105 protein-coding genes, 1 tRNA gene and 1 other annotated feature (1 of these 107 running past the window's edge) are annotated in these 115,343 nt (G+C 48.0%); of the genes, 81 read left to right on the top strand and 25 right to left on the bottom strand.

The genetic code is table 11. The features are described 5' to 3' along the window. The 6 genes from H8S80_RS22900 to hcp form a co-directional block, all read left to right on the top strand. Nucleotides 1–62, top strand: the final stretch of a protein-coding gene (locus H8S80_RS22900; RefSeq protein WP_117632307.1) for a sulfatase family protein. The gene continues 1,420 nt to the left of window position 1, outside the view; the window shows 62 of its 1,482 coding nt (coding positions 1,421–1,482); its start codon lies off the left edge, out of view; the stop codon is at nucleotides 60–62. Between the two features lie 28 nt (nucleotides 63–90). Further along, nucleotides 91–1,701 carry a mannitol dehydrogenase family protein gene (locus H8S80_RS22895; RefSeq protein WP_117632308.1) on the top strand — a complete coding sequence of 537 codons (1,611 nt, stop codon included), beginning with the start codon at nucleotides 91–93 and terminating at the stop codon, nucleotides 1,699–1,701. 426 nt (nucleotides 1,702–2,127) lie between these two features. Further along, nucleotides 2,128–2,598, top strand: a complete 471-nt coding sequence (locus tag H8S80_RS22890; protein ID WP_117632309.1) for a flavodoxin — start codon at nucleotides 2,128–2,130, stop codon at nucleotides 2,596–2,598. A gap of 12 nt (nucleotides 2,599–2,610) precedes the next feature. Beyond that, a complete protein-coding gene (locus tag H8S80_RS22885; protein ID WP_117632310.1) occupies nucleotides 2,611–3,516 on the top strand; it encodes a DUF362 domain-containing protein in 906 nt (301 codons plus the stop codon). Nucleotides 3,517–3,534: 18 nt separating this feature from the next. Further along, entirely contained in the window at nucleotides 3,535–3,915 is a 381-nt protein-coding gene (locus H8S80_RS22880; RefSeq protein ID WP_002602784.1) for a MerR family transcriptional regulator, read from the top strand. A 161-nt stretch (nucleotides 3,916–4,076) separates the two neighbouring features. Next, nucleotides 4,077–5,738: a hydroxylamine reductase gene (hcp, locus tag H8S80_RS22875; protein WP_117632311.1), complete on the top strand. Its 1,662-nt coding sequence runs from the start codon at nucleotides 4,077–4,079 to the stop codon at nucleotides 5,736–5,738. Between the two features lie 111 nt (nucleotides 5,739–5,849). Here hcp and H8S80_RS22870 read toward each other — a convergent pair whose 3' ends face one another. After that, nucleotides 5,850–6,644 carry a helix-turn-helix domain-containing protein gene (locus H8S80_RS22870; protein WP_002602786.1) on the bottom strand — a complete coding sequence of 265 codons (795 nt, stop codon included), beginning with the start codon at nucleotides 6,642–6,644 and terminating at the stop codon, nucleotides 5,850–5,852. Nucleotides 6,645–6,765: 121 nt separating this feature from the next. On the opposite strand from H8S80_RS22870, the gene H8S80_RS22865 reads away from it, so the two are divergent. The 9 genes from H8S80_RS22865 (at nucleotide 6,766) to H8S80_RS34980 (ending at nucleotide 18,236) form a co-directional block, all read left to right on the top strand. Then, nucleotides 6,766–7,929 (top strand): glycoside hydrolase family 88 protein, encoded by a 1,164-nt coding sequence (locus H8S80_RS22865; RefSeq protein ID WP_025530709.1) that lies wholly within the window; start codon nucleotides 6,766–6,768, stop codon nucleotides 7,927–7,929. Nucleotides 7,930–7,946: 17 nt separating this feature from the next. After that, entirely contained in the window at nucleotides 7,947–9,305 is a 1,359-nt protein-coding gene (locus H8S80_RS22860; RefSeq protein ID WP_002602788.1) for an ABC transporter substrate-binding protein, read from the top strand. 12 nt (nucleotides 9,306–9,317) lie between these two features. Then, nucleotides 9,318–10,241 carry a carbohydrate ABC transporter permease gene (locus H8S80_RS22855; RefSeq protein WP_117632312.1) on the top strand — a complete coding sequence of 308 codons (924 nt, stop codon included), beginning with the start codon at nucleotides 9,318–9,320 and terminating at the stop codon, nucleotides 10,239–10,241. Between the two features lie 14 nt (nucleotides 10,242–10,255). Then, a complete protein-coding gene (locus H8S80_RS22850) occupies nucleotides 10,256–11,095 on the top strand; it encodes a carbohydrate ABC transporter permease (RefSeq protein ID WP_002602790.1) in 840 nt (279 codons plus the stop codon). A 13-nt stretch (nucleotides 11,096–11,108) separates the two neighbouring features. Next, nucleotides 11,109–13,097, top strand: coding sequence for an alginate lyase family protein (locus H8S80_RS22845; protein WP_117632313.1), 1,989 nt, complete (start codon nucleotides 11,109–11,111; stop codon nucleotides 13,095–13,097). Between the two features lie 500 nt (nucleotides 13,098–13,597). Then, nucleotides 13,598–13,879, top strand: a complete 282-nt coding sequence (locus H8S80_RS22840; protein ID WP_025530711.1) for a hypothetical protein — start codon at nucleotides 13,598–13,600, stop codon at nucleotides 13,877–13,879. After that, nucleotides 13,876–16,371: a DNA helicase RecQ gene (gene recQ / locus H8S80_RS22835; RefSeq protein WP_117632314.1), complete on the top strand. Its 2,496-nt coding sequence runs from the start codon at nucleotides 13,876–13,878 to the stop codon at nucleotides 16,369–16,371. The genes H8S80_RS22840 and recQ overlap by 4 nt, the downstream gene beginning before the upstream one ends. Nucleotides 16,372–16,529: 158 nt before the next feature. Continuing rightward, nucleotides 16,530–17,960, top strand: coding sequence for a Na+/H+ antiporter NhaC (gene nhaC / locus H8S80_RS22830; protein WP_117632315.1), 1,431 nt, complete (start codon nucleotides 16,530–16,532; stop codon nucleotides 17,958–17,960). Between the two features lie 156 nt (nucleotides 17,961–18,116). Then, nucleotides 18,117–18,236, top strand: a complete 120-nt coding sequence (locus tag H8S80_RS34980; RefSeq protein ID WP_243006237.1) for a hypothetical protein — start codon at nucleotides 18,117–18,119, stop codon at nucleotides 18,234–18,236. Nucleotides 18,237–18,812: 576 nt separating this feature from the next. On the opposite strand, the gene H8S80_RS22820 is transcribed toward H8S80_RS34980, so the two are convergent. Then, the gene (locus tag H8S80_RS22820; RefSeq protein WP_117632316.1) at nucleotides 18,813–19,469 is read right to left on the bottom strand and encodes a Crp/Fnr family transcriptional regulator; all 657 of its coding nucleotides are present in this window, start codon (nucleotides 19,467–19,469) and stop codon (nucleotides 18,813–18,815) included. Between the two features lie 326 nt (nucleotides 19,470–19,795). Between H8S80_RS22820 and H8S80_RS22815 the strand changes: the two genes are divergently transcribed. Together H8S80_RS22815 and H8S80_RS22810 are read left to right on the top strand one after the other, a co-directional pair. Continuing rightward, nucleotides 19,796–21,688, top strand: coding sequence for an aryl-sulfate sulfotransferase (locus tag H8S80_RS22815; protein WP_117632317.1), 1,893 nt, complete (start codon nucleotides 19,796–19,798; stop codon nucleotides 21,686–21,688). Between the two features lie 47 nt (nucleotides 21,689–21,735). Then, the gene (locus H8S80_RS22810; RefSeq protein WP_002602798.1) at nucleotides 21,736–22,587 is read left to right on the top strand and encodes a YitT family protein; all 852 of its coding nucleotides are present in this window, start codon (nucleotides 21,736–21,738) and stop codon (nucleotides 22,585–22,587) included. A gap of 118 nt (nucleotides 22,588–22,705) precedes the next feature. Here the strand turns inward: H8S80_RS22810 and H8S80_RS22805 are convergent, their stop codons facing one another. The 3 genes from H8S80_RS22805 to H8S80_RS22795 all read right to left on the bottom strand — a co-directional run bounded on the left by H8S80_RS22805 (nucleotide 22,706) and on the right by H8S80_RS22795 (nucleotide 26,979). After that, a complete protein-coding gene (locus H8S80_RS22805) occupies nucleotides 22,706–23,743 on the bottom strand; it encodes a hypothetical protein (RefSeq protein ID WP_117632318.1) in 1,038 nt (345 codons plus the stop codon). A 41-nt stretch (nucleotides 23,744–23,784) separates the two neighbouring features. Further along, nucleotides 23,785–24,990 carry an ROK family transcriptional regulator gene (locus H8S80_RS22800; RefSeq protein WP_002602800.1) on the bottom strand — a complete coding sequence of 402 codons (1,206 nt, stop codon included), beginning with the start codon at nucleotides 24,988–24,990 and terminating at the stop codon, nucleotides 23,785–23,787. Nucleotides 24,991–25,062: 72 nt separating this feature from the next. Further along, on the bottom strand, nucleotides 25,063–26,979 hold the full coding sequence (locus tag H8S80_RS22795; protein ID WP_117632319.1) for a DUF4838 domain-containing protein: 1,917 nt from the start codon (nucleotides 26,977–26,979) through the stop codon (nucleotides 25,063–25,065). A 249-nt stretch (nucleotides 26,980–27,228) separates the two neighbouring features. Between H8S80_RS22795 and H8S80_RS22790 the strand changes: the two genes are divergently transcribed. From H8S80_RS22790 to H8S80_RS22730, 13 genes are all read left to right on the top strand, one after another. Then, entirely contained in the window at nucleotides 27,229–28,176 is a 948-nt protein-coding gene (locus H8S80_RS22790; protein ID WP_002602802.1) for a carbohydrate ABC transporter permease, read from the top strand. Between the two features lie 9 nt (nucleotides 28,177–28,185). After that, a complete protein-coding gene (locus H8S80_RS22785) occupies nucleotides 28,186–29,028 on the top strand; it encodes a carbohydrate ABC transporter permease (protein WP_002602803.1) in 843 nt (280 codons plus the stop codon). A gap of 27 nt (nucleotides 29,029–29,055) precedes the next feature. Next, nucleotides 29,056–30,570, top strand: a complete 1,515-nt coding sequence (locus tag H8S80_RS22780) for an ABC transporter substrate-binding protein (protein ID WP_029466741.1) — start codon at nucleotides 29,056–29,058, stop codon at nucleotides 30,568–30,570. A 97-nt stretch (nucleotides 30,571–30,667) separates the two neighbouring features. Further along, the gene (locus H8S80_RS22775; protein ID WP_055660366.1) at nucleotides 30,668–31,666 is read left to right on the top strand and encodes an SPL family radical SAM protein; all 999 of its coding nucleotides are present in this window, start codon (nucleotides 30,668–30,670) and stop codon (nucleotides 31,664–31,666) included. Between the two features lie 223 nt (nucleotides 31,667–31,889). After that, nucleotides 31,890–33,026: a hypothetical protein gene (locus tag H8S80_RS22770; protein ID WP_147338549.1), complete on the top strand. Its 1,137-nt coding sequence runs from the start codon at nucleotides 31,890–31,892 to the stop codon at nucleotides 33,024–33,026. Between the two features lie 54 nt (nucleotides 33,027–33,080). Further along, nucleotides 33,081–34,130 carry a 16S rRNA (cytosine(1402)-N(4))-methyltransferase RsmH gene (gene rsmH, locus H8S80_RS22765; RefSeq protein ID WP_117632321.1) on the top strand — a complete coding sequence of 350 codons (1,050 nt, stop codon included), beginning with the start codon at nucleotides 33,081–33,083 and terminating at the stop codon, nucleotides 34,128–34,130. Nucleotides 34,131–34,418: 288 nt separating this feature from the next. Beyond that, the gene (locus H8S80_RS22760; RefSeq protein WP_117632322.1) at nucleotides 34,419–35,003 is read left to right on the top strand and encodes a sce7726 family protein; all 585 of its coding nucleotides are present in this window, start codon (nucleotides 34,419–34,421) and stop codon (nucleotides 35,001–35,003) included. Between the two features lie 70 nt (nucleotides 35,004–35,073). After that, nucleotides 35,074–35,337, top strand: a complete 264-nt coding sequence (locus tag H8S80_RS22755) for a DUF3781 domain-containing protein (RefSeq protein WP_117632323.1) — start codon at nucleotides 35,074–35,076, stop codon at nucleotides 35,335–35,337. 427 nt (nucleotides 35,338–35,764) lie between these two features. Beyond that, entirely contained in the window at nucleotides 35,765–36,505 is a 741-nt protein-coding gene (locus tag H8S80_RS22750) for a MarR family winged helix-turn-helix transcriptional regulator (RefSeq protein WP_117632324.1), read from the top strand. A 138-nt stretch (nucleotides 36,506–36,643) separates the two neighbouring features. Beyond that, nucleotides 36,644–36,862 carry a hypothetical protein gene (locus H8S80_RS22745; protein WP_002602811.1) on the top strand — a complete coding sequence of 73 codons (219 nt, stop codon included), beginning with the start codon at nucleotides 36,644–36,646 and terminating at the stop codon, nucleotides 36,860–36,862. A 65-nt stretch (nucleotides 36,863–36,927) separates the two neighbouring features. Next, the gene (locus H8S80_RS22740) at nucleotides 36,928–37,440 is read left to right on the top strand and encodes a CarD family transcriptional regulator (protein ID WP_002602812.1); all 513 of its coding nucleotides are present in this window, start codon (nucleotides 36,928–36,930) and stop codon (nucleotides 37,438–37,440) included. Between the two features lie 45 nt (nucleotides 37,441–37,485). Continuing rightward, nucleotides 37,486–38,556 carry a sigma-70 family RNA polymerase sigma factor gene (locus H8S80_RS22735; RefSeq protein WP_243007919.1) on the top strand — a complete coding sequence of 357 codons (1,071 nt, stop codon included), beginning with the start codon at nucleotides 37,486–37,488 and terminating at the stop codon, nucleotides 38,554–38,556. 140 nt (nucleotides 38,557–38,696) lie between these two features. Next, entirely contained in the window at nucleotides 38,697–39,233 is a 537-nt protein-coding gene (locus tag H8S80_RS22730) for a flavodoxin family protein (protein WP_025530895.1), read from the top strand. An 86-nt stretch (nucleotides 39,234–39,319) separates the two neighbouring features. Here the strand turns inward: H8S80_RS22730 and H8S80_RS22725 are convergent, their stop codons facing one another. Together H8S80_RS22725 and H8S80_RS22720 are read right to left on the bottom strand one after the other, a co-directional pair. Continuing rightward, nucleotides 39,320–39,943, bottom strand: coding sequence for a cytidylate kinase-like family protein (locus tag H8S80_RS22725; RefSeq protein WP_117632325.1), 624 nt, complete (start codon nucleotides 39,941–39,943; stop codon nucleotides 39,320–39,322). Further along, nucleotides 39,936–41,324: an MATE family efflux transporter gene (locus H8S80_RS22720; protein WP_002602816.1), complete on the bottom strand. Its 1,389-nt coding sequence runs from the start codon at nucleotides 41,322–41,324 to the stop codon at nucleotides 39,936–39,938. The genes H8S80_RS22725 and H8S80_RS22720 overlap by 8 nt, the downstream gene beginning before the upstream one ends. 215 nt (nucleotides 41,325–41,539) lie before the next feature. On the opposite strand from H8S80_RS22720, the gene H8S80_RS34660 reads away from it, so the two are divergent. From H8S80_RS34660 to H8S80_RS22705, 4 genes are all read left to right on the top strand, one after another. Continuing rightward, on the top strand, nucleotides 41,540–41,674 hold the full coding sequence (locus H8S80_RS34660; protein ID WP_278321546.1) for a hypothetical protein: 135 nt from the start codon (nucleotides 41,540–41,542) through the stop codon (nucleotides 41,672–41,674). A 240-nt stretch (nucleotides 41,675–41,914) separates the two neighbouring features. After that, nucleotides 41,915–42,979, top strand: coding sequence for a mannonate dehydratase (gene uxuA / locus H8S80_RS22715; RefSeq protein WP_002602817.1), 1,065 nt, complete (start codon nucleotides 41,915–41,917; stop codon nucleotides 42,977–42,979). 13 nt (nucleotides 42,980–42,992) lie between these two features. Continuing rightward, entirely contained in the window at nucleotides 42,993–43,715 is a 723-nt protein-coding gene (locus H8S80_RS22710) for a GntR family transcriptional regulator (RefSeq protein WP_117502527.1), read from the top strand. Nucleotides 43,716–43,857: 142 nt separating this feature from the next. Next, nucleotides 43,858–45,468, top strand: a complete 1,611-nt coding sequence (locus H8S80_RS22705) for a mannitol dehydrogenase family protein (RefSeq protein WP_117632326.1) — start codon at nucleotides 43,858–43,860, stop codon at nucleotides 45,466–45,468. 134 nt (nucleotides 45,469–45,602) lie between these two features. On the opposite strand, the gene H8S80_RS22700 is transcribed toward H8S80_RS22705, so the two are convergent. Together H8S80_RS22700 and H8S80_RS22695 are read right to left on the bottom strand one after the other, a co-directional pair. After that, entirely contained in the window at nucleotides 45,603–47,414 is a 1,812-nt protein-coding gene (locus H8S80_RS22700) for a sensor histidine kinase (protein ID WP_117632327.1), read from the bottom strand. A gap of 2 nt (nucleotides 47,415–47,416) precedes the next feature. After that, nucleotides 47,417–49,024, bottom strand: coding sequence for a response regulator (locus H8S80_RS22695; RefSeq protein ID WP_117632328.1), 1,608 nt, complete (start codon nucleotides 49,022–49,024; stop codon nucleotides 47,417–47,419). Between the two features lie 231 nt (nucleotides 49,025–49,255). Here H8S80_RS22695 and H8S80_RS22690 point away from each other — a divergent pair, with 231 nt between their 5' ends. From H8S80_RS22690 to H8S80_RS22675, 4 genes are all read left to right on the top strand, one after another. Continuing rightward, the gene (locus tag H8S80_RS22690; RefSeq protein WP_117632329.1) at nucleotides 49,256–50,698 is read left to right on the top strand and encodes an ABC transporter substrate-binding protein; all 1,443 of its coding nucleotides are present in this window, start codon (nucleotides 49,256–49,258) and stop codon (nucleotides 50,696–50,698) included. An 84-nt stretch (nucleotides 50,699–50,782) separates the two neighbouring features. After that, nucleotides 50,783–51,712, top strand: a complete 930-nt coding sequence (locus tag H8S80_RS22685) for a carbohydrate ABC transporter permease (RefSeq protein WP_002602823.1) — start codon at nucleotides 50,783–50,785, stop codon at nucleotides 51,710–51,712. Between the two features lie 15 nt (nucleotides 51,713–51,727). Further along, the gene (locus H8S80_RS22680; RefSeq protein ID WP_117632330.1) at nucleotides 51,728–52,603 is read left to right on the top strand and encodes a carbohydrate ABC transporter permease; all 876 of its coding nucleotides are present in this window, start codon (nucleotides 51,728–51,730) and stop codon (nucleotides 52,601–52,603) included. 107 nt (nucleotides 52,604–52,710) lie between these two features. Further along, entirely contained in the window at nucleotides 52,711–55,143 is a 2,433-nt protein-coding gene (locus tag H8S80_RS22675) for a hypothetical protein (protein ID WP_117632331.1), read from the top strand. A 105-nt stretch (nucleotides 55,144–55,248) separates the two neighbouring features. On the opposite strand, the gene thyA is transcribed toward H8S80_RS22675, so the two are convergent. Beyond that, nucleotides 55,249–56,079: a thymidylate synthase gene (gene thyA, locus H8S80_RS22670; RefSeq protein ID WP_117632332.1), complete on the bottom strand. Its 831-nt coding sequence runs from the start codon at nucleotides 56,077–56,079 to the stop codon at nucleotides 55,249–55,251. 396 nt (nucleotides 56,080–56,475) lie between these two features. Between thyA and H8S80_RS22665 the strand changes: the two genes are divergently transcribed. The 16 genes from H8S80_RS22665 to H8S80_RS22590 all read left to right on the top strand — a co-directional run bounded on the left by H8S80_RS22665 (nucleotide 56,476) and on the right by H8S80_RS22590 (nucleotide 73,342). After that, complete coding sequence (locus tag H8S80_RS22665; RefSeq protein ID WP_117632333.1) at nucleotides 56,476–57,246, top strand: hypothetical protein; 771 nt, start codon at nucleotides 56,476–56,478, stop codon at nucleotides 57,244–57,246. A 154-nt stretch (nucleotides 57,247–57,400) separates the two neighbouring features. Further along, on the top strand, nucleotides 57,401–57,817 hold the full coding sequence (locus tag H8S80_RS22660) for an HTH domain-containing protein (RefSeq protein WP_117632334.1): 417 nt from the start codon (nucleotides 57,401–57,403) through the stop codon (nucleotides 57,815–57,817). A gap of 2 nt (nucleotides 57,818–57,819) precedes the next feature. Beyond that, nucleotides 57,820–58,770 (top strand): IS3 family transposase, encoded by a 951-nt coding sequence (locus H8S80_RS22655; protein ID WP_117632335.1) that lies wholly within the window; start codon nucleotides 57,820–57,822, stop codon nucleotides 58,768–58,770. A 356-nt stretch (nucleotides 58,771–59,126) separates the two neighbouring features. Then, the gene (locus H8S80_RS22650; RefSeq protein ID WP_002602832.1) at nucleotides 59,127–59,630 is read left to right on the top strand and encodes a dihydrofolate reductase; all 504 of its coding nucleotides are present in this window, start codon (nucleotides 59,127–59,129) and stop codon (nucleotides 59,628–59,630) included. Nucleotides 59,631–59,657: 27 nt separating this feature from the next. Beyond that, nucleotides 59,658–60,290 carry a hypothetical protein gene (locus H8S80_RS22645; RefSeq protein WP_117632336.1) on the top strand — a complete coding sequence of 211 codons (633 nt, stop codon included), beginning with the start codon at nucleotides 59,658–59,660 and terminating at the stop codon, nucleotides 60,288–60,290. Nucleotides 60,291–60,324: 34 nt separating this feature from the next. Beyond that, on the top strand, nucleotides 60,325–60,813 hold the full coding sequence (locus H8S80_RS22640) for a dihydrofolate reductase (protein WP_117632337.1): 489 nt from the start codon (nucleotides 60,325–60,327) through the stop codon (nucleotides 60,811–60,813). 175 nt (nucleotides 60,814–60,988) lie between these two features. Continuing rightward, a complete protein-coding gene (locus tag H8S80_RS22635) occupies nucleotides 60,989–61,879 on the top strand; it encodes a sulfide/dihydroorotate dehydrogenase-like FAD/NAD-binding protein (RefSeq protein ID WP_002602835.1) in 891 nt (296 codons plus the stop codon). Next, the gene (gene gltA, locus H8S80_RS22630) at nucleotides 61,879–63,270 is read left to right on the top strand and encodes an NADPH-dependent glutamate synthase (protein ID WP_002602836.1); all 1,392 of its coding nucleotides are present in this window, start codon (nucleotides 61,879–61,881) and stop codon (nucleotides 63,268–63,270) included. The genes H8S80_RS22635 and gltA overlap by 1 nt, the downstream gene beginning before the upstream one ends. Before the next feature lie 106 nt (nucleotides 63,271–63,376). After that, a complete protein-coding gene (locus tag H8S80_RS22625; protein WP_002602837.1) occupies nucleotides 63,377–64,741 on the top strand; it encodes an MATE family efflux transporter in 1,365 nt (454 codons plus the stop codon). A gap of 22 nt (nucleotides 64,742–64,763) precedes the next feature. Beyond that, nucleotides 64,764–66,185 carry an MATE family efflux transporter gene (locus H8S80_RS22620; protein ID WP_002602838.1) on the top strand — a complete coding sequence of 474 codons (1,422 nt, stop codon included), beginning with the start codon at nucleotides 64,764–64,766 and terminating at the stop codon, nucleotides 66,183–66,185. 139 nt (nucleotides 66,186–66,324) lie between these two features. Then, the gene (locus H8S80_RS22615; protein ID WP_002602839.1) at nucleotides 66,325–67,575 is read left to right on the top strand and encodes a C40 family peptidase; all 1,251 of its coding nucleotides are present in this window, start codon (nucleotides 66,325–66,327) and stop codon (nucleotides 67,573–67,575) included. Between the two features lie 18 nt (nucleotides 67,576–67,593). Beyond that, the gene (locus H8S80_RS22610; protein WP_025530909.1) at nucleotides 67,594–68,799 is read left to right on the top strand and encodes a helix-turn-helix transcriptional regulator; all 1,206 of its coding nucleotides are present in this window, start codon (nucleotides 67,594–67,596) and stop codon (nucleotides 68,797–68,799) included. 88 nt (nucleotides 68,800–68,887) lie between these two features. Next, the gene (gene baiCD, locus H8S80_RS22605) at nucleotides 68,888–70,819 is read left to right on the top strand and encodes a bile acid Fe-S flavoenzyme BaiCD (protein ID WP_117632338.1); all 1,932 of its coding nucleotides are present in this window, start codon (nucleotides 68,888–68,890) and stop codon (nucleotides 70,817–70,819) included. A 72-nt stretch (nucleotides 70,820–70,891) separates the two neighbouring features. Beyond that, complete coding sequence (locus H8S80_RS22600) at nucleotides 70,892–72,832, top strand: FAD-dependent oxidoreductase (protein ID WP_117632339.1); 1,941 nt, start codon at nucleotides 70,892–70,894, stop codon at nucleotides 72,830–72,832. Between the two features lie 79 nt (nucleotides 72,833–72,911). Then, a complete protein-coding gene (locus H8S80_RS22595) occupies nucleotides 72,912–73,148 on the top strand; it encodes a hypothetical protein (protein WP_117632340.1) in 237 nt (78 codons plus the stop codon). Next, nucleotides 73,145–73,342 (top strand): hypothetical protein, encoded by a 198-nt coding sequence (locus tag H8S80_RS22590; protein ID WP_117632341.1) that lies wholly within the window; start codon nucleotides 73,145–73,147, stop codon nucleotides 73,340–73,342. Before H8S80_RS22595 ends, H8S80_RS22590 begins: the two co-directional genes overlap by 4 nt. A gap of 15 nt (nucleotides 73,343–73,357) precedes the next feature. On the opposite strand, the gene H8S80_RS22585 is transcribed toward H8S80_RS22590, so the two are convergent. Then, nucleotides 73,358–73,825, bottom strand: a complete 468-nt coding sequence (locus H8S80_RS22585; protein ID WP_117632342.1) for a TspO/MBR family protein — start codon at nucleotides 73,823–73,825, stop codon at nucleotides 73,358–73,360. A gap of 610 nt (nucleotides 73,826–74,435) precedes the next feature. On the opposite strand from H8S80_RS22585, the gene H8S80_RS22580 reads away from it, so the two are divergent. After that, the gene (locus H8S80_RS22580) at nucleotides 74,436–75,128 is read left to right on the top strand and encodes an iron-sulfur cluster assembly scaffold protein (protein WP_002602846.1); all 693 of its coding nucleotides are present in this window, start codon (nucleotides 74,436–74,438) and stop codon (nucleotides 75,126–75,128) included. Between the two features lie 85 nt (nucleotides 75,129–75,213). Beyond that, nucleotides 75,214–76,224 carry a GGGtGRT protein gene (locus H8S80_RS22575; protein ID WP_117632343.1) on the top strand — a complete coding sequence of 337 codons (1,011 nt, stop codon included), beginning with the start codon at nucleotides 75,214–75,216 and terminating at the stop codon, nucleotides 76,222–76,224. A 178-nt stretch (nucleotides 76,225–76,402) separates the two neighbouring features. Here the strand turns inward: H8S80_RS22575 and H8S80_RS22570 are convergent, their stop codons facing one another. Together H8S80_RS22570 and H8S80_RS22565 are read right to left on the bottom strand one after the other, a co-directional pair. After that, nucleotides 76,403–77,470, bottom strand: a complete 1,068-nt coding sequence (locus H8S80_RS22570) for a tyrosine-type recombinase/integrase (RefSeq protein WP_117632344.1) — start codon at nucleotides 77,468–77,470, stop codon at nucleotides 76,403–76,405. A 51-nt stretch (nucleotides 77,471–77,521) separates the two neighbouring features. Further along, nucleotides 77,522–78,049 (bottom strand): helix-turn-helix domain-containing protein, encoded by a 528-nt coding sequence (locus H8S80_RS22565; protein ID WP_117632345.1) that lies wholly within the window; start codon nucleotides 78,047–78,049, stop codon nucleotides 77,522–77,524. 147 nt (nucleotides 78,050–78,196) lie between these two features. On the opposite strand from H8S80_RS22565, the gene H8S80_RS22560 reads away from it, so the two are divergent. From H8S80_RS22560 to H8S80_RS22540, 5 genes are all read left to right on the top strand, one after another. Continuing rightward, nucleotides 78,197–78,391: a helix-turn-helix transcriptional regulator gene (locus H8S80_RS22560; protein ID WP_027294645.1), complete on the top strand. Its 195-nt coding sequence runs from the start codon at nucleotides 78,197–78,199 to the stop codon at nucleotides 78,389–78,391. An 11-nt stretch (nucleotides 78,392–78,402) separates the two neighbouring features. Continuing rightward, nucleotides 78,403–78,666: a hypothetical protein gene (locus H8S80_RS22555; protein WP_027294644.1), complete on the top strand. Its 264-nt coding sequence runs from the start codon at nucleotides 78,403–78,405 to the stop codon at nucleotides 78,664–78,666. Between the two features lie 113 nt (nucleotides 78,667–78,779). After that, complete coding sequence (locus H8S80_RS22550; RefSeq protein ID WP_117632346.1) at nucleotides 78,780–79,781, top strand: AAA family ATPase; 1,002 nt, start codon at nucleotides 78,780–78,782, stop codon at nucleotides 79,779–79,781. Nucleotides 79,782–80,081: 300 nt separating this feature from the next. Then, nucleotides 80,082–81,275, top strand: a complete 1,194-nt coding sequence (locus H8S80_RS22545; protein WP_117632374.1) for a plasmid recombination protein — start codon at nucleotides 80,082–80,084, stop codon at nucleotides 81,273–81,275. Nucleotides 81,276–81,294: 19 nt separating this feature from the next. Then, nucleotides 81,295–81,597: a hypothetical protein gene (locus H8S80_RS22540; protein ID WP_117632347.1), complete on the top strand. Its 303-nt coding sequence runs from the start codon at nucleotides 81,295–81,297 to the stop codon at nucleotides 81,595–81,597. A gap of 78 nt (nucleotides 81,598–81,675) precedes the next feature. Here H8S80_RS22540 and H8S80_RS22535 read toward each other — a convergent pair whose 3' ends face one another. Next, nucleotides 81,676–81,978 (bottom strand): SymE family type I addiction module toxin, encoded by a 303-nt coding sequence (locus H8S80_RS22535; protein WP_243272845.1) that lies wholly within the window; start codon nucleotides 81,976–81,978, stop codon nucleotides 81,676–81,678. 505 nt (nucleotides 81,979–82,483) lie between these two features. Here H8S80_RS22535 and H8S80_RS22530 point away from each other — a divergent pair. From H8S80_RS22530 to H8S80_RS22520, 3 genes are all read left to right on the top strand, one after another. Next, the gene (locus H8S80_RS22530) at nucleotides 82,484–82,696 is read left to right on the top strand and encodes a helix-turn-helix domain-containing protein (RefSeq protein WP_117632348.1); all 213 of its coding nucleotides are present in this window, start codon (nucleotides 82,484–82,486) and stop codon (nucleotides 82,694–82,696) included. 118 nt (nucleotides 82,697–82,814) lie between these two features. Then, a complete protein-coding gene (locus H8S80_RS22525; RefSeq protein ID WP_243007922.1) occupies nucleotides 82,815–83,609 on the top strand; it encodes a TIR domain-containing protein in 795 nt (264 codons plus the stop codon). A 58-nt stretch (nucleotides 83,610–83,667) separates the two neighbouring features. After that, nucleotides 83,668–84,180, top strand: a complete 513-nt coding sequence (locus H8S80_RS22520) for a hypothetical protein (RefSeq protein ID WP_117632349.1) — start codon at nucleotides 83,668–83,670, stop codon at nucleotides 84,178–84,180. Nucleotides 84,181–85,422: 1,242 nt separating this feature from the next. Here the strand turns inward: H8S80_RS22520 and H8S80_RS22515 are convergent. Continuing rightward, nucleotides 85,423–85,494: transfer RNA gene (locus H8S80_RS22515), tRNA-Glu, on the bottom strand. A gap of 509 nt (nucleotides 85,495–86,003) precedes the next feature. Here H8S80_RS22515 and H8S80_RS22510 point away from each other — a divergent pair. From H8S80_RS22510 to guaA, 4 genes are all read left to right on the top strand, one after another. Further along, nucleotides 86,004–86,870: a MerR family transcriptional regulator gene (locus H8S80_RS22510; RefSeq protein ID WP_117632350.1), complete on the top strand. Its 867-nt coding sequence runs from the start codon at nucleotides 86,004–86,006 to the stop codon at nucleotides 86,868–86,870. Nucleotides 86,871–87,068: 198 nt separating this feature from the next. Continuing rightward, nucleotides 87,069–87,779, top strand: a complete 711-nt coding sequence (locus tag H8S80_RS22505; RefSeq protein ID WP_147338550.1) for a TFIIB-type zinc ribbon-containing protein — start codon at nucleotides 87,069–87,071, stop codon at nucleotides 87,777–87,779. 118 nt (nucleotides 87,780–87,897) lie between these two features. Continuing rightward, the gene (locus H8S80_RS22500) at nucleotides 87,898–89,046 is read left to right on the top strand and encodes a M42 family metallopeptidase (RefSeq protein WP_117632352.1); all 1,149 of its coding nucleotides are present in this window, start codon (nucleotides 87,898–87,900) and stop codon (nucleotides 89,044–89,046) included. Between the two features lie 366 nt (nucleotides 89,047–89,412). Further along, nucleotides 89,413–90,954: a glutamine-hydrolyzing GMP synthase gene (gene guaA, locus H8S80_RS22495; RefSeq protein ID WP_117632353.1), complete on the top strand. Its 1,542-nt coding sequence runs from the start codon at nucleotides 89,413–89,415 to the stop codon at nucleotides 90,952–90,954. Between the two features lie 529 nt (nucleotides 90,955–91,483). Here guaA and H8S80_RS22490 read toward each other — a convergent pair. Both H8S80_RS22490 and H8S80_RS22485 read right to left on the bottom strand, forming a co-directional pair. Continuing rightward, nucleotides 91,484–92,272 carry a nucleoside phosphorylase gene (locus H8S80_RS22490; RefSeq protein WP_117632354.1) on the bottom strand — a complete coding sequence of 263 codons (789 nt, stop codon included), beginning with the start codon at nucleotides 92,270–92,272 and terminating at the stop codon, nucleotides 91,484–91,486. Beyond that, nucleotides 92,253–92,867, bottom strand: a complete 615-nt coding sequence (locus H8S80_RS22485) for a TetR/AcrR family transcriptional regulator (protein WP_117632355.1) — start codon at nucleotides 92,865–92,867, stop codon at nucleotides 92,253–92,255. The genes H8S80_RS22490 and H8S80_RS22485 overlap by 20 nt, the downstream gene beginning before the upstream one ends. Nucleotides 92,868–93,125: 258 nt before the next feature. Further along, nucleotides 93,126–93,378, top strand: a binding site (T-box leader). 61 nt (nucleotides 93,379–93,439) lie between these two features. Here H8S80_RS22485 and H8S80_RS22480 point away from each other — a divergent pair. Then, on the top strand, nucleotides 93,440–95,146 hold the full coding sequence (locus tag H8S80_RS22480) for a proline--tRNA ligase (RefSeq protein ID WP_002602869.1): 1,707 nt from the start codon (nucleotides 93,440–93,442) through the stop codon (nucleotides 95,144–95,146). 114 nt (nucleotides 95,147–95,260) lie between these two features. Continuing rightward, nucleotides 95,261–95,788, top strand: coding sequence for a GNAT family N-acetyltransferase (locus H8S80_RS22475; RefSeq protein WP_002602870.1), 528 nt, complete (start codon nucleotides 95,261–95,263; stop codon nucleotides 95,786–95,788). Here the strand turns inward: H8S80_RS22475 and H8S80_RS22470 are convergent. Continuing rightward, nucleotides 95,785–96,111, bottom strand: coding sequence for a hypothetical protein (locus tag H8S80_RS22470; protein WP_117632356.1), 327 nt, complete (start codon nucleotides 96,109–96,111; stop codon nucleotides 95,785–95,787). The two genes, H8S80_RS22475 and H8S80_RS22470, sit on opposite strands and share 4 nt — an antisense overlap. Before the next feature lie 34 nt (nucleotides 96,112–96,145). On the opposite strand from H8S80_RS22470, the gene H8S80_RS22465 reads away from it, so the two are divergent. The 3 genes from H8S80_RS22465 (at nucleotide 96,146) to H8S80_RS22455 (ending at nucleotide 97,883) form a co-directional block, all read left to right on the top strand. Further along, entirely contained in the window at nucleotides 96,146–96,502 is a 357-nt protein-coding gene (locus H8S80_RS22465) for a hypothetical protein (RefSeq protein ID WP_147338551.1), read from the top strand. 66 nt (nucleotides 96,503–96,568) lie between these two features. Further along, nucleotides 96,569–97,261 (top strand): RNA polymerase sigma factor, encoded by a 693-nt coding sequence (locus H8S80_RS22460; protein ID WP_243010361.1) that lies wholly within the window; start codon nucleotides 96,569–96,571, stop codon nucleotides 97,259–97,261. Beyond that, the gene (locus H8S80_RS22455) at nucleotides 97,254–97,883 is read left to right on the top strand and encodes a DUF4367 domain-containing protein (protein ID WP_181987964.1); all 630 of its coding nucleotides are present in this window, start codon (nucleotides 97,254–97,256) and stop codon (nucleotides 97,881–97,883) included. The genes H8S80_RS22460 and H8S80_RS22455 overlap by 8 nt, the downstream gene beginning before the upstream one ends. Before the next feature lie 76 nt (nucleotides 97,884–97,959). On the opposite strand, the gene H8S80_RS22450 is transcribed toward H8S80_RS22455, so the two are convergent. The 3 genes from H8S80_RS22450 to H8S80_RS22440 all read right to left on the bottom strand — a co-directional run bounded on the left by H8S80_RS22450 (nucleotide 97,960) and on the right by H8S80_RS22440 (nucleotide 103,457). Next, nucleotides 97,960–99,957, bottom strand: coding sequence for an FUSC family protein (locus tag H8S80_RS22450; RefSeq protein ID WP_117632359.1), 1,998 nt, complete (start codon nucleotides 99,955–99,957; stop codon nucleotides 97,960–97,962). Nucleotides 99,958–100,123: 166 nt separating this feature from the next. Further along, nucleotides 100,124–101,713: a helix-turn-helix domain-containing protein gene (locus tag H8S80_RS22445; RefSeq protein WP_117632360.1), complete on the bottom strand. Its 1,590-nt coding sequence runs from the start codon at nucleotides 101,711–101,713 to the stop codon at nucleotides 100,124–100,126. Then, nucleotides 101,688–103,457, bottom strand: coding sequence for a cache domain-containing sensor histidine kinase (locus H8S80_RS22440; RefSeq protein ID WP_117632361.1), 1,770 nt, complete (start codon nucleotides 103,455–103,457; stop codon nucleotides 101,688–101,690). The genes H8S80_RS22445 and H8S80_RS22440 overlap by 26 nt, the downstream gene beginning before the upstream one ends. A gap of 171 nt (nucleotides 103,458–103,628) precedes the next feature. Here H8S80_RS22440 and H8S80_RS22435 point away from each other — a divergent pair, with 171 nt between their 5' ends. Genes H8S80_RS22435 through H8S80_RS22420 form a run of 4 tightly spaced genes read left to right on the top strand, consistent with a single transcriptional unit; the run spans nucleotide 103,629 to nucleotide 108,619 of the window. After that, nucleotides 103,629–104,564 carry an ABC transporter permease gene (locus tag H8S80_RS22435; RefSeq protein ID WP_243007924.1) on the top strand — a complete coding sequence of 312 codons (936 nt, stop codon included), beginning with the start codon at nucleotides 103,629–103,631 and terminating at the stop codon, nucleotides 104,562–104,564. A gap of 16 nt (nucleotides 104,565–104,580) precedes the next feature. Beyond that, a complete protein-coding gene (locus tag H8S80_RS22430) occupies nucleotides 104,581–105,459 on the top strand; it encodes a carbohydrate ABC transporter permease (RefSeq protein ID WP_117623402.1) in 879 nt (292 codons plus the stop codon). Nucleotides 105,460–105,482: 23 nt separating this feature from the next. After that, nucleotides 105,483–107,105 (top strand): extracellular solute-binding protein, encoded by a 1,623-nt coding sequence (locus H8S80_RS22425; protein ID WP_181987965.1) that lies wholly within the window; start codon nucleotides 105,483–105,485, stop codon nucleotides 107,103–107,105. 2 nt (nucleotides 107,106–107,107) lie between these two features. Further along, entirely contained in the window at nucleotides 107,108–108,619 is a 1,512-nt protein-coding gene (locus tag H8S80_RS22420) for a sulfatase family protein (protein ID WP_117632363.1), read from the top strand. A 364-nt stretch (nucleotides 108,620–108,983) separates the two neighbouring features. Here H8S80_RS22420 and H8S80_RS22415 read toward each other — a convergent pair whose 3' ends face one another. The 4 genes from H8S80_RS22415 to H8S80_RS22400 are packed head-to-tail and all read right to left on the bottom strand — an operon-like array spanning nucleotide 108,984 to nucleotide 111,307. Next, nucleotides 108,984–109,211, bottom strand: a complete 228-nt coding sequence (locus H8S80_RS22415) for a hypothetical protein (protein WP_117632364.1) — start codon at nucleotides 109,209–109,211, stop codon at nucleotides 108,984–108,986. Further along, nucleotides 109,212–109,922, bottom strand: coding sequence for an ABC transporter permease (locus H8S80_RS22410; protein ID WP_002602878.1), 711 nt, complete (start codon nucleotides 109,920–109,922; stop codon nucleotides 109,212–109,214). Beyond that, a complete protein-coding gene (locus H8S80_RS22405) occupies nucleotides 109,906–110,649 on the bottom strand; it encodes an ABC transporter ATP-binding protein (protein ID WP_002602879.1) in 744 nt (247 codons plus the stop codon). Before H8S80_RS22405 ends, H8S80_RS22410 begins: the two co-directional genes overlap by 17 nt. Then, on the bottom strand, nucleotides 110,642–111,307 hold the full coding sequence (locus H8S80_RS22400; RefSeq protein ID WP_117632365.1) for a TetR/AcrR family transcriptional regulator: 666 nt from the start codon (nucleotides 111,305–111,307) through the stop codon (nucleotides 110,642–110,644). Before H8S80_RS22400 ends, H8S80_RS22405 begins: the two co-directional genes overlap by 8 nt. A gap of 394 nt (nucleotides 111,308–111,701) precedes the next feature. Here H8S80_RS22400 and H8S80_RS22395 point away from each other — a divergent pair, with 394 nt between their 5' ends. The 4 genes from H8S80_RS22395 to H8S80_RS22380 all read left to right on the top strand — a co-directional run. Then, nucleotides 111,702–112,448, top strand: a complete 747-nt coding sequence (locus tag H8S80_RS22395; protein WP_117632366.1) for a polyphosphate polymerase domain-containing protein — start codon at nucleotides 111,702–111,704, stop codon at nucleotides 112,446–112,448. Continuing rightward, entirely contained in the window at nucleotides 112,441–113,118 is a 678-nt protein-coding gene (locus H8S80_RS22390; protein ID WP_117632367.1) for a DUF4956 domain-containing protein, read from the top strand. Before H8S80_RS22395 ends, H8S80_RS22390 begins: the two co-directional genes overlap by 8 nt. A gap of 71 nt (nucleotides 113,119–113,189) precedes the next feature. Beyond that, nucleotides 113,190–115,091 carry a carbohydrate-binding domain-containing protein gene (locus H8S80_RS22385; RefSeq protein ID WP_117632368.1) on the top strand — a complete coding sequence of 634 codons (1,902 nt, stop codon included), beginning with the start codon at nucleotides 113,190–113,192 and terminating at the stop codon, nucleotides 115,089–115,091. Nucleotides 115,092–115,146: 55 nt separating this feature from the next. Next, nucleotides 115,147–115,343: transposase (locus H8S80_RS22380; RefSeq protein WP_187049053.1), on the top strand; the 197-nt coding region annotated here is incomplete at its 3' end.

The following is a 115,343-nucleotide window of genomic DNA, read 5'->3' as shown; positions in this document are numbered from 1 at the left end:
ATTTTGACAGTGCCGTTATGAAAAATATGGACCGGTCTATGCATATGATTAATGAATACTGACAGGATATGCAGACCAGAGGAGATGCTGATGAAACTTACTTTAGAAGGAATAAAGGACAAACAACTATGGAGTCAGGCAGGAATCGAACTGCCATCCTATGATTTGGAAGAACTGGCACAGCGGACAAAAGAAGCGCCAGTCTGGGTTCATTTTGGTATTGGGAATATTTTTCGTATTTTTATTGGCAGCATTGCGGATCGTCTGATCACAGACGGATTGATGGACCGCGGGATTGTCTGTGTGGAGACATTTGACTATGAAACCATCGACCGGATCTATAAGCCCTACGACAATCTTTCCCTGTCGGTGATCTTAAATAACGACGGAACGACAGAAAAAAGGGTATTCGGCTGTTTCACGGAAGCACGGAAGGGGCTGCCTGACGGGACGGAAGACAGACAGCGCTTAAGAGAGATCTTTGCCAATCCGAGTCTGCAGATGGTTTCCTTTACGATCACGGAAAAGGGATATGCGCTGCGTGGTGCGGACGGACAGTATTACCGCTTTATTCTGGACGATATTGACTATGGTCCGGACCGGGCAGCAGGGGCTGTTGCGATCATAGCCGCCATGCTCCTTGAGCGGTATCGGGCGGGGGCGAAGCCGCTGGCGCTTGTCTCCATGGATAACTGCTCCCATAATGGGGAGAAGCTTCGCAGCGCAGTGCTGGAAATCGGACAGGAATGGAACAAGAAGGGCTTTGTCGATGAGGAATTTTTAAGCTATATCAGTGACGAGGAGAAGATTGCATTTCCATGGTCCATGATAGATAAGATCACGCCGAGGCCGAGTGAGGCGGTGAAAGCGATGCTTCAGGACGCCGGAGTGGAGGACATGGATATTGTGATCACCGATAAGCAGACGTACATAGCGCCTTTTGTAAATGCCGAAGAACCGCAGTATCTGGTGGTGGAGGACCATTTCCCCAATGGACGTCCGGCTCTCGAGAAGGCCGGGGTCTATATGACAAGCCGTGAAACCGTGAACAAGGCGGAGCGGATGAAGGTTACGGTCTGTTTAAACCCCATCCATACCGCTCTGGCGCCTTACGGGTGTATGCTGGGCTTCAAACTCTTTTCTGATCAGATGAGTGATCCGGAGCTGGTTAAGCTGGCGGAAAAGGTGGGGCTGCAGGAAGGAATGGAGTTTGTGGAGGATCCCGGTATTATTTCACCGAAAGCGTTTATTGACGAGTGCATCAATGTGCGTTTTTCCAATCCGTATCTTGGGGATACACCGCAGCGTATCGCAGTGGATACTTCGCAGATGGTTGGAATCCGCTTTGGGGAAAATATCAAGGCCTGCGTTCACAAATACGGTGATGCGAAAAAGCTGAAAGGGATTCAGCTGGCCATTGCCGGCTGGCTTCGGTATCTGCTTGCTGTCGATGACGACGGCAAACCGTTTGCGCTTTCCCCGGATCCCATGATCCTTAAGCTGCAGGGGCAGATGGCCGGAATCGCATGGGGCGATCCGGACAGCTTAAAGGATCAGCTCCGGCCGATTCTGGGAAACGCGAATATTTTCGGTATCGACCTGTATGAGGCGGGAATCGGAGACGATATTACGGAGATGGTGCGGGAAGAGATCGCGGGTAAGGGGGCGGTCAGAGAGGTGCTGAGAAAGTATTTGAAATAAGAGTACTGTTTGCAGCAATTTAACAAAATCAACGAGAATTCTCCCGACCTCTATAGGTGGGAGATGAATCGCAAAAACAAACTTAGCGGCAGTGGCGGGCAGATATTCCCCACTGACACGAGGTCAAAACAATCCGAACAACCGGATAAAATGGCAGTATAGCTATTATGTCATTCTGGGTTTTGTATACTGAACTCAGAATGTGGATTGAAATAATGTATGTGCGGTAAGGTGTTTTGTTATTGTGAAGTGAGGAGGCAGTCAGATTAATTCTGGCTGCCTTTTTAATCTTTTTGGGGGGATTTGAGGTAACTGCTCATTTGATTTACAAAAAGCTGCAAAAAATCTTCAAAATCTTCAAAAACCTCTTGACTTAGAGTTAACTCCAGGTAGTACAGTGGTAATACAAAAAGGAAGGAGAACACGATGAAAGCAGTCATTATCTATTATTCCTACAGTGGAAATACGAAAAAAATTGCGGAAATGGTACAGCGCGAGACGGGATTTAGGGCGGCGGAGCTGAGGACCGTGGTGCCCTATTCAGAGAACTACGATGTGGTGGTGGATCAGGGGCAGGACGAAGTGAAACGGGGATTTATGCCGGAGATCCTGCCGCTGGAAGTGAATCCTGAGGAGTATGACACCGTATTTTTGGGAACGCCGGTATGGTGGTATACGTATGCCCCGGCGGTAAAGACATTTTTGGCACAGTATAAGCTGGCCGGAAAGACGATTCTGCCATTTGCCACAAACGGCGGCTGGATTGGCCATACCGCAAAGGACATAAAAGGTGCCTGCCCGGATTCTGAGATTGGGGAGATTTTAAATGTCCGTTTCGACGGCGCGCGGCTTGTAACTCCGGAAAAAAGGATTTTGGAATGGATAAAGAAAGTGTGAGAGGTACAGCAGATGAAAATAGTAATGAATCAGGTACACAGCACCAATAAAGAGACGGGTACCGTATACATGACAAAGAATATCAGCCCGGAAGGCCTGATGCGTACTTACCGGGCATTAGGCATGAAGGCAGCGGGAAAAACGGCTGTGAAGATTTCCAGCGGAGAGCCGGGAGGCCATCATTTCCTTTCATTCAAGCTGATAGAGCCACTGGTAAAAGAGGTAAACGGCACGATTGTGGAATGCAACACGGCATACGGCGGAAGAAGGGCCGATACCAAATCTCATTGCAAGGTAATGGAGGAGCATGGCTTTTCAACCATCGCTCCATATGATATTATGGATGCAGATGGTTCCATTGCTATTCCAGTGGCGGGCGGTGTTCATTTAAAAGAGGACATGGTGGGCTCGCATCTGGCAAACTATAATTTTATCGTAAATCTGGCTCATTTTAAGGGGCATGCCATGGGCGGCTTCGGCGGTGTGCTTAAAAATATGTCCATTGGTATTGCATCAGCTATGGGAAAGAGTCTGATTCACAGTGCGGGAAAGGAAACGACCGGGTTTGGAATCGACACACCTCAGGATGATTTCCTGGAGTCCATGGCGGAAGCGGCCAAGGCGGTGGCCGATTACAGGAACGGTTCCATCCTCTATATCAATGTGATGAACCATCTCTCGGTGGACTGCGACTGTGATTCTCACCCGGCTCCGCCGGAAATGAACGATATCGGAATCTTTGCTTCCTTAGACCCGGTGGCCTTAGACCAGGCCTGCGTGGACCAGGTCTATGATGCTCCCGACGGATCGGCACTCATTGAGCGAATCGAGTCACGCCACGGAATCCATACCGTGGAGCACGCGGAAGCAATCGGAGTCGGAACGAGGAACTATGTCTTGTATACACTGGATGAGTGAAACAGAAGGAGAGATAAAATGACCATAGCAGAGGTGAGCAAAAAATATGATATCACTGCGGATACACTGCGCTATTACGAGCGGATTGGTCTGATTCCGCCCGTTCCGCGGACGAAAAGCGGAATTCGTGATTATGACGACGTTTCTTGCGGATGGATTGAGCTAATGATCTGCATGAGGAAGGCAGGAGTTCAGATTGAGGCACTGATCGAGTATGTAGCCCTGTTTCATCAGGGAGACTTAACGATTGATGCCAGGAAGAATCTTCTGATTGAACAGAGAGAACAGCTGGTTGAGCGGATGAACGCCATGCAGGTCTCGTTAGACCGGTTGAACGACAAGATCGACCGCTACGAAAAGGGGCTTATGGTGACGGAGAAAAGGCTGCAAAAGCTGTGAAGTTTCATTTCAATTTCATAAATAAAAAAATAAAAAAAGGCCGCAGTCCGTTGCAATTGCAACATACTGCGGCCGCTTTTTATGATAAGCTGATTACGAATTCAAGAGAAACTGATTGTAGATCTTAAAAAGCAGGAAATATAGAATGGAGGAAGTACAATATGGAGAACAAGATGTTTTGCTATCAGTGCCAGGAGACGGCGGGATGCGCCGGATGTACAAAATCAGGTGTCTGCGGAAAGGGGCCCCGTACGGCCGCTTTACAGGATATGCTGGTGTGGGTGACAAAAGGACTTTCAGAAGTGGCGGTACGCATGCGGGAGGAGAATCAGAACGTTCCGGATGGGGTAAACAGCCAGGTGGTGGAAAACCTCTTTATCACGATTACCAATGCCAATTTTGACGATGAGGCGATAATCCGGAAGATAAAGGAAACGCTGGAAATGAAAAGAGAGCTCGCAAAAAGCCTGTCAGGAACGGAACCCATGTCTCCAGCGGCTCTCTGGGATGACGCGGAGCATATGGAAGAGAAGGCGAAAAGCGTCGGTGTGTTATCCACGGAAGATGAGGATATCCGCAGTCTCCGGGAACTGATTACCTATGGTCTTAAGGGAATGGCAGCCTACTTAAAGCATGCCGCGGCTCTGGAGGCAAAGTCGGAAAACAGGAACACGGCAGACGGCAAAAGAGACACGGCGGCATTTTTAGAGAAGGCGCTGGCGGCGACTCTGAATCCGGCGCTGACCGCGGAGGAACTGACAGCGCTCGCCCTTGAGACCGGAGAGTACGGAGTGACAGCCATGGCGCTTCTCGATGAGGCAAATACCTCCTCATATGGCCATCCGGAGATTACGGAGGTCAGCATCGGGGTCAGAAAGAATCCGGGAATTCTCGTATCCGGCCATGATTTATACGATCTGGAACAGCTTCTGGAGCAGACGGACGGAACCGGCATCGATGTGTACACTCATTCAGAGATGCTTCCGGCGCACTATTATCCGGCCTTTAAGAAATACTCTCATTTTGTGGGAAATTACGGAAATGCATGGTGGAAACAGAAGGAAGAGTTTGAGGCGTTCGGCGGGCCGATTCTGCTGACAACCAACTGCCTGGTTCCGCCGAGAGACAGCTATAAGGAACGGCTCTACACGACCGGAGCGGTTGGATATCCGGGATGCAGGCATATAGAAGCGGGCGAGGATGGAAAGAAAGATTTCTCGCAGATTATCAATCAGGCAAAACAATGTCCGCCGCCGGTGGAACTGGAAACAGGCAGTATTGTCGGCGGATTCGCCCATAATCAGGTTCTTGCTCTAGCAGAGCCGATTGTAGAAGCAGTGAAAAGCGGAGCCATTAAAAAATTCGTTGTGATGGCAGGCTGCGACGGCCGGGCGCCATCGAGAAATTATTATACGGATTTTGCCAAAGCGCTTCCAAAGGACGCGGTCATTTTAACCGCCGGATGTGCGAAGTATAAGTATAACAAGCTGAATCTCGGCGACATCGGAGGAATTCCCCGTGTTTTGGATGCCGGACAGTGCAACGACAGCTACTCCCTGGCCGTGATCGCTCTGAAGTTAAAGGAAGTATTCGGCCTGGAGGATATCAACGACCTGCCAATCATCTACAACATCGCATGGTATGAGCAGAAGGCGGTTATCGTTCTGCTGGCCCTGCTTTCCCTCGGCGTGAAGAATATCCACCTGGGACCGACGCTGCCAGCCTTCTTATCGCCGAATGTGGCGAAGGTTCTGGTTCAGCAGTTCGGAATTGCAGGAATTGGTACGGTGGAAGATGATATGAAGTTGTTTTTTGAATCATAAGCATGAAAGTGAATCATACAGAGAAAAAGCCAGGGACATCAAATACCTGGCTTTTTTTCAACCTGACGTGTCAGGGCGTGTTTGAAAATGCATTCCTGCCATCTGCATGCTCTAGAACAACTGATTTCGGAATTTTCTGCGGTACACAGCCGGCGTCAGATCGGTATACGCCTTAAACTGCCGGTAAAAATGGACCTCGGTGGAGTAGCCGCACAACTCGGCAATCTGTTCCATTGGCAGGTCTGTAGTCTCAATCAAATCTTTCGCATAATCGATTCTCATCTGAATGTAATCCTTTTGAAAAGAAATCCCGAATAACTCCGTATAGAGATGCTGGAAATGGGACTTGCTGATTCCCAGCCGCTTTGAAACATCGTCGATGGACAGTGGATCCATGAGCGTGCTTTTCATGGAAATTCGTATTTCCTGCAGCTTTGGAAAGTACGGATTATAATACGCGGCTAAATCTTTCTGCTGATAGGCGATGAGAAGGTGATTCAGCAGCACGTTGACCAGACAGTCGATATTCTCCGTGCGGTACTGAGAGGTCGTGTAGGCGTTTTCCCATAAGAGCTGCCGGATGTAGACGGAAAATAACTCGGCATCATCGACTCGGAAAAATGTGTTTGTCGCTAAGATTCCCCGCAGCGGAAAAATGTCTTCTTCGGCGGCGATGTGGAGCCAGTCATCCATATATTCCCCATAGGGATTGCTGTAGGAACACGGCGTATGCGGAGCGAGGATAATCGCCTGGTTGGGCGAAAGGGTGTAATCCTGTCCGGCGATCTGAAATACGGCAGGTGTTTTCACGATCAGCAGCAGATAATTGTTGAGGCCATCCGGATGTGACATGAAAAATGAACTGGGATGGCGGGTGTTGCAGCCGCCTTTGATAATCTGGTACATTTCTTGTCCTTTACTTTCCCTGTTTGCAGAAAATGTTAGTTTTTGAGCGCAATACGCTATTAAAATCAACCTGTATATAATGTAATATGAAAACCATAAAAAGTCAATAAAGGTGGTAATTATGACAGAGAAGACGCAATACCTGCAGGAAGAGGCAGCACAAATGTTACAGAATGTGACTGTAAAAACAGCCTATATGTGTGAAAGAAATAAAAACGGGATTCCCTATACCGTAAAGGATGACGGTTTTTATAATAACCTGGATTACATGGATGAGAATCCGGATCTCGGGATCAACTGGTGGACAAACGGATTCTTCGGCGGTATTTTATGGCAGATGTATGTGAAAACCAGGGATCAAAGCTATCTGGAAATGGCAAGGGTACAGGAAAAAAAGCTGGATCAGTGCCTGGAGCTGTTTGAGGGAATACACCATGACGCCGGTTTCATGTGGCTGCTGACCGCGGTCGCCGACTACAAACTGACCGGATGGAAGGAAGCGAGGATCAGAGGGCTTCACGCGGCCACGATTCTGGCCGGCCGTTATAATGTGAATGGAAAATACATCAGGGCGTGGAACGGTCCCGGCGGAAGGGATTACGGAAGCGTCATTATAGACAGCCTGATGAATATGTCCCTGCTTCACTGGGCGTATGAAGAGACGGGGGATCCCCGATTCCGAGCGATTGCAGTCTCCCATACGGATACGATCGCAAACTATTTTGTGAGAGAAGACGGATCGGTAAAACATATTGTAAAATTCAATCCGGAGACCGGGGAGGCGGAAGGGTCCCTGGGCGGCCAGGGATACGGGCACGGTTCTGCGTGGTCGAGGGGACAGGCCTGGGCGCTGTACGGATTTACCAATGCGTACCGCCACACGAAACAGGATTCATACCTGGAGCTGGCGTGTAAGACAGCCGATTACTTTCAGAGAAATCTGCGGACGGGAGATGCAGCCCCGATTGATTTCTGCCAGCCGGCAGAGGAGCAGTACGAGGATAACAGCGCGGCCTGTATCGCGGCCAGCGGCTTTTTAGAGCTTGCCTCGTTGATGGACGGCGAGCCTGCCAGACAGCAGCAGTACGCGGACACAGCCTGGAGACTGCTCCGCAGAGTGTATGAGAAACGTTGCTGCCTGGACTGCGGCAGGGATGAGCTGGTACTGCAGTGCGCGGTATCGTACCGGGAACGGGAAGACGGCCCCCATACTTTGATCTACGCTGATTATTTTTATCTGGAAGCATTGTTGAAGCTAAGGCAGCAAGCCTTACAAATATGGTAAACCACAAGGAGGAAAATATGAAAAAGAAAATTTTAAGTGCGGCATTAGGACTGGTCATGATCCTTTCTTCGGTACTGACCGGTTGCGGGGGCAGTGGAACGAAAGAATCTCCGGAACAGCAGACTGCGGCTTCTGCGGAAAAACAGACGGATGGAACGGTACAAAACACAGAAAACAGCGGAACAGCCACCCATTTAAAGTGGGCGGTGTGGGATATCAGCCTGATTACCTACTGGAACGACCTGGCTGACGCTTATATGGAAAAGAATCCCGACGTGGAAATAGAACTTGTCGATTTTGGATCTACTGACTATTCGAATGTGCTGGCAACAGAACTCTCGGGAAGCGGCACTGATTTTGACATTGTTACCATCAAGGATACGCCCAGTTATGCGACGCTTGTGGAAAAAAATGTGTTGGACTCCCTGGACAGTTACATAGAAAAGGATGGCGTCGAGCTGGCAAAATTCAATGGCGTCACCGATCAGATCCTGGTAAATGACAGTCTGTATATGCTTCCATTCCGAAGCGATATATGGGTTATCTTCTATAATAAAGACGTTTTTGATGCAAAGGGCCTGGACTATCCGTCTAATGATATGACCTTTGAAGAGTACGATGCGTTAGCCCGTGCGATCGCAGATGATTCGTTTGGATCCGAGGTATACGGTTCCCATTACCACACATGGAATTCCGCGGTGCAGTTATTTGGAATTCTGGATGGGAAGCACAGCGTACTGGACAAAAATTACGATTTCATGATTCCCTATTATAACATGGTTCTGGCACAGGAAGACGATGGAATCTGTATGAAATATCCGGATATTAAGACGGAAGGCCTTCATTATTCCGCTGCATTTACCGGCGGTAATATAGCGATGATGAATATGGGAAGCTGGTTTGTGACCACGATGATTAATAACTTAAAATCCGGTGAGTTTGACGCCTCTTTATGCGGAAACTGGGGAATCGCTAAGTATCCTCACGCGGAAGGCATCGATGCGGGGACTACGTTGGGTGCAGTTACCGGTCTCTCTGTGGTGTCCGAATCGCAGAAAAAGGACGCGGCCTGGGATTTTATAAAATGGGTAAGCAGTGAAGAGGGCGCGCTCATCCTGGCAGCCAGCGGGAATTTCCCGGCTATCTCGAACGATGAGATAACGGCGGCGATCGCTTCCATTGACGGTTTCCCCCAGGATGAACAGAGCCGTGAAGCGCTCGGCACGGTAACCGTGTATCTGGAAGCTCCTTATGGAAAAGATTTATCCGCAATCAACCCGATCCTTGGTACTTATCATGAGATGATTATGCAGCGTGAGTGCACGGTGGAGGAAGGCATCAAAATGATGAATGAAGAAACTTCTAAAATCGAGTAATGGAGGTTTGCTATGGCAAGACAGAAAGCAGTGGAGATGTCCGCATCAGTTAAGAAACGAAACAGAAGGCGTAATTTAACCGCCTATCTGTTCATTGCACCAAATTTTGTGGGATTTGCGGTATTCACGATGATCCCCATCGTGGTTGCTGTTGGGATGTCTTTTTGCAAATGGGATGGGAGCAATCCTGCTGAATTCATCGGGCTGGATAATTTTATCAGCCTTTTCCGGGATACATTTTTTGTGAATTCCCTGTTCAATACCTTTTTATACTGCATCGGCACGGTGCCCCTGACGTTGATAGTCGCCCTGACCCTGGCAGTACTCCTGAACCAGAAAATAAGAGGAAGGTCCGTATTCCGGGTGGTATCCTGTATCCCCTATGTCAGCTCTATAATTGCGGTGACGACTGTGTGGCGTATGATCTTTCACCCGGCGAAGGGGCCGGTCAACGCGCTCTTATATTACGCATTTCAGGTGCCGAAGGGAGATTTGCCGCAGTGGTTTACCGGACATTTAATCATTATGTCCTATATCCTGTTTTCTCTGTGGAAGTCCATGGGATATTACATGGTAATCTATCTGGCGGGACTGCAGGGAATCTCGGGGGAACTGTACGAGGCCGGCAATCTGGACGGAGCGAACAGCTGGCAGAAGTTTCGATATATTACGTGGCCCCAGCTGCGTCCGACTACATTTTTTGTTATTATCATCATGACAATTGCCTGCTTCAAAATCTACGATACAGCGGTACTGCTTGCCGGCGGCGGAAATATGTCTACCTCCTCCATGGTGCTTGTGTCCTTCATTTATCAGGAGGCATTTACCAAATGGAATATGGGCTATGCAAGCGCCGCGGCGATCATTCTGTTCCTGATTGTCCTTCTTGTGACCCTGTTCCAGTTTAAAAATGAGTCCAAGTACACCAATGACTAGCAGGAGGTCGTGCAATGAAAACAATTTCTTTCAGACGAAATGTAAATAAAGTGCTGCTCTACGCATTTCTGGCGCTCGTTGTATTGGTAACGATACTGCCGTTTATATGGATGATATCCGCGTCGATCAAATCAGACCGTGAAGTATTTCAACTGACTCCATTTGTCCTGGTTCCGGAAAATCCGCGGTGGAGCAATTACGTAAAAATATGGACGAAGATTCCGTTTGCTGTATTTATCCGGAATACGATAGTATTGACCGCCGCGGTGACCATTTTGCAGCTGTTTACCAGTTCCTTTGCCGCGTATGCGTTTGCAAAGCTTGATTTTGCAGGAAAAAAGCAGCTGTTTCTGGCCTATATCTCAACGATCGCCATGCCGTGGCAGGTGTATATGGTGCCGCAGTTTCTCATGATGCGTAAGATGGGATTGAACGATACGCTGCTGGCCATGGTCGTATTACAGGCATTTTCGGCATTTGGCGTATTTTTGATGCGGCAGTTTTATATGGGAATCCCGGATTCCCTGTGCGAGGCGGCCCGGATCGACGGCATGAGCGAGTTCAACATCTACAGCAGAATCATGCTGCCGCTGTCCAAACCGGCGCTGGCTACCCTCACGATCTTTACGTTTGTCGCAACCTGGAACGATTACCTGGGACCGACGATTTATTTAAAGAGCGAGTCGAAAAAAACAATCCAGATTGGGCTTCAGCGTTTTATCGGGCAGTATTCCAGCGAATATGGACTGATCATGGCGGGGTCTGTCATATCCCTGATTCCGGTACTGATCATGTTCCTGCTGCTGCAAAAATACTTTGTGGAAGGAATCGCAACCTCGGGTGTTAAGGGGTAGAAGGGGGTACAGGATGAAAAAAGAAGAATTTTTCCGGACTTATTACTGCCCGGCTTCTATGGAAACGGCAGAGCTTGCCAGGAAGCTGAATCAGGAGGAGGCGGAGCATGTGCTTCGAACCGCCGACGCGGTAAGGAGGCACAGCTTCCTCTTCGATATGGAATGGGACATGGAACGGACGTATGAACCATTGGAGTTTGGTGACTGCGTGGACTGGGAGTATCGGCCGGGAGATGATCCGGAATTTACATGGCAGTTCAACCGGCATCGTTTTCTCATTTGCCTGGGCCAAGCGTACTTAATGACAGGGGATGAAACGTATGCGGCGTGTATGCTGGACCTGATGCAGCAGTTTATCCGGAGCCAGAGTGATGTACAGGAAAAAAGGCAGACTACCTGGAGAATTCTGGAGGTCGGCATCCGGAGCGCGAACTGGATCAAAGCTCTGTACCTGATTCAGAATAGTCCCCTGCTGACAGGAGAGCTGCTGGACCTTTTTTATGAGAGTCTGAAGCAGCACGGCAGAATCATCATGGATGAGCATAACCCGTATTGTTATGCGGGTAACTGGGGCGTATTGGAAAATCATGGCCTTTATCTGCTGGGCGCGCTATTGCCGGATGAATTTGGCCGTGCCTGCAGGGAACAGGCAGCAGAAGTCCTTGATCTTGCTCTGCGCATGCAGATTCTGCCGGACGGTGTCCAGTTAGAACAGTCGCCGATGTACCACTTTGAAGTGATGAGATGTGTGCTGGAGGTTCTGCTTTTCGCAAAGCTCTGCGGTCACAAGCTGCCGAAAACGCTGTCAGAACGTGTTCATGATATGGCGATGGCTGGTTTGGCGCTGCGGAAACCGGATGGCTGCCAGCTTACGATGGGAGACAGCGACGATATGAGTACATTTTCTGCCTTTGCGCTTGCAGCGTATGTGTTCGAAGACCGCGTCTTAAAATGGGCAGGCAGTGAAAATCCAGGGTTTGATAATCTGTGGCTGTTTGGAGCGGAGGGGTATGGCCGGTACCGGGAGCTGACATCCGGAGAACCGGGTTTTCTGTCAAAGCAGCTGTATGATTCCGGCCATTCGGTTATGCGGTCTTCCTGGCAGAGAAATGCGGATATGCTGCATTTTGATGGAGGGCTGCTGGGAACCAGCCACGGCCATTCCGACACGCTGCATGTGGATCTGATCTTAAACGGAACGGATGTGCTGGTGGACCCGGGCCGTTATACGTATGTAAATAAGGCGGAGCGGTTTGAATTAAAAGGGACTAAGGCCCATAATACGGTTGTTGTGGATGACCGGGAATTTGATGAATGGGAGAATTCCTGGGTTTCGCGCACGGTGTCTGCTCAGAGCAGGCAGCGGATGGAAGAAAAGGACGGATGTCAGTTTGTGTGCGCCGGGCATACCGGGTATATGACTCTGGAAAATCCGGTATGGGTAAACCGAAAGGTAATCCATATATCGCCGGATATCTATATTCTGGCAGATGAATGTTATACCAGCGGAGCTCATAGCTACCAGCAGTATTTTCATTTTGACTACCGTGGAACGGTTGCGTTAGAAGGAAAACGGGCGGAGTTTCACGGTGGAGATGCAAATGCGGCATTTTTCTTTGATGAAAAGTGCAGGCCGGAGCTGTACAGGACGCATCAGTCTCTCCACTATAATAATTTGGCCGGGAATCAGAGTATCTGCTGTAAATCGGCGGGAGACGGTTTTCATTCCATGGTAACGGTGTGCATCAAGGACGGCGCCGGTGAGGATTCCGTACAAAGAGTCCCGGTCAAATCCTATGTGAATCAGGAGATACAGCCGGAGGCTATTGCGGAGGGATTTAAGATCAGTCATCATGAAAAGAAGTATCTGGTCATAATCGGCCATACGGAAATGAAAGGGCCGGTTACCCTGTATCAGATAGAGGACCGCATGGGCTGCGGAAATGTGATCGTATTCGATCTGGAGCGGGGGGCTTATGAGGGGATTGTTTTGAACTGGTAGAGATACTGGTAATGATTCTAAAGGAGAGTCTGTTGGAGGGATATTGCTTTAGTTTGTGCGCAGGTTTTTAGATGTGAAAAGATGGATTAGACAGCTGTACTTCTGTTTGGTGGATGTACGGCTGTTTTTTTTGTATAACGATTCAAACCGGACGCCTCTTAATGTACAATTATATTGACCAGACAAATTATAGAAAGAAGGTGCTCTGGAGGGAAAATTAGCAAAAAATCAAGACAAGTTTGCCGATAGTTTCAATTGCGTTTTCCAATCCTTTGTGGTAAAATTATCTCAGGTTTTTATGATATTCTGTTTCTAATTTCTATAGAGCAGGCAATTCAGAAATTTCTTTCATACATCCCATAGTGACAGGCGACATTGGCTTCAAAATTGTGTTATGACAAAAAACAAAAACATTGAGGGCGGTTTGTAGGCGCATGTCATGCAGGGGCATGTGCTGAATGAGAGAGACAAAATTTACAAAAGGGGAAGTATAAATTAATATGGCATATAGAGCAGAATTATGGGCAGAAGCAAAAAAGAAATGCAGACTGGGAGAAGAAGAAATTCGCATGGCGAAAGAAATGGGCCTGAATCCGAAAAGCCTGATAAAAAACATCCCAAGCCCAAAACAACAGTGGAAGGCGCCTGTAAAAGTCTGGATTTGTGAAATGTATGCGGAACGGCAGAGAAAAGCAGAGAACAAAAAGAGGATAAAAGCAGTTAAATTGGCTGATATGGCTGAGAACTGCAGGGAAGAGGAGCACGAGAAGAGGGACATATGAATAAACATCAGGTGTTAAAACAATACTTTGGTTACGACGAGTTCCGTGACGGACAGGAGACGCTGATCGACAGCATTTTAAGCGGCAGGGACACATTGGGGATTATGCCTACCGGGGCAGGTAAATCGCTATGTTTTCAAATCCCGGCGCTTATGATGGATGGAATTACACTGGTCATCTCTCCATTGATCTCACTGATGAAGGATCAGGTGGAGGCGTTAAACCAGGCGGGGGTTCACGCCGCCTATTTAAACAGTTCCCTGACCGCTTCCCAGTATTACAGGGCGCTGGCCTATGCCAGGGAGGGGCGTTATCCCATCATTTACGTCGCTCCGGAGCGGCTGGTGACGGAGGAATTCCTGGATTTTGCGCGAAATACGAAGATTTCCATGGTGGCGATCGATGAGGCCCACTGTGTATCCCAATGGGGACAGGATTTCCGTCCCAGCTACTTAAAGATTGTGGAGTTTATCGAACGGATGGAGGTACGCCCAGTGGTCAGTGCCTTTACGGCTACGGCCACAAAGGAGGTAAGGGATGATATCAGCGATATCCTGATGCTGCGGGAGCCGACAGTTCTGACCACGGGATTTGACCGGCCTAATCTCTATTTCGGCGTCCAGGCGCCGAAAGACAAGTATGAGACGATGAAGAATTTTCTGGAGCTTCATCCGGGGCAGAGCGGAGTGATCTACTGCCTGACCAGGAAAAACGTGGAGGAGGTCTGCGAGAAGCTGAGGGCAGATGGATTCTCTGTTACCAGGTATCACGCGGGATTGAGCGATGCGGAGCGGCAGAAAAATCAGGAGGACTTCATTTACGACAGGGCGGCTATCGTTGTTGCGACCAACGCGTTCGGAATGGGAATTGATAAATCCAATGTCCGGTTTGTCATCCATTACAACATGCCGAAGAATATGGAGAGCTATTACCAGGAAGCAGGTAGAGCAGGCAGAGACGGGGAACCGGCGGAGTGTATCCTGCTGTACGGCGGCCAGGATGTGATTACAAACCAGCTGTTTATCGATAATAACCGGGATAATCAGGAACTGGATGCCGTGACCCGTGCCATCGTCCAGGAGAGAGACCGGGAACGGCTGCGGAAGATGACATTTTACTGCTTTACCAATGAGTGCCTGAGAGATTATATCCTTCGGTATTTCGGAGAGTATGGAGAGAATTACTGCGGAAACTGTTCCAACTGTCTGAGTCAGTTCGAGACGGTGGACGTGACGGAGATTGCCGTGGAACTCATCGGATGCGTGGGGAGCAGCAGGCAGCGGTATGGGACCAATGTGATTATCGATACGGTCCACGGCGCCAATACGGCCAAGATCCGTCAGTACCGTATGGACGAAAATCCCCACTATGCAAAGCTCTCTAAATTGCCGACCTATAAACTCCGCCAGGTGATGAATTACCTTCAGCTCAAGGAGTATCTGGGCGTGACCAATGACGAATACGCCATCGTTAAGCTGACGGAGAAGTCGAAGGCGGTACTGGAAGAGGAAGAGCCGGTTGTCATGAAGATGGCAAAGGAGCAGGAACATCCGGCAAAGGTGAAGAGCGAAAAAGGAAAGAAGAGCCGGAAGGGGCTGGCGGCCGGCCTCGGCGGCGATCAGTTTACAGAGCGCGAGGAAGCGCTGTTTGAGAAGCTGCGGACTCTGCGCGCGGAGATTGCGAAGGAGGAAAAGGTTCCGCCGTATATCGTATTCTCTGATAAGACACTGACTCACATGTGCGTGGTGAAGCCGGTGACGAAGGAAGAGATGCTTAAGGTGACCGGGGTAGGGGAATTTAAGTATACGAAATACGGAGAGCGGTTCCTTGCATGTGTGAAGAAGGAGACTCAGACAGAGGCTGGGGCAGTGACTGGTTCAGAGGCTGGGGCAGCGACTGGTCTAGAGGCTGGTGCAGCGGCCGGGACAGCGGCAGCGGTTCCCGATTACAGCGGATACGACGACAGTGATGATCTGTACTTTTTCAGCGAGGAAGAGGATTTGCCGGACTACTCGCTGGAGGCGGCTCTTACGGCGTGGGAAAACGGAAGTCCGGAAAAAGAGGATCTGCCGGGAGATACATTACCGGAGAAGGCGGCTTCAGCCGAGGGAAAGGGAACTAAGAAAAGGTCATCGAAAACGAAAACAGAATTTGTAATGACAGAGGAGCTGGCAGACCAGATTCACTATTCGGACCGGGTAACGCTAAGTGATTTTGTGGGACAGATTAACGATTTAAGGGACGATGAGGCCATGAAGCGTCTGACTATAAAATCCGTGGAGCAGAAGCTGATGGAGGAGAAGTGCTGGGAGATACAGTTTTTCAACGGAATGGGCAGAAAAAAGCTGACGGAAGAGGGCGGTAACTTCGGAATTGAAGCGGAGAAACGGCTCAGTGAAAAAGGAAATGAATATGAGGTCCTGTACTATACGGAGAAGGCTCAGCGCGGAATCGTAACATGGCTTCTGGCTGGGGATCAGAACTTATCCTGAGATCAGAATTTGTCCTGAAATCAGACTTTCTTCCAGTATCAGTAAAAATATATCTTTTTCAACAAAATCCTAGCGTGAGTTATTTTTTTAACACAGTGTTTGAGCTATGATAGGATACGAGCTGTGTTAAAAAAATAACTATTGGAGGGTAACACTGTATGGGAACAAAAGAGAAGGAGCAAAAGACGCTTAACGGGATTCAGTCGGCGGTGCTTCTGCTGTTAATTGTGGCGGCAGTAGCGGTCTGTATTCGTTTTAAGGTTGGCGGACCGATGATCGGGCTGTTTTTCAGCTGGCTGATTATCTATGTATTCTGTATTGTATTGAAGATTGACTATGAGCATGTAAAAGAAGGAGCCTTCGACGCGCTGAAGGTGGTTCTGCCTACGATGACCATTTTGATGGCGATCGGCGTTCTGATCGGCACCTGGATGGCGTCAGGAACGATTCCTACCATCATTGTGTACGGTTTGAAATCGATCAATCCGGCATTTTTACTGACATTTACTCTCATTTTTACGGCGGTATTAAGCCTGGTGACTGGAACGTCATACGGCTCCGCGGGCAGCGCCGGTGTGGCCATGATGGCGATCGGCAATGCTATGGGAATCAATCCGGGAATGGTCGCTGGAGCGGTAATCTGCGGCGCCATGTTCGGTGATAAGTTAAGCCCGTTTTCCGACACGACCAATCTGGCTCCTGCCGTTGCGGGGGCGAAGCTGGGAGACCACATCAAGAGTATGCTGTGGACGACGCTTCCTCCGATGATTATCAGCATTATTTTCTTTACTGTAGTGGGGATACAGCAGACCAACGGCGGCTATGATCCGGGGGATTTGAATATTTATATTGATTACTTACAGGGCGCGTTCCACATCGGATGGACCACTCTGATCCCGGCTATTTTGATTATTGCACTCCTGATGTTCCGGGTAGGCGCGTTTGAAGCGCTGGGAATCGGTGCGATTGCGGGAGCGCTTGTGGCAATCTTCGTCCAGGGTGTTGATGTGCGGTCGATCCTTAAGGTCTGTTATGACGGATTTACCAGCGATACAGACATTGCTGTGCTGAAATCCATCTTAAACAGAGGCGGTATGGCGAGCATGCTTCAGTATGTGGCTATTATCACTTTTGCAGTAGGAATGGGCGGAATGCTGGACCGCCTGGGTGTTCTTAACAATATTCTTTCCGTCTTTATCAAGCGGATCAACAGCGACGGTTCCCTGGTGCTGGCAACGCTTTTAACCGGATATGTAACCAGTATTGTCAGCTGTTCCAGCCCGATGTCCCATGTACTGACCGGACGTCTGATGCAGCCCCTCTTTAAAGAGCGCGGTGTTGCGCCGAGAATTCTTTCCCGGTGTCTGGAGGACAGCGGCACACTGGCAGGACCTATGATTCCATGGCATGGCTATGGTATTTACATGGCGGGAACCCTGGGGGTTACGTGGGCGCAGTATATCGGATTCGTTCCGCTGTTGTGGCTGACGCCGCTATTCTCGATTCTGTATGGATTTACGGGAATTTCCATCAAGCATGTGAACGATGAAAAAAATAGAACGCAGGCAGAAATGACTGTGAACAGTTGACGGATATTTCTCAAAGGAGCTGCTGAATGATACTCTGCGTGCTACAATCGAATCAACAATTATAAAATAGAATTGGAGTATGTGCAGTGAGTAAGATCGTAATATTGACAGGAAGCAAAAACGAGGGGAGGGAATCAATACTTTCAGGAAGACGATATGCAACTGATTTACGAGAAATTGACAGATGCAGAGATTCTGGTAACTGCATCGCTGGTCTATTTTTACGGAATCAGTGCGCAGCTGAAGGCAGTCGTTGAGCCTTACATACACCGATGAGAAATAAGTTTAAAATAAAGAAGATGGTACTGCTTTTGGTCGCAGGTGCTGCTTTGCCCTTCGTTTTTGACTCGATAAAAGTACAGTATCAGCTGATCCTTGACTTCTTTAACAAAATTAACGGGAATTCTCCCAGCCTCTATAGGTGGGAGATGAATCACAAAAACAAACTTAGCGGCAGTGGCGGGCAGATATCCCCTACTGACATGAGGTCAAAACAATCCGGGCAACCGGATAAAATGGTAGCATAGCTACTATGTCATTCTGGGTTTTGTATTCTGGACTCAGAATGTGGATTGAAATAAACTGGAGAACGCGGGGATGGTTCTGGTAAGGAAAGTGAGAGAGAAGGGGGAAATCAAGGGGAATCCCGCACTGGAAGAGGCGCGCGAATTGGGCAGATCGCTCTGATGGAAAATGCGATAGGACGGTAATGAGGAAGATCTGTTGTTGAGGAATCTGTAAGGTGGAGGGCCCGCTGCTGTTTTGGCAGCGGGCCCCTGGTGCCAGCGGCCTCGCCCCCAGCAACCTCGCCCCCAGCGGCCTCTACCCTCAGCAGACTTAATCCCGGCAGTCTCAGCACCGCGCCTGTGCCATCGCCGTCAGCTGTTCCATGTTCTGGATTACCGTCTGATGCCCTCGTTTGCTTACGATCCCCATGTCCTTTAGCTTTCCCATGAGCCGTGTCACCGTGATCGTATGGATTCCCAGGTAGCCCGCCAGCTCGCTGTAGGAAAAATCCTTATGTATGACGTAATGCGTGTCCTCGTAGATGGCCAGTTCGGTCAGGGCACAGCAGAGGCTGACGAAATTATCGCCATCCTGGAGCGCATAGCAGTGCTTTAACGCATTATCATAATGGGCGATCGCTGTCTCAAAGAGCCAGCGGTAGAAATCAGGATGCGCCTCTACAAATTCCCGGAAGGTAGAATAGGGGATCTGATAGAGTGTGCAGGCGGATTTGGCCGTGATGGAAAATGCGTAAAAGGTATCGTCGGGATAGGTACGCGCATAGGCCGGTATGAAGCCGACAAAATCACCAGGGAGAAAATACTGATAGATCCGTTCCCTGCCGCCTGGAGAGACGCTGTGCAGGGCGCAGAGTCCTTCTTCGAGGCAGTATACGTATTTGTCCATATGGGCACGATTGTACAGACAGTCGTGCTTTTTTTTATGGGTCAGAGTACCAAGGCCGCGCAGGGCGTTCATGTAATTCATATTGGATTCCATCATAAGGGGTACCTTTCATAAGGACTACTAGTGCCGCCCGGCGTAAATATACCATGCATAGCACCTGCTCTCTACGCCAGGAGCACGCCTGCGAAGCTAGCCGTAGGCCCCACTACGCCGTCGCTTCGCAGACGCACACCCGACGCAGATATCAGGCACTATTACTCAGTTATTTATGCAATGCTGTACTAGTTCGTGAAAAACTTCACTAAGTGTTCCTATTATACCACAGCACCAGGCAAATAAAAAGAAAAATCATAGCAACTGATATTTTTTTGACCGTAAAGACAGTGTTATAATTTTAACAAAATAACAGGAGGGGAATTACTATGGAACGAAAAACAATCGGCTATGAGCGAATCAGCCACTTAGTGGAGCGTCAGTACGAGCAGGAAATGGCTATGAGAAAAGAACTCGAGGGAGGAAATTATACCGCAGAGCATCCGTATGTGGTGGTAAATCCTTATTTTGTCAATCCGCTGACAGCCCTGCTTTTATTCAATACAGAGAAGGAAGAGGCGGTAACACTGACCGTTAAGGGAAAGGAAGCTGCGGGCGATATCACCCACACATTTCCAAAGGCAAAGGAACAGATTCTCCCTGTGCTGGGGCTTTATCCCGAGTATGACAATACGGTTGTGATCATGCTGGAAGACGGAACTGCTTATGACGTGACCGTGACAACGGAAAAAATTGAAAATATGCCGTATCAGGCGGATTACATCAATACGACGAGTGACTACATGAATGGGCAGCTCATGTTTGTGACACCGGCGGGGGATTCGCTGGCGGGCGGCTACGACTACCGCGGCGACTGCCGCTGGCATCTGGTGGAGCCGTTTATCTTCGATATGAAGCCCGCGGCAAACGGCCGCATTCTCATAGGCTCCAACCGGCTCCTGAACATGCCTTACTACACGGCGGGAGTCTGCGAAATGGACCTGGTCGGTAAAATATACACGGAGTACCGCATTCCCGGCGGCTATCACCACGACCAGTTCGAGATGGAGGATGGAAATCTCCTGATTCTGACTCAGGAGAAAAATGCCGCCACAGCGGAAGATATGTGCGTGCTGGTAGACCGCGGAAGCGGAGAAATCATCAAGTCCTGGGATTACAAAAAAGTACTTCCGCAGGAAGCAGCGAAATCAGGAAGCTGGTCCGAACACGACTGGTTCCACAACAATGCGGTGTGGTATGACAAACGAACCAACTCTCTGACACTGTCCGGCAGACACCAGGACGCGGTTATCAATATTGACTTCGAGACGGGAGAGCTCAACTGGATCATCGGAGATCCTGAAGGGTGGCCGGAAGACATGGTGAGCCGCTATTTCTTTACACCGGCAGGCGAAGGAGATTTCGACTGGCAGTATGAGCAGCACGCCTGTATGATGCTTCCGGATGGCGATATCATGATGTTTGATAATGGCCACTGGAGATCCAAAAATAAGGAGCATTACAGACTCAACCGGGACAATTTTTCCCGGGGAGTCCGCTACCACATCGATACCGAGAAGATGACGATCGAGCAGGTATGGCAGTTTGGAAAGGAACGGAAAAATGATTTCTTCTCCTCCTACATTTCCAATGTAGAATACTACCGTGATGGTTACTATCTGGTACATTCCGGCGGAATGGGGTATAATCATGGTGTTACATGCGAGGAACTTCCGGTTTATATGAATCTGGAGGATCCGGAATGCGTATTAAAGAGCATTACTGTGGAGATCATGGACGGAGAGCTAATGTATGAAATGCATCTGCCATCCAATTATTACCGTGCCGAGAAGATGAGCCTTTACCGGGAGGGAAAGAGTCTCGATCTGGGAAAGGGAAGAGTCGTAGGAAAACTGGGCGTCACGGGCGAATTTGATACGGAGGTTCCGGCAGAAAGCACCGGAGAACTGCTTCCGGAATCCTGTGAGGCGGTGCTCACGGAAGAAGACGACCGCATCATTTTCAAGGCCAAGTTTAAGAAGGGGCAGCTTGTCATGCTCCAGCTGGAAAAAGAAGATGATCCGGCGGAAATCCACCGTTACTTCATCTCAACCAGCGCACAGAAATTCCTGGCCATGTGTTCCGGTACCTTCCTGCCAAAGGACGACAGGGAAGTGACCTTAAATGTGGACAAGGAAGGACTAAACGGCACATTTGATGTGCGCGTGATTATCGACGACGTCAAGTATGAGACCGGACTGAAAATTCCACAATCACGATAGGTGGACGAAACAGCGTACTATAATTACAAAGGGGATGTGAGCTGACAATGAGTAAGAAAATAGGAAAGATACTTGGAATTGTGGTGGGAAATGGGATTTTTGCGCTGGGGCTCTCGGCGTTTTCCATGCCCAATCATTTCCTGGTGGGAGGCGCCACGGGAATCGCCAGAAGCGTGCAGCATTTTGCACATCTGGACGTATCAGTGACGGTGGCAGCCCTCAATGTGGTCATGTTTTTGCTGGGATTCTACATTCTGGGAAAGCGGTTTGCGCTGACCACCATTGTCAGCACACTTGTATTTCCCGTGTTTCTGAATCAGTTTCTGAAGATCGAGGCATTCAGCCATCTGACGAATGACCGCCTACTGGCGGCCCTGTTCGGCGGTATGCTGACCGGACTGGGCCTGGGGATCGTCATGCGTCTGGGCGGTTCCACCGGAGGTATGGATATTCCTCCGCTGATTCTCAACAAGAAGTTCCGGATTCCGGTGGCGGTGTCCATGTACTTCTTTGACATTTTCATTTTGCTGTCTCAGATGATATTTTCCAATACGGAAGAGATTCTTTACGGCATCATGTCCGTACTGCTGACCTCTATCGTATTAAACCAGGTGCTGGTATTCGGCGCAGGTGATGTGCAGGTGCTGATCATCAGCCGGGAGTATGAACGGATCAATGAGATAATCCAGAAGGATTTGGACCGGGGGTCCACCTTCCTGCCAATCCAGACCGGATTCGAGAAGCTGGACCAGAAGGCAGTTCTCTGCGTGCTCCCGAACCGGGAAATGAGCCACTTGAACCACTGTGTCCAGGAGATCGATCCGAAGGCATTTATCATTATCAACGGCGTGCGCGAGGTGAGAGGGCGGGGATTTACGCTGGATAAGCATCTGGTGTGATATTGCAGTGAGAACAGAGAGAGCAGAAGCAAAACGCATAAATCAAACAGAAAGCCGGGAGTTTAAGACGTTATCTTAAACTCCCGGCTTTTGCCTTCTGTTTTCAATCTCTGTCATTCTACAACCACCGGTTCCGAGATTCATAATCCGTATTTACTCCCGTCCCTGTCTCCTCGAAGAGAAGACGGTTTGCGAAGTGATACGTTACAGTGCCTCCGCCAAGATACGTCCCATCCTTCCGGCAGAGGTTAAAATAAGCCGGAATGGGAAGGTCCCTTGCTTTCATGGAAGGGCTGAAGAGCATGACCTCATAAACCATTTTTCCGGATATCATGTTTTCCAGAATGTCTGAGGCGTTTGGGATCAGGTGAAATGGTACATCTCCCTCGGGAAGCATCATAACGGCCCTGTAATACTCGTGTTTGTCCGGTGTGAAATCTGCGTTTGTAAAAGTAAACTCTGCCTGAAAGAGACCGGCCCTCTGGTCCAACGGCCGCATGGTGACTCCATTTGTCTCGTAATCCCCGGCAAACAGCCGAAATTCGGTGCCGGGATTTTTAATGCACTCCGGTGTGTTCTCATCGGTCTCAATAAAGACCTCGGTGACGTCTTCCCTCATATGAATAGTGACTTCCAGGAAGTCAGAGGGAGAAAAGTCCTTCTGGTTTAGAAGCTGTATCTTCATTCTGCTGTGATAGAAGGAGGGGGTGCCCCGGCCTTCCAGAAATATATAAGTCCCCTTCTGAACTGCCCCAAAGCTCTCCGCTTCTCCATTTCCCAGGTTCGCTTCATTTTCTGATACTCCGTACTCTTTTTTGGATTCGGCCTCCTTAAGTGAGACCTTAGCCAGATAGACCTTCGGCCGTCGAAACAGGAAAAACGTTCCGTAAAGGACGACAAATACGATGCTGATAAAATCAATACCGGATCTGCGAAGACTGTTTCTGACCGCAATGTACAAAAACATTAGGAACGTGATGATATAAAAGGCATATGCCTGCAGCAGAGGAACCTCGCTTCGCCGGGTACGGTACCGGTTATAGAGCAAAATGACCGGGCGGTACGGCTTGCCGCAGTGTTCGCAGGTTCCGCGGGTTAAATGAGGACTCTCTATTTCCTGTCCACACCAGGGACAGGGTTCAGATTTTATCAGCATGGCGCCTCCTTATAGATAAAACGCAAGGGAAAGGTCCACATTTATTCCCCCATAGCTGGTCGGATGAAGAACCGCAGAATGGCCAGCGCGCTGGCGCCCACGGCTCCATCCGCGGCCGCATACGGCAGGATTTCCACGTTCCCTGCGTAGGTGCGGTCCACGAAGATCAGCTGGCGTTCGATGTAGTCCATCAGTTCGTTCTGAATATCCTGGTTGTCAAAGAGTTGACCGTGCAGAAAGATCTTGCCCGGGTTGGTGATGATGGCGATATTGGAAATGGTGATGCCAAGGTATTTTAACGCCTCCGCGATATACATTCCGATTACAGGATCACCCATGGAATAGGCGGTGGTGATCGTCTCGATGGTGATCAGGGAATCGTCGGGGACGAGGCTTCTCAATATGGTGTTCGGCGTGTTTTTGTACAGCAGTCTTGCGTTGCGGATCAGGTGGTTTTCGCTGGCGTACGTCTGGAGACAGCCGTATTTGCCGCACTCACAGCGGCGGCCGCCCTCGCTGACGATGGTATGGCCGATCTCGCCGGCCACGTAGTTCTCGCCGAGGAACATCTCGCCGTCCACGACGTTGGCGCAGAACATTCCCATGCCTACATGGAAAAAGGCGAAGCTGTCCGGGCTTTCCTGCGGGGAAAAGAGATATTCGCCAAGAGCCATACAGCGTGCGTTGTTTTCATAGACGATGGGAAGCGGAAGCTCCTTCTCAATCCGTTTCGGGTCGAAATTCTGCCATGTCTTCCGGTTGGTCACGAGACTGGAGGCACTCCCGTTCATATGGCCCGGAACCGCGGCTCCGATTCCAACGATTTCATCCCAGGAAATGCCGGACTCTGCGACCAGGCCCTTTACACCATCGATAATGGCGTCGGTGATTCTGCCGGCCAGCTCCTCGTTAAACGGTTCCGCGTGCTGGAAACAGATGCGGCCTTTTAAGTCGGTGATGCAGATGACCAGGGCCTTCTGGGTAAACTCCAAACCGATGCTGTAAGCCCGGCCGGGTATAATATCGATCAGAACCCGCTTGCGGCCCGAGGAGCCCTCGTCTGTGGAGACTTCTCCCAGCTCCTTTACAAATCCTTCCGAAATCAGCGTGGTAACGTTCATGGTTACCGTTGCGGGCGTGATCTCGGTCTCTTCTGCGATATCGGTTCGGGCAATGGGCGCGTTCCGGTAAATACACTCCAATATCCGGCTCCGGTTGGAGGCTTTCTTCTTTTTTCCCTTATACATGGCTGCAGCAACCTCATTCTTCCATCGTTATAATTTTACCAGAGCATGTGGAAAACAAGTTTCAAACAAGCTCTAAAGTGTGCTGACGAGCGGTTCTTCCAGCCGGAAACCGGTGTATTTGGTGGAAACCTCGGTGACACGGTAAACATCGAGGCAATCCTGGAATTCCGTTTCCCGTTCGCAGACCATATTCTGGAACTGCCGCCAGCATTCCTGTGCTTCCGATTCGTTTCCCTCGGCCAGCTTCATCAGCGCTTTCCCTAATCGTAAACTATATTCTCGGTGGTAGTCAAGATATTTCCAAAATAAATTTTGCGCGGCCGTGCGGCCCTTTGCACCGTCTGTCCCGGACACGGGAGTACAATCCACGTATTTGATCAATTCCCTCATGGCTGCCGCCTCTTTCGGATCCTTTCGGTTTTCTTTTCCGTTGAAGTAGTCGCAGCTGCACAGGGAAGACAGTTTTGTTAAATAGGAAAGAACCCGTTCCCAGCCCGGCCCGTAGGCGGCGCTGAAGTATTCTTCCTTCAGCTCTTCAAACGTCACAGCCTCATCAAAGAGCATACGGCCCATGACGTAGCCCGGAAATGCGTTAGGGAGACATTCCCGAAGCTCCTGGCAGCTGATATAACCGTCCATGCCCATCTGTTTCAGCTTCCGGATGTCCTGGCCGATGATTTCGGCGATGTGGATATAGCCGAAATCACCGTAGTGTGCCCGGCCCAGCGGATAATCGTATACGAAGCTTTCCCCGTGGAAATAGTTCTGCCACGATCTTAAGAACACCATGTTCTCATCGAGTCCCACTGGAAGGGTGATCCGGTTCCGCTCATAGGCCGGAATGGGCCCGTAGCTGTCTCTCAGCTGATAGGAATGCTCGAAGGTACGGCTGATAGGGGCAAACATCAGGAGAAAACGGTCCGGATTGCGGAAGGCTTCCTCTACTGGCGGCCACAGGAGCTCCTGATAGAGCAGAAAGACAATTTTTGCGTCGAGGTGCAGACTGGTCAGCTTCTCGTCGATCCGGTTCAGCAGCCGTATATACTGGTCTGCGGGCAGCTGGGCACGGCAGGCCTCACATTCACAGATATTGTTAAATTCATCCGCCAGCCACACATGGAGGTAGGAAACTGCTGGATGCTGTACACAGTATTCCGCAACCCGGTCAGAAAACCTTTCGATTACGGTTTCGTTGGAGTAGCAGAGGTTTGTGTTCATGGGCACTCCGTGAAATAATTCCCGCTTCCCATTAACACAGGCGGCGAGGGAGCTGGTCTCCGGCGGCAGTGGTTCGGTAATGGCTTTCCAGTCTGCACAGGGGAAGCCGAGCACATCCCCGGTCCAGCCGTGGCCCGCCTGATGGAGCAGAAGACCACGCGTTTGAAGCGCCTCCTCGATCTTTTCCGTGAAGGATGCGGCAGCCGCTCTCGTAAATTCCTCCGGTTTTAAGAGGGGATTCATCTCGTGGTGATACCAGCGGGCCATAAAGGTATAGGGAAGCTGAAACTGGAGAAAGAAGCTGTTGTATCCCATCTTTGGCAGCCAGTCGATGAAGTCCAGAATATTCTCCAGTGAGTTGGCTCCCTCGATACAGACGCCCCGGTGGCGCAGCGCGGCTTTCTTCCGGCAGCAGGCGGCGAGCTGTTCTTTCTTATATAAGGAAGGTATGTATTCATGCTTCTGACCGGGAGCGGGAAAACGGCAGCCAAGGAGCCATAAGTATTTGTAGACGCCGAGAAGGACGCTGCGGTCATTGCTTCCCGAGATGCTTCCTCCGGCTGAGGCGACGTCGATGGAGTAAGCGTCCTCGCTGTTTTTCGGGTTTCCCAGCGAATCGAGCCGCAGCGTGACGTCATCCGGCCCGCAATTCTGGTTATTAAGTATAATTATTGAATCCGCAACTATTTCCGCCAGGCACCGGGACAGCTCCTGTGCGGCAAAGGCGACAGGCGAACCGGAATGTGAGGGATATAAAATGTTGATCGTCATGGAAATCCTCCTGTAATGTATCTGGTTGATTGATTATATTTTATAACTATTATAACAAAAAGAAAGAATAAAAATATATGTGTAAAGTGCACAATAAAATTTCTTTAAAAGTGATATAATAAACAAAAACACTTTATTTTTTGATTTTATATTGCGTGTCATGCGGAAAAGTGTTATATTGTAACCAGCAAAAGCAATGCCTAATTGATTATAAAAAATAATTAAACAGGAAGAAAGAGAGGGCTTTCCATGAAAGGACAGTTTTCAGCCGCTTCGCCGGCCAGAACAGTGGACCGCAGAAAGAAGCAGAGAAGGCGCATAAACATGTGGTGCTGGATCTTTATGATTCCCACACTGATACTCTACATATTGTTTCAGGGGTATCCGATACTCTCCAGTATTTTTTATTCGACTCTGGACTGGTCGGGAATGACATCAAGCGCCCTGTTCGTCGGACTGGACAACTTTAAAGAGCTGTTACAGGACAAATACTTTTTTAATGCGGTGGCTAACAGCTTCAAGTACATGCTCATGGCCGTTCCGCTGCAGCTGGTGATTTCTCTGGCCCTGGCCTATATCTTTAACAGTATATTAAAGAAGGGCGCCACATTTTTCAGAACTGTGTTCTTCCTGCCAGTTATTACGACGGCTTCCATCGTGGGAATTATCATGATGTTCATCTTCGGCGGAACAGGCTCCATCAACCAGTTTCTGTCTCTCTTTGGAGTGAGGGGATTAAACTGGCTGGGCAATGCCAACACGGCGCTGATCGTGGTAGTGCTCATCGGTGTCTGGAAGGATTCCGGTACCTTTATGATCTACTGGCTGGCGGCGCTGCAGAGCGTATCCCAGGACGTATATGAGGCGGCGACCATCGACGGTGCGAACAAGTGGCAGACATTTCTCCATGTGGTATTTCCTCTGATCATTCCGATCGGCGGCGTGATTACCGTACTCTGTATCATCAGCTCATTAAAGGTATTCGACCTGATTCAGACCATGACCAATGGCGGACCGTTTTACTCCACGGATGTGGCGGCTACCTTCGTATACCGGACGGCCTATGCCAGCAGCAGCGGAATGCCTCGGCTGGGTTACGCCAGTGCCGCAGCCATGACCTTTGGAATCATTGTCGTGGTGATCGGAACGGTGGGCAATGTGGTGAAGACGGCGTTTCAGAAGAAAAACGCGATATAGGAGGGGCATATGGAAAAAACATCGATTTTAAACAAGGTGGGGAAGACGGTCCTCTACGCAGTCCTGGCGGTGGCTTCGTTTCTGTGGGTCTACCCGTTTCTCTGGATGATTTCGGCTTCCTTCAAGACGCAGAATGAATTTTTCGCTAGCGGGCTGAATCTGATTCCCCAGTCCTTTAACCTGGACAATTTTATCCGCGCATGGAATAATGCGAATTTCGGCATCTACTTTAAAAATTCTATCATCGTAACGGTATCGGTTGTGGTGATCGTACTCTTAAGCACCTCCCTGGCCGGATACGTCATGGGCCGCTACTCCTTTGTGGGAAAGGGCTTAATCATGAAGATATTCATGGCCAGCATCACGATCCCCCTGGTATTTACCGTGATCCCGATCTATGAGCTGTTAAAAAACATCGGCCTGTCACAGAGTCTGGTGGGTCTGATTCTGGCGGAGTCGGGCGGCGGCCATGTCATCTTCCTGATGCTGTTTTCCAGCTTCTATGCTTCGATTCCGGGAGAGATGGAAGAGGCGGCCACCATTGATGGCGCTAATTTCGTTCAGACGTATGGCAGCGTCATGTTCCCGCTTGCCAAGCCGATCATGGTAACCGTAGTGATCATGCAGTTTATCTGGACATGGAACTCCTTTTTGCTGCCCCTTATCATTACGCTTAACAATCCGTCCCTGCGGACACTCGCTGTGGGACTCTACGCCTTACGAGGCGAAAATGTCGTTGACTGGACCGGTATCGCCGCCGGCGCCAGCATTGCAATCGTGCCGGTTATCTGCGTGTTCATCGCACTGCAGAAGTATTTTGTAGATGGTATCGCCGGAGCTGTAAAGAGTTAAGAAAATCAAATAAAGGAGGATATATTTATGAGAAAAGTGAAGAGAGCCCTTGCGGCGGTGCTGGCTGTGCTTATGGCCGGATCCTTAAGCGCCTGCGGAGTCAAGGTGCAGACAAAGGATGACGCGAATACGACGGCAGCCGTGACAGAGGCAAAGGAAGAGACCGAAGCCGTGGATACGCCGACAGATGAAAAGGTGACACTAAAGATCATCGACTGGAGTGACAGTACGAAGGAGCGCAGGGAGGCTTTCCACAAGAAATTTATGGAGGAGAATCCCAACGTCACGATCGAGTACACGGTTCTGACTGCGGATCAGTTCAAGGAGACCGTCATTTCCGCCATCAAGGCGGGGAACGCACCGGATTTATTCCCGCTTCCCTCCGGCATGAAGCTGAGCGCGGCCCTGAAGGAAAACTGGTTTATGCCAATGAATGATTACGTATCCGATGATTTCCTGAATACGTTTGCGGATGGCGCTCTGAATGAAGGAATCACGACCATTGACGGCAAGACGTATGTGCTTCCGGAATCAGCAAATATCATCAATACCCTTGTATTTTACAATAAGAATGTGTTAAAAGAGGCGGGCATCGATGAGAGCCAGCTCCCGAAAACCCGCAGCGAGTTTATCGACGTGTGCAGGAAGATAAGCGACGCCGGAAATGGCAAGTATTTTGGAATCATCGACAGCGGCGCACAGGCGAACCGTCTGGAGCTGGCGCTTCGCTCCCTGGCCAGCCTGGATGGCGGCAAGTGCAGCGACATTTCCCAGATGATTCTGGTGGATGGGCAGAATACGCTGAATTCCGAGGCGATGCAGAGTGCCTTTGATTTCTATGATACACTGGTGAAAGAGGGATGCTTCCATCCGGATACCGTTTCCATCAAGGCACCGGAGGCCCGCGCACTGTTTGCACAGAATCAGGCGGCGTTTATCATTCAGGGCGCATGGTGTATCTCCACATGGCGCAAGGATAACCCGGATCTGGATTTTGGTGTTATGGCGCTTCCGGCACCGGACGATGGAATGAAGGGCAAGCTTCCTTATATCGGAGCGCAGCCATGGATGGGAATTTCCGCAAACTGCAAGCATCCGGATGTGGCGGCCAAGTATTTAACCGCGCTCTATTCTGAGGATTATCAGGCGGGCCTTGTGGAAGATGGTGGATTTGTATCGGTAATCGACGCGGCCAACAAGGCTCATATGACCGACGACGTTATGCTTCAGTATTACAATTTAAACAACGAGGAAGCGGCGCTGGCACCAGATCCGATCGTGGGAAATCCGGCCACAGCTGACGTTTATGCAGAAGTTTCCGCGATCACTCCGGGACTCGGGGAAATCGCCCAGGGTATTCTGGCGCAGAACATCGATTATAAGACGGAGTTAAAGACACTTTCCGACAAGACACAGGAAGAGTGGCTGAGAGCCATCGATGCCGCTAAGGCGAAGGGCGCCGATGTGTCCGCCGATGACTTTGAATTCAAAAACTGGAATCCGATGGAGAATTATACGGCCGATCTTTATAAGAGCAGATAGAGGCCGGATGCCATAAAAAAAGAATAATTTTTTGCCATTGCTGCATACTGTTAGAAAACGTTCCGGTGGGAAGTGAGCCGGAGGAAACGGAGACGGTATGCAGCATTTTAATGAAGTTTATTATGAGCCGGAGATCTTGAATTACCAGTTGGGAAAGGAGTTAAAGGAACAGCTTAAAGAACTGCCGTGGATTCCCATAGAGAGCCACAACCGAATTCCCGAGATGCAGGAGAAGTCCAATAAGGAATTCGGGCGGATGAAGCGGAACCTGATCATTGGAATCAGGAAGACGCATAAGTATGTGGAGAACCATAAGGTATCCGATTATCTGGTTCCCTATACCTCTTCCGGATGCAGTGCCATGTGCCTGTACTGCTACCTGGTCTGCAATTACAATAAGTGCTCGTATCTGCGGCTTTTTGTCAACCGGGAGCAGATGATGGACCGGCTGATCAAGGTGTCTTTCAGCAGCGATACCGAGAAAACCTTCGAGATCGGCAGCAACAGCGACCTTGTGCTGGAAAATACCATTACGGGGAATCTGGAGTGGACGATCACACAGTTTGCTGAAAGAGGACGCGGCCATATTACATTTCCGACGAAATTTCACATGGTGGATCCGCTGCTGAACCTGGATCACCGGGGAAAATCAATTTTCCGCATGAGTGTGAATCCGCAGCCCATCATCAGCAGAATTGAGCTGGGGACATCATCTCTGATGCAGCGGATCGACGCGGTAAACCGGATGTGTGACGCCGGTTATCCCTGCGGCCTGCTGATCGCTCCGGTCATCATCATGGAAGGCTGGAAAGAGGAGTACCGGACGCTGCTTGAGACGCTGAGAGACCACCTCTCGCCGAAAATGAAGCGGGAGATGTTTCTGGAGGTTATCCTGATGACATACAGCTTTGTGCATCGGGCGATCAACGGAGAGGCATTTCCGGCTGCGCCGGAGCTTTACGACAAGGAACTCATGACGGGACGCGGCCGGGGAAAGTACTGCTACCGGCCGGAGGTGAGGGCGGATGCGGAGAAATTCCTGCGGGAGGAGATAAAGAGAACGCTGGGCGATGCGGAGATTTTATATATTGCGTAAAATGAAACGTGTGAAATGGCGGAGGCGTGCTGGCCTCCGCCGTTTTTGTGCTGAGAAAGCTTTGCTGCTGAAGCAGCCGCGTTCCGGTACGGAGGCCGGGGAAATTTCACAACAGGATTGCTGACATGGTTTGGCTGTGTTATACTACATGGGATAAAAGAAAGCCCGTTTTGGCGGGGGATCGAATGACAGGATGCAGGACTGGAAGGGAATTTTGATAAGGATGAAACGAAAAAATAAGATAAAATACGTGATTTTGGCAGGCGCAGTGTCGGCAGCGGTTCTGTCGGCCTGCTCCCATGGCCAAACGGCAGATATCACTGCAGCGGAGCAGTCGGCCGCAGAGGAAACGCAGACCACGGAGCCGTTGACGGTCTCTGCGTCTGAGGCCGCTGCTGCCGGTGCCGGTGGAGAAGCGGAAGAGGGCGGAGAACATACGCTGGATGGCAGCCGGATTATTGCCGGACAGAGCTTTGATGTCACCTGGAAGAACTGGGGAGATGTCCGTTTCGTTTCCTATGCGCCGCCTGCCGGTCGTGTTCATGATGATGCCGCGTTCTATTTGACGAAAAATGATGAGATATTATATGAATTTCCTCAGGCATGGGATGAGGGCTGTGCACCATGGACCTTTGAATCGGTGGATATGGTATCCTTTCGTGACATTGACGGTGATGGAAATGAAGATGTAATCGCTATTCTTTCGTATATAACGGGGGCGGGTCCGCAGGCGGCGGTTCCATTTCCCACTACGCGAATCTTTATGGGCGACGGAACGAAATTTGTGATTGACACCGAACTGTCCGAAGCTGTCGATGAGGCACACGCCAACGAGAATATCAGCACGATCATGGATTTTATAAAAAACCGGACAGCCCCCGTCAAGGGGGAAGGGGCCGATAAAACGGCGGAAGCCGGAACTGGTGCAAAAACGGATTCTGCCAGTCCGGAGAGCGGAGCCGGTGAGGACAAGATGTATGAGATAACCGGGATTCGGGAAACGGACGCGAGGGCCTTTCTAAAGAAATTTGTAGGCCATGTAAAGGCGGGAGAGAAGGCGGAAGCCTCCCGGATGATCGCATTTCCGAGGAAAGTGATTCTGCCGGACCAGGAAGTGACAGTAGAAAGCCCGGAGGCATTTTTAACGTATTACGATGAGATTTTCACGGAAGACTTTAAGGAGCGCCTCAGTCAGTTTATGGATGAGGATTCCATCTGGTGGAACTATAGGGGAGTAGCCGTGGGAAATGGCGAGATCTGGCTGAATGAAAGCGACGGCGCCCTGTGGATTGTAACGTTAAACAGCGCGGAGGACCGGACGGTTCTGTATCCGGGAGAAACGGGGATTCAGGCCGGATAAGGGCGCTGGAGCGGCGGTTTTGATAAGAGAATATGAGGAGAGAGGAAGGAACAAATGGAGAATCAGGAGCAGACACATAAACGCAGGGTCCGGTATAAAGGGACTCATCCGAGAAATTATAAGGAAAAATATAAGGAGCTTCAGCCGGAGAAATACGCCGATACCGTGGCGAAGGTGGTGAGCAAGGGAAGTACGCCGGCTGGGATGCATATCTCGATCTGTGTACAGGAAATCCTCGATTTCCTTCAGATCAAGCCGGGGCAGAAGGGGCTTGACGCCACGCTTGGCTACGGCGGCCATACCCGGGAAATGTTAAAGTGCCTGCAGTCGGAGGGCCATCTCTACGCCCTTGATATCGATCCCATCGAGCTTGTGAAGACACGGGAACGCTTACAGAGCCAGGGCTTCGGCCCGGAAATACTGACGATAATTCAGGAGAATTTTGCGAATGTCGGCCGCGTGGGGGCCGAGGTGGGACCGTTCGATTTTGTGCTGGCGGATCTCGGCGTATCTTCCATGCAGATCGACAATCCCGACCGCGGATTTTCTTATAAAACCGAAGGCCCGCTGGATCTGCGGCTGAATCCGGAGAAGGGAATCACGGCCGCGGAGCGCCTGCGCACAATCGACGAGGAAGAGCTGCGGGGTATGCTTCTGGAAAATGCGGACGAGCCATACGCGGAGGAGATTGCCAGAGCCGTTGTCCTGGAGATTAAAAAGGGCAATCCGATCGATACGACGACGCACCTGCGCCAGGTTATTGAGAAGGCTCTCTCGGCAGTGCAGGAAGCGGACCGGAAGGAAGCGGTGAAAAAATCGTGCCAGAGGACATTTCAGGCGCTGCGGATCGATGTGAACAGCGAGTTTGAAGTGCTCTACTCATTCTTAGAGGCGCTTCCGGGCGTGCTGGCGCCGGGAGGCCGTGTGGCGATCCTGACCTTCCACTCCGGCGAGGACAGGCTGGTGAAGAAATCCTTTAAACGCCTGAAGAAGGAAGGCGTTTACAGTGAGATCGCGGATGAGGTGATACGGCCGTCGGCGGAGGAGTGCTTGAGGAACGGACGGGCGCGGTCGACGAAGATGAGATGGGCTGTGAAGGCGTGAGGAAGGCAGTTGAATTCGAATCAGCAGCTAAAGTTTAAAAGTATGTTATAATACGCGCAGGGGTATCAGGGGATAGTCCTGCGCTTTTATTTTGTAACGGTTCACAGCAACGGTTCACAGCCCATGGATTTCGTCTGCCGCCCGGCCCGCTCTGCCGGAGGAGGTGATTCGTGGACTGCGAACCGTTATGCATTTTTCAGGAAAAAGAGGGGAGAAGCCGACTGTTCTTGACAGGGAAAGAGCCAGAACCTATAATTTCTGTAGGACAAAACGACGAGGTTATGGGATATGGAAAGAATGGATGCGCTGCTGTACGACTGCGATATCAGGGAGCCCCTGTTTGACTACCTGGAAGAGCGGTTCGGGAAAGCAAGGATGTTTGAGGAGAAAAATATCGGAAAATCGAGGGCTGACGTCTTGATGGTGACGGAGGGCAGAATCACGGGGCTGGAGATTAAGAGTGATGCGGATACGTACGAGCGTCTGAAGAGGCAGATCCGTGACTACGACAAATACTGTGACGAGAATTACGTCGTGATCGGCAGATCGCACGCAAAACACGTAGAAGAGCATATTCCGGCCTATTGGGGAGTGCTGGTCGTGTCTGTGAACGGCAGAGAGATCGTGATTGAGGAAATGCGTCCCGCGCAGCAGAATCCTAAAATGAAGCGGGAATTGCAGCTTGCCATTCTGTGGCGGGCGGAGCTCCAGAACATTATCGAACAGAATCATTTGCCTCATTACAGGCAGAGGAGCAAACGGTTTGTGAGGGAAAAGCTGTTGGAGAAGCTGGAGTGGAACCGGCTGAAGCTGGAGGTCTGTGAGGAATTGTTTGAACGGGATTATACGCTTCTGGAGGAAGAGGAGGAATGAAAGAGGAGAAATGAGAACGGAGAAATGAGAACGGAAAATATTTGAAAATGTAGTCCGGGAGATTAGGAAGATGGATTGTGATAATAGAAATGAACTGCTTGTGAACATAGATAAACTGCATACCACAGATTTGGGGGTGGTGCGGATTAAGAAGAATCTGACATTGGATACGGATGATGTGGTGGCGTGGTGCAGAGCGGTGATTGAAAACGTAAACACTGGTATAACCAGAAAGGGAAAGAACTGGTATGCGGAGAATGAAGCCTGTATCATAACAGTTAATGCGTTCAGCTATACGATTATTACAGCTCATAAGCGCAGGAAAAAGTTGTAATCTACACGATATTGGTTTGGAGTATTTATAGGAAAAATGGGGATGAAAACTTGAAACTCGGAGGAATAAACGGTTAGTCCTGATTTGATTTTGTGTTATAAAGCAAGGATATCGGATTTATTGGGAGAATCTGAAGCAGTCATGGTGGAAGAGGCGGCAGCGATGCCTTGAGGACAGCGGATTTCGATGATTGTATGAAAGTCAGATGATACTTATCGTCAATTGCATGTATGTGATTGGCGGTATTTTTTTGCGGCAAAGAAGATTTATTTAAATAAATGTATTCTAAAAAAATAATTACAAGGTACCTTGACAAATGAACGGCGGAGGTGTAAGATGAGATTACAAGGTACCTAACTAATCAAAACATACCTAACAAATTGATATGTAACGAACTAATAAACAAACAAAACAGGAGGATTTCTATATGGATGAAAATAAAACAACATGCCCATGCTGTCCAAATCAATGCGAGGCCGGAGCGCTGCAGTGCGGAAAAGGGAGGGCGTACTTCCGTAATGAAGACAATGGCGGAAGCGAGCGAAGCAATCGAAACGAGAGTGAGCATAACCACCACCAGGGTGAGGGGCGGCTGAATCATGGCGGCAGGAGAGAACTGGGGGAACACAGAAGAGGCAGATCCATGGAAGCCCATGGAAGGAACTGTGAAATGGGAGAGCGCCGTCACGGCTTTGTAATAGAAGAAAAGCTTCAGGGCCAGCTGCGCGCCTGCGGCCATTTCCTTCATTATAATATGGGGCAGAAAGTGGGGCAGGCCAGAATCTTATCTGTGCTTTTAGAGCGTGGAACCATTACCCAGCGGGAGCTTCAGGATATTCTGGAGGTGCGGTCCGGATCACTGAGCGAGATTTTAAATAAAGTGGAAGCGGACGGATTCATTGAGAGGAGCCAGAGTGAGAATGACCGGCGGCAGATGGAGGTAAAACTGACGGAAGCGGGAACGGAGGCAGCCTCCAGACTGGAAGAGGAACGCGGAGATATGACGTCCGGACTTTTTTCCTGTTTGAGCGGTGAGGAGAAGAAGACACTGGCGGAATTGCTGGATAAGCTGTTGGATGGCTGGGAAGGCCCGGAGCGTGAACGAGGCTGCAGAGGCAGGGGACACGGTCGGCGGATGCATGGCCGGGAAGCTGGCCAGACACTGTAAAACCATAGTAAATCTGCACAATATACAGGCGATTGTGAATGGATAGTTTTTAACAAACTTTTCCCGGACGGTAAAAAAACGCTGACAATTTATTTTCCAAAATGTTAAAATAAACCTATAGGAAAGGGAGGTTTTAACATGAGACGAATTGTAAGCGCATGTTTACTGCAGACCATGAGATTTGATACGACGAAGGAGGCTGATCCGGAGCAGGATTTTACCATCTTTTGCAAAAAGCTGGAAAAGAGCAGTGTCAAATATGTCATTGAAGAGAAGACAAAGGAAGCGGACGGCTCCCTGGTGGTGAAGATCAGGAAGCAGTATAACTCCTACAGTACGGACGGATACCTGCAGTAACAAACGTTGATGCTTTGGAATCAATGAGATTCCAAAGCATCTATTTTAATTTCAGGAGGGAAACTATGTTTTCGGTAAATGATCATGTTGTATTTGGAAATCATGGAATCTGTGTGATAAAAGCGATCGGTCCTCTGGATCTCAGCATTGCGGAACGGGGACGGCTTTATTACACGCTGGAACCGCTCTATGCACAGAAAAATACCATTTATACGCCGGTGGATAACGAAAAAAGCTCCCTGCGCAGAGCGATTACAAGGGAAGATGCGCTGGAACTGATTGACAGGATTCCGCAGGTGGAAACTGTTTGGGTCCTGGATGAAAAACGGCGTGAGGAAAAATACAAGGAAATCATGAAGCAGAATGACTGTATGGGCTGGATGCAGATTATCAAGACCCTGTATTTAAAGAAGCAGAAACGTTTGGCAGAGGGACGGAAGAATACAGCGCGCGACGACTTATATCTCAAACTGGCGGAAGATTTCTTATACGGCGAATTTGCTGCGGCTCTCGGAGTGGAAAAAGATCAGGTGGAAGAGCTGATCGGCCGGAGAGTAAGGGAAATGGAATCCGCTTAAAGACCAGGTACGACTGTATCAGAGAAGAGAGGAGGCGGCCGTAAATTGGATAGTCCTGAAAAACATGAAGCAGTAAATGCGGAGAAACACACAGAACATCTGGAAGAATGCACAGTAGAACACACAGCAGAACTCAGGGAAATACTCACGGAAGAACAGGCAGCGTCGCCAGACGACTGCTTTGCAGAAGCTCTGGCGGACTGCCGGCTGGAAGAGGCGGAATCTTTCGATTTCGTAGACGAAGGATCGGAGCTGCCTGCGTTTAGCGAGGAGGACGAATATCTCCATGAGGACTCCGTCCATATCTATTTGAAAGAAATAGGAGGCGTGCGGCTTCTGAGCCCGGAGGAGGAGACGGAACTCGCCCTGAAGGTAGAGCAGGGAGATGACGACGCGAGAGACCGCATGGTGCGCGCCAATCTCCGTCTGGTGGTCAGCGTTGCCAGACGATATGTGAAGGGCAGCGGTATGTCCTTCCTGGACCTGATTCAGGAAGGGAACATTGGCCTGGTGAAGGCGGTGGAGAAATTCGACTGCCACAGGGGCTATAAGTTCAGCACCTATGCCATGTGGTGGATTCGCCAGTCCATTACCAGAGCGATTGCCGACCAGGCGCGCACCATCCGTCTTCCCGTCCATACGAAGGAACTGATGGGGCGCTTAACGAAGGCCTCCAGACAGTTCTTATCGGAAAACGGCAGGAATCCGGAGCCGCGTGAGCTTGCCGCTATGCTGGAAATCCCGGAGAAGAAGGTGGAAAATATCCTTCAGCTTTATGGGGATACCGTCTCTTTGGATGCGCCCGTGGGAGAGGAGGGAGATGGCCAGGTCATCGATTTTCTGTCGGACAAGTCTGCGCCGGAACAGTATGAGCAGGTGGAGGCAGGCATTATTCACGATCAGGTGGAGAAAGCCCTGGGCCATTTAAGCAAGCGGGAGCAGGAGATTTTAAAGCTGCGTTTTGGTTTTGTGGATGGGCGGATCTGGACGCTGGAGGAAGTGGGAAAGGAGTACCATGTGACGCGCGAGCGGATACGCCAGATTGAAGCCAGAGCCTTGAGGCGGCTTCGTGCAAAACCGGACATCCGGAATCTCAGGGTGTATTTGGAAGCGTAGGGTGAGTAGGCCCTGTCTGAAAAAGGGGATAAAGAACATGAAGCTGATGGAAGATCTATTGACTTAACGTCTGTCCGGCGGTAAGATGAAGATAAGTATTGCGTGAATTTCCGTGATCAAACCGAAGAGGGAGGAATTGCATGAACGTACTTATCATTAAGGGAAGTCCTCATGAAAAAGGCACCACATCGCTGCTGGCGAAGAAATTCGAGGAGGGAGCACGGGCTGCTGGCCATGTTGTCCAGGAGATTGACGCGGCCCATATGGATATTAAATCCTGTCTGGGCTGTAATTACTGCAGGAAGAATAACGGAATCTGCGTCCACAATGACGATATGGCGGACGCATACCCGATGCTCTCCGACGCAGATGCGATCGTATTTGTGACTCCGCTCTATTACTTTGGCTTTACCTCGCAGATCAAGAAGGTGATTGACCGCTTCTACGCCATGAACTCCGAACTGAGGGCGGAAGCCAAAATGGCCTATTTGCTCGCGGCAGGAGCCGACAGAGAGGACTGGGCCATGGAAGGAATAAGCGCCACATTTGATGTGATGTGCCGCTATCTTCGCTGGGAAAATGCGGGAAGTGTCCTGGCTCTCGGCTGCGGAAGCCGTGAGGAGATAAAGGAAAGCGAATATTTAAGCCAGGCAGAAGTGCTTGGAAGGTCAGTTTAACCGAAGAAGAAGCCGCTGTATCAGCAGATAAAAATACTGATACAGCGGCTTCTTCTGTTCTGTGCCGGTTGCAGTGCTCCGGTGTATTACCCTTTTGCGTTCTCCTGGCGGAGCTTCGTGAGCCCGGTAATGAGCTCCACACACCGGTCCAGGCCCAGCTTTCCGCTGTCCAGGGAGATGGCGTAATTTTTTGCCATGCCCCATACCTGCCCGGTGTAGTATTTGTAATAGACTTCTCTCTTCTTATCCTTTTCCTCCAGACGTTTTGCAGGACTTTTTTCCGTTTCCCCGTAAAGGCGGACAATGCGTTCGGCCCGTGTTTCGGCTGCGGCGTGAACGAAGACATTGAGGCAGTCCGTCCGTTCCTTTAAAATATAGTCTGCACACCTTCCAACGATGACGCAGGGGCCTTTTTCCGCCAGGTCCAGAATGACATTTCTCTGGATTACCCAAAGGAAATCGTCGGCCGACATCCCGTTCATGGCTCCATTCATTCCTCTGGCGGCAAAGGCGTATCCGAAGATGCTTTTCGAGGGAGCATCCTCGCCCTGTTTCTCGATATAGGATTCATCAAAGCCCGTCTCCACGGCCACTTTCTTGACCAGATCCTTGTCGTAGTAGGGGATTCCCAGTTTTTCAGCCGCCATTTTTCCTATGGTACGTCCGCCGCTGCCGAATTCCCGGCTGATGGTGATGATTCGATTATTCATGTGTTCTGACCTCCATTCGCTTTAAACATTTATATTCGTGTGAGACAAGAATAATTGTAAGAATCAGAGAAAGCACATCGGCAATGGGGGCCGCCCACAGCATTCCCGTGACGCCGAAGGCCATCGAGAGCAGGATGACGCCCGGAACCAGGAAGACGACGTCTCTGGACAGGGAAAGGACAGTCGCCTTCACCGGTTTTCCGATCGACTGCAGGAAAATACTGCTGGCCTTCTGTACGCAGCAGAGCAGGATGCCTCCCAGGAAAATACGGAAGCACATATTTGCGTATTCATTATACAGACCGCTTTCACTGCCGAACAGGCTGACAATGACCTGCGGACAGAATTCGAAGAGCAGTGTGGCAATGATGCCGATCACCGCATTGGCGGCGATGATATGGCGATACGTATCGAAGACCCGTTTAAAATTACCGGCCCCGTAATTATATCCGGCGATAGGCTGGCCGCCGACCGCGATACCCACGGAAAATGCGATGACGATGCCAAAGACCTTCATAACGATCCCTACAACGGAAAGGGGAATATCGGCCCCGTAAATGGACTGGGGCCCCTTGAGCCCGATCATGTTGTTGGACACACTCATAACGATGACAATGGCAATCTGCGTGATAAAGCTGGAGATGCCCAGCTGGCCGATCTGCCCCAGCAGCCGGCCAGCCGGAAGAAAACTGGCCTTCGAGAAGCGAAAGGATTTCGGCTTCCGGAAATAGAGGATGGTGACGAAGCAGGAAACCACCTGACCAATGACGGTGGCGATGGCTGCGCCCCGCACCCCCATGTGAAATACGAAGATGGCGACAGGGTCCAGAATCAGGTTCAGCACGGCACCGATTACGGTGGAGAACATGGAATAAGCGGGGGAGCCGTCAGCCCGGATCGCCGCATTCATGCCGGAGGCGAAAATATAGAAGGGGATTCCGAGCAGAATGACCTCCATGTATTCTCTGGCATAGGGATAGCTGGCCTCCGTCACTCCAAACAGGCGGAGAATCTGATCCGTAAACAGAAAGCCGGTCACGGTCAGCAGGAGGCCGATGATTACAGTGGCCAGAATTCCATTGCCGATGCATTTGTGGCTGGTTTCCTTGTCGCCGCTTCCGAGGGAGAGGCTTAATTTGGCTGCGCTTCCATCCCCAACCAGCAGGGCCAGGGCCAGAGCAGCCACGGTGAACGGATAGACGACATTAGTTGCCGCATTTCCGAGGTAACCGACGCTCTGCCCGATAAAGATCTGGTCCACAATGTTATAGAGGGCGCTGACCAGCATGGAAAGTACGCAGGGAACTGAAAATTTCAGCAGCAGCCTGCCGATGGGTTCTGATGCAAGATAAGCGTTTGCATCTCGTTTTGTCTCTGTCATAGATAATCACTCCTTATGAATAAAAACTGCGCGCAATCAAAGCGGAAGATTCCCGCTTATAGATTACACGCAGTTATTGCTGGATTTACATCTATTCTGATTAAACACGCATGGATAAAACGGAAATGGTAAGATTTTTCCGCTGTGAATCATTATAACCGATCGGACAATGCGGATGTAAGAAGAAAATTCATTTTTTAGAAATTTTGTGAAAAATGCGCATAATAATTTCTTTACGAAAGGCCCCGGAACTGATCCAGTGGATCTATGATAAAGTAACACTGCCGGAGAGTCTGCTTTTTATCAGCCATTTTAAGGGGCTGTTTGGATTTCTGGTGATGGTGCCGTGAGAGATAAGCAGCCCGGCTCCCGCATTGAGCGGCTTTTGCAGTAAAACGTATAAAATTCCTGAAAAACAAGCTTCTATACATATCCGGCGGGCAATTGGCGAAAGCTATTTAGACATATTTCATAAAAAAACAGGTGGAATTCCGTTAAAAATCCTCTGTACAAACTAATATATTAGTACTAATATATTAGTATAGTGGAAGCTGTAAACCAATCTTATTTATCATCAGGAGGAAAATCATATGAATATGTCACTTCGCTGGTATGGACCAGGCTATGACACCGTAACTCTGGAACAGATCCGTCAGATTCCGGGCGTGAGAGGCGTCATCACGACACTCTACGGAACACAGCCGGGAGAGGTCTGGGATAGGGAAGAAATCAGAAGCTTAAAGAAGACCGTCGAGGATGCGGGGCTTTCCATTCTTGGAATCGAATCGGTCAACGTCCATGACGACATCAAGACAGGGGCAAAGGACAGAGACCGCTGCATTGACAACTACATCACGACGCTGGAACGCCTGGGCGAGGAAGACATCCATATGGTGTGTTATAACTTTATGCCTGTGTTTGACTGGACCCGTTCCGAACTGGCCAGAAAGAGGGCGGACGGCTCCACGGTTCTCGCTTACAATCAGGATATCATCGACAAGATTGACCCGGAGCATATGAGGGAATCCATCGAAGCCATGTCAGCCGGTTATGTCATGCCGGGATGGGAACCGGAGCGTATGGGCAGGCTGGCAGATTTATTTGCGATGTACCGGGATGTCGATGAGGAGAAGCTGTTCTCCAATCTCGTTTATTTCCTGGAAGCCATCGGGCCGGTCTGCGAGAAATACGACATCCGCATGGGAATCCATCCGGACGATCCGGCGTGGCCGATATTTGGACTTCCGAGAATCATTACGGATAAGGCTCACATTGAAAAATTCTTAAAGGCAGTCGATAAGCCGTACAACGGTCTGACGCTCTGCACCGGATCCCTGGGCTCCAATCAGAATAATGATATTCCGGGCATCATCGAGGCAGCAAAGGGAAGAATAGCCTTTGCCCATGTCAGGAACTTAAAATACAATTCCGACCGGGACTTCGAGGAGGCCGCGCATCTGTCTTCCGACGGCTCCATGGATATGTATAAAATCATGAAGACGCTTTACGACACCGGCTTTGACGGCTGTATACGTCCGGATCACGGCCGTGCCATCTGGGGCGAGGATGCGATGCCTGGCTACGGCCTGTACGACCGTGCATTGGGCGCGATGTATTTACAGGGCTTATGGGAAGCGATCAGGAAGAATGGGTAGCCGGGAAGACCTTATGTATGACGTGCTCAGAACGGATATCCTGGATTTAAAGCTGAGACCCGGCCTGGTTTTCAGCATAAAAGACGTCTGTGATGCGTACGGGACGGGGCGAACCCCGGTCAGGGAAGCGCTGATCCGGCTTTCCAAGGAGGGCCTCATCACATTTCTGCCGCAGAAGGGAACGATGGTATCGAAGATCGATTTCCAGAGGGCCGACAATGAACGTTTTTTGAGAAGCTGTGTGGAAGAACAGGTAATGCTGGAATTCATGGCTTTGAATGACCATGACCGGGCTTCGGAGGCTGCCGCGGCTTTAAAGGCGTCTCTGGACCGGCAGGAAATAATCGTGAAGGACAGGGACTGCCGCGGATTTCTGGAGGAGGATATCGTGTTTCACTCCGTATTTTACCAGGCAGTAAACCGGGATACCTGCGCTCACATCATCCATGCGAACTCAGGCGATTACCGCCGTATCCGGCTGCTTTCCCTGACAGAGACCGGAATCAGCGACGGAGTGGTGCGGCAGCACAAAGAGCTGATGGAGGCCGTCCTGGAGCGTGACGAAGAACGGATGCACCGGCAGCTGGCCCTTCATTTGAATAAAATGGTGAACGAGGAGCGGTTCCTGGTAGAGAAATACGCGGAGCTGTTTACCAGCGGCGAGGCGGAGGAAAAACGGAAGAACGACGGCTTTGCCGAGGATTTTCTGGTCAGCACTGCATTGCGCGAGGGGTAACCACCCCGCCGCAGGCAATGGGGTATTTGACCCTGGTGTCTCCCGGCAGTACCCGATAAAGCGGTGCAGGCTATCGCCAGATGCTCATGCAGGAATGGTACTTGGCTCGTTATTCGCGGGAATAAATGAAAGAGGTGTAAAGATGAATTTAACAGATACAGGATTACAGGAAAGACAGGCATGGGAGAAGGCGGGGATTGAGATTCCCTCCTATGACCGGGCGGCAATGGTAAAAAAGACAAAAGAGGCGCCGGGCTGGGTTCATTTCGGCGCGGGTAATATCTTCCGCGGCTTCATTGCGGGTCTTCAGGATGCGCTTCTGGAGGAAGGACTTGCCGACACGGGGATCATCGCGGCGGAAACCTTTGATTTTGACATCATGGACAAGATCTATGAGCCGTTCGACGATCTGGCCCTTTTAATTACCTTAAAGGCGGACGGGAGCACGGAGAAAAAGGTGATCGCTTCGATCGCGGAAGGCGTGAAGGCGGATTCCGCTGATGCACAGGAATGGGAACGCCTGCGCACCATCTTTATAAGCCCATCTCTTCAGATGGTATCCTTCACCATCACGGAAAAGGGCTATGCACTGAAGGGGGCGGATGGGACGTATTTCCCATTCGTTCAGAGCGATATCGACAATGGACCGGAGCATCCGGCCGGCGCCATGGCTGTCGTCTGCGCCCTTTTACTGGAACGGTACAGACAGGGCGCCGCGCCGCTGGCCGTTGTCAGCATGGACAACTGCTCCCATAACGGAGAGAAGCTTCAAAATTCCATTCTCACCATGGCGGAGGAATGGAAGAAAAAAGGCTTTGCGGACGATGGTTTCCTGGAATATTTAAAGAACGAAGAAAAGATCGCGTTCCCCTGGTCCATGATCGATAAGATTACGCCAAGACCAAGCGCTTCCCTGGCGGAGCAGCTGGAGGCCGACGGAGTCGCCGCCATGCAGCCGGTGATCACGTCTAAGAGGACGTATATCGCACCGTTTGTCAATGCGGAGGGGCCGCAGTATCTGGTGATTGAGGATAAGTTCCCGGCAGGAAGGCTGGCGCTTGAAAAAGCGGGAGTCTATATGACAGACAGAGATACGGTAAACAGGGTGGAGCGCATGAAGGTAACCACCTGCTTAAATCCGCTGCACACGGCGCTGGCTGTATACGGCTGTATTCTCGGCTACACCTCGATCGCGGAGGAGATGAAGGATCCCGAGCTCAGGGCGCTGGTGGAGAAAATCGGTTTGACAGAAGGTATGCCGGTGGTGACCGATCCGAAGATTCTTTCCCCGGAGGCTTTTGTGAACGAAGTCATCTATGACAGGCTTCCGAATCCATTTATCCCGGATGCGCCGCAGAGAATCGCAAGTGACACCTCCCAGAAGGTGGGAATCCGGTACGGCGAGACGATCAAATCGTATGTGGAACGGTACGGCGACGCGAAGAAGCTGACCTTTATTCCGCTGGCGATTGCCGGATGGTGTCGTTATCTGCTGGCTGTAGATGATGAGCTGAACCCGTTTGAGCTCTCGGCTGATCCGATGGTTCCGGAACTGAAAGGCTGGCTGCAGGGCGTTGAGGCGGGAAAGCCGGAGACGTATGCAGGGCAGCTGAAGCCGATTCTTTCCAATGAGAATATTTTTGGTGTTAATTTGTATGACGCCGGGATTGGCAGCCTGGCAGAAGCGATGTTCCTGGAGGAAATAGCCGGAGCCGGTGCGGTGAGAGAGACACTTAGGAAATATCTGAATTAAATATTGAATAAAATGAATGGACAGAGCGGTTCCGAACTCTTGCAATATTTACAGCGTTTCACACGATCTTAGAATTAGGAACAGACTTCTATATCCCCCCCTGGTCTCGACAGACCCGGGGGGATTTTTGTGCATTAGGGTGTGTTTGAAAATTCATTCCTGTCATACGGAATAGCAACGATGACGCTGTTCTTCAAATAAGGAATACTGACAAAGGATATATTGGCTTCTGTGCCGTAGCACGCCATGAGTCTGCGATAAATATTGTTCAGACCAAAGTGATCTCTGCCTTCCGGCTGTTCCTCGGTCAGACAGGCTGTGGCTTTGGGGATATCAATCCCTTTCCCGTTGTCGGACACCTCAATGATTATGTGGGTGTGAGTCTGATCTAAGGTGATGGATATTGTGATCTGCGGTGCAACAGGCCATGTCTCCAGACTCATGTTTCCAAAGCCGTGCTTTAAGCAGTTCTCAGCAAGCGGCTGAAGAAGTACCTTCATAATTTTGCAGTTTTTCAGATGCGAATCGATATGACAGGTAAAATGAACGCCCTCCCTGGAATGACGGTTCATGATCTCCATGTAGGAGGTCACGTGTTCTGCCTCCTTTTCAGCAGAAATGAAGGTTTGCCCCACACTTAACGTGATCCGCAGATAGCGTCCCAGGCTTTCCAGCATACTTCCCGCCGTATCGGAGTGTCCGTTTAATATTTGAAAATGAATACATTCCAGTGTATTATACAGAAAGTGCGGATTGATCTGTTCCGACATCATCTGAATCTCCGCCCTGGCTTTTTTCTGTTCCTCTTCTTTAATCTGCAGTAACTGGAGCTGAATCGTATCATACATCTGGTTCAATTGTATTCCCAGCAGGCTGATCTCATCAGAGCGGGGAAATACGACCTTTGTCTGGTAGGAACGGCGGTTGATTTGAGCAATAATATCTCCCAGCGTTTTAATATCCCTTGTCAGGAAATGGGACAGGCCGAAGGCCAGCAGGGCTGCTGCGGCAGAACAGAATAGCCATACCATAAAAAAGAAAGACCGGAATTCCTGAATATCGCCGGTGAGTGCGGATTTTCGGCTGATATGGACTACCTTAAGATCACAAAAACGGATAGCAGCCGTTGAAACCACCAGCTCGTCCCGGTCTATGGCCAGATGCTCTCCGCGGAGATTATCCGTCTGTGCTACCAATGCTTCCAGACTGGTCCCAAAGGCATCGGGATACGTCTCTTCCTGTATATCCAGGGGAATTCCACTGGAGTCGGCCAGATACATGCAGTAAGTATAGCCGTTGGACATCTGGTCAAAGTATGACCGGATCTGTCCCGTATCCATCAAAATAATGACCCGCGCCTTATATTTGCCTTCCGTATCGCGGTATGCAAAGGTGCCGGTTCCCCTGCTGTAGGAGACCGGATAGGAGACGGGGATAGCGCCTCCCTGCCGGAACAGTAAATTCTGACGGGTTGGAAATACGGTAATAAGAGGATATTCCCAAATGTTTTCTGTAAAAAGCGTTTCAAAGCTGCCGCCGAATCCGAGAGAATAGGGACTGAAAAGAAAGCCATTTTCTCCGCAGATCAGAATGTTGTTGACCTGGGCATGGTTTTGGAAGAAGGAAGCCATCTCATCGGAAGCCGCCTGATAATAACCGGAGTAACCGTCGAAGCTGTTATTGGCAATATCGGCAATCATATCGGGAAACGGCTTTCTTACCAGAAGATTGTTCGTAGCGGCGGAGAGGGACTGAAACTGAGAGGAAAGTACGGCGCCGGCAGTTTCCACCGATTGTTCTGCTTTTTTCAGAACCTCCCTGGTGTTTCGCTTGTAAAAATAGGAATAGGACAGCTGGCTGATCAGCAGCAGGGCTGCCGTGGTGATGGCGATCATGCCGATCAGCAGCTTGTACCGAAATTTTAGATTAGAAAACCAGTTTCTCATAGTCAGCGCCTTCCTTCTCCGGTATACTGCTTCTGATAATCGGAAGGCGTCAGGCCGGTACGTGTTTTAAATGCGCGGCTGAAAGACCGGTAATCCTCGTATCCGAGAAGGATTGCCACATCGCCTGCTGTAATATCAGGGTGTTTTAACTGTTCCTGGGCGTAACTGATTTTTAAATCCAGCAGATAATCACGGAAATTTAAAGAGGTCTTATTTTTAAAATAGGTGCTGAAGTAGCTTTTGCTTAAGCCCAGATAACTGCAGACCTCCTCCGTATGCGGATTCTTAAGCAGATTGGCATGGAGGTAGGCGATGGCCTTTTCAATCAGAGGCTCGTTCTTGGTGGCCCGGCTGACGGCGAGTTCGTTGGCAAAACCGTTTAAAATCTCACACATCCAGCTTCTGACCTCTTCCAGGGAAGAGAGATTCGACAGCGCGGCATAGGAGTTGCCGGTAAAGCTGATCGGGGGGCCGCCCAGATAATCAGCCAGCTGGCTTTGAATTGTAATGATGATATAATTGCACATACTGTAGAGATAAGAGGGCGGCGGGAGCGGGGCGGTGATAAGGCTGTCAAAATAAGAGGTAAACTGCAGCCGGATGTCCTTCGGATCATTTCTTAAAACTGCCTGAAGGATATCATCGCCGGGCATGATGACCGGCGGCGGAAGGCAGTTTGTCACTTCCGGTTCTATGACAAGACCGGCTTCCGGATAGATATGCCATGTGATGGCCTGTCGGGCATTCTGGTACGAGGCGGGAATTTCGGACAGTGATGGTACCGGTTTTCCGATGGCAGCCGCCAGATTATCCCCTCGCCAGGAGGCCAGACAGCGGTTCAGCAGTTTTGAAAGAGACTCCTGCGTGTGATGATGAAAAGGCAGATTGACAACGAGAATCAGTCCATCCGGCGGATATTCGGAGATGAGAACGGGACTGTCAGACAGTTCATTCTCCAGGATTTTCTTTAATGCAACGAGACTTTGATTCAGCTCCACATTCTCATCCGGATCGAAGCGGGTTCGGAACGTCTGGATCAGTACCACGCAGGATTGTGTGTTTCGGATGAGCAGTCCGTATTTGGAAGAAATACTTCCCAGCTCTTCCTCTGCCAGCTCCCCTCTTAACAGCTGGGGAATCAGGTTCTGCCTGTGAAGCGATACTTCGGCTTTCCTCAATTTGTGAAGTGTTGATAATTGATCGGTATGTAGATTTCTTTTATCCACAATAGATTCTTTCAGCTTACAGATCAGATTGGTCAGTTCCTTTATGGAGATCGGTTTCAGAAGATAATCTTCAATGCCGTACCGGATGGCAGTTCTTGCGTACTCAAAATCATCGTAACCGCTTAAGATAATGAAGGAGCACTCAAACTGTTCCTCCCTGGCCCGGCGGACAAGCTCCAGTCCATTCATTCCAGGCATCTGAATGTCGGTGATTACAATATTCGGTTCATAATAACGTATCTTGTCAAGCGCCTCTGCACCGCTTGCAGCTGTCCCGATGACAGTGACAGAATAATCTTCCCAGGGAATGATGCTGCGAAGTCCGGTACGGATCTCGGCCTCGTCATCCACGATGAGAAGGGTGATAGCTGATATCGAATTCATAGGATTCTCCTCAAAACAAGGTTAAAATTTTAAAGCAAGGCCATTATAGCATTGTGAATAATGGAAAGCAATAAATTGGCGTGAGATTTGTACAGTTCGAAAAAAATGCCGCATAGACAGTAAAAAATGCCATGTGAGTTATAGAAAATATGCAGTAATATGTGAGCACAGACAAACAAAAACAGTACAAAACAAACAGATTACAAAGCAAACGGAAAGGGAGTAAAAACTATGAGAAAAGGAAAGAAGATAGCGGCGCTGAGTCTGGCGGGATTAATGGCTGTTTCAGCTCTTACGGCATGCTCACAGGGGGAAACGAAAGAGAATACAGCAGATATTACATCTGGAGCCTTGGCGGCAGAGGGGACCGGGGCAAATGAGGCAGGAAGCAGTGCGGCTTCCGGAGACCGAGTTAAGATTACTGTATGGACAGAGAACCGCCATGACCTGGATTATATGAATAAGATAGTCGAGGAGTTCAATAACACGAATGACCATATTGAGATTGAATATGTGGTACAGACGGAAAACTACGTGAATTTACTGAGTATGGCCGCCAATTCCGGGCAGTCACCCGATATATTTACTCAGGTGAACATCACGGATTTTAAGAATTTCGTGGATAACGGAATCGTACAGCCCATCAATGATTTTATAACCGATGAATTCAGAACGATTAATGAAGTAGATGACCACTTATACGAAGGGGCCAATGTGATGGGGGATGAGATCTACTGGGTTCCATGCGGGAAGAGAAGCGGTTCCAGATTTATTTACAACAAGGAAATATTTGACGGGCTGGGCCTGGAAATCCCCAAATCTATCGGCGAGCTTCCTGAACTGGTTAAGAAGATCACAGAGGCGGGAAACGGAGAGTACTATGGAATCATATTCCCCGGTATGAGCGGTCCGTTCGAGCGCTGGCTGGAACACTCTGCGGAGATGAGCGGTGTCACACCTTACGACTATAAGACGGGGACCTTTGATTTTACAGGCTTTAAGCCATGGCTGGAAGTGACCCGCCAGATGTTTGAGGAAAACAGTGTCTTCCCCGGATCGGCATCCATGAAGATTGATCCGGCCCGTGTACAGTTTTCCGAGGGGCACGCGGCAATCCACGCAAATGCTTCCCAGGAAGCAACCGTGCTGACGGAGCAGTTTCCGGCACAGATTGAATGGGCGGTAGCAGACCTTCCCACATTAAACGGCAGGATCGAAGGCTGCGAATATGCCAACCCCAATACCGGCTGGCTGATGAGCGCGTTTACGGAGCATCCGCAGGAGGCATGGGAGGTGATCGAATACTTTGGATCAGAGGAAGTTTTAAAGGGATACTTTGAGAACGGCTACTCTCTTCCGATTTCTCAGTATATGGATGAAAAAATCGATAAATCCAAGATCGGCCGCATGGCAGACTTTACCGGCGCAGATTATGAAGCGGTACTTCCGGTAGCACCGTCGGTAACACCGGAGGGAGAGAATTACCGCGATGCGTTGTGGAATGCTTGTCTGCAGGGCGGTCCAGACATTGATGAGACGATTGATAATTTAAATAAGACGTATAACGCTGCTCTCGATAAAGAAGTAAAGATGGGTAAGACAAAACGGCTCGTGATTAAGGATTACGATCCTCTTCATCCGGGAGACGGAACCATAGAGTATCTGGACAATTAATAAAAACTCAGTAAATTGAAAGGAGCCGGCTGCTGCAAATAGACTGTTGCAGCAGCCGGTTTCCATTTGGAAGGAGTAAAGGTTATGAATACGAAAAAATCATTCGGACAGCGGATGAAAAAGAGCTGGCAAAAAGGTGACATTACCATGTGGATTATGCTGCTTCCGACCATCTTTTTTATTCTGGTCATGTCCGTGTATCCATTTCTCTGGCTGATCCGGTACGTGTTTTATGATTATAACGGATTCAAGGCATATTTTGTCGGTCTGGACAATTTTAAACGGGTGCTTACGGATAAGATATACTGGAACAGCGTCCTGCATACCTTTGAATACGCGGTTATGAAGCTGCTGTTTGTGATTCCCCTTTCCCTGGTGACCGCCGTTCTGCTTCAGAGAAAACGGTTTGGGAGCGGGTTGTTTCAGGGAATATTTTTCCTGCCTACAGTCATCAGTTCTGCGGTATACAGCCTGATCTGGTACTTCATATTTGCCACCTACAACGGGGTGCTAAACGGTTATCTTCAGGCAGCGGGCGTTATTGGAGCCCCTGTTGACTGGCTCGGAAGCTCCAGGACCGCCATGGCAGCGGTGGTCATCGTGGCTATCTGGGGGGCCTTCGGCAACTATATGATACTGTTGATCTCGGGATTGACCGGAATTCCTGCGGATGTCTATGAGAGTGCCCAGATCGATGGGGCAAATGGAGTGCAGACCTTCTTCCGTATCACGCTTCCCATGCTGGGGCCCGTGCTGAAGGTGGTCATTATGCTGGCCATCACCACGGCATTTAAGGATTACCAGTCCATCCTGGTACTCACTGGCGGCGGCCCCAATAACCGTACCCACGTAATGTTCTCTTACATATTTGAAATGGTATTCGGGACTTCCGGCAAGGCCTCTCAGCTCCAGATCGGCTATGGTTCTGTTTTGAGTATTATTTCGGCCGTGATCGTGGGCCTCATCACGATTGTTTACTTAAAATTCAGCAAAAAGATGGATGAAATATCATAGAAGGGGGGAGCGGTGATGGCAAGAGAAAAAACAATTCATGCAGTGGAATCCAAAAAGACGAAAATGATCAATGCGGTGATTTTCATTCTGTTGTTGGTTCTGGCCGCCTTGACGGTCTATCCGGTGGTTTATATTATTCTTGGATCTTTTAAGACCAACAGTGAGCTTGTAAGCGGCGGGTTAAATATTCTTCCTGAGAAATTCGTTCTTGATAACTACATTCAGGCGTGGAACATGGGGAATTTTTCCCGGTATACCGTAAACAGCCTCGTATTGAGCTTCGGTGTCATGTTCGTCTCTCTGGCAGTCAGCAGTATGGCGGGATACGTATTTTCAAGGCGGGATTTTCGTTTCAAAAGCCTGATCTACAATGCGATGGTCATGTTTATGTTTATTAATGTGGGCAGTGCTTCCCTGCGTCCGCTGTTTGAACTGGCAGTTAAGCTGAATATGAATAAATCCATGCTTTCCATAATCCTGATTTCGGCAGGAGGTGGTCAGGCCACCTATGTGTTCCTGATCCATGGTTTTATGAACAGCGTGCCGAAGGAACTGGACGAAGCAGCCAAGATGGACGGCTGCAGCTTCTTCGGTATCTACAGCCGGGTTATTCTTCCGATATTAAAGCCGGCGCTGGCCAGCGTTGCGCTGCTGTCCTTCCGCGGAGGCTGGAATGAATATATTCTGCCCCTGATTTTTACCATGACCAATGAAAAACTGCGGCCCTTGACGGTAGGCGTCGTAGCTCTTCAGAATGCAGGAGACGGTGCGGCGGCATGGAACATTCTGTTTGCCGGATCTGCCATAGCGGTGATACCGATCATTCTGGTATATCTGTTTGCCAGCAGACAGTTCATGGGCGGTATGACCGCCGGAGCGGTGAAGGGATAAGCTAGTACAGCGTTGCATAAATTCCTAAGTAATATCAGGCGCTATTACTCAGTTATTTATGCAATGCTGTACCAGGGCGTGATAGAGAGGAAAAGAGGAGAGAAAACATGAAATATCAGTTAAATGAATATGGCTTTATTACAAATTATCTGGTGAGCGGGAGAAAAGAGACGGACTTCTCCAGCAGTGCGGCGGATAAAAATCAGCTTGCCTGTGAAAAAATGATGCGGTCCGAGGCAGCGGATCACGATCCGGTTATGCCGGCTAGCCCCATCGTTCTGGGGGCTTTGAGCGCCCTGGGGCTGCCATGGGAGTACGAGTACACGTATGGAAGCTGGTTTGTGGACCGGTCTTCCTTCTATCCGCTGCTGACCAGGGTGGAGCTTCACGCTGCTACGATACTGAATGCCCGGGAGGAGATGGAGGCGGAGGTCTGGCTCTGGAGCTACGCTGCGGTGGATCTCTGGGTGAATGGGGTGTTTATGGGGGGAATTGAGACTCCCGTATACAAACCCATCAGCCGGAAGATCATGAAGCTGCCTTTAAAAAAGGGGGACAATACCATCTATATCAGGCTGGTGAACTTAGGCGTCCGGGACACGAGAACCCTGTTTGGAATCCAGATTCCGGGGCAGGAAAGGGAAATGCTCTCAGTGATGCTGCCGGATGCAGAGAAGGCCGCACTCTGTTCGAAAGCAGCAGACTGGCTGTCAGGAATCATGATCAGAGAAAAAACAATGGTATTTCCCGCTCCGGCGCCGGAAGGAAGCCGCCTGATCTACGATGCCAGGCCGGTGGATTTTACGGAGTACCGTAACCGTTATTCCGGGATAACGCTGAGGGGAGAGACAGAGCTGGCTCTGGCACCGGATAAGCCCTATCTGAAGGTTGTGGTTACCGTATCAGGCCAGACCCTGTCAAGAAGCTTTGAACGACAGGAGCTGCTGACCATTCAAAAGGGAGAAAACGTAGACCCGGAAGAGAACAAAAGCCGCGTCTTTGAGAGAATTGCCGGTGTGAAACAGATTCCAAGGGGAGATTCGGAAAGCTTTTCCATGTATCCGATTCTGGCACGTTTCGCCTCAGGCAGAGTGGATCCGGAAGATGAGCGGGAGATATATAAGTCTTTTGACCAGATTGAAAGCAGACGGGACTGTTCAGACTTTCTTACCTGCGCCATGGTCCGTTTTATGAAGCTGTATCCCATGAATGAAGCCATGGCGGCACGGTGCAAAGAAGTCATGATAAACTACCGCTACTGGATGGATGAGGCGGGCAGTGACGGTATGTGCTTCTGGAGTGAGAATCATTCCCTGATGTTTTTTGTCAGCGCTTATGTGGCAGGCGACATTTATCCGGAGGAATTATTTATCCGTTCCGGAAAGACCGGACGGGAGATGAAGGAGACTGCGCGGCAGAGAATCCGTGACTGGATGGTTCAGACAGAAAGAGAGGGCTTCGATGAATTCCACAGCGGCGGCTACACCCCTATCACCTTTGCTGCTATCTTAAATGTGGTTGATTTTTGTGACGGGGAGTTGTCGGCTCTTGCGTGGAAGGCGGCGGACCGGCTATTAAAGGATCTGGCAGTCCAGACCTTTCAGGGCGTCTCCATTTCACCTATGGGACGGGTATACCGGGAGGCGCTGTACCCTTATAAGCAGGATATTCAGTGTCTGATCAATTTAATAGATCCGGAGGCACCAGACCAGTTCAGTGAGTGGATCATCTTCCTGGCTACCAGTAAGTACCGGCTGCCGAAGGGACTTAAGGAGATGATGTACAGCCCGGCGTCTCTCGTCTATGAGGAGAGCAATGCCAGAATCTGTGTGGAAAAACAGAAGGATTACATGCTGACCTCCGTGGAATCTCCAAGACGCGACGGCAGGGTGCGGAAATGGGAAAATATAAGTGAACAGCCGGATGCCGATACCGGAAGCTTCTCGTATGTGAAATCATTAAACGAATGTTTTCACGGAACAACCCAGTTTGAGCCCGGTGTATACGGCTATCAGCAGCACATGTGGTATGCCGCTCTCGATCCGGCTGCGGTGGTGTTCGTAAACCATCCGGGTGGAAGCTGTGAAAGCTGTACCACAAGGCCGGGGTACTGGTTTGGCAACGGAATCATGCCGGCTTTAAAACAGGTAAAAGAGGTTCTCTGTGCAATTTACCGGATTCCGGAAACCCATCCGATTCCATTTACCCATGTATATTGGCCGTCCTCCAGATTTTCATATGAAATAATAGAAGAGACGTGGCTGGCCGGCAGCGCCGGCGGCGGATACGTGGCACTTTGGTGCAGCGACCCGTTTACGGCTTATGATGACCTGATGTTTCACTGCGAATACAGGGTAAAAAGCAGGGATACTGCTTACGTCTGTATCTGCGGAAGCCGGAAAGATTATGGAAGTCTGGAAGAATTTCTGCTGGCATGCAAAGAGAGGAAGCCTGCTTATGACAGAGAGAAGGGAAGGTTAAGGGCAGGGAATGAAGAGATAACTTATAGAAAATATGAAAATATGACCCAGTATATTTAAAAACAGAAGATCAGTATTCCTATGCCTGCCGGTTTTTGCTGTACAGGCACCGAAATACTGATCTTCTTTCTGTATTCTTCTTTCTGGTATTCTTTTTCTGCGATTCTAGATGGCAACCGGAATCTTATCCGTAAACGTATGGTATTGATAATCCTCCAGCCGGAAATGGTCTTTTGTAAACTGATAGAAATCCTGTACTTCCCGGTCCATAAGGAACGTCGGCGCCTCATAAGGCACTTTTTCAATCATTTCCTTAACAATCGGCACATGTCTGTCGTAAATATGGGCGTCTGCGATGACATGGACCAGTTCTCCGGCCTCTAAGCCGCTGACCTGGGCGAACATGTGAAGCAGAACCGCGTACTGGGTGACATTCCAGTTGTTTGCGGTCAGCATGTCCTGGGAGCGCTGGTTTAAAATCCCGTTCAGCACATTCCCGGATACGTTGAATGTCATGCTGTAGGCGCAGGGATAGAGATTCATCTCGTGAAGATCCTGATGATTATACAGGCTGGTAATGATCCGGCGGCTTAGTGGGTTGTGCTTCAGATCATAGAGAACCCGGTCTACCTGATCGAACTCGCCCTCTTTGTATTTATGCTTAATTCCCAGCTGGTAGCCGTATGCCTTTCCGATGCTTCCGTTCTCATCGGCCCAGGAGTCCCAGATGTGGCTGCTTAAGTCGTGAATGTTGCTGGATTTTTTCTGCCAGATCCAAAGCAGCTCACCGATTGCGGATTTAAACGCGGTCCGGCGGAGCGTCAGGATGGGAAATTCCTTTGACAGATCGTAGCGGTTGATGATGCCGAATTTCTTTATGGTATGGGCGGGAGCACCATCCTCCCAGACCGGACGCACCTCGCTGTCCGTATCCCATACGCCGTTTGATAAGATTTCTCTGCAATTCTGTATGAATAAAGTATCTGCGTAACTCATGATATTCCTCCATGATCCTGTAAGTAATTCAGTAACCGGCGGCAGGGGGCGTATATTCTTATAATCCGCCTGCGGCCGTTTCAATTATAACAGATACCGCTCGATTCGAACAGGTATCTCATGAAAATAATCAGAGTCCTGTTTGTAACGTGTGATAATTTTTTCACGCACCGTTTTTCATATTGACATATCGGCTGTGATCGGGTAATATGAAAGAGTTCCGCAGGGAGTTCTTTCCTGTGCGAAAATGATTCTTAATCTCTTTGTGGTCTCCACGAAAAACTCCGTTATATTGTATTACGAAAGAGAATAAATGAGAAAGCTGGTGATGCGGTTGTAATCGTATTTTCTTGAAGTTACCCATTGATTAAAGTATAATAGAAGAAAGGAAGAAATATGGGAGATATTGCATACCAGAATAAGGATGTAACCGCTAAGGTTATGGCGGAGGCGCTTAAGGGAAAATCACTGGCTCCCTTTGGAATTCACCAGTTAAAAATCGTAGATATTCTGCCTACGAATTTACCGGTGATCGAAAGCAATGAGCTGCGGCTTGACAATTTATTTCTGCTGAGTGACGGCTCGATCGGGATCATGGATTATGAATCAGCCTATAACCAGGAAAATTTTGTGAAATACATAAATTATATCGCGAGAGTGATAAAGCGTTATGCGATAAACCATGAGCTGAATCGTATCAAACAGATAAAAATGATCGTTATCTACACGGCCGACGTGGACCATGCGGAAGCGGTTTATGATCTGGGAGGCATTGTGCTGAAGATTGAACCCACCTTTTTAGTGGAAGCAGACTCAAAGGCGCAGTACGACAGGATCAGGAAGCGGATAGATGCAGGAGAACGTTTGACCGATGAGGAATTAATGGAGCTGATGATTCTGCCGCTAACCGTAAAGGGAAAGAAGGAAAAACAGCCGGTGATCATCTCGGCAGTAGAACTGGCGAAGAGAATTGCAGACCGAAAACAGGCTCTGGAAGCGCTTGCAGGTATTTTGACCTTTTCTGACAAGCTGATAGACGAAGCCTATAAAAGGCAGATCAAGGAGGAAATGCGGATGACACAGATTGGACAGATGCTGATTGATGAGGGCATGGAGAAAGGAATGAAGAAAGGAATGGAAAAAGGAATTCAGGCATTGATTGAGTAAAATGTACCCTATAAAGTGGACACAATGAGATGAAGGGATCCCTAAAAATGGACACTAAGAAAAAGGGATAAATCCTTAAATGTGGACATTTGAAGAAGGATGTTTCCGAATGTTAGATGTTGATATATAATAAAAACATCAACAGGAGGGTGCAATGAGTCGATATACTGCAAAAGAGATAAAAGAATTGAAACGGAATCCGTATACTTATAAAGTGACATCAAATAAACTTTATTTTGCGGTTCAGTTCAAAAAAGATTTTTGGATGAGATATCAAGCCGGAGATGCTCCACGGAAAATCATCGGTGACTTTGGATATGATGTGGGACTTTTCCATCAAAAACAGATAGATAATATCGTGCAGCGGGTCAAGAAAGAAGCGCTTTCAGGTGACGGTTTCCATGAGGGCGAGAACCGGACTAAGAGATTAGCAAAGAAAGCACAGCCGGAAGAGATACTGGAAGAATCACCAACGGTCACACAGATGCAGCATGAACTGATGTATTTACGACAGGAAGTGGAATTCCTAAAAAAAATTATAAAAGCAGACAATCAGAAGCGGAAAAACTGATCATGGGAGATTCGGGTTGTAAGTTCGTGATCATTCATGAAGTATTGAGCAAAGAAAATAATCTTCTGTCAGCCAGCATGTTATGCGGCATAGCAGGAGTCTCACGTTCTGGTTATTACCGCTGGTTAAAGGCAGCGAATATCCGGAAGGAGCGTGAGACAAAGGAGCATGCAGATTTTGAACAAATCTTGACAGCGTATAGGCATAGAGGGTACGATAAGGGCGCCAAGGGTATTTATATGACATTGCTGCACCAGGAACCGCCGGTTGTCATGAATGTAAAGAAGATACGCCGATTGATGAAAAAGTATGGCCTTGTCTGTCAGATCAGAAGAGCGAACCCATACCGCAGAATGGCGAAGGCGATGAAGAGCAGCCATGTGGCGGATAACCTGGTGAAAAGGGAATTCACATCATTTGGGCCAAGAAAAGTTCTGCTGACAGACATAACGTACATTGCGTATCAAGGAATCTTCTGTTACCTGTCAACCATCCTGGATGCCTTTACAAAACAGGTCTTGTCCTATGTGTTGAGTGAAACCCTGGAAGTAGATTTTGTGCTTGAGACAATCAATAAGATGGTGCAGGTGCATGGAGTATCATTATCGACAGAAACGATGATACATAGTGATCAGGGTTGCCATTATACGAGCTGCAGCTTTATACAACTGCTCAAAGACAAGGGACTGCGGCAGTCGATGTCAAGGAGAGGGAACTGCTGGGACAACGCTCCCCAGGAAAGCTTCTTTGGCCATATGAAAGATGAAATAGATATAGGCGTATGCAGTTCCTTTGCCCAGGTAAAAGAGATAGTGGATGATTGGATGAATTATTATAATAATGAACGATATCAATGGCAGTTGGCAAGACTGTCACCGAACGAATACTATCAGTATTATACAACCGGAGTATATCCAATAAAGGGGCAGGAGCGGTACAAAGAAAAACAATAAAATATAGCAATATCTAATAACGAACAAAGTTTCCCTTGTTCTAAATTTGTCCTTGACAAGGGGTACACTTTAGAGGATAACAGAGAAGATGGTGTTTCAGATGAAAGAATCATCGAAAAGCTGCAGAAACGTTTTTCCATGGACAGAGGGAAAGCGGAATCGTATTTGGAGCGTTTTACACAGAAGTAGAATGGACCGATGATTTACATGTAAAACCGGGGCTTGAGGGACCCGGTTTTATTTTTGCTTAGACGGACGCCGATTGGAATATGAGATTTACGAACCATCGAAAATAATTTGCAAAAAAGAAATAATTGTATATAATGATGTTTAGAAACAGGACAGGAGGATACTACATGAAAGCGATTGTTGCGGTTGACGAAGCGTGGGGGATCGGGAAAGACGGAAAATTATTGACCCATCTCCCCGAAGATATGAAATTTTTCAGAACGGTTACAAAAGGGAAAGTGGTCGTTATGGGCAGAAAAACGCTGCAGAGCTTTCCGGATGCGAAGCCATTGAAAAACAGGATTAACATCGTTTTGACATCGGACGATACCATGAACGGCGAGGGACTCATCGTCTGCCGCAGTGTGGATGATGCCTTAAAGCAGCTGAAGGAGTATGACAGCGACGATGTCTATATTATTGGCGGTCAGAGCATCTATGAGCAGTTTCTTCCATATTGTGATACCGCGTATGTGACCAGGATGAAACGGGATTTCGGTGCTGACACCTGGTTTGTGAATCTCGACAGTCAGGAAGGCTGGGAAGAGACGGAAACAGGGGAAGAGAAAGAGTACGAGGGGCTGCATTTTGCTTTCTGTACTTACAAAAACAGGAATTGCCCGAATCGATAAAATCAGACCAGGACGGAGGACAAAAGAATGTTAAACTGCGAGAGAACAAGCGTAATGAATTTTGAAAATGCCATCCGGGGCGCGAGAAATCCCATGAACAGCTGGGGGCGTATGGACAGTGGCTACGATGAAGACGGTAATTTTGTGCTGGGACCCAATGATATGAGCCTGGCCAGACGGTTAAGAAATGCAGGCAGTGACCACCGCAAATACATCCGGCAGATTTTCGTATCCGTGGATATCACCGCACCGCTGTACTGGTGGAAGGAGTACGATACCTATAAAGTTTCCACCGTGGCAAACTCTACCAGCACGATGCACAAGATTCACAGCAAACCATTTTCCATAGATGATTTCAGCCACGACCACATGACTCCGGAGACCCTGGAATTCATGAATCAGATGGTGGAGTATTTAGAGAAGGTGCGGAACCGCTATCTGGAGACGAAGAGCAAGGACGACTGGTACGATATGATCCAGCTGCTCCCGTCCAGCTACAACCAGATGAGGACGTGTACCATGAATTATGAATCCTTAATTAATATGTACTTTGCGAGAAGAAACCACAAGCTTGCCGAGTGGCACACCTTCTGCGACTGGATCATGACACTTCCTTATGCAAAGGAGCTGATAGCGGCGGAAGAAGACGAAGAAGCATGATCTGCTTCGCGGAAAAACAGGAAAAGAGGTTATCATGAACATATTAGTAACTGTTGACAAAAACTGGGCGATCGGAAATCAGGGCCAGCTCCTGGTCTCCATTCCTGAGGACCAGCGCCTTTTGCGGGAGGAGACTCAGGGGGGAATCATCGTGATGGGACGAAAAACCTTTGAGACCCTTCCGGGAAAGCAGCCGCTGTACGGCCGCATCAACGTGATTCTGTCAAAAGACCGGAATTACCAGGTAAAAGGCGCGGTCGTCTGCCACTCTCTGGAAGAGACTCTTGAATTTTTGAAGCAGTACCCCCAGGCCTCCGTATTCATCATCGGCGGCAGCAGTATCTATGATCAATTCCTGCCTTACTGTGACACCGTCCACGCAACCTTTATCGATTACGAATACAGCGCCGATACCCATTTCCCCGACTTAGACAAGTCCGGGGAGTGGAGCCTTACCGCTGAGAGTGATGAGCATACCTACTTTAATTTGTGTTACAGTTTCCGGATGTATCAGAAGAAATGAGCCAAGCCAGGCCGCAGGAACAGCAGTAAGTTTATCCTTTATTTTTAAGAATTCATATTGTCAGGTTGGAAATTAGATGGTAAGATGATAAGAGTACCATTTCTCCTGATTGTTGGGGAAGGCTATCAGGAAAGGCGTACAGGTATAATTCACCAAAAGAATTAGGAGGATGAAGATGTATAAGATTTTAAAAGCAGAGAAATTAGCTGACAAGATCTATCTGATGGACGTAGAAGCGCCCAGGATTGCTAAAGCCTGCCAGCCGGGAGAATTTGTAATTGTCAGGATGGACGAGAGGGGAGAGCGTATTCCTCTCACAATCTGTGACTATGATAGAGAAAAGGGAACCGTTACCATCGTGTTCCAGATCGTCGGAGCCAGCACAGAGAGAATGGCTGGTTTAAAGACGGGAGATTCCTTCATCGATGTCGTGGGACCTCTGGGTAATCCGTCGGAGTTCGTTCATGACGACTTGGAAGAAGTGAAAAACAGAAAGTATTTATTCGTAGCCGGCGGCGTTGGAACTGCTCCGGTATATCCACAGGTAAAATGGTTAAAAGAACACGGCGTTTCCGTTGATGTCATTATGGGTTCCAAAACAAAGGATTTACTGATTCTGGAAGACGAGATGCGGACGGTAGCCGGTAATTTGTACGTCACCACAGACGATGGTTCCTATGAGAGAAAAGGCATGGTTACAGAAGTGATCAAGGATCTGGTTGTAAACCAGGGCAAGAAGTACGATGTCTGTGTAGCCATCGGACCGATGATCATGATGAAATTCACCTGCCTGATGACAAAGGAACTGGGTATTCCGACAATCGTAAGCTTAAATCCGGTCATGGTGGATGGAACAGGCATGTGCGGTGCCTGCCGTGTATCCGTGGGCGGAGAAGTGAAGTTCGCCTGCGTGGATGGACCTGAATTTGACGGCCATCTCGTGAATTTCGACGAGGCGATGAAGAGACAGCAGATGTATAAGACGGAAGAAGGCCGTGCGCTGTTAAGACTTCATGAGGGTGCGACCCATCATGGCGGATGCGGCCATTGTGGAGGTGACGAGTAATGGATATGATGAAGAAAGTGCCTGTCAGAGAGCAGGATCCGAAGGTCAGAGCGACAAATTTCGAAGAGGTTTGTCTTGGATATAATGAAGAAGAGGCGAGAGCGGAAGCCAGCCGCTGCTTAAAGTGCAAGAATCCGAAGTGCGTGGGCGGATGTCCCGTTTCCATCGACATTCCGGGCTTTATCAAGGAGGTTCAGGAAGGCAACTACGAGGAAGCCGCAAAGGTAATCGCAAAATCCTCCGCACTTCCGGCGGTCTGCGGCCGTGTGTGCCCGCAGGAGAGCCAGTGTGAAGGCCAGTGTATCCGCGGAATTAAGGGCGAGCCGATCTCCATCGGTAAGCTGGAGCGTTTCGTTGCAGACTGGTCCAGAGAGAATGGCTTCGTTCCGGCGGCTCCGGAGAAGACCAACGGCAGGAAGGTAGCCGTGATCGGTTCCGGCCCCTCCGGCGTGACATGTGCAGGCGATCTGGCGAAGATGGGATACGAGGTGACGATTTTTGAAGCCCTCCACGAGCCGGGCGGCGTACTGACATACGGTATTCCGGAATTCCGTCTCCCGAAGGAAGGCGTCGTACAGCCGGAGATCGATAACGTGAGAAAGTTAGGCGTTAAGATCGAGACAGACGTCATCATCGGCAAATCAGTGACCATCGACGAGCTGCTGGATGAAGAAGGCTTCGAGGCCGTATTCATCGGTTCCGGCGCTGGACTTCCGATGTTCATGGGAATCCCTGGTGAGAACGCCAACGGCGTATTCTCAGCCAATGAGTATTTAACGAGAAGCAATTTAATGAAAGCGTTCCGTGATGATTACGATACGCCGATCGTTGCAGGTAAGAAGGTAGCGGTTGTCGGCGGCGGAAACGTGGCGATGGATGCCGCGAGAACGGCTCTTCGTCTCGGCGCAGACGTACATATTGTATACAGAAGAAGCGAGGCAGAGCTTCCGGCCAGAGCGGAGGAGGTACACCACGCGAAGGAAGAGGGAATCATCTTTAATCTTCTGACAAATCCGATTGAGATTCTCACCGATGGCAACGGATGGGTGAATGGCATGAAGTGCATCAAGATGGAACTGGGTGAACCGGATGCTTCCGGCAGAAGAAGACCGGTTGCCATTGAAGGTTCCGAATTTGTCATCGAAGTGGACACGGTTATCATGTCTCTCGGAACTTCACCGAACCCGCTGATCTCCGCCACTACGAAGGGTCTCGAAACTAACCGCAGAAAATGTATCGTAGCGGAAGAGTCAAACGGTAAGACCACAAAGGAAGGCGTATATGCAGGCGGCGACGCCGTTACGGGTGCTGCCACAGTAATTCTCGCCATGGAGGCGGGACGCGCCGGAGCGAGAGGAATCCACGAATACTTATCCGGACAGGGTGAATAAAAAGTATTACAACAGGAAGTGTAGATAGAAGTATCATAACAGGATGCAGAGGGGCTGCCAGCAAGGCAGCCCTTCCTGATGATATATCATTTCGTTTGAGGTGTATATGAGTAAGAAGATAGATTTGCTGCATGGCCATATTTTTACGTCTCTGACGGGACTGGCCCTGCCGATTATGGCGACGGCGCTGGTCCAGACGGCATACAGCCTGACGGATATGGCGTGGATCGGCCTGGTGGGGTCTCCCGCGGTGGCGGCAGTGGGCGCGGCCAGCATGTATACATGGCTTTCCCAGGGCGTTGTGGCGCTGGCCAAGATGGGAGGCCAGGTGAAGGTGGCCCATTCTCTCGGCAGCGGGAGACCGGAGGAGGCCGCCAAGTATGCGGCGGGAGCGATCCAGATGGGCGTTCTGTTTGCCCTGGTATTTGCCGCTGTTACAGTATTTGGAGCCCGTCCGCTCATCGGATTTTTCGGCTTGAGTGACGGCGCCATTATTCACAATGCCCAGGTGTATTTGAAGATTACCTGCGGCCTGATCTTGTTTTCCTTTTTAAATGCGATAATTACCGGAATACTGACGGCGATGGGGGACAGCAAAACACCGTTTATCGCCAATGTTATCGGGCTTATCATGAATATGATACTCGATCCGGTTTTAATATTCGGCGTCGGACCGTTTCCCGTAATGGGTGTCGCCGGTGCGGCGGTGGCCACGGTCACGGCACAGATGATTGTAACGATTGTATTTCTTGTGGTAGTGAAAAAGGACAGACTGGTGTTTGATAAGGTCCGTTTCCTGGAACGGATCCCCAAAGATTATTTCCGGGTGATGGTCCGCATCGGCCTTCCGGCTGCGGTCCAGAATCTGATCTATACCAGCATTTCCATGGTTCTGACCAGATTCGTGGCAGGCTTCGGCGACGCGGCCGTGGCGGTGCAGAGAGTGGGAAGCCAGATCGAATCCATCTCCTGGATGACGGCGGATGGGTTCGCGGCGGCCATCAATTCCTTTATTGGCCAGAACTACGGAGGACGCCAGTACCGACGGGTGAAGAAAGGCTATATGACGGCCATCGGCGTCATGTTCGTATGGGGGCTTTTCTGTTCAGGTGTGCTGATCGGATTTCCGAGGCAGATCTTCGGACTGTTTATCCATGAGGCAGATATTATTCCCATGGGCATCAGCTATCTCGTCGTCCTCGGTTTCTCACAGATGTTCATGTGTGTGGAGCTGACGACGGTCGGCGCGCTGTCCGGTCTCGGGAAGACACTGCTCTGTTCCGTTATAAGTGTCGTGTTTACCTCGGCAAGAATACCGCTCGCCATGATTTTAAGCAGCACACCGCTGGCGCTTGACGGCATCTGGTGGGCATTTACGATTTCCAGCGTGATCAAGGGAATCCTGTTCTTTATCTGTTTTCTGTATGTATCCGGGAAGCTTCCGGAGGATGGCGCGCAGGCGTCATGGTAAGTTTAGAAGGGGGAGTTTGCAAATGAAGAAACCGATGACACAGGAAGAACGTTTTGTACAGATGATCGAAACGCCGGTTTCCACACTGATTCCGCGGCTGGCGGTTCCAACGATTATCAGCATGCTGGTGACCGCCATCTATAATATGGCGGATACCTTTTTCGTCAGCCAGATCGGAACCAGCGCATCCGGCGCGGTGGGCGTCATGTTCTCCGCCATGGCCATGATACAGGCTATCGGCTTTACGCTGGGAATGGGGAGCGGGAATTACATCTCGCGTTCGCTGGGGGACAGAAACGGCGGGGAAGCGGAAAAATCGGCGGCGACCGCATTTTTCACGGCCCTGATCATCGGTGCCCTGATCTCGGTTTTCGGGCTCATCTGCCTGCGGCCGCTCGTATTTCTTTTAGGGGCTACGGAAACCATCGCTCCATACGCCATGGACTATGGCAAATATATTCTGATCGCAGCCCCCTTTATGATGTCTTCCTTTGTCATGAACAATATTCTGCGCGCCCAGGGAAATGCCATGTATTCCATGATCGGTATTACCACGGGCGGTGTCCTGAATATGATTCTCGATCCTATTCTGATCTTCGGTTTTGATATGGGGATTGCAGGAGCGGCCATTGCGACGATGATGAGTCAGATGATCAGCTTCGGAATCCTGTTTTACCAGTGTAATTTCAGAGAAGGAAGCATTCGGATGAGGCTGTCCAAATTTACGCCTACCGGGAAAATGTACGGAGAGATTCTGCACGCAGGGCTTCCCTCCTTCTGCCGCCAGGGACTGGCCAGCGTGGCGACAGTGATCCTAAACTTTGCGGCAGGACCATTCGGCGATTCCGCTATTGCGGCCATGTCGATTGTCTCCAGGTTTATGATGTTTATTAACTCGGCGCTGATCGGCTTCGGCCAGGGCTTCCAGCCGGTATGCGGTTTTAATTTCGGGGCGAAGCGGTACGACCGTGTGCTGGAGGCGTTCTGGTTCTGTGTAAAGGTGGCGATTACGATGCTGACCTGTTTCGGCATCATTGCATTTGTGATCAGCCGCCCGATCATTACCGCATTCCGCCGGGAAGATTTAGAGGTGATCCGGATCGGTACGCTGGCGCTGCGGCTGCAGATCCTGACGCTGCCGCTTCAGGCGTGGGTGATCATGGTCAACATGCTGACCCAGTCCATCGGATACGGGTTCCGCGCTTCGCTGGTAGCCATGGGACGCCAGGGCCTGTTCCTGATTCCCTCGCTCCTCATTCTGCCGAACATCTGCGGCATTCTGGGTGTACAGCTGGCCCAGCCGGTAGCCGATGTCTTTACCTTTGCGCTGGCGACCTTTATCGTGGTGAGAGTGCTGGAGGAATTGAAAACCATGCGGGAGGGGCAGAAAATGAGCGAAAAGGCCGGGAGGCCGGACTCCCATGCCGGAGCACAGCCGCTTTAGAGGCCATGTTCTGCGTGATTATAAAAAAATCATAAAAAATATAAAAAAGGGTTGAATTTTACCTATGGTTTCGGTTAACATAAGAGATAGAGTATTTCTACATAAAAATTCCAGATGAAAATAGAGCGAAGGACCAGCGATGAATATAAAAATACAGTTAAGAAGCAATCATTTTCGGAAGTGGCTGAGGAGACTCGGCTGCAGCCTGTTAATCGGAAGTATGCTATGTACACAGACAGTTCCCGCGTGGGCCACATCCAAGGCGGAAAAAGAGAAGAAAGAGGCTCAGCAGAAGCTGGATGACGCTAAGAAGAAGGCGGAAGCGGCAGAAGCCAACAAGAACGCCGCCAACGCCCAGGTGTCAAAGCTGACCTCGGATTTAACGGCGCTTCTTACCGATATTCAGTTCCTCGAGACGGATATCACCAACAAGGAAGCCGACATTAAGCAGGCGGAAATCGATTACGAGGCTGCTAAAAAAGAAGAAGAAAAGCAGTATGCTGCTATGAAAAAGCGGATTCAGTATATGTATGAGAAGGGCGATACAGAGTACCTTGATATCTTTCTTCAGGTAAAGAGTATGGCGGACCTGTTAAACAAAGCGGAGTATGTGGAGAGTATCTATTCCTATGACCGGAAGATGCTGGATACGTATCAGGAGACAAAGCAGCAGGTGGCTGACAACAAGGCGCAGCTGGAGAATGACAAGGCCGAGATGGAGGTAATGGAGCTGGAGCTTCAGGGCCAGAAATCCCAGTTGGAGACGACGATTGCCAAAAAGAAGAAGGAAGTCAGCAATTTTGACTCCCAGTTAGCCCAGGCAAAGAATGACGCGGCGGCCTATGCCAAGACCGTAGAGAAGAAGAACCAGGAGATTCAGAAGGCAAAAGAGGAAGAGGCCAGAAAGAAGAGGGAGGCCGAGGAAGCAAGAAAGAAAGCGGAAGCGGAAGCAGCAAAGAAAAAGAGTTCGGCTACGACTACTTCGAAGAAGACATCGGCCAACGACAAATACACCGGCCCGGCTGCGGTAAAGAGCAGCGGCGGATCGGCACAGGGCCGCGCGGTGGCGGATTATGGCCTTCAGTTTGTGGGTAATCCCTACGTTTACGGAGGGACAAGCTTAACGAACGGAGCCGACTGTTCCGGTTTCGTGCAGCAGGTATACAAGCATTTCGGCTACTCACTGCCGAGAAGCTCTTCGGAGCAGCGTTCCGCGGGACGTGAAGTCTCTTATTCGGAGGCGCAGCCAGGTGATTTAATCTGCTACGCCGGCCATGTCGCGATCTATATCGGAAACGGACAGATTGTTCACGCCAGCACGCCTACGACTGGTATCAAGGTAGGTACGGCTACATACAGGACGATTTTATCGGTCAGAAGAATCGTATAAGGTGAGATTATAAAAATTATGAAACAGCAGAATGACTGGTACACGGGGATCAACCATTACGACAACTATGTGGAGAAGGAGATCGGGATCGAGCGCAGAATCATCGACGGGCCCACCGATCCGTATCTCCACGAGCGTGTGGAGATATTCTATGTGTTGTCCGGAAAGGGCGCCATATCGGTAAACGGATATGCCTACGACGCGGTGCCGGGCAGTCTGTTCTGCATGTATTCCCACCACTTCCACCATGTGGAAGCGGTGGAGGAAAAGCTCGATGTGGCGGTGATCCGGTTCCACATCGGGCTTTTTATGTATATGAGCTGGGAGAAGCACCCGAAGCACGCCAATGCCAGGCTGGTGTACGATACGAAGCCCATGGTGAGACTTTCCGGGGAAGAGAAGGAAGAGGTGGAGGCGCTGGTGCGCAGCCTTCTTCGTGAGGCAAAGGAAGCGCGATTTGAGCGTCTTAACATGATCGAGTACAAGACGCTCGAGCTGCACGCCTATTACTGCCGGTATGCCTATGAGGAAATCGGTAAGGCGTCCCGGAAGGAACGGACGGTATGGAGCATCATCGAGAAAGTGATTCTGGCAACGGGAGAGGATATCACGCTGGAGGACATGACTGAGGAGGGGATAAGCCCTGAGACGATGAACCGGAGGATCAAGGAAGCCTGCGGATTCACATTTTTCCAGCTCAAGCAGTTTGGAAAGGTGATCAATGCCTGCGCGCTGCTGCATTTTCCGGAATTGTCCATGGAGTATATCGGCGATCAGCTGAATTTCTCTTCTGCCGCGGCATTTTACAAGGTGTTCAAACAGTACTGCGGGGTGACTCCGCGGGAGTATCAGACGGAGTATATCGGAACCATGGTTCCGGGAAGCGGCGCCGGTTCGGCAATGCAGTTTCTTCAGTATATCCATATCCATTTTTCCGAGGATATACGGCTGGAGGATTTATGTGAGAAGTTCTGTATGAAGCCGTATACAGTGAAGCAGATCTTTAAACAGGTGTTTGGAAATCCCTTTGAAGAGCTGCTGGCCCAGGTCCGCATCTCCTATGCCTGCTCATTTCTGCGGACAGGGGACAGGACGGTTCTGGAAATCGCCTCTCTGTGCGGCTTTAACTCACAGTCTACCTTTCAGCGGCATTTTAAACGGTGGATGAACCAGACGCCGGAGGAGTACCGGGAAGTGATGAGAGAAAAGCCTGACAAAAAATGATAATAAAACTTCATAATGTGAATATAAGGAGAAGCCCTTCTTTGCTATAATGAAAGTATCATGTTCAATATGCGAAGGAGGTTTTTCTATGTATGACAGATTATTTTCTCCGATTCAAATCAGGGGTCTGGAACTGAAAAACAGGGTGGTGCTGCCTGCAATGGGAACCCGTATGGCGGGGGAAAAGGGGGAGATCACTCCGAGGCTTGCCGCCTATCACGCGGCCAGAGCGGCCGGCGGCTGCGGCTTAAACATCGTGGAGGTGGCCGCGGTACATACACCCAGCGCTCCCGCACACTTTGTATCCATCAGTGACGACAGCCTGATCGGGGGGCATAAGAAGCTGACGGATGCCATCCACCAGAACGGCGGAAAGGCGGCGATTCAGCTGTGGCAGGGCTCTATCGCCACGACGTTTGACCCCAGGGCAGAAATGCTGGTGGTTAATGATATGGAGTTTGCGGGTAAGAAGCTTAAGGCTATTACAACAGACAGGATACAGGAGATTGTGGAGTGTTACGGAAAGGCCGCGGCGCGCTGTGTCGAGGCTGGATACGACTGTCTGGAATTCCACTGCGCGCACAATTATCTGCCCCATTCCTTCTTAAGCGGAGGCTTAAATCACAGGACGGATGAGTACGGAGGAAGCTTTGAGAACCGGTCGAGATTCCCGCTTGAATGTATACGGGCGATTCGGAACGCCATACCGGAGGAAATGCCGCTGTTCATGCGTATTGATGCTCACGATGATTATCTGCCGGGTGGGCTTACTATCGAAGAAATCATCGAATTCTGCCGCATAGCCGGGGAAAATGGAGTGGATGTACTGGATGTATCCAGGGGAAATATCATTACGGCCGGATCCGTTTATGAGGTTCCGCCCATCGATATTCCGAGAGGCTTTAATGTGGAGAACGCCGCACGGATCAGAAGAGAGACGAAGATGGCGACGATCGCCGTGGGAAGGATTAACACCGCGGAGCAGGCGGAAGCCATCCTGGAAGAGGATAAGGCCGATATGGTCGTCATGGGAAGAGCCCAGCTGGCTGATCCGGAGTTCTGCAATAAGGCGAGGGAGGGCAGGACAGAGGACATCATCCACTGTGTCGGCTGCAACCAGGGCTGCTACGACGGATTCTGCGATTTAAGGAACAGACCGTTTATCACATGTCTGAGAAATCCGTGTCTGGGTCACGAGGAGGAGTGGAAGCTTACAAAGGCGGAGACTCCGAAACGGGTCTATATCGCAGGCGGCGGAATGGCCGGCCTGGAGGCGGCCAGGGTGCTGCTCATGAGGGGCCATCATCCGGTGATCTTTGAGGCGGGAGACCGTCTGGGCGGCCAGTTTATCACGGCGGGCCAGGCTCCGGGCAAGGAAGAGATGAAACAGGCAGCCATTTCCTTTGGACGGCTGGTGGAGCGGTCGGGTGCGGAGGTGCGCTTCCATACGCCGCTTACACCGGAGATTATCACGGAGGAGAAACCGGACGCGGTGATCGCGGCCGTAGGCTCCGCGCCGATCGAGCTGAAGCTTCCGGGAAGCGGGAAGAAAATGGTCTGTCAGGCCCACGCCGTGCTGGAGCATGAAGTGGAGCCGGAGGGCAGCGTCTGTGTGATCGGAGGCGGGCTGGTCGGTCTCGAGGCCGCGGATGCGCTGGCGGCGGCCGGGCATCCGGTGAAGGTGCTGGAAATGAAGGATACGGCGGGAGAAGATCTGGGAATGCTCCGGAAAATCGCCGTGATGCAGAAGCTCGGCGGTGAGTCGGTCGGGATCATCACAAATGCCCGATGTCTCGAAATCAATGAGACCGGTGTGGTGGTTGAGACACTGGAAGGGAAGGAGACCGTGGTCTGTGACAGCGTGGTTCTGGCTGTGGGGTCTGCTTCGAGAGACAGCAGTGCGCTGAAAGAAGCCAGTGAGAAGGCTGGGGCGGATTTCTTTGTTATCGGAGATGCGAAGCGGGCAAGGCGTGCGATTGATGCGATTGCGGAAGGATTTGACACTGCAAGGCAGGTATAGAAGGCTGGTGAAGAGGAAGCCTGTATGCCGGTTTCGCATAGAGCTTTGCACGGAAAAGAGGAGGAATTATCGATGAAATCCAGATTATTAGAAGCGTTAAAGATCGGTTCCATGACCGTAAAAAACGGCGTTTTCATGGCACCCATGTCCCTGGGATACGAGAGCCCAGACGGAACGGTCAATGAGACCATGCAGGAATACTGGCTGGCAAGGGCGAGAGGCGGCGTGGGCTGTATCATCACCGACGCGCTCTCGGTAGATCCCGATGTGCCGTATCTGGGCAACACGCTGTGTTTCAGAAATGAAGAGAGTATTGCGTCCTACCGCCATTTCACGGACAAAATCCACGAGTGCGGCGCCAGGGTGATCCCGCAGATCACCCACCCGGGACCGGAGAGTGTCAGCGCGTTCCGCGGCATTCCGCCCATGGCCAGCAGCGTGTACTTAAATTCCATGGCTCAGAAGACCAGGGCTGTCACACTGGAGGAAATTCCAGGGATCATACAGAAATACGCAAAAGGCGCATACGATGCCAAGCGCGCCGGCTTTGACGGAATCGAGCTGCACTGCGCCCACGCGTATATGCTGCTGGGATCACTTTTATCACCCATGAGGAACAAACGGACGGACCGTTACGGCGGCAGCCTTGACAACCGGGCACGCCTGCTGTGTGAAGTCCTGGATGCGATTCGGGAGTCCTGCGGCCCCGATTTCCCGATTATTCTTCGCATGTCGGGAAGTGAACGGGACGAACAGGGCAATACGCTGGAAGATATGAAGTACCTCGTTCCGATCCTGGAACGTCACGGCGTGGATGCATTTGAAATCAGCGGCGGTACCCAGTATGAGCGATGCAATAAGATTATCCCGTGCCACGGGGAGGTGCAGGGCGTCAACGTTCCGGAGGCGGAAGCGCTGAAGCAGGCGGCGGCAGTGCCGGTACTCGTGGTCGGGAAAATAGGCGAGCCGCGGTATGCGGAATATCTGGTCGATTCGGGCAAGGTGGATGGCGTCGTGCTGGGCCGCGCCCTGATTGCGGATCCCGACTTCGTAAAAAAGATGGAAGCCGGAGATTACGACGGAATCGCACCGTGCGCGGCCTGCGCCATCGGATGTGTGGGAGAACAGACGAAACGCCATCCGGCCTCCTGCGTGATCAATCCGGCGGCAGGCAGGGAGAAAGAGCTGGAGCTTACGAAAACGGAAAGGCCGGAACGTGTGGTAATCGTGGGCGGCGGAATCGGCGGCATGGCCTGTGCCAGGGCCTGTGCGGTGCGCGGCCACAAAGTCGTTCTCCTGGAGCGGGAAAATGAACTGGGAGGCCAGATGCGGCTTGCCTGTATTCCGCCCCATAAGCAGGAACTGAGCAAATGGATTGTCTATCTGGAGCATGAACTGGAACGGCTGTCTGTAGACGTACGGCGGAACACGGCCGCGGACAGGGACGTTATTGACCGTCTTTCTCCTGATACGCTGGTTATCGCTGCCGGAGCGGGAGAGATGCTCCCGCCGGTACCGGGAATCGATCCGGAGCAGGCGATAACCGCATGGAAGGTATTGAGAGGAGAGACAGCAATCCCAGGCGGAAATGTCCTGGTAGTCGGCGGCGGTATGGTTGGCTGTGAGGTCTGTGAGTACATGATGCATCAGAAGCGCGGATTCTGTCATATTACCATGATCGAGATGGCAGATGAGATCGGCGCGGGAATGGTAGTGAACAACAGAGTGCCGGCCATGATACGGCTGAACCGGCCGGAGATTACCATGATGACAGGCACAAAGCTGGTATCCGTAAACGGCGGAGAGGTGACTGTGGAAAGGCGCGGCACACAGGAAGTTTTAAGCGGCTTTACCCATATCATCTATGCCTGCGGGGCACGCCCGGTCAGAGGTCTTTATGAGGAACTGAAAGAGGCTTATCCGGAGGCGGTTCTGATCGGAGACGCGCAGCAGCCCGCACAGGCGCTGGAAGCGGTGAGGCAGGCGGTGGAGACTGCGGTGCGGATCGGTTAATCCAGGAAAAAACATTGGATTATGGCTGTCCCTGATGATATAATGGAAATATAAGAAATACATGAAGGAGGACACGCTGATGAAACAATGGCTGAATACTGCGGACGAATATATAAAGTCCTGGAAAATCCGTGATGTGGCGTTGTTAAAGCTCTGCGTCTGTGCTGCCGGGTTTCTGTTTGGAATGGGAATCCCAAAACGGCACCGGAACAAAGCGTCAATCGCTGCAAGTATTATTTTCTCTGTGACCTATGTGCTGGTGATGCTCCCATTTTTAAAGCTGCTGGTCAGAAACTTGAAAGAGGGAGCGGCTTGAATGTTGGCCTGAACATGGGCCTGAACATGGGCCTGACTGTGGGCCTTAACGTGAACCAGAATGTGGGCCTGAACGTGGACCTGACTGGAGATGCGGAAGCTTCGAAGGAAATGCTGCAGGAAGAAAGGGGAGCTGTCATACCTGTGATTTACCATCACTGGCGGGGCAGTTCCCCTTTTCTCCTGTTTTCGTAACCGGCAAAACACGGATCATCGATTCAGAAGGTAAATAGACAGATTCAGATATGCGGCGAACATACACCATAACAGGTATGGAATCTGTAAGCAGGCTGCCAGAGGGGAGATTTTATAAAACTGGTAAATCATCACGGCTATAAGCAGGATCAGTGCAATAAGCCAGATAAATGACAGCAGATATTGGGAGAGACCAAAAAACAGGATGCTCCATCCAAAATTGAAAAGAAGCTGTAATGCATAGTATTTAAGCGCTTTTCCTGTGTTTGGATCCCCCGAGACATAGATCATGTAGGAGGAGATCCCCATTAACAGGTACAGAATTGTCCATACAACCGGAAACAGAAAGGCCGGCGGTGATAAGGGCGGCCTGATCAATGTCTGGTAGGCCATCGTATTACCGCTGATAAGCGCAGAAATAGAGCCGACAGCCAAAGGGATCATGATTGAAATGAGCAGAGCGCTGATATTTTTCGATTTCATAGATGTACCTGGAGACTCGTGTCTTCAGACATGAGAGGAAAGGCGCCCCTCAGCGTCTCTTACAGAGTCTCTCTTTCCTTTCTTTTATTGAATCTTTAGAACGTGTAATTCAAATGCTGTAAGTGCGGATACCGAAGCAATGATGACCGGATCGGTGTGATGAATTTGTACCTTGCCGCTCCGAAGAGCATCCCGGCGTAACGAGTCAATTCCACTGGGATCGAAAGCGAATTCTTCTCTGGTTAGCAGAGGTCTGTCAGGCAAAGCCGAAGCAGAAGGGCTGCAGTCAATCAGCCTATAGTAGCCAATGTTAGAGGTAGGAGACAGAGGAATCCCCTGTTGTTTTTACTACGGTTGTTGAGCTACAAGCCTGTGTCTTTAGACTTGGGTAATTGACAGATGCTCCTTTGACAGGTGGTTAGTAATTATATGCGTGAGAGGGAAGGAAAAATGATAAATCAGGAGATTTCCCAACCCCCTTGATTTTACAGGGAAATCCAAAAAATGCTTGCGAAATTCGACATTCTGTGAGAGAATATAGCTAAGTATGATGTGATATATTTAACAAAGTACTTTTCACAATTATTACTTATTCGAAAGGAGTTTTAACATGATTTATTCACAGGAAGTAGAAGAGATGTGCACAGTGGCACAGGGCGTTCATCACGGCGCTGCTCCAATCCCAGAAGAAGCAAAATGGGTAAAATCTAAAGAAGTTAAAGATATCTCCGGTTTAACACATGGCGTTGGCTGGTGTGCTCCTCAGCAGGGTGCATGTAAGCTGACTTTAAATGTCAAAGAAGGCATCATTCAGGAAGCACTGGTAGAGACCATCGGATGTTCCGGTATGACTCACTCCGCTGCCATGGCTGCAGAGATTCTGCCAGGTTTAACCGTTTTAGAAGCATTGAACACAGACCTTGTTTGTGACGCAATCAATACAGCAATGAGAGAATTATTCTTACAGATCGCATACGGCAGAACCCAGAGTGCGTTCTCAGAGGATGGACTTCCTGTCGGTGCGGGACTGGAAGACTTAGGAAAGGGACTTCGTTCTCAGGTTGGTACCATGTACGGAACCTTAAAGAAAGGTCCTCGTTACCTTGAAATGGCTGAAGGTTATGTAACCGGTATTGCACTGGATGCTGACGATCAGATCATCGGCTATCAGTTCGTAAGCCTTGGAAAGATGACAGATTTCATCAAGAAGGGCGACGATCCGAATACTGCATGGGAGAAAGCAAAAGGACAGTACGGCCGTGTTGCTGACGCTGTTAAGATCATCGACCCAAGACATGAATAATGGGACAGGACGATAAGTCTACATAGAAATATCGGATTTCCATTTGCAGAATTTGACATAGCCTAATAACAAGGAGGACAAGATAATGGCTTTATTTGAATCATATGAGAGAAGAATTGACAAAATCAATTCCGTTTTAAACAGCTATGGCATCGCTTCGATCGAAGAAGCTGAGAAGATCACTAAAGATGCTGGTTTAGATGTATACAAGCAGGTAGAGGCAATTCAGCCGATCTGTTTTGAGAATGCAAAATGGGCTTACACGGTAGGTGCAGCCATTGCAATTAAAAAAGGCTGCAAGAAAGCTGCTGACGCGGCTGCAGCTATCGGCGAAGGCCTTCAGTCTTTCTGTATCCCGGGTTCCGTTGCTGATCAGCGTAAAGTTGGTTTAGGCCATGGTAACTTAGGAAAGATGTTACTGGAAGAGACCACAGACTGTTTCTGCTTCCTGGCAGGTCATGAGTCCTTCGCAGCAGCAGAAGGCGCAATCGGTATCGCAGAGAAGGCAAACAAGGTTCGTGAGAAACCATTAAGAGTTATCTTAAACGGTTTAGGAAAAGATGCCGCTCAGGTTATTTCCAGAATCAACGGCTTTACTTACGTAGAGACCGAGATGGATTACTACAAAGGCGAAGTAAAAGAACTGTGGAGAAAGTCCTATTCTGAAGGCTTAAGAGCAAAGGTTAACTGCTACGGCTCCAACGACGTAACAGAAGGCGTTGCAATCATGTGGAAGGAAGGCGTTGACGTTTCCATCACTGGTAACTCCACCAACCCAACCAGATTCCAGCATCCGGTTGCAGGTACTTACAAGAAAGAATGTAATGAGAAGGGCAAAAAGTACTTCTCTGTTGCTTCCGGCGGTGGTACAGGACGTACACTTCACCCGGACAACATGGCAGCAGGTCCTGCTTCCTACGGTATGACAGATACTATGGGACGTATGCACTCTGACGCACAGTTCGCAGGTTCTTCCTCCGTTCCGGCTCACGTTGAGATGATGGGTCTGATCGGTGCAGGAAATAACCCGATGGTTGGTATGACTGTTGCTGTTGCTGTTTCGATTGAGGAAGCGGCGAAGGAAGGGAAATTCTAAGAAAAGCCCATTTTATAAGGGGTTCAGAAGTTGTGAGTTGTGCTGAAAAGTGTTGAAAATGAGTGTGTAGAACACAAGTAGCGCACACGTAGCACACAAGCGTAGCGCACAAAGATAAGAATTAAAATGTTAGTGTATAAGAGATGTTTTTCAGGGTGAACGCCTTGTGAAACATCTCTTATTTTGTTATCTTGCATATTTCCTTTTGGAGTTGCTCCATTGTCCTGTGGGTATAAGTTTTTTCTGTAATATCTGTTATGGCATGACCGACAATGAGTTTTAGTATGTATTCGTCTACATGACATTCTTTAGCTTTTGTGATAAAAGTATGTCTGGTTTCATGCGGTCGGTGGGTCAGCTTCAAGCGTTTCATGGCTTTTACGAATCTGCCCCGATATTTGTCATAGGTCATGTAGGTTCCATGTTGTCCATTATCATCATTAAACAGAAATTCATTTTCTGGCGAGATGCGTTTTTCAATGAGAGGGTAGATAAGAGGGTGAATTGGTACAACACGGTTTTTACCTGCGTCTGTTTTCATGCCGCCTTTCATGGTGCTGGCTTCAAGGTCAATATCTGCTGTCTTTAAGGATGCTAATTCCTGTGGGCGCCAGCCGCTGTAAATTCCTATTAAAATCATATCCACAAAAGGAACCTCATTTACGTTATCCCAGAGCAGGTTAATTTCTTCTGTTGTAAAGGGAATGACTTCTTTTTCTGGTGCTTCCCGTTTGACTGCGTTACAAAGCTGTGCATAGTCCTTTTGGACAATCTCATGTTTCATTGCGTAACGGTACATCATATTAAATAATGATTTAATCCTGCCTTTTGTGGCACTTCCTACATCTGCGTCACGTATGGTTCCCTCTAAATGCTCCACGCGAATATCTTTCATACGCATTTTATAGAGGGGAGTACAATATTTATAGGCGGCTTGGACAGTGCGTACACTTGACATGGTTGAGAGTGTGGGAAAATAGTCTTTACTCCACAATTCGTATACATCTTCAAAGGTAACAGAGTTGGTCTGAATATCATAGGGGCTGGAATTATAGTTTGCAATGGCTTGTATCGCTTCATCTCTGGTGTGATAATAGCCGATTGTCACCCGGTTTTGCACCAGCTTCCCTTTTTCATCATTGTATGCCCAACCGTTTGTAACGACTGCCCGCCACGGATTGCGGCGTTTGCCTGATAGTTTGTAGACGCTTCCTGTTCCATTTGCTCTTTGTAATGCTTTTGCCATACAATCACCCTTTCTATTAGTATTCTGTTTTCAAGGAACATTTGTTGAAAATTAATCTTCGGGCTTTTCTTCCAGCATAGTAGCAGAATAATAAGCAAGGTCTTTGTCCTGTAATTCCTTATACCGTTTTGCACTGATACGGTTATTCTTAAAATCTTCCCTGTACTCTGCAAATTCTTCCAGAAATAGGCACATATCTGCATTGAAATCTGCTGACTTGTCTTTACCATTGAATGTAATAGAACACTCCCATTCGTCATAATGGGGAGGGCGTTTCACATCAATATTGAAATTCAAGCCCTTTACTCTGTCCAATTTGAAAAGGAAGTCCATAATATCTGAAAGACTAAGGATATTCTTTTCGTCATGCTCATAGCCAATCAGAAAAGTAGATGTGGTATCAAGCACCTTTGCCAACTCGTTAATCATGGCAATGGAAACTTCAATTTCTCCGCTTTCATATTTTTGTATGGTGCGGAGCGATTTCCCTAAAAGGTTTGCTAACTCTGTCTGATTGATACCTTTCTGTTTTCTGGCTGCCCGGATTCTCTGTCCGATATTATTTTGATTATCTATCATTTGTTCACCTCCACCCTTATCATATCATATAAAAATACGAATTACAAGTACATATATTTGAAAAAAATAACTTGACATATGAAAAATAGATACGTATAATAAAATATGTATTTAAAGTGCATATTTTAAAATTAAAGGAGGAAAACAATGAGATTAAACGAAACAAAAATGCAGATTAAAATGGGAGAACAGGAAATGAATATTCGTATGTTAGCGGAAAAGAGTGGAGTATCCAGACAGACAATTTCTTGTATCAAGGCAGGAAAGAGCTGTTCTCCGGTGGTAGCGTACAAATTAGCGGAAGCTCTTGGAATGAGCATGGAAGAAATTTTGAATCAGTAGGGAGGGATTTTATGGAGAGAATCCGGTACTATGTAGAATTACCAGAGTTTAAAGGTCGGAATGTACCAATAGCAGAAATCGCAAAAGCAATCGGGAAAGACGCTCAATACATACGATATGGATTGCAAAAAGGGATATTTACATTCGGTTATGCTGTTAAGCTGGAAAATTCATCAGAGTACAATTACTACTGTCCAGACCGCAAGGTATGGGAAGAAACCGGATATTTTAAGCCGGAAGAAGAAACCAAAGATAATGAAAAAACCCTTGCTTAGCAGGCAAGAGTTTTTAATGGTAAACGGGCAAGCCGCCGATACCATATCTCACAAGTTAAGTATACAGGCGGCTTCTCCAAAAATCAACTGAAAATTTGAAAAGGGGTGCCAATATGGAAGAAAAGAAGAAAACAGAATTAAAGATTATAAATATGGCTGATGTACAAGAGGAAGAAGTGGAATGGCTTCTTTATCCGCTGATTCCTTTTGGTAAGGTCACGATTATTCAGGGAGACCCCGGCGAGGGTAAAACAACACTTGCCCTACAAGTAATTGCAAAGCTGACCCGTGGGGAAGCGGTACTTCCTTTTGACGAACCGGGGGCTGGGATTGAAAGTAAGGAAGAAGCAGAATCAGATAGACAACCTGTGAATGTTCTGTACCAGACAGCGGAGGACGGTCTGGGAGATACCATTAAGCCACGTTTAAATGCGGCAGGAGCAGATTGTTCAAGAGTATTGGTGATTGATGATAAAGAAAAAGCATTGACTATGATGGATTCCCGTCTGGAAGAAGCAATTATTGAAACGGGTGCCAGATTGGTGGTGCTTGACCCAATACAAGGTTATTTAGGTGCTGACGTTGATATGCACCGGGCGAATGAAATAAGACCCGTAATGAAGCGGATTTCTACATTAGCTGAAAAGTATCACTGTGCGATTGTGTTAATCGGTCATATGAATAAAGCCAGCGGAGGAAAATCGTCTTATCGTGGTCTTGGCTCCATTGATTTTCAAGCGGCGGCTAGAAGCGTTTTAATTGTTGGCAGGATAAAAGATGACCCGGAAATCAGGGTAGTTTGTCAGGTGAAAAGTTCGCTGGCACCAGAAGCAAAACCGATAGCTTTTCGATTGGATAAGCAGAATGGATTTGAATGGACAGGAGAATATGACATCAATGTAGATGATTTACTCTCTGGTGATTGCAGAGGTCAGAAATCAAAAGGTGCAAAGGAGTTTTTAAAAGAAATTTTGGCAGATGGACAAATGGCTTGCAAGGATATTGAGGAAGAAGCAAAAGACCGTGGAATCCGAAAAAAGACATTATGGAATGCTAAAAAGGAATTAAATGTTGATTCCATAAAAATAGGGAATCAGTGGTATTGGACATTGTAAAAAAGAAGATGGCAAGATTGCCATATCTATAGGAATAGGGAATCTTGCTACCTTGATTATGTTGAACTTGTTATGACGACAGGGCGGACAGAAAAAACGGCTGTGAAGCCGTGGGCGGCGTTAGCCGGACAGCTCTCGGCAGGGCGCAAAACCTGCTTGCAGGTCTGCATTTTTGATAGGGAACCTGTCAAAAGTGCTTTTGCGTTACTTTCGTCGAAAGTAACAAAGCTATGGCGGCTTAAATGCCGCCCGTATTGTCCGACTGAAAGGAGGAGATTCATGGAACGCACAATCAGCGGCATGATGGGAAAAGGTTCACTCACCCATAACAGGAGAGCATTTACAGCAGAAAATGTTGACGCTGAACGGACAAAAAATAATATTGAGTATTGCAATGAAAGTTTAAAACAAGTATACCATACTTTGTTTGATGAAGCAGTCAACCGATATAATGTGAAGCAAACACGAAAAGACCGTATGATTGAAAATTACTACGATAAAATTAGAACAGGTAAACAAGAAAAACTTTTCTATGAAGCAGTATTCCAGATTGGAAACAAAGATGATATGAATGTAAGAGGGGAACATGGAGAGCTTGCAAAACAGATATTAGATGAATTTATGCAGGATTTTCAAAAAAGGAATCCTAACTTATATGTGTTCTCTGCTCACCTACATCTTGACGAAGAAACACCTCATTTACATATAGACTTTGTACCATATACGACAGGGAGCAAACGGGGATTAGATACCAGAGTATCCTTAAAACAGGCATTAAAAATGCAAGGCTTTGAGGGAAGCAACAGGCAGGAAACAGAATGGAATCTATGGATAGAATCAGAGAAACAACAGCTATCTTCTGTCATGGAACGGCATGGAATCCAATGGTTGAAATTGGGAACACACCGGAAGCATTTAAGTGTACTCAATTTTGAGAAACAAGAGCGTCAAAAGGAAGTCTTGCAATTAGATAAACAAATTGAGGAAGCGTCACATAAGATTATCATTACAGAAAAACAGGTTCAGGCAAAAAAGGCGGAAGTAATACAGGCTGAAAAAGAGTTGACTAAAATGGTTTCCAATCGGGTGAAAGTAGAAAAAAATATTCAGACAATTCAAAATGACAAAGAGTGGCAGTTACCAGAGCCGACAACTCTAATGAGTGCGAAAGCGTATAAAGATAAGAAAGCGGAGCCGCTTGTTACCAGATTAAAAGAAGTATTGCAGACAATCATGATAAATAATTTTGATTTAAACCGTAAATTAGAATCAGCAGGAAAGCGGCTGAATCAGATACGACAACAGATAAAGCGTCTGGAAAACCGTTTGGAATCTGTGGAGCAGGAAAATGATGTGTTAAAGGTAGAAAATCGTGATTTAAAGCGGCTTAAAATGGTTTTAGGAGAGGAAAAGGTTATTTCTATCCTTGAACACCAAAAAGCGGCAGAAATCTCTGATAACAAGCTTAAAAGCAGGAACGGAATGGAAAGGTAGGTACTTCACTGTGACAGAAATGGAAAAGAAAATTATAGTTCGCTTATGTGCAAAAATATTACAATATGTCAATCTTTCAGAAGATAAGGAAGCAGATAATTTGATTCAATGGGTTATTACAAGCAATAGTCTGAAAGAGAACAATAATGAAATACGCAAGGTAACTGCTGATTACAAAAAAGTACAGCCAGAGGTATATAGTGGGATTCGGGAAGCATTAAAAGCAAATCAGGAAATATACAAAAAGCGGAATGAGTTATACGAAAAGCAACAGGATTTAAAAGGAAAGCTGTTCAAAATTGAAAGAGATTTAGAACGCTAGAGAGAAAGGCAAATAATAAAAACCACCGGAGCAGTATAACATATTTCTGCTTCGGTGGTTTTTGACAGACATTATTTATTAGGGATTTTCATTGTTAAGAATGACCAGCTTATTTTGAAAACATTCAACAGAGATATGGGAACCGATAGGAAAACCGAAATCCTCTACCCATTTTCCTTGTAAAGAAATTTTGGGTATAGAGGTCTGATAGCCAGAAGCTTCTTGAACTTTCAGATTTCTGGTTGAATTATCACGTGTTTCATATGATATATTTGTGCTTATATTGAAGTGCTGTAAAATAGTGAATATTCTGGCAAGCATGGTATCATGCCCCAACCTACAAGGTTCAGTAAAATCAATATGACCTTGCCAATTCCCCATTTTTTGGACTTCATATATTAGCAATGGTTTATTACAAGTTACAAATTCCGCTAACATGCAAAGATTATTTAGTTGATAGAGAGAATCTACAATGGAATAAAATTCCCGGTCATTTAAACTTTTCTTAGAATAAAAATTCTGAAAGTCTGTGTCATTTGACATCATAAGAAAGCGGAAATTTTCAATAAAATTCCGTTGCTTGTCTTTTGATTCTAGTTTCTCATATTCCCTTGTTATGTAGTGGGAAAGATTTTTTTCAATTTCAAATATAGGTATCACCGCCTTTGTATAATATAGTTGAACTTTATAAAAATTTAATAATTAGACATCACCTCACCTGAAACACAAAAATATATTTAATATCACATTTATAATTGTGATTATACATGGCACAATGTGAAAAGTCAACACCTTATTGTAAAAAATAAATTAGAAAACACATGACACTTTGATTTTTCACATTTATTCGTGTATAATCTTTGTAAAAGTAAAACGAGGTGATTGTATGGCTATGGCTTCTAAAATCCGTATTCTTCTGATAGAAAGAAACATGAAGATTAAGGACTTGGCGGAAAAGCTTGGATATAGTGGAAATAATTTGAGTAATAAATTGAGAGATGATAATTTTTCTGAAAAAGAATTGAGAAAGATTGCAGAGTTGCTGGATTGTGACTTTGACGCTACATTTACTTTGAGAGATACGGGAAAAATTATTTAAGACGGCAGAAATTTGTCTTGTTAAACGTTTTATAACGTGATGTTAACATCACGGTAATATAATAATTAATAAAGAAATGGTGGTACAGTCCCGATTGAGTGAAGGAAAGGAGAACCTTATGAAAAATTTTAATATAACTAAAATACAGTTGATGGGAATAATAGAGAATATAGATAATTACACAGATGAACCAAGTATAAGAGTGCCAAATACTACACTTAGAGAGGGACTAGCACAAAATAATCTTACTTTTGATTTATTAGAATATTGTTGTGATACCATAGCTAAATGGTACACTAAAAATTTATCTGAGATACATAATAATGAATATGTTTTTAATAAAGATGTTCATGAAGATAATGTATATTTAATTAATTCTATTAAAAAAGATATTGAGCAGAATAGAAAAGAGTACATGGAATTACTGATTTCTCCACGTATAAAACAAGAAAATCCAACTATTAGTGCTAATGAAATATTTGTTGTACATGGTCACGATGATGGACTAAAAAATGAAGTAGCTCGATTTTTGGAAAAGATGACTTTTAAACCAATGATTTTACATGAACAAGCCAGTTCTGGAGATACTATTATTGAAAAAATAGAAAGATATTCAAATGTTGGGTTCGGTATAGTACTGTACACTCCTTGTGATATAGGTAATGTCTCAAGTTCTCCAGAAACACTTAATGCTAGAGCAAGGCAAAATGTGGTTTTTGAGCATGGCTATCTTATCGGCAAACTTGGAAGAAAAAATGTAGTTGCTCTTGTAAAAGGAGATATAGAAAAGCCTAACGATATATCAGGTGTTGTTTATATAAATTATACTATGGGTGATGGGTGGAAAACTGATATAGCTAAAGAATTAAATGCTGCTGGTTATCATATAGATTTTAATAAAATATTTGAATAGATTTTATTTGTCTTATTTGTTGATTTCAGAATTATTACAGATAAAAGAATGGGAAAAGATGAACGAAAACGCTAATATACATAAAGAAATATACGATATAGAATATAAGGAAAAGGTAAAAAGAGAACTTACTAAATGTTTGAAAAAGGCTGGCGAAGAATTATATTTGCTTGACAAAAATTTGATTTGTGATAATAACTTTATAGATATTCACGCTCATGAACGAAGTATTTGTTTTAAATTTGGTCTATACTTAAATAAATATTTAGATTCTAATAATTTATTGAAAAAATATGATTTAGATGCAGAGTATAATAGAGATATTGAAGGGTTTAAACGTTTAGCTAATAGACCTAATGGGTGTTATCCAGATTTGATTTTACATAAGCGGGGAAGTAATGAGAACAACATTTTGATAATAGAGTGTAAGGGTTGGTGGGCTGACGATAAAGATATTGAAGAAGATAAAGAGAAGATAATTGCATTTTTAAATTCTGAGAGATATAAGTATATGTTCGGATTACTAATAATATTTAATAGGGAAAATATAGTTTTTAATTGGATTGATTAATATCTCGTGTATGGTTGAGTGGTGAGCAGTAGTGCACAGTAGCACACACATAGCGCACAAACACCCCTAAAACCCTTGAAAACCCGCCCCTCACCGTTTCTATTGAGGAAGCTGCGAAGGCTGGGAAATTTTAATAAAATGCTTACGGAATAAGGCTTTTTAAAGATTTAGGAAATGTTTGGTGGTTGGATTAAAAAATTGATAATTACTAAACTATTGACATTTTCTATTTTTTGGCGTAACATGATGTTAGCAGAGAAAAGCGGTTGTGTCCACTGGACGCAAAGCGAAACCCCAAGGAGTTGCACCTCCTTGGGGTTTCTTTTCCCTTTTGAAGAGGAATAACTTAGGCAGACTGTTGGTTATTTATCCCCGTCCAACCATTTACAAATATAGTAGCAAACTATACCTGCCACAACAGAGATAAGAAAAGCGGTTATGTATTGCACTGGTCGCACCTCCTTCCTGCTGGAAAGAGTCAACAGCAATTTTATTATATCGCTTTGATAGAAGGCTGTCTATTGCTTTATATACTAAAATCCACAAAGTGTTCTGAGCAGTAATCAGAACGGCAGAGTAGCACACTCATAGCGCACAAACACCCCTAAAACCCTTGTAAATCCAGCCTTCACAGTTTCTATTGAGAAGAGGCATAGGCTGGGGAATTCTAATTTTATAGAGTATAAAAAAATAAAAAGTGCCGTAACCATGAGGGGGTGCGGCGCTTTTTTTTATAACGGATCAGTGAAAAAGCAATAAAACAGTATGAAAATGTATGGAAATTTGCCAGTAACTAATACGTAACGAATACGTAACTTACCGGTAACTAACAGTGGTAACTAACAAACAGACTGCCCAAAAGCCGCCTTTTATATGGAGTGTAGGCGGATCCGACAAATGCAGCTGCACCGTAGTTATTTTATTTTCACTATTTCAACCATTAATTATTTTTCATATCGGGATGTGTGTAACGTTTATCGGATTACATCTACAATCTCGTGCCCCGTAAGTTATTTACGGACCAGAACGTCTATGTGTGCTTCCATTGCCCGGGGAGAGAAGGTATGCGAAGGTAATGCCGTGGGCACCGAAGAAAAGCATGAGTGAGGCAGGAAGGGTACTGAACAATTCAAATTCAATATCATTACAAAATGACGGCAACTGTCCGCCAAATATTTTTTATCATATTATAAACCTTTCTAAGAAACAAAAAAACCTTCCTGATATTCAGAAAGGTTTTCATGACCTATCCGGGAATCGAACCCGGGTTTCCGCCGTGAGAGGGCGGCGTCTTAGCCGCTTGACCAATAGGCCTTATCTGTCGTTTCCGACAACTTCCTTATAATACCATAGGAAATTGGATTTGTCCAGATAAATTTCAAAAAAATATGAAAAAAATTTTAGACTGTAAAAAACACCCCATAAATTAGGTTGAGCCGGCAAGGTGACATTACGTCAACCCCGCCGACTTAGTGGAAACATATGTAGGAAGCGCTCTGACTGCTTAATTCGATTTCCTATGTTTATAATATTATCATACTGGAAAAATGTAACAGAAATTTGGCCGCAACGTAAAAAGATTATGAAATTTATTAAGGGTTTCTAACGAATTATGAAGTTTGTATCTTTTTGGCATAAAACAGAGGGGAGTATCGTCAATTTTATAAGAAAATTTGAAGTTTATAAGAAAATTTGAAAAAAGTATTGACTATCACGCATGGTGATAGTGTAAAGTGAGAGTCAGAGATGAGGTCCCCGGTTCCTTCCAACGCCGGCAGGAGGGGCAGGAGAACCGAACCGGGCAGTAAAGGAAGGTGAGAATTATGATGACTGTTAAACAGGTTTCCACATTGACGGGTGTCAGTGTTCGGACGCTCCAGTTTTATGACGAGATCGGCCTGTTTCAGCCGACGGAAATGACGGAAGCAGGATACAGGCTGTATGATGAACATGCATTGGAAGTACTGCAGCAGATCCTGTTTTTTAAGGAACTGGACTTTACGCTGAAGGAAATCAAAGCGATTATGGAAAACCCGCAATTTAATAAAGCAGCCGCATTCGAAAAGCAGAGGGAGCTGATTCAACTGAAACGCGACAGATTGAATGGTATGCTGGAGTTACTCGATAAATTAATTCATGGAGAAATGTGTATGGACTTTAAAGAGTTTGATATGAGCGAATATTTTCAGGCTTTAAGTGAGTTTAAAGCAACACATACGGATGAGATTATAAAACAGATTGGAAGTATGGAGCAGTTTGACGAAATGCTAAGCGCGCTGCAGTCGCATGAAGATGAGATTGCCAGCCAGGCAGTCAGGCAGTATGGCAGCATTGAGAATTATACAAAGGCAATGAAGGAAGGTTTTCAGAAATATTTGTCTGAAGGACCGGCTGTTTCAGAGACAGAAGTGACTGGGATTATGGAGCAAACGGAGCTGTTGACGAAACGCCTTACGGCCGACCTAAGCAGAGATACCGCATCTCCGGAAGTACAGAAGGCGGTAAGCAATTTAATTGCTTTTTGCGAAGAAACCAATAAAGGAATTGATATGGGAGAGAATTACTGGTCTTTTACGGCGGAATCCTATCAATCCAATCCCATATATATCGAGGTGAACGACCAGAAATACGGGGTGGGAGCCTCAAAATTTATCGGAAATGCAATTAAAGAGTATTTAGACAGAAGATAGATCAGGTGAATGTTAAAACAGAATAAACGTTATTTCAAATGCTGCCTTTGGAGGAGTTCGTCTCTGCCTGGGGTGGCATTTGTTCTGTATTTACATATACGGAGCAGCAACTTTCCGCACAAGATAGGAAAATTATTCGTTTCATGTTATAATTTTTCCATAGATACAGACGGATTTTATGAGGAGAGAGGGAATTTAATGGAGACAATTATCTGCGGACATTGCGGTGCACCGGTGTTTTACGACGACGGGCTGGGGTACGGAGTTTGTGAATACTGTGGTTCTATCATAAAGGACAGGGAAGACGCGGGCGAAAACCGGACGAATCTGGACAGGGAAGTCAGCTATATTATGGAAGTGAAGCCGTATGCATGGGAATACAAACTGCTTTTTGCAGTTCTGGACTCTGGCCTGCAGAAGGCCGGCAGCCTCAAACAGGAAATGTTCCGTCCTCTGCTCCTCACCGATGAGGCCGCAAAAGAGGAGATCCTGCGGTATGTGAAGTGGATCACTGGCAAGCTGGAGAAGCTTCAGGAGTACACAGAACCGCTCCACCGCATTTTTAAGGTTGAATTACCGGAGGCAATGGGACCGCCCGGACAGCCTGGCGATGAAACAAAGCTGGTAAATACCGCAAATCGTATCGGGAGCGTTTATACAGGCCTTATTTACTGGGGATTGGAATTCCAGACCGACGCAACACCCAATAATTTGAAGGGGTTAGCGTTGGAGGCGAGGGGCATGGCCGGATCAATTCTGGAGGATATCGAACACTTTTGCTACCAGGGCAGGAATCATTTTGCAGGTCTTCAGCCTGGCATGAAGGTGCCGCAGGATACCAGTCTTGTCCTGCGGGAACTGAAGATGGAGCAATTTATGGGTGAGCTTAAGAAACTGGGCGTTCTGTAGCAGTGAGCCAATCAGATGGATAGATAGAAAAATGGAAAGATAGAGTAATAGAAAGATAAAGTAATAGAAAGATGGAGAAATAAATTGATAGAGTAATAGAGGAAAGAGGAGAAGCAGCATGATTGATTTAAAGATTCTGGAAGAACTGTCCAATGCGTTCGGTCCCAGCGGTTTTGAGGAAGACGTGGTCAGAGTGATAAAAAAATATTGTAGTGGAATGGCCTTTCGAAATGATGCAATGCACAATGTATACACAGAACTGAAGCCAACGGCTCTTACGGCCGGGACTGGGGACAATAATGAGATTCATGAGAAGCCATCATTTTCATCCGACAGACGTCCGGTGCTGATGCTGGATGCCCATCTCGATGAATGCGGATTCATGATTCAGTCTATTATGGAAAATGGTCTTATGAGCATCGTAACACTCGGCGGTTTTCACCTTACCAGCCTTCCGGCCCACTCGGTTATTGTGAGAACGGCAGAAGGAAAAATGCACAGAGGTATTACCACGTCGAAACCGGTTCATTTTCTGACACCGGAGCAGAAGGCGGACAACAGCCTGAGGATCGAGGATATCCTGATTGATGTGGGCGCGTGCAGCCGGGAAGAGGTGCTTGCTGTGTACGGAATCCGTCCGGGCGACCCCGTTGTTCCGGATGTGGCGTATGAATATCATGAGGAAAACGGCATCTGCTTTGGAAAGGCATTTGACAACCGCCTGGGATGCTTCTGTATCATAGAAACTATGAAGGCTCTGATGGAGGAGGAAGACCGCCTGGCGGCCAGAGTCGTGGGTGCGTTTGCGGCCCAGGAAGAGGTGGGAACCAGGGGGGCTGTGGTGACTGCTCAGCAGGTGAGGCCTGATCTGGCTATCGTGTTTGAGGGCTCACCTGCCGATGATCCCTATTTCCAGGCGGGAATTGCGCAGGGAGTGATGAGAGGCGGTGTACAAATCCGCCATCTGGATAACAGCTACGTATCGAACCCGGCGTTTATCCGGTACGCGCATGAGGTCGGAGAGAAATTAGGAATTCCCTGTCAGGATGCTGTTCGGAGAGGCGGCAGCACAAACGCAGGGAAGATCAGTCTGACCGGTCAGGCGGTTCCGGTTCTGGTGCTGGGAATTCCTTCCCGATACGTGCACAGCCATTATAACTTCTGTGCGAAATCAGATATTGAGGCGGCCGTATCCATGGCAGTGGAAGTGATCCGCGGCCTGAATGTGGAAAATATGAAGCGGATTTTCAGACAGGACGTGATTTGATAGTATGGTGCCATATGCGTACCTAATCGGGAAAATGTACGCCATGGGCGGAGAAAAGCGTGTCAAACGATTGGATTTTGTGTCAAAGAAACGGGATTTTGAGGAGTGGGAGTCGTTTATTTTTCACAGCTTTTTCTGAGGACGCGAGAAAATACTTGTCAAGGCTTTTCCGATAGAATATAATATCATGGAAAGAGCTGTTGCAGAAATCGGTTAAGATGCATGCAACAGCCTTTCATCTTCATTTGCAATTTTTGTTTTTTATTGCAGGAATGCGGGAATGCTAAAGATAAAGCGGCTTATGTCCGGTTTTTTTCATTTCCGGCGTTCGTGATACCGTACATGATTATTATAGGAGGAATATCCGTGGAAAGAGAAATGATTATTGTTCTGGATTTCGGTGGTCAGTACAACCAGCTGATTGCCAGACGAGTCAGAGAATGCAATGTTTACTGTGAGGTTCATCCATACACACTGGGACTGGATAAGATCAGGGAAATGAATCCGAAGGGAATCATTTTCACCGGAGGCCCTAATAGTGTATACAAGGAGGAGTCCCCGCATTGTGAAAAAGAAATCTTTGAGATGGGAATTCCGATCCTTGGAATCTGTTATGGTTCTCAGTTGATGGCTCATATGCTGGGCGGAAGCGTTGCGACGGCTCCAGTCAGCGAATATGGCAAGACGGAAGTGGATACAGAGGCGGACAGCCGGATCCTCGATTCCGTGAGCCCGAAAACGGTCTGCTGGATGAGCCATACAGATTATATAGAAAAAGCCCCGGAAGGCTTCAAGGTTACCGCTCACACACCGGTCTGCCCGGTGGCAGGCATGGAATGTGAGGAGCGCGGTCTCTATGCGGTTCAGTTCCATCCGGAGGTTATGCACACACAGGAAGGCATGAAGATGCTGTCCAATTTCGTATACAACGTCTGTAAATGTTCCGGGGACTGGAAGATGGATTCCTTCGTTGAATCTTCCATACAGTCTATCCGCGAAAAAGTCGGCAGCGGCAAGGTGCTCTGTGCTCTGTCCGGCGGAGTGGATTCTTCCGTAGCAGCCGTTATGCTGGCGAAAGCAGTTGGAAAACAGCTGACCTGCGTATTTGTAGATCATGGTCTTCTGCGCAAGGATGAAGGCGACGAGGTGGAGGCTGTCTTTGGCCCCAATGGCCCTTATGATTTGAATTTTATCCGCGTCAACGCCCAGGAACGTTTCTATGAGAAACTGAAAGGGGCGGAGGAGCCGGAGCAGAAGAGAAAGATCATAGGAGAAGAGTTTATCCGTGTATTTGAAGATGAAGCAAAGAAGATCGGCACGGTGGATTATTTCGTGCAGGGTACCATTTACCCGGATGTGATCGAGTCAGGACTTGGAAAGTCAGCCGTGATCAAGTCTCACCACAACGTGGGCGGACTTCCGGAGCATGTGGATTTTAAGGAGATCATCGAGCCGCTGCGCCTTCTGTTTAAGGATGAGGTAAGAAAGGCCGGTCTGGAACTTGGAATTCCGGAGTATTTGGTTTACCGCCAGCCGTTCCCGGGCCCGGGCCTGGGCGTGCGTATCATCGGCGAGATCACACCGGACAAGGTAAAAATCGTTCAGGAAGCCGATGCAATCTACCGCGAGGAGATTGCAAAAGCCGGAGTCGATAAGGGACTCGGCCAGTATTTCGCAGCGCTGACGAATATGCGGTCGGTTGGCTGCATGGGTGATGAGAGAACGTACGATTATGCCGTTGTACTGAGAGCTGTGCTTACATCTGATTTTATGACTGCGGAGTCGGCAGAACTTCCGTGGGAGGTCCTGGGAACTGTGACCAGGAGAATTGTCAATGAAGTGAAGGGCGTGAACCGGGTGCTTTATGATTGTACGGGGAAGCCGCCGGCTACGATTGAATTTGAATAATAGATATGTTCCCGGGAACCCAGTAAAATCAAGGGGCCCCGGGATTTTTTGCCCATCCGGTACGAAAACGGTACGCATTATTCCGGAAACTAATACTGTCTTAAAGAAGTCAGGCAGAGCAGAAAAAAGACGATATAATATGCCCAGCTGCGCATTATCCCCATCAGCCTCTATCTAAGTTTGAGGAGCGCTCCCGGAAACGTTAATAGAATGACTATTTACGGAGGCCATTTATATCGTCTGGCTCTGCTTTGGCTCTAGTTATTTGAAAACTAATATATTTTTAAACGTGTATCACTATTTTGTACCGTACAACTTCATTAATCTGTGTTTATGAAAATAGCATACCGGCATTAAAGTCTCAATATGTCGACGCGATCCATATGCCAGCATAATCCAGACACCAGATCAGTAAATCATAAGCTTCCCCTATATCAAAGATTAACCGGAATCGGCACAACCTTATTTCCCATTTCAGATAAATAGAAAATTCTAAAAATAATTTTTCTCTGTCCTAAACCTCACACCATCATTTTACCATATCACCATCCCGATAAAGTGCCAATCCGCACTCTAGAGCCAGCATAAAATATTTCTCAGCACTATCTACTCCATAGTCGGTCAAATCTCTTTGTTCCCATTCCCCATGATCCAGGCTGTCTGCACTATAAAAAAACTGAACAAACGGAATATGCCTGTATTTCGCAGCGGCCAATAAAGCAGAGTATTCCATATCAACGGCGATACAGCCAGCTTCTTTGCGCTCCGTAATTGTGTTCAAGGTTTCCCGGTAGATACCATCCGTTGTCCATATTTTGCCCGCAGTATAAGGGCAGCCACACCTTTCCAGACATTCTGTTAAACGTTTCGTTATTTCCTGGTCCGGGGCAATTTCTTCGCTCGGCGCTAAATAATGGTAACTCGTTCCTTCATCTCGTACTGCCCCGGTAGGGACGATTAAATTGTGCTGGACAGTATCGTCATCCAATACACCGCAGCAGCCGAAGAAAACAAACTTTTTTGCCCCGGAAGCAATTACTTCTTCAAAACAGCTCACACTGGCAGGGGCACCGACTAATGAAAGGTAGAATGCAAACTCCTTTCCTCCATACGTAATTTTATAGACTGGATTTTCTCCATTTGCAGTAATTAAATTAGTAATTACTTCAGCATTGCTTTGAGTAGAAACTCTATCTATAATTCGCTTTGAAAATGTAGATATACAGACTTCCGGGAAATTTTCGACCGGCTTTACCGTATCAGTCGGATTTAAAATAGCACGATCCATTGTACGATTACTATAAAATACTGTTTTCATATGGTATCTCCTCACTTTCTGGTAATAATAAAAGCTTTATTTGCTCAATAATTCTTTTTGGAATATTTGTATCAATATCCATCATGACACCATACATTCTTACTCCCTGGTAGGAAAATACAATCAAATCAAAGATTGCCTCCGGGTTTACCGTCTTAAATTCCTTTCGTTTCATACCGTACTGGATAAAGTCAACCCACATTTTTTTCGAATCGAGATATTGCTGAGTAATGGAATTATCACTTTTGGATATATTCGGATTGCTGAAGAATTCATAGATTGCAATACTTAAAGAGGAACTTTGGTCTAACATTTCTTTTTCGTATCTCGTTAAAACATCACAAAGAATTTCTGCTGCTGATGTACCTTTCTGCATTTTTTCGGAAAATTCGTTTTGCTGATTTCCCATAAGAAAATTTACAATTTCAAGAAAAATTTGTTCGGTACTTTCATAATGGCGATACAGTCCCCCGCGGCTAAGTCCTGTTTTTTCGCAAATATCTTTCATAGTCACATCTTTGTAGCCTTTTTCAGTAAAAAGTTTAAATGCCTCCATACAGATAAGCTGTCTGGTTTGATCTCCCTTAATTCCCATTTTCGGTATTCTCCTTTGCGACATGCATGTCTCTTTTTGTATTATGCGACATATGTGTCGCTTTGTCAATGAGAATTTGTTTTAAATATAAGAAGCAATTAACAGTTTGCCGCTTTTAAAATAGTAATCATACGATTCTAAATAGCAATGACATATCCTGAATAACAATCCGGAATACTTTCATTTCGTACAAAACATAAAACGCCATCAGGTCTTGACACCTCCCTTCATTTGTGCTATTGTGCATATAATCAAATACAAAAAGCGATGATAAGAAATAGTAGGTATTCCGGACTTTACAGAGAGAAAGCGGTTGGTGCAAGCTTTCATTGAAGGAGTAGCGAACCGGTCTTTGAGCTGTGGGCTGAACGGAACGTAGATTTCCCAGTAGGTTTCGCCGGATTCTCCCGTCACAGAGAAAGAGTATCAGGCAGTCTGCCCCGTACTCGCGAGCGCGGATTTATTCCGAATTTAGGTGGTACCACGGACTTTTGTACAGTTCGCCCTAAGCTGATGAGCGTCAGCTTGGGGCGTTTTTTAGTTTGTGGAAAATGAAAAAGGGAGGAAATCATATGAAACTGGAAAAACTTGTAGGGGATCGTTTTAAAGAACGTCCCGCGGACTGTGTCGTGGACAGCCATGCGCTGATGGTCCGCGGCGGCTATATGAAGTATGTGGCAAATGGTATTTATTCGTCGTATACGCCTTTAAAGAGGATTACTCGTAAGATTGAACAGATTATGCGGGAGGAAATGGACGCAATCGATGGGCAGGAGGTACAGTTTCCTGTTGTGATGCCGGCCTCCTTATGGCAGGAGTCCGGCCGGTATGAGAGCATTGGAAAAGAACTGCTCCGGTTTGCCGACCGGGGCGGCAGCCCTCTGGTTCTCGGTATGACCCACGAGGAGGCGGCGGTTCAGCTTGTGAGGGAATATGGACAGAGCTATTTGAAATATCCTTTTATGATCTATCAGATTCAGACAAAATTTCGTGATGAGGCGCGTCCGAGGGCGGGACTGATCCGGGTCCGCGAGTTTACAATGAAGGACGCCTACTCGTTCCACACAAGCCAGGAGGATTTAGAAGCGTATTATGACAGGTGTTATAAGGCCTATGAGCGGATTTATAAGAGGGTGGGAGTTCCTGAGGTCATATCCGTGGCATCGGATTCCGGCATGATGGGCGGCAGCATTTCCCATGAATTTATGCTTTTGACTCCCATCGGAGAGGACTCCATCGCGATCTGCGGGGAGTGCGGATACCGGGCCAATATGGAAGCGGCGGAAACCATTGTGCGCAGTGCCAGGGATGAAATTTCAGATGAACTGACGCTGGTTCATACGCCGGATATACACACGATTGAGGATATCTGTCATTTCCTTGAAACCGGGAAGGAACACTCCTGTAAGGCAGTGGTTTACCAGCGGAATTCTGACGACAGGTATATTGTCCTGTTTATTCGGGGCGATCTGGAAGTAAATGAAACAAAGCTGACCAATTATCTGGGTTATGAGATTCACCCGGCAGTCATCACTGAGGAAAGCGGCCTGACGGCTGGATATATTGGTCCGTACAACTTAAAGGGGGATTTTACGGTTCTGTTTGACCGTTCGCTGGAAGGGGCAAATAATTTATCCTGTGGCGCCAATATCTGTGAATACCACTATACCGGGCTGGATATGAAACGGGATGCGGGCAGCGCAGAATACCATGACTTTGCGAAGATCACCGAAGGCGGAAGCTGTCCTCACTGCGGGAAGGCGGCAATTAAGATTTCACGCGGTATTGAGGTCGGAAATATTTTTCAGTTAGGTACAAAGTATACAAAAGCCATGGATATGACGTATGTGGCAAAGGACGGAAGTATGCAGTATCCGGTGATGGGATGCTACGGGATCGGTGTGGGCCGGCTTGCTGCCGCTGTATGTGAGGCGCACCATGATGAATTTGGACCGATTTGGCCAAAGGAAATTGCACCGTGGCAGATTCATTTATGTGCTGTCCGGCCGGACCATGAAGAAGTCAGAGCGTATGCGGACCGCCTGTATGAGGAATTGCAGAGCAGGGGCGTGGAGGTGATCTATGACGACCGCCAGGTAAGCGCCGGCATCATGTTTTCCGATGCGGATCTGCTGGGAGTTCCGCTGCGAGTCATTGTCAGCCCGAGGAACCTGAAACAGAATATTCTGGAGGTGGCTTCCAGGGATAAGCGCTTTTCAGAGAAAATAGCAATGGAGCATGCGGTGGAAACGTTACTGCAGCTCGTAAATGATCGCTAAAAGGCCTGGTGACTAATCAATACGCTGATAGAGATAGTAAAAAGGGCCTGCGTGTGTTAAAATGAGCGAAACGGTGAAAGGGCTTTATATGGAAGCCCAGGGGAGGAAAATAAGATGAAAACACCTGTATTAGAGACGGAAAGGCTGCTTTTGCGGCCATTTTGCGAAGCAGATGCACAGCGGGTCTTCGATTGCTGGGAAAGCGATCCGGATGTGGCGCGGTATATGTTTTGGAGCAGTCATAATGATGTTGAGAAGACCAGACAGTGGACTGCCTTCGAAGTCTCTCAGATACCATCGGATCAGTGGTACCGCTGGGCCGTGGTGCTTAAAGCGACTGGGGACCTGATCGGAACCGGACTTGTTTATTACGAAGAGGAATACCATTTATTTGAAATAGGTTATAATTTCGGGAAAGAATACTGGGGACATGGATTTGCGACAGAAACGATGGAAGCAATTGTGGATTTTGCAAAGAATGTCCTGAAGGTAAAGGAGCTGGTGGGCAGGTACGCAAAGGAGAATCCGGCGTCGGGCCGTGTGATGGATAAGCTGGGATTCCGGTATTTCAGAGAGATTCCTTATGAGGCGAACGAAGGAAAACACCGTTACAATGGGGTAGAGTGTAGGCTGAAGTTCTAAAAGGATATAAAATCATGAAAAAATATTTGTCCGCTGCAACATTTTATCAGGCTCATCTGTATAGAAGACAGAACGGCTAAGAAAGCTGTTAAAATTCCAAAAACAGAAAGGATAAATATTATGAAAAAAATGATGACTCTAATTATTTGTGCAGTGGTGGCGCTGTCAATCACTGCCTGCGCTTCCAGCGGTACCGCTGCAAAGACTCCAATAACAGAGACAACTGCTATAACAGAGGCAACTGCTATAACAGAGACAACTGCTATAACAGAAATAACTGCTATACCAAAATCAACAACTCCGGCGAATACCAATCCTGACACAATGATTGCCAATCCTTTCGTGGATTGCCAGACTATGGAGACTGCCGCCGAGGTGGCTGGATTTGAGTTTCGCACGCCGGAACAGGTGGAAGGCATCTCAGAAAAAAAGATACAGGCTGTGGATCAGGAGATGATCCAGGTTATCTATTCAGCGGATGAAAATCAGATTTTGATCCGTAAGGCACCGGGAACAAGGAATATAAGTGGGGATTATAACAACTATCAGAAAGAAGAAACCATCACGGTGGATGAAAGGCAGGTGACTTTAAAAGGAAACGATGGCGTCATCTCTCTCGCCACCTGGTCTGCAAACGATTACTCTTACTCCATTTATGTGAGCGCGGGCATGGCTCAGGACAGTATCGTAAGTCTGGTACAGGCGATTCATTAAAATAAGACTGCACAGGCAATGGCGGGAACATTTCCGGCATTGCCTGTCTTTGTGGGAGAGACAGTGATGGAAGTATGTATTTATTTGAAGAGGGGATGGAAGGACTGTATGATCTCTTTCCTCCGTAATATATGCAGCTATAAACAATCCCGGCGGCGTATCTTGTTTGCCAATGAAGCAAAGGCTGCTTTCGGGGAGTTTGCCAATAAAACAAAGGCTGCTTCCGGGGAGTTTGCCAATAAAGCAAAGGCTGTTTCCGGGGGAAATGCCGCTAACCGGGAAGCGGTCAATATGCAGGCGGCCAGAGTACTCGATGAATATGGAAACAGTATCTTGCGTCTGGCTTATTCCTATCTGCATAATATGAGCGATGCCGAGGACATCTTACAGGAGACGTTGATTCAGTTTTTAAAGACGGGCCCCTTACTGGAAAATACCTCGCACGAAAAGGCATGGCTGCTTAAAGTTGCTGCTAATTTAAGTAAGAACCGTATTGAATACAACCGGATCAGGCAGACGGATGAATTGGAAGAAACACTGGCCGCAGACTGCAGAGAGGATTTGTCCTTTGTATGGGAGGCGGTGAAAGCGCTGCCTGACAAATACCGTGAGGTCATACACCTGTTTCACTATGAAGGATATTCTACGGCACAGATAGGAAAAATGCTCAATAGAAAAGAAGCAACCGTTCGGTCGGATTTGCGGCGGGGAAGGCAGAAATTAAAGGATATTTTGAAGGAGGCATATGATTTTGGGTAAATACAAAGAACTTATCGAAAGAATAGAAGTAACCGATGATATGCGCTGCCGTATCCTTGATCATATCAGCAGAGAACCGATAGAGAGACCGGTAAGGATACTTCCGTTGGCCGGCCTCAGAAGGTACATGGCCGTTGCAGCCTGTTTTGTCGTCCTGGCAGCAGGCGCAGTTATGATTCCTGCGGTTCTGCATCATAATCCGTCATCGCCGGATCAAGGCGTGCTTACGGCGCCGGTGTTGTTAAATGCCGCTTCCGCAATGGAACTGTCAGAAATGGTGGGATTCGGCGTTGCTGATATCCCGTCCCTTATGTCTGCATCGGACAAAACCACTTATATGGCATTGGGAAAGGAACTGGCCGAAATAAAATACAACTCCGACAGCCAGACCGTCACATTTAGAAAGTCCGCTAAAATGGATGATAATTCAGGTGATTACAATAGTTACAGTACAGTGAAGGTGATTACCGTAAATATGGATTCCGTCACGTTGAAGGGAAATGACGGTAATTATAATCTCGCGGTCTGGTCAAAGGGAGAGTACTCTTATTCCCTGCATTTTACAGAAACGGTGACGGAAGAAGCAGTTAAACAGATCGTAGAGGAGATAGACGCAAGATGACGTTCGGGGCGGAGATATTATTTTAACCTGGTGATAGACTCCATCACTGCAGGTATCATCACCGCCCTTCACTGCCTCACCCGTTATGACTGCAGACACAACGATACATCTCAGACAATTGTTTGGAATACTGTTCCATCAACACAGATAACCGGGGTTCCCCTTCCATCGTCCGTTTATAGATGATCTCCGGGGATACGGTGCGATTCCTGTCAGCTTTCATATGAAGCATCTCCTGGATTTCGCTTAAAATACAGGCGGTAAAGGCCAGATAGTCTTCCATCTGTGCAGAATTAACCGCACTGGCTTTTCGGTTGTTGATTAAGAAAAGCATTTGTTCCGCCTCGGATATCATGTGCCAGGAAATCCATAGAAGTTTTTTGATAAAGGCCGAATCCTCATTTCCCGCCTTTTTCAAATACTGGATAATCTGGTCGTGAATCAGATGGTAATGGATCTGGACATCGCAGATGACGCCATAATCCAGAGGCGCGGTCAGGCTGCTCTCCAGCAGGCGAAGGTAAACGTGGTGTGTGTGGAACAGCTGATACAGGTTGTAGCGGTACTGTCCCTTCTGGTGCGTAGGAAATACAAAACGGTTTACGAGAAGTACCAGCACCATCGCAGCGACGACATATAGGATACGGAGTTCAGCGGCCAGCATCTGTGGGAGTGCCAGCGTGGTAAGGGTCAGGGCAAAGCAGGTGGAGAACAGGGCCTGCTGCCAGGTTCCGGCCGTTTCCATATAAAGCCCTGTCGCCATAACGGTCGCCAGTACAAAATGCCAGCCGGTTCCATGGAACAGCGGGAGGAGAAACTGCAGGATAAGACAGCCTGCCAGTGTGCCGATAAAGCGGGTCTTGATGCGGGTGGCGCTTTCCTCATACATGGGGCGGAGCAGCAGGAAGGCGTTCAGCACGAGCCAGTAACCATGATTTGCCTGGCTGACCATGCTGTAAGTAAAGCCAACGGTCAAAACTACGCTGAGACGAAGCGCAAAACGCGTCTCAAATGCATCCGCTTTTATCTGGCCAAACAGTTTCCTAAAGGGGCGGCGGTAGCTGGGGAGTCTCCAACAGGGAGGACTCTGTTTTTCACCTGTCTGTCGAATGTTTTCCAGGATCAGCAGGAAGAGACGGAGAAAATTCTGAACAAAAATGCAGGGGATTTCATCGCGTTCCTCCGCTTCGGCCAGAAGCTTATTTCCTGTGCTGACCAGTTCTTTCCGTTCGAAACCGCCGTTTCCCGCGGACTCCATATATTGGGCCAGGCGTTCCAACAAGTCATGGCAGGTCTGGTCAGAGAGCGTAGCTGCCTGGTACGGATTTGTCAGAAAATACACGGCACGCTGAAACAGCAGCGCAAACATATACTGAATTTTCCCCTGGGGGCTTACCACATAGGTGAGGCCCCTGCTTTTGTAGGCTTCTCCGTAAAGTCCCTGGAGGATTGGAAAGATGGTATCCATCTGTCCGGAAGCCAGACTGCCGGAGGGGTCTGTTTGTTCTGCGGTGGGGGACATCTGCTCAATCTGAGCGCGCAGCGCGGCCGCCAGGAGCAGGAGTCCCTTTTTGGCAGCAGCAAAATGGTCATTCTTCCTATTCTGAAGCGAACACAAGAACAGTATGATGGTCAGAACCGCCAGACCGTAGGCCAGCGCCCCCATCTGCATGGCCAGTCCATCCCATCCGACCGGCCGCAGCTGAAGAAAGACAAAGCACATGGCATTCGCAAAATATCCCAGCGGATTAAACTGCGAGGTCTGGAGAAAAACCAGCAGAAAGGGAACGGTCAGATTGAGAAGAATGCAGAGCGCAACGCTGAGGGAGGCAAAAAAGCTGAGAAGAGCCATCAAAAACTGCGTCCCCACAAGCACGATCAGCTGCCGGACTGTTAGATATTTCCGATAATTGACCTTGAACAGGATTGTAACCACCGATACGAGGATTGAATAGGAAATGCCGAATAATAGGATCGTAGAGTAAAATAAAAAAAGGAAAAAAAGAATAATTGGCAGGGCGGCCGCGAATTTGGAGCGGAAAGCTGCCAATACTGATTTTGTTTTGTTTTTCATGGGTGAAGTCATCTCCTTTAAGGAGATATTATAACTCTAATGGGGACGGCTGTCATCTTTTTTGTGAAGAGGGCATGAACCTGCCCTATATCAGAAGGATACTGTACTGCAGAACGGACGTTAAACAGTTTGCCTGATTAGCGTCCGTTCTGTGGCTTCATAAGTATTAGTCAGTGGAAGTATCCGGTGGTTTTTCCCGATACTGCACTGGAGTAACCCCCATATATGTTTTAAAAACAGTCAAAAAATAATTATAACTCTGAAATCCGGACTCTTCGGCTATCTTTTTAAGGGAATCATTGGACTGCCGGAGGAGGTGTGCGGCGATTCTGACCCGGTATGCGTTTAAATATTTCGTAAAAGGGAGGCCAAGCGCGTCTTTGAATGCCCTGGAAAAGTAGACCTCCGACACTCCGCAGTGGCGGCTGATATCCGACAGAGAGAGATCCAGATAATAGTTTTGATAGATGTAATTCAGCGCCTTCTGGATCAGCGGCGGGTATTGGGAGACCGAGGCGGACGCAAGCCGTTCCAGGCCCTGGCGGTAATAAAGGAGAAACTGTTTTTTCAGCGTCTCAATATCCAGGATATTGTTGACAGCCGGCGGCGGTACCGTGATGGTCTCACGATCCTGGGAGGCCGTTCGGAGAGCCAGCTGCATGATCTCCGTCAGACGCAGGACGAGGCGCTGAAGTCCAAGAAGAGAGACGTGCGTCTGTCCGACTGTATCAAAAATATGAGTGACGATTTCAGTCACTTTTTTTTCGTTCAGGTGAAGAAGAGATTCTGACAGCTCATTTTCCTCCTGCAGGGAGAGCAGCAGGACGGAATTACCTTCCTTTTCTGCAGGACGTTCCGAATCGCTGTTAAAAGGCTTTACCTGAAGACGATGGTGAATTTTCAGGTAGTAGGGGCGCAAATGTTCCACGGAGTCGAAGACGGGCATGGACTCGGCAAAAGTATGGATAGAGAGATAACGCCGCAGGTTGTTTTTCAACAGGCTGATATCCTGGGAGGCCGTCTGAAGGATGGCAGCTTCGCTGGTGAGATCCGGAAAGGACAGCAGGACCAGGAATTCACCGTAGTTGATATGTGTGATAATTCCCCTCTGAAGCGAGGTGAAAAATGTATCACAAAAGTGGAGAACTGTATTGACAACCTTCTGATGGCGTTCATCCGGTATGCTCTGATAAATACTGGAGAAATTGGTGATCTGCAGGCAAGCCGCAACGTGCCGCCGGCCGCAGAGCAGCGGATCGGAGGCGAAAAAGTGACGGTTTTCATCCGGAATATCATAATTTAAGACGAGATTCCGGAGGTATTGCTGTTTTGACAGCTGGCACATCTGGTCCCACTGCTTCTGATGAAGCTGCTGTTTATCAATATAAAGCCGTATTTCGGACAATTTCGTTTCGAGAAGAGTCCGGGACAGCTCATGCTTTAGGAGGTAATCGTAAGCCCCGGCCTGGAGAATCGGTTTTACGTACTCGAAATTATCGTAATTGCTTATGACAAGGATTGTAATGGGAAGCTGATGTTTGCTGATAAACCTGGCGACCTCTAATCCGCTCGCCCCGGGCATCTCCATATCGAGGATCACGATGTCGATGGAATCGCCATGAGCGTTCAGATATTCGATGGCGCCTGTTCCGTCCAGCAACTGCCCGCAGACATGGATGAATTCGAGGTCTGCCAGAAAGGTCTGCATCTTATTTAAAGAAAGTATGTCGTCATCGACGAGAAGCGTCTGAAGCATGCGGGTCCTCCTTTACAGGATAGCTCAAAGAAATTCGGGTGAAGCTCTGTCCGTCGCTGTCGATGGAAAATGTGCAGCGGTTCCCATACTGGAGGCGAAGGCGTTCGATACAGGACCGTATTCCGATATTTGAATAGTCTTCCTCCGTTTGACAGGACAGATTAAGGATCTGTTCGATCTGATCGTTTTTGATTCCGGAACCATTGTCTTCAATGATGATATGGAGCTGTTCTTCTTCCAGATAGGCGTAGAGAAAGATGATTCCATCCTCTTCGAAATTGCGGAAACCATGCTTCATGCAGTTCTCAATAAATGGCTGCAGCAGAAGCTTTAAAACAGGCAGTTCCATGAGGGGGGCGGCAACGTCACACTGAAGCGTAAGGTTCTGGAAATTATTATATTTTTTAATGGAAATATAGTCTTTGATAAAACCGATTTCCTGGCGCAGCGTGACGAAATTTTCCGTATTTTTGGAGACGAGTTTCAACATTCTTGTGAATGCCAGAGATACCTCCTCGATATTTTTAACGCCCTGAAGGCTGGCCAGCTGTGTAATGGTATTCAGAGCATTGTAAATCATATGGGGATTCAGCTGCTGCTGCAGCGTCTGCAGTTCAAGCCGGCGCTGTTTTTCTGCGTTTGCCTGAATTTCCTCCAGCATCTTGTCAATTTCATTTTCCAGATACACAATCCCGTCTGATATTTCCTTCAGTTCGTCGTTATTCTTATGGTGAAAGACACTCTTCTCCCTGGTGGTGATAAAACGGAGCAGCTCATTCTTAATCAGGAGGATCTTTCTGGAGAGCGATTTGGATATGATTCTGGAAAATGCGATGGTCTGCATGAAAACCAGAATCAGGATAATGACAAACAAAACTCTTATATTTCCGGAATCTTTGTAAATATACGTGTGCGGAACCAGCACATAGGTATGGTAGTTTGTCAAAAGGGAACTGGCGTGCGCCATCTCATAGCGTTCATTTTCCAGAATTACCGTCGTTCCCTGGGCGGAGAGGAGATGCTCCATAATTTCCGGTTTACTGAGGAGGTGAACCGCATTGGTGTAGATCAGTTCGTTATTGGGGTTAGCGATGAATACCTGATAGTTGTTTCCATCATAATCTCCCAGAATGGAATGAAGCAGCTCCGGGCTGATATCCACAAGAATGACAGCGAGTATTTCCCCTTCCTCCTTTAATACACGGCCGTAGGTCAGCGCCTTCTCACTGTCGGTACTGTATAGATTCCGCTCCGTGTAGTAGGTGCCGGGGGAGGCCTGCTTCACGCTCTCGCAGAGCGGACTGTGAAAGCTTTGGAGCCGGTTGACATTGGAGCCGTTGGTGTATATGCGGTTATAGCGGTCGATGATCGTGTAGGAACAGGCAAATTCGCCGTAATTCGAGATGGACTTCAGGAAATTTTCAATCAGGACATGCTTCTTATGCCCTTCGACCGTGATTTCATCGTAATCCTCCTTCAAATAACTGCGAATATCTTCATTGGAAAAAATGTGGGTAATATTCTGTTCAATGTCAGTGGTCAGGGAATCCAGGGCCTGATTGATGGTGGAAATTCTGCTGTATGTAAAGGTGAGTTCCTTCGAACGCATGGTGCGGAACCAGAATGGATATGTGGTGAGGCTGATGAGTAAAACGGGAACAATCCCATTGAATAGAAAGATCAGAACAAGCCGGGCATTAAAATGGGATTTAAAGTAATGGATTAATTTCGGGTGTTTTTCCAACTTCTGTGCCTCCTGATTGAGTATACTCGAATTATACTATCAGGTAAATTCACTTACAATAAAAGATTAAAAATTTGTAGTAACTGGTAAAAAATACAAAGCTTTCCGCCGGATGAGAGTCAGTATAATAAACTCATGAACAAGGTCACAGGACAGAAAGGAAAATGAATTGTGAAAAACAGTATAAGCAGGATTGAACAAAAACGAAGATTCATGAAAAACTTCCGGGCAACGAAAACACTGTATTTGTTTGTAATACCCGGGCTGGTGTATTACGCATTATTTAAATACTGGCCGATCTACGGGTCGCAGATTGCATTCCGGGATTACTCTCCATTCCTGGGATTTACGAAAAGCCCGTGGGTGGGACTTGAAAATTTCGAGAGATTTTTCCGGTCTCCGGATTTTTTCCTGATACTCAAAAATACATTGCTGATCAATGTGACGAACCTGATCCTGGGATTTCCTTTTCCGATTATACTCGCCATTCTGCTGAACCAGGTCAGAAACAAAGCATTTAAAAAGCTGGTTCAGACTGCGACGTATGCACCGTATTTTATCTCCGTTGTCGTTCTCGTCGGTATGATGTACACCATGCTTTCTCCGTACAGCGGTGTGGTAAATGCGGTAATCCGCTTTTTTGGCGGAGACCCTGTCCATTTCATGGGAAAACCCGGAATGTATGTCATGATCTACGTCTTATCGGGGATCTGGCAGACGTGCGGGTGGTCTGCAATTGTCTACATAGCGGCGCTGGCATCGGTTTCCCCTGATCTGCATGAGTCGGCAATCGTCGATGGGGCCGGAAGATTACAGAGAATCTGGCATATCGATCTGCCGGGAATCATGCCGACGATCATTACCATGCTGATTCTGACTGCGGGTCAGCTTTTAACGATCGGCTTTGAAAAATCGTACTTAATGCAGAATTCCATGAATCTGGGGGTATCGGAGGTCATATCGACGTATACCTACAAGCGGGGACTGGTAGATGGTGATTTCAGTTACGCGTCTGCAGTCGAGATGATGCAGTCCGTGGTGAATTTCGTGATTCTGATTTCAGTCAATAAATTCAGTAAAAGGTTCAGTGATACTTCTTTATGGTAGAATGGGGGATATGTGAATGAAAGCGGGAAAAAAAGACAGAGTCTTCGAAATTGTTACGACGGTGCTGCTGGTCATGATCTTGATCGTTGCGTTATATCCACTGTATTTCAGCCTGATTGCCTCCATCAGCAGCCCGAGAGCGGTTTATCAGGGAAGGGTTTTGTTTCTGCCGGCGGATGTCACCCTGGATGGCTACCGGAAGATATTTGCAGATGAATCGATATGGACAGGCTTTGGCAACGGTCTGCTCTATACGATAGTCGGAACCCTGTTAAATGTGGTATTTACCATTCCGCTCGCCTATGCGCTCTCCAGAAAAGAGTTTCCGTTTGGCGGCGTATTCATGAAAATAATGGTCTTTACCATGTACTTTTACGGAGGTATCATTCCGCTGTATTTCGTGGTAAAGCAGATGGGGATGCTGGACAGCATCTGGTCAATCGTTCTGCCGACGCTGATCAGCACTTACAATATGATAATCGCCAGGTCTTACTTTATGGGAAGTATACCGGAAGAACTGAAGGAAGCAGCATTTTTAGACGGATGCGGATACGTGGGATTCTTCTTTCGCGTGGCTCTGCCTCTGTCGAAATCGCTGATTGCAGTCATGGTACTTTTTTATGCGGCGAAGCAGTGGAATTCCTATTTCGAGCCCATGATCTATTTGAGCTCCGAAAGCCGTTTTCCGCTGCAGCTGGTGCTTCGGACCATTCTGATCGACAGCCAGAATTCACTGGCCTCGGCGGATGCATCTACGGTGGCGGATATGCAGCAGCTGGTTGATTTGCTGAAATATGGCTGCGTTGTCGTATCGAGTATTCCAATGCTGGTATTTTATCCCTTTGTTCAGAAGCATTTCGTAAAAGGCGTGATGCTGGGGGCGGTAAAGGGATGAGGATAAATGAAAGGAGAAGCAGAATGAAAAAAAGAAGATTTGCAGCACTGTGTACAGCAGCTGCCGTAGTGGCAGGCTGTGTGGCATGCGGAGGGACAGCACAGCCCAAGGGGCAGGACAGCAGTCAGGCCGATGCGGGGGAAAAAGGGAAAGAGAAAATCAAGGTGACCTTTATCAAGAATGAGTGGCACGGTGACCCGAATGACATGGAAATCTATAAGATTCTGGAGGAAAAGACCGGAGTCGAGGTGGAATGGCAGGTTTACTCGGCGGCGACATGGGAGGATAAGAAGAATCTGATCTTATCCAGCGGGGATCTTCCGGATGTCTTTTACATGAATGCCGTCAATGTCAACGATGTAACGAAATACGCTCCTCAGGGAATGTTTCTGGATCTGACGGATTACATCGAGGAATACTGCCCGAATCTCAAGAAAGCATTTGAGGAAATGCCGGAATATAAGAATATCTGTATCAATCCGGATGACGGAAAAATCTACAGCATCGGGCGAGCGGTGGAGAGAGAGGTAATGTATACGTCAGGCCTGCTCTACATCAACAAGAAGTGGCTGGATCAGCTGGGACTCCCTGTCCCGAAGACCGTTGATGAGTATTATGATGCACTGAAGGCATTTAAAGAAAATGATATGAACGGCAATGGCGACAAGGGGGATGAGATTCCATTCGTTTTCCATTATAATTCGTCCGTGCCGGATACTGCATACAGCTACCATCAGCTGTTTGGCTCTTTTGGATATGTGGATCCGGTTTTGACAGTGGGCGCCCATTTCATAGAAGATGAGAACGGTGAGATTGTCTATACGGCAGAACAGGAGGAGTACAAGGATGCAATCCAGTATTACCACAAGTTTGTGAAAGAGGGGCTGTGGGATTCTGAAGGCTTCACCACACCGGACACCTCAGTCATGAATGCCAAGGGAAATAACGATCCGGAAATTGTAGGCTCTTTTATGGCATATGATTCCACATTTGTCGTTCCTGAAAAATACAAAGAAGATTATGTGATTGTTGAGCCTCTGGAAGGTCCGACAGGCAAGCGAATCTGGCAGAACAGCGCCAACAGCAACGGCAATGTCAATGGAACCCAATTCGTTATGACTGCATCGGCAAAGGGCAAGGAAGAGGCAATTATGAAATGGCTGGACGCCCATTTTGAACCGGAAATTTCGGCACAGCTGTTTTTAGGGCCGATTGGGACCACCCTGGAGAAGACAGACAGCGGAATGCTGGATTATGTACCTACTCCTGACGGGATGTCCTACAGTGAATTCCGGTATAAGAATGCCCCTGTACACGTACCCTGTAAGATTGCTTCCGAGGATTGGGGAAAGCTGGTCCAGGTCATGGATGAAGATATCAATAAGCTGCAGATCGCCAAAGAGCACTACGCTCCGTATGCCACGCAGTCCTCTCTGTTCCTGCTGCCGAATAAGGAGGAGAGTAAGTACTTTACCACGACGGCAAAGGATATCGACGACTATGTCAACAAGATGCAGGTAAAATGGCTGACGGAAGGCGGGATTGAAGCAGAATGGGATACCTATTTAGAGCAGCTGAATAAGCTGGGGATCGATAAATACAAAGAAACGGTAAAGGGGATACGGGAAAGGATGGCGAAGCAGTAGACGTGGACAGCGGAAAGAGAAAAAGTAATTTCCTGATATTTATGACAGACCAGCAGCTGGGGACGACCCAACAGAGCAAGGGACCGGCGTACATGCCGAATCTGGAGCGGCTAAAGCGCCATGGTGTGACTTTTCAGGAGGCGTATTGTCCCTCTCCCCACTGCTGTCCCAGCCGTGCCAGCTTCTTTTCCGGGTTGTATCCCTCAGAGCACGGCATATGGAACAATATTGATCTGGCGGATGCATTTTCCCACGGTTTAAATGACGGGATTAAGCTGTTTTCAGAAGATTTGAAGGAAGCGGGATATCAGATGTATTTCAGTGGGAAATGGCATGTCAGCGCGGAAGAAGGGCCGGGCGATCGAGGATTTGGTCCCTGGATCTATCCGCCGCAGGAGGGCCGGTATAAGCCATGGAAGAGGACTCCCTTTATGGGAGACTGGGATTGGCTTTTAGAGGAAGACGACATTGCTATAGAAGAAGGGCGCAGAGAAGGGGAAATCTCCAGAATTGGATTTCCCCAGTACAGCCAGTACGGTGTGACGGAAAATCCCTTCGGTGACGGTGATGTTGTATCCTGTGCAGAAGGCTGGCTGGAGAATGTGAGCAAAGATGAACCATTCTGTATGTATGTCGGAACACTGGGGCCTCACGACCCGTACTTTGTCCCACAGCAGTATCTGGATCTCTATTCGGATGAATCCATAGTGCTCCCGGAGTCCTGGAAGGACCGGATGCTCGATAAACCAAATCTCTACAGAAGGACGAGAGAGCGGTTTGACCAACTCGGCGAGGCGGAACAGAAACGTTCCCTGAAGCATTACCTGGCCTTCTGCTCCTATGAGGATGCGCTGTTCGGAAGGCTTCTCGACGTGCTGGAGCGGAGAGAGCTTCTTGAAGATACGGTGATCCTATACGTATCGGATCACGGAGATTATGCCGGCGCCCATGGATTATGGACGAAAGGCCTTCCGTGTTTTAAGGAGGCGTACCACATCTGTTCTGTCATGGGGTATGGCGGTATTAAGGCGGAAGGGGGTGTGGTCAGCCATAGAGTGTCACTTCTGGATTATGCGCCGACATTTTTAGAACTGGCCGGGATATTGGAGGTGGATGATATGGAAGTGAAACGGCGGTTTTCAGGCCATTCCTTAAAGCCATTTCTGGAGGGGAACATTCCAGAAAAATGGCGCTCGGAGACCTATACACAGAGCAATGGAAACGAGTGCTATGGAATTCAGAGGAGTATTTTTACAGACGAATATCATTTCGTTTTTAATGGATTTGATTTCGATGAACTGTATGATTTGAAAAAAGACCCGGACTGCATGAAAAATGTGATAGAGGAACATGAGTATGAGGCGGTTATCTATGATCTATACAAGAAATTGTGGAAATTTGCATATCTGCATCGGGACGCTTTGGGAGATCCATATATTACGACCGCGCTGGCACGGTATGGCCCTGGGATAATCAGGGGAGTGAAACGGGAAAAGAAAAAGAAGAGAGAATAGGAATAGTAACGGAAAATGAAATACTGCCGGAAACTTTTGGAAGCATATGTTACTGTATGTAAAAGTTTCTGACAGTATTTTTTGATGTGATAATAAGATAGTGGCTTTCGTTTTGCTTAAAAATATATAATTTGTATTGAAATAAGGCGACCGTAATCCCACTGGCTTTAGACAGTGGGGTAGATCGCCAAAAGTGTATTTTAGTGGTATACAGTTGACATGGAAACATGGAGATGCAGGAGTTAGAGTTACATAAGGAGGGAGGCGGTCATGCATGGTGGTTGGAAGAATGTATATGATTTGAGGGAACCTCTATTGACATTTCAGGGAGATACTATTCGGAAAAATACGCTAAAGAGCATAATTACATTTGCATAAGTCCGCTTATGACAGCTACAACACCGAGAACAAGAGAAATCAGCCCAATGTTTACGGCACCTTTTTTCTTATTCGAGCCTCTGTCTTTACTCTTAAATAGCAGAATAGCGCCCAATATGATGAGCACAATACCAAAGCCAACACTAAAAACATATAGCCCGGACGATAAGCTTTCAAGACCACTGTCTATTGCGCCCTCAATTTTCTGTTCCATTTATTCAACCTCCATTCTGTTCACCTGTTTCATTAAAAGTATTGAAACTATAAATGCAATAGACAGGATTACTATTGCAAACAAATACATTACTGCTTTATTCGCTGTGGCATTTACAACGATATTGCACAGGAGAGAAGCAATTAAAACGGCTGATACAATCGTTGTGGGCACTGATTTTTTTATAAATCCAATGCCGGCTGATATAATGCCTATGCTGGCAGCGATGAAGGACATGATAAGCGTAATTTCAATCGCCTGCGCTAGAATAAAAAGTGTAAAACTTTCATTTACAAGGTGTATAAATTGTTCAGTTAGACCAAATATAAGGAATATAGCAATGTTACTGACAGTCATTGATATTACGGTAAAAAGACATACAATACCAAGCTTTGATAACAGAATTTTTTTTCGGCTTACGGGGTAAGAGAAAAGTAAAATTATGCGTTTTCCGGTGTAATCTTCAATGATGAATTTTGAATACATGACTGCCGATAATACACAAAACACGGCCATATTCAAAACACCAAACAGCGGAATAAGATTATGGTAGCCCGAAAAAATAGCCATATCTTTATCGTTAGGCTCCAGCATAGGCGCATATGCAAAAAGGTACAGGAAGCCCAACATTGTAAATGCAATGGCAAGAGAGGCTGCCACATAAGTACGAATTTTGTTTTTTTGCAGTTCCAACTCAAATAGTATTTTCATTTTCTTTCCTCCCGGTCATGATATCCATGAAATAATCCTCAAGGCCAGAGGGGGACTCTGATTTCAGTTCAGCCATGGAAACCTCTCTTACGATGGTTCCGTCTTTAATTATTCCAATGGTGTCGGCTATGTGTTCAATTTCCGTCAGAATGTGACTGGAAATGAGCAGGGTCATGTTTTGCTCTTTTACAAGCGCTATGAAAAAATCCCGCATTTCCCTAATTCCCATAGGGTCAAGTCCGTTAATAGGCTCATCTAAAATTAGTAGTTCAGGTTTATGGATGATAGCCCTTGCAATCGCCAGCCGCTGCCGCATACCCAAAGAAAATTTTGAAACAGGCTGTACGCCTGTATTACTCAGCCCGACCTTTGATAGAACAGCGTCAATATCCCCCGGCTTCTTTTTCATGTAGGCAAGATGGATTCCCAAATTCCCGGCCGCTGATAAGTGTTCATAAAATATGGGGGTTTCAATGATTGTTCCAATTTTGGATAAGATAATATCGCGTTCAGAAACAATGTCTTTTCCTAAAACCTGCGCGTTACCCATTGTCGGTGTAAGCAGCCCGGATATTATTTTAAAAAGCGTCGTTTTCCCAGCCCCATTTGGCCCCAAAAGGCCGTAAATTGTTCCGCGCTCAACGTTCATATTGCAATTTTTAACGGCTTCATTTCCAGGGAAAACCTTTGTCAGTTTTTTCGTTTGTACAGCTAAGGATTTATTCATTGAAATGGACTTCCTCCGTGTATAGCTTTTGCAACAGGTCTAAAGTTCTTTCGAGAAGCGTATCGCTCAATACATCTATGCCGATAGATTTCATCAGGTGCTGTAAAAATCTTAATCGAAGTGATAATTTCCGGGTATCACAACGAAAGACAGCAGGATCGCACCATACGTTCATCAGTAAAAGAAAAACTTCGGCACACTCATCGGGAAAATCTGTAACGATCGAACCATCGGTTATACCTTGCTGAATTATGTTTGAGATGAGGGCGGCATCTTGATTGACACAGGTCTGCATATAGGACAAGACAAATTCTGCGCTTTTCATACGGCCACTCATTACTTCATCTAAATAATGAGCGTCCTGGCAGTCAAGGTTTTTTTCTAAAATGGCAGCTAGTTGTTCTTTTCCTGTAAGAGCGCCTGTTTCAGACAACCAGCTTTCAAGCATGGATTTAGTAGTCTGTGTTTGGTTTTCAGTGACTGCGCTGATAATTTCATCTTTTGACTTAAAGTGATGATAAATAGCTCCTTTTGATATACCGGCTGCTTCCGCTATATCCTGAATACTTGTTTTATCAAATCCCTTTTCTAAAAACAACTTTGCGGAAACCGTTAATATGTTTTCAATGGTTGCCTGTGAATTATATTTTTTCGGCATAGGATGCTCCTTTTAATAAAAACCGGACGTTCGGTTTTTATTTATTATATACCACATTATCTGTTTTGTCAAATTTATTTGGCGTGTTGATAAACCAATGATTTTCACACAGCTTCTGGAGCCAGCCTGGTTCCATGTAATCAATCAGGCTATCAATATTGATTTTGTTGTCGTGACCTCCTGCATTTCTCTTTTTCCCTTCCGATACTCGGCATAGAGGGCTTTTTCGTTCTATGCTTCACAGAAAAGTCACCAGATTCCACCTGTCCTTTCAGCTTACTTTCAGCTTTTCATGCTAGGATAAAAACACCTTAAGGAAACAAATAACAGGTCATTACGCATTTTATTGAATACACAAATAGTGATTGTACAGAGAAAAGGAGGCAGGACCGACATGGCACAGGAAATTTTTGAACGTTATGAAAAGAAATATCTGCTGACAGAAGCACAGTACCTCGGTCTGAAACGGGTGTTTGAGGACAGGATGGCAGCCGATGCATATGGAGTACATACCATTTCCAATATTTATTTTGACACAAAGGATTTTGAACTGATCAGAACGTCCCTGGCTGGGCCTGTATACAAAGAAAAGCTTCGTCTGCGGGCTTATGGGGCGGTGAACGAAAAGAGTACGGTATTTCTGGAAATGAAGAAGAAATACAGCGGTGTGGTATATAAAAGACGTGTACCAATGGAACTTGTGTCTGCCGTTTTGTATTTAAATAACGGGATTCTTCCAGAGTCGGAAAATCAGATTTTCCGGGAAATACAGTACATGAAACAGAGGTATCATCTGGAACCGGCGGCATATGTGGCTTATGACCGCTTGGCGTGTTACTGTAAAACCGATGAAGAACTGCGGGTAACCTTTGACTGGAATATACGATGCAGAAACGAAGCGTTAGATCTGCGGGCCGGGGCATATGGGACTTCCCTGCTTGATGCAGGCTGTGTCCTGATGGAAGTAAAGATACCGGGAGCGATGCCGGTCTGGATGAGCCGGGCATTTTCGGAGCTTTCTATCTATCCCGTGTCATTCTCGAAGTATGGGCGTTACTACAGGGAGTATCTGCTGAGAGAGGAAGGGGCGGAACCCGAATACAAACAAAACACTATAAAAGGAGGGCGTGTCTGTGCTTAACAGTATTTTGACGGAAACAGTCAGCTCTGGGATTACATTGCCGCAGCTGGTTATATGTACCTTGACTTCACTGGGACTTGGGCTTGCTCTGGCATTCCTTCATACATATAGAAATACAAGTTCAAGAAATTTTGTGATGACGTTAGCGATTCTCCCGGCTGTGGTACAGGCGGTGATTATGCTGGTCAACGGAAATCTGGGAACAGGTGTCGCGGTAATGGGCGCGTTCGGGCTGGTGCGTTTCCGGTCTGCGCCGGGAAATGCCAGAGAAATTGGAAGCGTGTTTCTTGCCATGGCCATCGGCCTGGCGACAGGAATGGGGTATCTGGGAATCGCTGTTCTACTGCTTATCATAATCGGAGCGGCAATTTTAGTTTTGGCGGCGGTTCCTCTTGGCAGCCAGTCATTTGCGCAGAAAGAACTGAAAGTCACCATACCGGAAAATCTGGATTATGCCGGAATTTTCGATGACTTATTCGAAAAGTATACGAAGCGTGCGGTGCTCATGAAGGTACGCACAACAAATATGGGAAGTCTTTATGAGCTCTGCTACCGGATCGAATTGAAAAAGGAAGAGGAGGAGAAGGCGATGCTCGACGATATTCGGTGCAGAAATGGAAATCTGACGATTGTGTGCGGCCGGATAGCAGAGAACAGAGAGGAATTGTAAATGAGAAATATACATTTGAGGCTCCATTTTTTTACAGGGACTGATTTTACAAGAGTGAAAGGAGAGATGGGATGAATCAATTATTGAGACGCGGTCTGTTTCTCGTTATGGCGGGAGCGATTCTGATGACCGGATGCCAGAGCAAAAACGGAGATCAGGCCTTCGAAGATACTGAGGCAGAAGGCAATGGAAGCGCCGTAGGAGCAGAAACCGTGATAACCGGAAAGGGAGATTCTGTCTCAGTGACCGGAACGGGAGCCGCGGTAGATCAGCGTGTCGTGACGATTACGGCGGCGGGAACGTACCGGCTCAGCGGAGAGATTACAGACGGCCAGATTGCAGTAAATGCAGGCAAGGAGGACGAGATCCGCCTGATTCTGGATGGCTTTACAATATCCAATGCCAGCTCGTCCGCTGTCTATGGAATAAAAAGCGGCAGTATCACAATTACCACGGAAGAGGGAACAGATAATTATATTTCCGATGGAACCCAGTACCAGTATGAGGAAGAAGGCGCCGATGAACCGGATGCAGCCGTATTCAGCAAGGACGATATCATTCTGGAGGGCAGCGGGACGCTGACGGTCACAGGAAATTACGGTTGTGGGATCCGAAGCAAGGACGATCTGACAGTGAAGTCGGGAACGTACGTGATTGACGCGGTTCAGGACGCCATGAAGGGAAAAGATTCAGTAGAAATAGAAGGAGGCACGTTTACCTTAAATGCTGGGGAAGACGGCATTCAGGCCAGCAATGACGAGGAAGAGGACAAGGGATATGTGAAGATTTCCGATGGTACGTTTTCCATTACGGCGGCCGCCAAGGGAATTAAGGCGGAGACGCTCCTGGAGGTAACAGGAGGTACCATTGACATTGATTCGGAGGATGACGCAGTCCACTGCAATGGTGACGTGAACATTATCGGAGGAACGTTTACGATTGCTACTGGAGACGATGGAATCCATGCGGATAATCAGGTGGTGATCGACGATGGAACAATTACGATTATAGAGAGTTATGAGGGGATCGAAGGGCTGATGATTGATATCAATGGCGGCGTGATCGACGTTACCTCGGAAGATGACGGGTTAAACGCGGCCGGCGGAAATGACGGTTCTGGAAATGACGGCTCCGGAAATGACGGCTCCGGTAATCTGGAGTCCGGCATGGAAGGAAGGCCGGGAGGCCCAGGCGGCACTTTTGGTTCAACGGAAGGCGCCTATATCAAAATTACCGGAGGTGAGATAAAGGTCAGCGCCTCTGGAGACGGCATTGACTCGAACGGTGATTTCTATATGGAAGGCGGTACCGTGATCGTAGAGGGCCCGACAGACAATGGAAACGGGACGCTGGATTACGATGGAACCGGAACGATCAGCGGAGGAACATTTATGGGAACCGGCAGTTCCGGGATGCTGCAGTCATTTTCCAGTGACTCCACTCAAAATGTGATTGTCGTGTATTTTGCTGATACGAAAACAGCCGGCACAGAGTGGACGCTTACGAGCGGTGATGAAACGGTAATGCTGTCAGGGAATCCGGATAAGGAGTATTCTTCTCTGATTATAAGTTCTCCGGAATTAAAGGACGGGGAGACGTATCAGCTGGCTGCGGGAGAAGAATCTATGGAAATCACTGTCTCGGGAATCATTACCCAGTCCGGCACACGGTCCGGAATGGAGGGCGGACCGGGATCTGGAATGGAGGGCGGACCGGGATCCGGAATGGACGACTTTAAGAACAATGGCCCTCGTAATCGTGGATCCGGTGATAATGCTCCAGAGAAAGGCGGAGAAAGTGGCTTAACAGATAATCCTCAGCAGGGAGGCGGCATGCGTGGGAATCGCGGCGCTGACGGCAGCGGAGGAGGGGAACCGGGAGAAGAACCGCGTCCGGGGACGCCTCAGTCCGACGGGGAACAACGGGAAGGTGCGGAACCAGCTCAGGAATCGGCTCAGGACGCGGAGAGCTGAAGTAATAATTGAAAATTTTACCGCACAATTCATGCACATATGGTATAATTGATTTATGGAAAAAGTATATGAAATATCAGAGAAAACAAAATTAACATATGGTCGTGGATATGTATATTCTTTACAGTACCATCTTATCTGGTGTACCAAATATCGGAAGAAGGTATTAACAGATGGAATCGATATTCAATGTAAGGAGATGCTGACAGAACTGGCGGACCAGTATTCTTTTCAGATCCTGGCGATGGAGGT

It is taken from the genome of Hungatella sp. L36 (assembly GCF_014288035.1).
Note: the sequence above shows the minus strand (reverse complement) of the source record. Positions and strands in the feature narration are given on the sequence as shown.

Bases quoted from the DNA above. Each gene is read 5' to 3' on its own strand.
- H8S80_RS22895 (WP_117632308.1), top strand. From the start codon at position 91: ATGAAACTTACTTTAGAAGGAATAAAGGACAAACAACTATGGAGTCAG.
- H8S80_RS22890 (WP_117632309.1), top strand. From the start codon at position 2,128: ATGAAAGCAGTCATTATCTATTATTCCTACAGTGGAAATACGAAAAAA.
- H8S80_RS22885 (WP_117632310.1), top strand. From the start codon at position 2,611: ATGAAAATAGTAATGAATCAGGTACACAGCACCAATAAAGAGACGGGT.
- H8S80_RS22880 (WP_002602784.1), top strand. From the start codon at position 3,535: ATGACCATAGCAGAGGTGAGCAAAAAATATGATATCACTGCGGATACA.
- hcp (WP_117632311.1), top strand. From the start codon at position 4,077: ATGGAGAACAAGATGTTTTGCTATCAGTGCCAGGAGACGGCGGGATGC.
- H8S80_RS22870 (WP_002602786.1), bottom strand. From the start codon at position 6,644: ATGTACCAGATTATCAAAGGCGGCTGCAACACCCGCCATCCCAGTTCA.
- H8S80_RS22865 (WP_025530709.1), top strand. From the start codon at position 6,766: ATGACAGAGAAGACGCAATACCTGCAGGAAGAGGCAGCACAAATGTTA.
- H8S80_RS22860 (WP_002602788.1), top strand. From the start codon at position 7,947: ATGAAAAAGAAAATTTTAAGTGCGGCATTAGGACTGGTCATGATCCTT.
- H8S80_RS22855 (WP_117632312.1), top strand. From the start codon at position 9,318: ATGGCAAGACAGAAAGCAGTGGAGATGTCCGCATCAGTTAAGAAACGA.
- H8S80_RS22850 (WP_002602790.1), top strand. From the start codon at position 10,256: ATGAAAACAATTTCTTTCAGACGAAATGTAAATAAAGTGCTGCTCTAC.
- H8S80_RS22845 (WP_117632313.1), top strand. From the start codon at position 11,109: ATGAAAAAAGAAGAATTTTTCCGGACTTATTACTGCCCGGCTTCTATG.
- H8S80_RS22840 (WP_025530711.1), top strand. From the start codon at position 13,598: ATGGCATATAGAGCAGAATTATGGGCAGAAGCAAAAAAGAAATGCAGA.
- recQ (WP_117632314.1), top strand. From the start codon at position 13,876: ATGAATAAACATCAGGTGTTAAAACAATACTTTGGTTACGACGAGTTC.
- nhaC (WP_117632315.1), top strand. From the start codon at position 16,530: ATGGGAACAAAAGAGAAGGAGCAAAAGACGCTTAACGGGATTCAGTCG.
- H8S80_RS34980 (WP_243006237.1), top strand. From the start codon at position 18,117: ATGCAACTGATTTACGAGAAATTGACAGATGCAGAGATTCTGGTAACT.
- H8S80_RS22820 (WP_117632316.1), bottom strand. From the start codon at position 19,469: ATGATGGAATCCAATATGAATTACATGAACGCCCTGCGCGGCCTTGGT.
- H8S80_RS22815 (WP_117632317.1), top strand. From the start codon at position 19,796: ATGGAACGAAAAACAATCGGCTATGAGCGAATCAGCCACTTAGTGGAG.
- H8S80_RS22810 (WP_002602798.1), top strand. From the start codon at position 21,736: ATGAGTAAGAAAATAGGAAAGATACTTGGAATTGTGGTGGGAAATGGG.
- H8S80_RS22805 (WP_117632318.1), bottom strand. From the start codon at position 23,743: ATGCTGATAAAATCTGAACCCTGTCCCTGGTGTGGACAGGAAATAGAG.
- H8S80_RS22800 (WP_002602800.1), bottom strand. From the start codon at position 24,990: ATGTATAAGGGAAAAAAGAAGAAAGCCTCCAACCGGAGCCGGATATTG.
- H8S80_RS22795 (WP_117632319.1), bottom strand. From the start codon at position 26,979: ATGACGATCAACATTTTATATCCCTCACATTCCGGTTCGCCTGTCGCC.
- H8S80_RS22790 (WP_002602802.1), top strand. From the start codon at position 27,229: ATGAAAGGACAGTTTTCAGCCGCTTCGCCGGCCAGAACAGTGGACCGC.
- H8S80_RS22785 (WP_002602803.1), top strand. From the start codon at position 28,186: ATGGAAAAAACATCGATTTTAAACAAGGTGGGGAAGACGGTCCTCTAC.
- H8S80_RS22780 (WP_029466741.1), top strand. From the start codon at position 29,056: ATGAGAAAAGTGAAGAGAGCCCTTGCGGCGGTGCTGGCTGTGCTTATG.
- H8S80_RS22775 (WP_055660366.1), top strand. From the start codon at position 30,668: ATGCAGCATTTTAATGAAGTTTATTATGAGCCGGAGATCTTGAATTAC.
- H8S80_RS22770 (WP_147338549.1), top strand. From the start codon at position 31,890: ATGAAACGAAAAAATAAGATAAAATACGTGATTTTGGCAGGCGCAGTG.
- rsmH (WP_117632321.1), top strand. From the start codon at position 33,081: ATGGAGAATCAGGAGCAGACACATAAACGCAGGGTCCGGTATAAAGGG.
- H8S80_RS22760 (WP_117632322.1), top strand. From the start codon at position 34,419: ATGGAAAGAATGGATGCGCTGCTGTACGACTGCGATATCAGGGAGCCC.
- H8S80_RS22755 (WP_117632323.1), top strand. From the start codon at position 35,074: ATGGATTGTGATAATAGAAATGAACTGCTTGTGAACATAGATAAACTG.
- H8S80_RS22750 (WP_117632324.1), top strand. From the start codon at position 35,765: ATGGATGAAAATAAAACAACATGCCCATGCTGTCCAAATCAATGCGAG.
- H8S80_RS22745 (WP_002602811.1), top strand. From the start codon at position 36,644: ATGAGACGAATTGTAAGCGCATGTTTACTGCAGACCATGAGATTTGAT.
- H8S80_RS22740 (WP_002602812.1), top strand. From the start codon at position 36,928: ATGTTTTCGGTAAATGATCATGTTGTATTTGGAAATCATGGAATCTGT.
- H8S80_RS22730 (WP_025530895.1), top strand. From the start codon at position 38,697: ATGAACGTACTTATCATTAAGGGAAGTCCTCATGAAAAAGGCACCACA.
- H8S80_RS22725 (WP_117632325.1), bottom strand. From the start codon at position 39,943: ATGAATAATCGAATCATCACCATCAGCCGGGAATTCGGCAGCGGCGGA.
- H8S80_RS22720 (WP_002602816.1), bottom strand. From the start codon at position 41,324: ATGACAGAGACAAAACGAGATGCAAACGCTTATCTTGCATCAGAACCC.
- H8S80_RS34660 (WP_278321546.1), top strand. From the start codon at position 41,540: ATGCGCATAATAATTTCTTTACGAAAGGCCCCGGAACTGATCCAGTGG.
- uxuA (WP_002602817.1), top strand. From the start codon at position 41,915: ATGAATATGTCACTTCGCTGGTATGGACCAGGCTATGACACCGTAACT.
- H8S80_RS22710 (WP_117502527.1), top strand. From the start codon at position 42,993: ATGTATGACGTGCTCAGAACGGATATCCTGGATTTAAAGCTGAGACCC.
- H8S80_RS22705 (WP_117632326.1), top strand. From the start codon at position 43,858: ATGAATTTAACAGATACAGGATTACAGGAAAGACAGGCATGGGAGAAG.
- H8S80_RS22700 (WP_117632327.1), bottom strand. From the start codon at position 47,414: ATGAGAAACTGGTTTTCTAATCTAAAATTTCGGTACAAGCTGCTGATC.
- H8S80_RS22695 (WP_117632328.1), bottom strand. From the start codon at position 49,024: ATGAATTCGATATCAGCTATCACCCTTCTCATCGTGGATGACGAGGCC.
- H8S80_RS22690 (WP_117632329.1), top strand. From the start codon at position 49,256: ATGAGAAAAGGAAAGAAGATAGCGGCGCTGAGTCTGGCGGGATTAATG.
- H8S80_RS22685 (WP_002602823.1), top strand. From the start codon at position 50,783: ATGAATACGAAAAAATCATTCGGACAGCGGATGAAAAAGAGCTGGCAA.
- H8S80_RS22680 (WP_117632330.1), top strand. From the start codon at position 51,728: ATGGCAAGAGAAAAAACAATTCATGCAGTGGAATCCAAAAAGACGAAA.
- H8S80_RS22675 (WP_117632331.1), top strand. From the start codon at position 52,711: ATGAAATATCAGTTAAATGAATATGGCTTTATTACAAATTATCTGGTG.
- thyA (WP_117632332.1), bottom strand. From the start codon at position 56,079: ATGAGTTACGCAGATACTTTATTCATACAGAATTGCAGAGAAATCTTA.
- H8S80_RS22665 (WP_117632333.1), top strand. From the start codon at position 56,476: ATGGGAGATATTGCATACCAGAATAAGGATGTAACCGCTAAGGTTATG.
- H8S80_RS22660 (WP_117632334.1), top strand. From the start codon at position 57,401: ATGAGTCGATATACTGCAAAAGAGATAAAAGAATTGAAACGGAATCCG.
- H8S80_RS22655 (WP_117632335.1), top strand. From the start codon at position 57,820: ATGGGAGATTCGGGTTGTAAGTTCGTGATCATTCATGAAGTATTGAGC.
- H8S80_RS22650 (WP_002602832.1), top strand. From the start codon at position 59,127: ATGAAAGCGATTGTTGCGGTTGACGAAGCGTGGGGGATCGGGAAAGAC.
- H8S80_RS22645 (WP_117632336.1), top strand. From the start codon at position 59,658: ATGTTAAACTGCGAGAGAACAAGCGTAATGAATTTTGAAAATGCCATC.
- H8S80_RS22640 (WP_117632337.1), top strand. From the start codon at position 60,325: ATGAACATATTAGTAACTGTTGACAAAAACTGGGCGATCGGAAATCAG.
- H8S80_RS22635 (WP_002602835.1), top strand. From the start codon at position 60,989: ATGTATAAGATTTTAAAAGCAGAGAAATTAGCTGACAAGATCTATCTG.
- gltA (WP_002602836.1), top strand. From the start codon at position 61,879: ATGGATATGATGAAGAAAGTGCCTGTCAGAGAGCAGGATCCGAAGGTC.
- H8S80_RS22625 (WP_002602837.1), top strand. From the start codon at position 63,377: ATGAGTAAGAAGATAGATTTGCTGCATGGCCATATTTTTACGTCTCTG.
- H8S80_RS22620 (WP_002602838.1), top strand. From the start codon at position 64,764: ATGAAGAAACCGATGACACAGGAAGAACGTTTTGTACAGATGATCGAA.
- H8S80_RS22615 (WP_002602839.1), top strand. From the start codon at position 66,325: ATGAATATAAAAATACAGTTAAGAAGCAATCATTTTCGGAAGTGGCTG.
- H8S80_RS22610 (WP_025530909.1), top strand. From the start codon at position 67,594: ATGAAACAGCAGAATGACTGGTACACGGGGATCAACCATTACGACAAC.
- baiCD (WP_117632338.1), top strand. From the start codon at position 68,888: ATGTATGACAGATTATTTTCTCCGATTCAAATCAGGGGTCTGGAACTG.
- H8S80_RS22600 (WP_117632339.1), top strand. From the start codon at position 70,892: ATGAAATCCAGATTATTAGAAGCGTTAAAGATCGGTTCCATGACCGTA.
- H8S80_RS22595 (WP_117632340.1), top strand. From the start codon at position 72,912: ATGAAACAATGGCTGAATACTGCGGACGAATATATAAAGTCCTGGAAA.
- H8S80_RS22585 (WP_117632342.1), bottom strand. From the start codon at position 73,825: ATGAAATCGAAAAATATCAGCGCTCTGCTCATTTCAATCATGATCCCT.
- H8S80_RS22580 (WP_002602846.1), top strand. From the start codon at position 74,436: ATGATTTATTCACAGGAAGTAGAAGAGATGTGCACAGTGGCACAGGGC.
- H8S80_RS22575 (WP_117632343.1), top strand. From the start codon at position 75,214: ATGGCTTTATTTGAATCATATGAGAGAAGAATTGACAAAATCAATTCC.
- H8S80_RS22570 (WP_117632344.1), bottom strand. From the start codon at position 77,470: ATGGCAAAAGCATTACAAAGAGCAAATGGAACAGGAAGCGTCTACAAA.
- H8S80_RS22565 (WP_117632345.1), bottom strand. From the start codon at position 78,049: ATGATAGATAATCAAAATAATATCGGACAGAGAATCCGGGCAGCCAGA.
- H8S80_RS22560 (WP_027294645.1), top strand. From the start codon at position 78,197: ATGAGATTAAACGAAACAAAAATGCAGATTAAAATGGGAGAACAGGAA.
- H8S80_RS22555 (WP_027294644.1), top strand. From the start codon at position 78,403: ATGGAGAGAATCCGGTACTATGTAGAATTACCAGAGTTTAAAGGTCGG.
- H8S80_RS22550 (WP_117632346.1), top strand. From the start codon at position 78,780: ATGGAAGAAAAGAAGAAAACAGAATTAAAGATTATAAATATGGCTGAT.
- H8S80_RS22545 (WP_117632374.1), top strand. From the start codon at position 80,082: ATGATGGGAAAAGGTTCACTCACCCATAACAGGAGAGCATTTACAGCA.
- H8S80_RS22540 (WP_117632347.1), top strand. From the start codon at position 81,295: ATGGAAAAGAAAATTATAGTTCGCTTATGTGCAAAAATATTACAATAT.
- H8S80_RS22535 (WP_243272845.1), bottom strand. From the start codon at position 81,978: ATGGGGAATTGGCAAGGTCATATTGATTTTACTGAACCTTGTAGGTTG.
- H8S80_RS22530 (WP_117632348.1), top strand. From the start codon at position 82,484: ATGGCTATGGCTTCTAAAATCCGTATTCTTCTGATAGAAAGAAACATG.
- H8S80_RS22525 (WP_243007922.1), top strand. From the start codon at position 82,815: ATGAAAAATTTTAATATAACTAAAATACAGTTGATGGGAATAATAGAG.
- H8S80_RS22520 (WP_117632349.1), top strand. From the start codon at position 83,668: ATGAACGAAAACGCTAATATACATAAAGAAATATACGATATAGAATAT.
- H8S80_RS22510 (WP_117632350.1), top strand. From the start codon at position 86,004: ATGATGACTGTTAAACAGGTTTCCACATTGACGGGTGTCAGTGTTCGG.
- H8S80_RS22505 (WP_147338550.1), top strand. From the start codon at position 87,069: ATGGAGACAATTATCTGCGGACATTGCGGTGCACCGGTGTTTTACGAC.
- H8S80_RS22500 (WP_117632352.1), top strand. From the start codon at position 87,898: ATGATTGATTTAAAGATTCTGGAAGAACTGTCCAATGCGTTCGGTCCC.
- H8S80_RS22490 (WP_117632354.1), bottom strand. From the start codon at position 92,272: ATGAAAACAGTATTTTATAGTAATCGTACAATGGATCGTGCTATTTTA.
- H8S80_RS22485 (WP_117632355.1), bottom strand. From the start codon at position 92,867: ATGGGAATTAAGGGAGATCAAACCAGACAGCTTATCTGTATGGAGGCA.
- H8S80_RS22480 (WP_002602869.1), top strand. From the start codon at position 93,440: ATGAAACTGGAAAAACTTGTAGGGGATCGTTTTAAAGAACGTCCCGCG.
- H8S80_RS22475 (WP_002602870.1), top strand. From the start codon at position 95,261: ATGAAAACACCTGTATTAGAGACGGAAAGGCTGCTTTTGCGGCCATTT.
- H8S80_RS22465 (WP_147338551.1), top strand. From the start codon at position 96,146: ATGGAGACTGCCGCCGAGGTGGCTGGATTTGAGTTTCGCACGCCGGAA.
- H8S80_RS22460 (WP_243010361.1), top strand. From the start codon at position 96,569: ATGGAAGTATGTATTTATTTGAAGAGGGGATGGAAGGACTGTATGATC.
- H8S80_RS22450 (WP_117632359.1), bottom strand. From the start codon at position 99,957: ATGAAAAACAAAACAAAATCAGTATTGGCAGCTTTCCGCTCCAAATTC.
- H8S80_RS22445 (WP_117632360.1), bottom strand. From the start codon at position 101,713: ATGCTTCAGACGCTTCTCGTCGATGACGACATACTTTCTTTAAATAAG.
- H8S80_RS22430 (WP_117623402.1), top strand. From the start codon at position 104,581: ATGAAAGCGGGAAAAAAAGACAGAGTCTTCGAAATTGTTACGACGGTG.
- H8S80_RS22425 (WP_181987965.1), top strand. From the start codon at position 105,483: ATGAAAAAAAGAAGATTTGCAGCACTGTGTACAGCAGCTGCCGTAGTG.
- H8S80_RS22415 (WP_117632364.1), bottom strand. From the start codon at position 109,211: ATGGAACAGAAAATTGAGGGCGCAATAGACAGTGGTCTTGAAAGCTTA.
- H8S80_RS22410 (WP_002602878.1), bottom strand. From the start codon at position 109,922: ATGAAAATACTATTTGAGTTGGAACTGCAAAAAAACAAAATTCGTACT.
- H8S80_RS22405 (WP_002602879.1), bottom strand. From the start codon at position 110,649: ATGAATAAATCCTTAGCTGTACAAACGAAAAAACTGACAAAGGTTTTC.
- H8S80_RS22400 (WP_117632365.1), bottom strand. From the start codon at position 111,307: ATGCCGAAAAAATATAATTCACAGGCAACCATTGAAAACATATTAACG.
- H8S80_RS22395 (WP_117632366.1), top strand. From the start codon at position 111,702: ATGGCACAGGAAATTTTTGAACGTTATGAAAAGAAATATCTGCTGACA.
- H8S80_RS22385 (WP_117632368.1), top strand. From the start codon at position 113,190: ATGAATCAATTATTGAGACGCGGTCTGTTTCTCGTTATGGCGGGAGCG.